At 65.7% G+C, this 114,003-nt stretch carries 98 protein-coding genes, 1 rRNA gene and 1 pseudogene (2 of these 100 running past the window's edge); 56 read left to right on the top strand and 44 right to left on the bottom strand.

Translation table 11 applies throughout. From position 1 onward, the window contains the following. Window positions 1–180, bottom strand: the 5' end (the start) of a protein-coding gene (locus tag RS899_RS26380; RefSeq protein WP_315808417.1) for an aspartate aminotransferase family protein. The gene continues 1,215 nt to the left of window position 1, outside the view; 180 of the gene's 1,395 nt are visible here — the first part of the coding sequence; it begins with the start codon at window positions 178–180; its stop codon lies off the left edge, out of view. A 127-nt stretch (window positions 181–307) separates the two neighbouring features. Here RS899_RS26380 and RS899_RS26375 point away from each other — a divergent pair, with 127 nt between their 5' ends. From RS899_RS26375 to lepB, 3 genes are all read left to right on the top strand, one after another. Then, entirely contained in the window at window positions 308–1,096 is a 789-nt protein-coding gene (locus RS899_RS26375) for an SDR family NAD(P)-dependent oxidoreductase (RefSeq protein ID WP_315808416.1), read from the top strand. 72 nt (window positions 1,097–1,168) lie between these two features. Then, the gene (locus tag RS899_RS26370) at window positions 1,169–1,834 is read left to right on the top strand and encodes a GntR family transcriptional regulator (RefSeq protein WP_024766839.1); all 666 of its coding nucleotides are present in this window, start codon (window positions 1,169–1,171) and stop codon (window positions 1,832–1,834) included. A 119-nt stretch (window positions 1,835–1,953) separates the two neighbouring features. Beyond that, on the top strand, window positions 1,954–2,517 hold the full coding sequence (lepB, locus tag RS899_RS26365; protein WP_256234948.1) for a signal peptidase I: 564 nt from the start codon (window positions 1,954–1,956) through the stop codon (window positions 2,515–2,517). Between the two features lie 28 nt (window positions 2,518–2,545). Here the strand turns inward: lepB and RS899_RS26360 are convergent, their stop codons facing one another. The 3 genes from RS899_RS26360 to RS899_RS26350 all read right to left on the bottom strand — a co-directional run bounded on the left by RS899_RS26360 (window position 2,546) and on the right by RS899_RS26350 (window position 4,325). After that, window positions 2,546–2,758, bottom strand: a complete 213-nt coding sequence (locus tag RS899_RS26360) for a YgdI/YgdR family lipoprotein (RefSeq protein ID WP_017521498.1) — start codon at window positions 2,756–2,758, stop codon at window positions 2,546–2,548. A gap of 103 nt (window positions 2,759–2,861) precedes the next feature. Further along, complete coding sequence (locus RS899_RS26355; RefSeq protein WP_024766840.1) at window positions 2,862–3,263, bottom strand: SMI1/KNR4 family protein; 402 nt, start codon at window positions 3,261–3,263, stop codon at window positions 2,862–2,864. Window positions 3,264–3,440: 177 nt separating this feature from the next. Then, on the bottom strand, window positions 3,441–4,325 hold the full coding sequence (locus RS899_RS26350; protein ID WP_315808415.1) for a Tim44 domain-containing protein: 885 nt from the start codon (window positions 4,323–4,325) through the stop codon (window positions 3,441–3,443). 257 nt (window positions 4,326–4,582) lie between these two features. Here RS899_RS26350 and RS899_RS26345 point away from each other — a divergent pair, with 257 nt between their 5' ends. Continuing rightward, the gene (locus RS899_RS26345) at window positions 4,583–6,343 is read left to right on the top strand and encodes a cation:proton antiporter (RefSeq protein WP_024766093.1); all 1,761 of its coding nucleotides are present in this window, start codon (window positions 4,583–4,585) and stop codon (window positions 6,341–6,343) included. Between the two features lie 212 nt (window positions 6,344–6,555). On the opposite strand, the gene uvrD is transcribed toward RS899_RS26345, so the two are convergent. After that, on the bottom strand, window positions 6,556–8,736 hold the full coding sequence (gene uvrD, locus RS899_RS26340) for a DNA helicase II (RefSeq protein WP_315808414.1): 2,181 nt from the start codon (window positions 8,734–8,736) through the stop codon (window positions 6,556–6,558). A 175-nt stretch (window positions 8,737–8,911) separates the two neighbouring features. Here uvrD and RS899_RS26335 point away from each other — a divergent pair, with 175 nt between their 5' ends. Further along, window positions 8,912–11,761, top strand: a complete 2,850-nt coding sequence (locus tag RS899_RS26335; protein ID WP_315808413.1) for an EAL domain-containing protein — start codon at window positions 8,912–8,914, stop codon at window positions 11,759–11,761. Here the strand turns inward: RS899_RS26335 and RS899_RS26330 are convergent. From RS899_RS26330 to RS899_RS26300, 7 genes are all read right to left on the bottom strand, one after another. Then, on the bottom strand, window positions 11,755–12,276 hold the full coding sequence (locus RS899_RS26330) for a nitrous oxide reductase accessory protein NosL (RefSeq protein ID WP_315808412.1): 522 nt from the start codon (window positions 12,274–12,276) through the stop codon (window positions 11,755–11,757). The genes RS899_RS26335 and RS899_RS26330 overlap by 7 nt on opposite strands. A 16-nt stretch (window positions 12,277–12,292) precedes the next feature. Then, entirely contained in the window at window positions 12,293–13,117 is an 825-nt protein-coding gene (locus tag RS899_RS26325; protein ID WP_315808411.1) for an ABC transporter permease, read from the bottom strand. Beyond that, entirely contained in the window at window positions 13,114–14,022 is a 909-nt protein-coding gene (locus RS899_RS26320; protein ID WP_315808410.1) for an ABC transporter ATP-binding protein, read from the bottom strand. Before RS899_RS26320 ends, RS899_RS26325 begins: the two co-directional genes overlap by 4 nt. Then, a complete protein-coding gene (locus RS899_RS26315; protein ID WP_315808409.1) occupies window positions 14,019–15,284 on the bottom strand; it encodes a nitrous oxide reductase family maturation protein NosD in 1,266 nt (421 codons plus the stop codon). The genes RS899_RS26320 and RS899_RS26315 overlap by 4 nt, the downstream gene beginning before the upstream one ends. A gap of 59 nt (window positions 15,285–15,343) precedes the next feature. Beyond that, complete coding sequence (gene nosZ / locus RS899_RS26310) at window positions 15,344–17,251, bottom strand: TAT-dependent nitrous-oxide reductase (RefSeq protein WP_315808408.1); 1,908 nt, start codon at window positions 17,249–17,251, stop codon at window positions 15,344–15,346. Window positions 17,252–17,278: 27 nt separating this feature from the next. Next, complete coding sequence (gene nosR, locus RS899_RS26305; protein ID WP_315808407.1) at window positions 17,279–19,426, bottom strand: transcriptional regulator NosR; 2,148 nt, start codon at window positions 19,424–19,426, stop codon at window positions 17,279–17,281. A gap of 75 nt (window positions 19,427–19,501) precedes the next feature. Continuing rightward, entirely contained in the window at window positions 19,502–19,813 is a 312-nt protein-coding gene (locus tag RS899_RS26300) for a c-type cytochrome (protein ID WP_054910310.1), read from the bottom strand. 200 nt (window positions 19,814–20,013) lie between these two features. On the opposite strand from RS899_RS26300, the gene RS899_RS26295 reads away from it, so the two are divergent. The 6 genes from RS899_RS26295 (at window position 20,014) to RS899_RS26270 (ending at window position 25,526) form a co-directional block, all read left to right on the top strand. Then, window positions 20,014–20,811 (top strand): CbbQ/NirQ/NorQ/GpvN family protein, encoded by a 798-nt coding sequence (locus RS899_RS26295; protein ID WP_233296802.1) that lies wholly within the window; start codon window positions 20,014–20,016, stop codon window positions 20,809–20,811. Beyond that, window positions 20,795–21,388, top strand: a complete 594-nt coding sequence (locus tag RS899_RS26290; protein ID WP_315808406.1) for a cytochrome c oxidase subunit 3 — start codon at window positions 20,795–20,797, stop codon at window positions 21,386–21,388. The genes RS899_RS26295 and RS899_RS26290 overlap by 17 nt, the downstream gene beginning before the upstream one ends. After that, entirely contained in the window at window positions 21,385–21,633 is a 249-nt protein-coding gene (locus RS899_RS26285; protein ID WP_233296800.1) for a cytochrome C oxidase subunit IV family protein, read from the top strand. The genes RS899_RS26290 and RS899_RS26285 overlap by 4 nt, the downstream gene beginning before the upstream one ends. 113 nt (window positions 21,634–21,746) lie before the next feature. Next, window positions 21,747–22,187, top strand: coding sequence for a c-type cytochrome (locus RS899_RS26280; protein WP_024766105.1), 441 nt, complete (start codon window positions 21,747–21,749; stop codon window positions 22,185–22,187). 2 nt (window positions 22,188–22,189) lie between these two features. Then, window positions 22,190–23,614, top strand: coding sequence for a cbb3-type cytochrome c oxidase subunit I (locus RS899_RS26275; protein WP_054910307.1), 1,425 nt, complete (start codon window positions 22,190–22,192; stop codon window positions 23,612–23,614). Window positions 23,615–23,678: 64 nt separating this feature from the next. Next, window positions 23,679–25,526, top strand: coding sequence for a nitric oxide reductase activation protein NorD (locus RS899_RS26270; protein ID WP_315808405.1), 1,848 nt, complete (start codon window positions 23,679–23,681; stop codon window positions 25,524–25,526). Between the two features lie 187 nt (window positions 25,527–25,713). On the opposite strand, the gene RS899_RS26265 is transcribed toward RS899_RS26270, so the two are convergent. From RS899_RS26265 to nirK, 6 genes are all read right to left on the bottom strand, one after another. Next, window positions 25,714–25,896 (bottom strand): protein DnrP, encoded by a 183-nt coding sequence (locus tag RS899_RS26265; RefSeq protein WP_233296797.1) that lies wholly within the window; start codon window positions 25,894–25,896, stop codon window positions 25,714–25,716. A 4-nt stretch (window positions 25,897–25,900) separates the two neighbouring features. Further along, the gene (locus RS899_RS26260; protein WP_054910304.1) at window positions 25,901–26,584 is read right to left on the bottom strand and encodes a Crp/Fnr family transcriptional regulator; all 684 of its coding nucleotides are present in this window, start codon (window positions 26,582–26,584) and stop codon (window positions 25,901–25,903) included. A 108-nt stretch (window positions 26,585–26,692) separates the two neighbouring features. Next, the gene (ytfE, locus tag RS899_RS26255) at window positions 26,693–27,364 is read right to left on the bottom strand and encodes an iron-sulfur cluster repair protein YtfE (RefSeq protein ID WP_315808404.1); all 672 of its coding nucleotides are present in this window, start codon (window positions 27,362–27,364) and stop codon (window positions 26,693–26,695) included. A 110-nt stretch (window positions 27,365–27,474) separates the two neighbouring features. Further along, window positions 27,475–28,203, bottom strand: a complete 729-nt coding sequence (locus RS899_RS26250) for a Crp/Fnr family transcriptional regulator (protein ID WP_315808403.1) — start codon at window positions 28,201–28,203, stop codon at window positions 27,475–27,477. A 65-nt stretch (window positions 28,204–28,268) separates the two neighbouring features. Further along, the gene (locus RS899_RS26245) at window positions 28,269–29,081 is read right to left on the bottom strand and encodes an SUMF1/EgtB/PvdO family nonheme iron enzyme (protein ID WP_315808402.1); all 813 of its coding nucleotides are present in this window, start codon (window positions 29,079–29,081) and stop codon (window positions 28,269–28,271) included. Between the two features lie 64 nt (window positions 29,082–29,145). After that, complete coding sequence (gene nirK, locus RS899_RS26240; RefSeq protein ID WP_054909666.1) at window positions 29,146–30,297, bottom strand: copper-containing nitrite reductase; 1,152 nt, start codon at window positions 30,295–30,297, stop codon at window positions 29,146–29,148. A gap of 243 nt (window positions 30,298–30,540) precedes the next feature. Here nirK and RS899_RS26235 point away from each other — a divergent pair, with 243 nt between their 5' ends. Together RS899_RS26235 and RS899_RS26230 are read left to right on the top strand one after the other, a co-directional pair. After that, complete coding sequence (locus RS899_RS26235; protein WP_315808401.1) at window positions 30,541–32,709, top strand: outer membrane assembly lipoprotein YfiO; 2,169 nt, start codon at window positions 30,541–30,543, stop codon at window positions 32,707–32,709. A gap of 5 nt (window positions 32,710–32,714) precedes the next feature. Then, window positions 32,715–33,422, top strand: a complete 708-nt coding sequence (locus RS899_RS26230; RefSeq protein ID WP_315808400.1) for a DUF3142 domain-containing protein — start codon at window positions 32,715–32,717, stop codon at window positions 33,420–33,422. A 133-nt stretch (window positions 33,423–33,555) separates the two neighbouring features. Here RS899_RS26230 and yegQ read toward each other — a convergent pair whose 3' ends face one another. Then, window positions 33,556–34,959: a tRNA 5-hydroxyuridine modification protein YegQ gene (gene yegQ / locus RS899_RS26225; protein WP_315808399.1), complete on the bottom strand. Its 1,404-nt coding sequence runs from the start codon at window positions 34,957–34,959 to the stop codon at window positions 33,556–33,558. Window positions 34,960–35,193: 234 nt separating this feature from the next. Then, window positions 35,194–36,669 carry a glucose-6-phosphate dehydrogenase gene (zwf, locus tag RS899_RS26220; RefSeq protein ID WP_054909662.1) on the bottom strand — a complete coding sequence of 492 codons (1,476 nt, stop codon included), beginning with the start codon at window positions 36,667–36,669 and terminating at the stop codon, window positions 35,194–35,196. 91 nt (window positions 36,670–36,760) lie between these two features. Between zwf and hexR the strand changes: the two genes are divergently transcribed. Then, window positions 36,761–37,645: a transcriptional regulator HexR gene (gene hexR / locus RS899_RS26215; RefSeq protein ID WP_054909661.1), complete on the top strand. Its 885-nt coding sequence runs from the start codon at window positions 36,761–36,763 to the stop codon at window positions 37,643–37,645. A gap of 231 nt (window positions 37,646–37,876) precedes the next feature. Further along, the gene (locus RS899_RS26210; RefSeq protein WP_024766117.1) at window positions 37,877–38,092 is read left to right on the top strand and encodes a PA3496 family putative envelope integrity protein; all 216 of its coding nucleotides are present in this window, start codon (window positions 37,877–37,879) and stop codon (window positions 38,090–38,092) included. Here RS899_RS26210 and RS899_RS26205 read toward each other — a convergent pair. Further along, a complete protein-coding gene (locus RS899_RS26205) occupies window positions 38,046–38,981 on the bottom strand; it encodes a LysR family transcriptional regulator (protein ID WP_315810476.1) in 936 nt (311 codons plus the stop codon). The two genes, RS899_RS26210 and RS899_RS26205, sit on opposite strands and share 47 nt — an antisense overlap. 239 nt (window positions 38,982–39,220) lie before the next feature. Here RS899_RS26205 and RS899_RS26200 point away from each other — a divergent pair, with 239 nt between their 5' ends. The 3 genes from RS899_RS26200 to RS899_RS26190 all read left to right on the top strand — a co-directional run bounded on the left by RS899_RS26200 (window position 39,221) and on the right by RS899_RS26190 (window position 43,266). Next, window positions 39,221–40,636, top strand: coding sequence for an acetyl-CoA carboxylase biotin carboxylase subunit (locus RS899_RS26200; protein ID WP_024766119.1), 1,416 nt, complete (start codon window positions 39,221–39,223; stop codon window positions 40,634–40,636). 11 nt (window positions 40,637–40,647) lie between these two features. Next, window positions 40,648–42,462 (top strand): sodium-extruding oxaloacetate decarboxylase subunit alpha, encoded by a 1,815-nt coding sequence (gene oadA / locus RS899_RS26195; protein ID WP_054909660.1) that lies wholly within the window; start codon window positions 40,648–40,650, stop codon window positions 42,460–42,462. Between the two features lie 168 nt (window positions 42,463–42,630). Beyond that, window positions 42,631–43,266: a c-type cytochrome gene (locus tag RS899_RS26190; RefSeq protein WP_315808398.1), complete on the top strand. Its 636-nt coding sequence runs from the start codon at window positions 42,631–42,633 to the stop codon at window positions 43,264–43,266. A 57-nt stretch (window positions 43,267–43,323) separates the two neighbouring features. On the opposite strand, the gene RS899_RS26185 is transcribed toward RS899_RS26190, so the two are convergent. Then, a complete protein-coding gene (locus RS899_RS26185; protein WP_315808397.1) occupies window positions 43,324–43,578 on the bottom strand; it encodes a hypothetical protein in 255 nt (84 codons plus the stop codon). A gap of 189 nt (window positions 43,579–43,767) precedes the next feature. Then, entirely contained in the window at window positions 43,768–46,740 is a 2,973-nt protein-coding gene (locus RS899_RS26180; protein ID WP_315808396.1) for an autotransporter outer membrane beta-barrel domain-containing protein, read from the bottom strand. A gap of 163 nt (window positions 46,741–46,903) precedes the next feature. On the opposite strand from RS899_RS26180, the gene RS899_RS26175 reads away from it, so the two are divergent. Next, window positions 46,904–47,245, top strand: a complete 342-nt coding sequence (locus RS899_RS26175) for a zinc ribbon domain-containing protein YjdM (RefSeq protein WP_024766124.1) — start codon at window positions 46,904–46,906, stop codon at window positions 47,243–47,245. 51 nt (window positions 47,246–47,296) lie between these two features. Here RS899_RS26175 and RS899_RS26170 read toward each other — a convergent pair whose 3' ends face one another. The 4 genes from RS899_RS26170 to RS899_RS26155 all read right to left on the bottom strand — a co-directional run bounded on the left by RS899_RS26170 (window position 47,297) and on the right by RS899_RS26155 (window position 51,307). After that, window positions 47,297–48,112: a HEAT repeat domain-containing protein gene (locus tag RS899_RS26170; RefSeq protein WP_315808395.1), complete on the bottom strand. Its 816-nt coding sequence runs from the start codon at window positions 48,110–48,112 to the stop codon at window positions 47,297–47,299. A gap of 29 nt (window positions 48,113–48,141) precedes the next feature. Further along, window positions 48,142–48,981: an acyl-CoA thioesterase gene (locus RS899_RS26165; RefSeq protein ID WP_054909655.1), complete on the bottom strand. Its 840-nt coding sequence runs from the start codon at window positions 48,979–48,981 to the stop codon at window positions 48,142–48,144. Window positions 48,982–49,059: 78 nt separating this feature from the next. After that, window positions 49,060–50,088 (bottom strand): DUF5924 family protein, encoded by a 1,029-nt coding sequence (locus RS899_RS26160; RefSeq protein WP_315808394.1) that lies wholly within the window; start codon window positions 50,086–50,088, stop codon window positions 49,060–49,062. A 310-nt stretch (window positions 50,089–50,398) separates the two neighbouring features. Next, the gene (locus RS899_RS26155) at window positions 50,399–51,307 is read right to left on the bottom strand and encodes a LysR substrate-binding domain-containing protein (RefSeq protein WP_024766981.1); all 909 of its coding nucleotides are present in this window, start codon (window positions 51,305–51,307) and stop codon (window positions 50,399–50,401) included. A 203-nt stretch (window positions 51,308–51,510) separates the two neighbouring features. Here RS899_RS26155 and RS899_RS26150 point away from each other — a divergent pair, with 203 nt between their 5' ends. The 8 genes and pseudogenes from RS899_RS26150 to RS899_RS26120 all read left to right on the top strand — a co-directional run bounded on the left by RS899_RS26150 (window position 51,511) and on the right by RS899_RS26120 (window position 59,968). Next, window positions 51,511–52,308: a carbon-nitrogen hydrolase family protein gene (locus tag RS899_RS26150; protein ID WP_315808393.1), complete on the top strand. Its 798-nt coding sequence runs from the start codon at window positions 51,511–51,513 to the stop codon at window positions 52,306–52,308. A gap of 182 nt (window positions 52,309–52,490) precedes the next feature. Then, window positions 52,491–53,984 (top strand): aldehyde dehydrogenase, encoded by a 1,494-nt coding sequence (locus RS899_RS26145; protein ID WP_054909652.1) that lies wholly within the window; start codon window positions 52,491–52,493, stop codon window positions 53,982–53,984. Between the two features lie 60 nt (window positions 53,985–54,044). Further along, window positions 54,045–54,145: pseudogene (locus RS899_RS30910) on the top strand (hypothetical protein); the annotation flags it as partial. A gap of 12 nt (window positions 54,146–54,157) precedes the next feature. Then, window positions 54,158–55,540, top strand: a complete 1,383-nt coding sequence (locus tag RS899_RS26140; RefSeq protein ID WP_037013498.1) for an aspartate aminotransferase family protein — start codon at window positions 54,158–54,160, stop codon at window positions 55,538–55,540. Between the two features lie 208 nt (window positions 55,541–55,748). Further along, window positions 55,749–56,807: an ABC transporter substrate-binding protein gene (locus RS899_RS26135; protein ID WP_054909651.1), complete on the top strand. Its 1,059-nt coding sequence runs from the start codon at window positions 55,749–55,751 to the stop codon at window positions 56,805–56,807. A gap of 69 nt (window positions 56,808–56,876) precedes the next feature. Next, window positions 56,877–58,268, top strand: a complete 1,392-nt coding sequence (locus RS899_RS26130; RefSeq protein ID WP_054909650.1) for a purine-cytosine permease family protein — start codon at window positions 56,877–56,879, stop codon at window positions 58,266–58,268. Next, a complete protein-coding gene (locus tag RS899_RS26125) occupies window positions 58,265–59,377 on the top strand; it encodes a class II histone deacetylase (RefSeq protein ID WP_315808392.1) in 1,113 nt (370 codons plus the stop codon). Before RS899_RS26130 ends, RS899_RS26125 begins: the two co-directional genes overlap by 4 nt. Before the next feature lie 195 nt (window positions 59,378–59,572). Then, window positions 59,573–59,968 carry a lysozyme inhibitor LprI family protein gene (locus RS899_RS26120; RefSeq protein ID WP_233296786.1) on the top strand — a complete coding sequence of 132 codons (396 nt, stop codon included), beginning with the start codon at window positions 59,573–59,575 and terminating at the stop codon, window positions 59,966–59,968. A gap of 196 nt (window positions 59,969–60,164) precedes the next feature. Here the strand turns inward: RS899_RS26120 and fdhA are convergent, their stop codons facing one another. The 7 genes from fdhA to glyA form a co-directional block, all read right to left on the bottom strand. Then, a complete protein-coding gene (gene fdhA, locus RS899_RS26115) occupies window positions 60,165–61,364 on the bottom strand; it encodes a formaldehyde dehydrogenase, glutathione-independent (protein WP_054909647.1) in 1,200 nt (399 codons plus the stop codon). A gap of 263 nt (window positions 61,365–61,627) precedes the next feature. Further along, entirely contained in the window at window positions 61,628–62,485 is an 858-nt protein-coding gene (locus RS899_RS26110) for a formyltetrahydrofolate deformylase (protein ID WP_315808391.1), read from the bottom strand. A 95-nt stretch (window positions 62,486–62,580) separates the two neighbouring features. Continuing rightward, the gene (locus tag RS899_RS26105; protein WP_315808390.1) at window positions 62,581–63,216 is read right to left on the bottom strand and encodes a sarcosine oxidase subunit gamma; all 636 of its coding nucleotides are present in this window, start codon (window positions 63,214–63,216) and stop codon (window positions 62,581–62,583) included. 172 nt (window positions 63,217–63,388) lie between these two features. Continuing rightward, entirely contained in the window at window positions 63,389–66,409 is a 3,021-nt protein-coding gene (locus tag RS899_RS26100; protein WP_315808389.1) for a sarcosine oxidase subunit alpha, read from the bottom strand. Then, on the bottom strand, window positions 66,409–66,744 hold the full coding sequence (locus tag RS899_RS26095) for a sarcosine oxidase subunit delta (RefSeq protein ID WP_054909643.1): 336 nt from the start codon (window positions 66,742–66,744) through the stop codon (window positions 66,409–66,411). Before RS899_RS26095 ends, RS899_RS26100 begins: the two co-directional genes overlap by 1 nt. A gap of 12 nt (window positions 66,745–66,756) precedes the next feature. Next, entirely contained in the window at window positions 66,757–68,007 is a 1,251-nt protein-coding gene (locus tag RS899_RS26090; RefSeq protein ID WP_024766973.1) for a sarcosine oxidase subunit beta, read from the bottom strand. Between the two features lie 123 nt (window positions 68,008–68,130). Then, window positions 68,131–69,384: a serine hydroxymethyltransferase gene (gene glyA / locus RS899_RS26085; RefSeq protein ID WP_315808388.1), complete on the bottom strand. Its 1,254-nt coding sequence runs from the start codon at window positions 69,382–69,384 to the stop codon at window positions 68,131–68,133. A gap of 238 nt (window positions 69,385–69,622) precedes the next feature. On the opposite strand from glyA, the gene RS899_RS26080 reads away from it, so the two are divergent. The 4 genes from RS899_RS26080 to RS899_RS26065 all read left to right on the top strand — a co-directional run bounded on the left by RS899_RS26080 (window position 69,623) and on the right by RS899_RS26065 (window position 72,566). Then, window positions 69,623–70,150 (top strand): hypothetical protein, encoded by a 528-nt coding sequence (locus RS899_RS26080; RefSeq protein WP_315808387.1) that lies wholly within the window; start codon window positions 69,623–69,625, stop codon window positions 70,148–70,150. A 65-nt stretch (window positions 70,151–70,215) separates the two neighbouring features. Then, entirely contained in the window at window positions 70,216–70,896 is a 681-nt protein-coding gene (locus RS899_RS26075) for a hypothetical protein (protein WP_315808386.1), read from the top strand. 119 nt (window positions 70,897–71,015) lie between these two features. Beyond that, window positions 71,016–71,444 (top strand): hypothetical protein, encoded by a 429-nt coding sequence (locus RS899_RS26070; protein WP_315808385.1) that lies wholly within the window; start codon window positions 71,016–71,018, stop codon window positions 71,442–71,444. Window positions 71,445–71,519: 75 nt separating this feature from the next. Then, complete coding sequence (locus RS899_RS26065) at window positions 71,520–72,566, top strand: low specificity L-threonine aldolase (RefSeq protein ID WP_024767033.1); 1,047 nt, start codon at window positions 71,520–71,522, stop codon at window positions 72,564–72,566. Window positions 72,567–72,922: 356 nt separating this feature from the next. On the opposite strand, the gene RS899_RS26060 is transcribed toward RS899_RS26065, so the two are convergent. Then, window positions 72,923–73,240: a heavy metal-binding domain-containing protein gene (locus RS899_RS26060; RefSeq protein WP_226045662.1), complete on the bottom strand. Its 318-nt coding sequence runs from the start codon at window positions 73,238–73,240 to the stop codon at window positions 72,923–72,925. Window positions 73,241–74,163: 923 nt separating this feature from the next. Between RS899_RS26060 and fusA the strand changes: the two genes are divergently transcribed. Beyond that, window positions 74,164–76,227: an elongation factor G gene (gene fusA, locus RS899_RS26055; RefSeq protein ID WP_315808384.1), complete on the top strand. Its 2,064-nt coding sequence runs from the start codon at window positions 74,164–74,166 to the stop codon at window positions 76,225–76,227. 221 nt (window positions 76,228–76,448) lie between these two features. Here the strand turns inward: fusA and gbcB are convergent, their stop codons facing one another. After that, window positions 76,449–77,552: a glycine-betaine demethylase subunit GbcB gene (gbcB, locus tag RS899_RS26050; protein ID WP_315808383.1), complete on the bottom strand. Its 1,104-nt coding sequence runs from the start codon at window positions 77,550–77,552 to the stop codon at window positions 76,449–76,451. 425 nt (window positions 77,553–77,977) lie between these two features. Here gbcB and gbcA point away from each other — a divergent pair, with 425 nt between their 5' ends. The 9 genes from gbcA (at window position 77,978) to RS899_RS26005 (ending at window position 89,028) form a co-directional block, all read left to right on the top strand. After that, window positions 77,978–79,267 (top strand): glycine-betaine demethylase subunit GbcA, encoded by a 1,290-nt coding sequence (gene gbcA / locus RS899_RS26045; protein ID WP_045214087.1) that lies wholly within the window; start codon window positions 77,978–77,980, stop codon window positions 79,265–79,267. Between the two features lie 637 nt (window positions 79,268–79,904). Then, window positions 79,905–80,882 carry a dipeptidase gene (locus RS899_RS26040; RefSeq protein WP_169935431.1) on the top strand — a complete coding sequence of 326 codons (978 nt, stop codon included), beginning with the start codon at window positions 79,905–79,907 and terminating at the stop codon, window positions 80,880–80,882. Between the two features lie 170 nt (window positions 80,883–81,052). Then, a complete protein-coding gene (locus RS899_RS26035) occupies window positions 81,053–81,583 on the top strand; it encodes a 4-vinyl reductase (RefSeq protein WP_015479613.1) in 531 nt (176 codons plus the stop codon). A 94-nt stretch (window positions 81,584–81,677) separates the two neighbouring features. After that, a complete protein-coding gene (gene dgcA, locus RS899_RS26030) occupies window positions 81,678–83,753 on the top strand; it encodes a dimethylglycine demethylation protein DgcA (RefSeq protein WP_315808382.1) in 2,076 nt (691 codons plus the stop codon). 182 nt (window positions 83,754–83,935) lie between these two features. Beyond that, entirely contained in the window at window positions 83,936–85,936 is a 2,001-nt protein-coding gene (gene dgcB / locus RS899_RS26025; protein ID WP_233296777.1) for a dimethylglycine demethylation protein DgcB, read from the top strand. 115 nt (window positions 85,937–86,051) lie between these two features. Beyond that, the gene (locus RS899_RS26020; RefSeq protein ID WP_315808381.1) at window positions 86,052–87,287 is read left to right on the top strand and encodes an electron transfer flavoprotein subunit alpha/FixB family protein; all 1,236 of its coding nucleotides are present in this window, start codon (window positions 86,052–86,054) and stop codon (window positions 87,285–87,287) included. A 117-nt stretch (window positions 87,288–87,404) separates the two neighbouring features. Continuing rightward, window positions 87,405–88,181, top strand: coding sequence for an electron transfer flavoprotein subunit beta (locus RS899_RS26015; RefSeq protein ID WP_054909631.1), 777 nt, complete (start codon window positions 87,405–87,407; stop codon window positions 88,179–88,181). 323 nt (window positions 88,182–88,504) lie between these two features. After that, on the top strand, window positions 88,505–88,735 hold the full coding sequence (locus RS899_RS26010) for a hypothetical protein (RefSeq protein ID WP_024766748.1): 231 nt from the start codon (window positions 88,505–88,507) through the stop codon (window positions 88,733–88,735). Beyond that, window positions 88,732–89,028, top strand: a complete 297-nt coding sequence (locus RS899_RS26005) for a cell division protein ZapA (protein WP_054909630.1) — start codon at window positions 88,732–88,734, stop codon at window positions 89,026–89,028. The genes RS899_RS26010 and RS899_RS26005 overlap by 4 nt, the downstream gene beginning before the upstream one ends. A 562-nt stretch (window positions 89,029–89,590) precedes the next feature. Here the strand turns inward: RS899_RS26005 and RS899_RS26000 are convergent. Then, entirely contained in the window at window positions 89,591–91,015 is a 1,425-nt protein-coding gene (locus RS899_RS26000; protein ID WP_045214106.1) for an aspartate ammonia-lyase, read from the bottom strand. A gap of 211 nt (window positions 91,016–91,226) precedes the next feature. Here RS899_RS26000 and RS899_RS25995 point away from each other — a divergent pair, with 211 nt between their 5' ends. The 4 genes from RS899_RS25995 (at window position 91,227) to RS899_RS25980 (ending at window position 96,384) form a co-directional block, all read left to right on the top strand. Beyond that, a complete protein-coding gene (locus RS899_RS25995) occupies window positions 91,227–92,141 on the top strand; it encodes a LysR substrate-binding domain-containing protein (RefSeq protein ID WP_024766745.1) in 915 nt (304 codons plus the stop codon). 113 nt (window positions 92,142–92,254) lie between these two features. Continuing rightward, window positions 92,255–92,842: an RNA polymerase sigma factor gene (locus RS899_RS25990; RefSeq protein WP_315808380.1), complete on the top strand. Its 588-nt coding sequence runs from the start codon at window positions 92,255–92,257 to the stop codon at window positions 92,840–92,842. Beyond that, window positions 92,839–93,843 carry a FecR family protein gene (locus RS899_RS25985; RefSeq protein ID WP_315808379.1) on the top strand — a complete coding sequence of 335 codons (1,005 nt, stop codon included), beginning with the start codon at window positions 92,839–92,841 and terminating at the stop codon, window positions 93,841–93,843. Before RS899_RS25990 ends, RS899_RS25985 begins: the two co-directional genes overlap by 4 nt. A gap of 114 nt (window positions 93,844–93,957) precedes the next feature. Continuing rightward, on the top strand, window positions 93,958–96,384 hold the full coding sequence (locus tag RS899_RS25980; RefSeq protein WP_315808378.1) for a TonB-dependent receptor: 2,427 nt from the start codon (window positions 93,958–93,960) through the stop codon (window positions 96,382–96,384). 126 nt (window positions 96,385–96,510) lie between these two features. Here RS899_RS25980 and adhP read toward each other — a convergent pair whose 3' ends face one another. Beyond that, the gene (adhP, locus tag RS899_RS25975) at window positions 96,511–97,545 is read right to left on the bottom strand and encodes an alcohol dehydrogenase AdhP (RefSeq protein ID WP_038803792.1); all 1,035 of its coding nucleotides are present in this window, start codon (window positions 97,543–97,545) and stop codon (window positions 96,511–96,513) included. A 331-nt stretch (window positions 97,546–97,876) separates the two neighbouring features. Here adhP and purE point away from each other — a divergent pair, with 331 nt between their 5' ends. The 4 genes from purE (at window position 97,877) to RS899_RS25955 (ending at window position 100,531) form a co-directional block, all read left to right on the top strand. Then, window positions 97,877–98,368 (top strand): 5-(carboxyamino)imidazole ribonucleotide mutase, encoded by a 492-nt coding sequence (purE, locus tag RS899_RS25970; RefSeq protein ID WP_024766741.1) that lies wholly within the window; start codon window positions 97,877–97,879, stop codon window positions 98,366–98,368. Window positions 98,369–98,376: 8 nt separating this feature from the next. Continuing rightward, on the top strand, window positions 98,377–99,462 hold the full coding sequence (locus RS899_RS25965) for a 5-(carboxyamino)imidazole ribonucleotide synthase (protein WP_054909626.1): 1,086 nt from the start codon (window positions 98,377–98,379) through the stop codon (window positions 99,460–99,462). 196 nt (window positions 99,463–99,658) lie between these two features. Further along, window positions 99,659–99,904, top strand: coding sequence for a GlsB/YeaQ/YmgE family stress response membrane protein (locus tag RS899_RS25960; protein ID WP_017521572.1), 246 nt, complete (start codon window positions 99,659–99,661; stop codon window positions 99,902–99,904). A gap of 84 nt (window positions 99,905–99,988) precedes the next feature. After that, on the top strand, window positions 99,989–100,531 hold the full coding sequence (locus tag RS899_RS25955; RefSeq protein WP_024766739.1) for a DUF3299 domain-containing protein: 543 nt from the start codon (window positions 99,989–99,991) through the stop codon (window positions 100,529–100,531). A gap of 132 nt (window positions 100,532–100,663) precedes the next feature. Here RS899_RS25955 and RS899_RS25950 read toward each other — a convergent pair whose 3' ends face one another. The 3 genes from RS899_RS25950 to RS899_RS25940 form a co-directional block, all read right to left on the bottom strand. Beyond that, window positions 100,664–101,575 carry a D-hexose-6-phosphate mutarotase gene (locus RS899_RS25950; RefSeq protein WP_315808377.1) on the bottom strand — a complete coding sequence of 304 codons (912 nt, stop codon included), beginning with the start codon at window positions 101,573–101,575 and terminating at the stop codon, window positions 100,664–100,666. Between the two features lie 81 nt (window positions 101,576–101,656). Further along, a complete protein-coding gene (locus RS899_RS25945) occupies window positions 101,657–102,337 on the bottom strand; it encodes a GNAT family N-acetyltransferase (protein ID WP_233296772.1) in 681 nt (226 codons plus the stop codon). A gap of 12 nt (window positions 102,338–102,349) precedes the next feature. Next, a complete protein-coding gene (locus RS899_RS25940; RefSeq protein WP_233296771.1) occupies window positions 102,350–102,799 on the bottom strand; it encodes a GNAT family N-acetyltransferase in 450 nt (149 codons plus the stop codon). A gap of 116 nt (window positions 102,800–102,915) precedes the next feature. On the opposite strand from RS899_RS25940, the gene RS899_RS25935 reads away from it, so the two are divergent. Both RS899_RS25935 and RS899_RS25930 read left to right on the top strand, forming a co-directional pair. Next, the gene (locus RS899_RS25935) at window positions 102,916–104,370 is read left to right on the top strand and encodes a PLP-dependent aminotransferase family protein (protein ID WP_054909622.1); all 1,455 of its coding nucleotides are present in this window, start codon (window positions 102,916–102,918) and stop codon (window positions 104,368–104,370) included. Window positions 104,371–104,561: 191 nt separating this feature from the next. Next, on the top strand, window positions 104,562–105,773 hold the full coding sequence (locus tag RS899_RS25930) for a YeeE/YedE family protein (protein WP_233296769.1): 1,212 nt from the start codon (window positions 104,562–104,564) through the stop codon (window positions 105,771–105,773). A gap of 1 nt (window position 105,774) precedes the next feature. On the opposite strand, the gene RS899_RS25925 is transcribed toward RS899_RS25930, so the two are convergent. Further along, window positions 105,775–105,945, bottom strand: a complete 171-nt coding sequence (locus RS899_RS25925; RefSeq protein ID WP_233296768.1) for a hypothetical protein — start codon at window positions 105,943–105,945, stop codon at window positions 105,775–105,777. Beyond that, complete coding sequence (locus tag RS899_RS25920) at window positions 105,938–106,498, bottom strand: HdeD family acid-resistance protein (protein ID WP_054909620.1); 561 nt, start codon at window positions 106,496–106,498, stop codon at window positions 105,938–105,940. Before RS899_RS25920 ends, RS899_RS25925 begins: the two co-directional genes overlap by 8 nt. Before the next feature lie 367 nt (window positions 106,499–106,865). Between RS899_RS25920 and betI the strand changes: the two genes are divergently transcribed. The 3 genes from betI to betA all read left to right on the top strand — a co-directional run bounded on the left by betI (window position 106,866) and on the right by betA (window position 110,791). Then, window positions 106,866–107,459 carry a transcriptional regulator BetI gene (gene betI / locus RS899_RS25915; protein WP_054909619.1) on the top strand — a complete coding sequence of 198 codons (594 nt, stop codon included), beginning with the start codon at window positions 106,866–106,868 and terminating at the stop codon, window positions 107,457–107,459. A gap of 46 nt (window positions 107,460–107,505) precedes the next feature. Next, window positions 107,506–108,978 carry a betaine-aldehyde dehydrogenase gene (betB, locus tag RS899_RS25910; protein ID WP_233296767.1) on the top strand — a complete coding sequence of 491 codons (1,473 nt, stop codon included), beginning with the start codon at window positions 107,506–107,508 and terminating at the stop codon, window positions 108,976–108,978. A gap of 130 nt (window positions 108,979–109,108) precedes the next feature. Continuing rightward, window positions 109,109–110,791: a choline dehydrogenase gene (gene betA / locus RS899_RS25905; protein WP_065348179.1), complete on the top strand. Its 1,683-nt coding sequence runs from the start codon at window positions 109,109–109,111 to the stop codon at window positions 110,789–110,791. Window positions 110,792–110,843: 52 nt separating this feature from the next. On the opposite strand, the gene RS899_RS25900 is transcribed toward betA, so the two are convergent. After that, a complete protein-coding gene (locus RS899_RS25900) occupies window positions 110,844–111,248 on the bottom strand; it encodes an acyl-CoA thioesterase (protein ID WP_017521585.1) in 405 nt (134 codons plus the stop codon). Between the two features lie 260 nt (window positions 111,249–111,508). On the opposite strand from RS899_RS25900, the gene RS899_RS25895 reads away from it, so the two are divergent. After that, the gene (locus RS899_RS25895; protein WP_054911325.1) at window positions 111,509–112,828 is read left to right on the top strand and encodes an MFS transporter; all 1,320 of its coding nucleotides are present in this window, start codon (window positions 111,509–111,511) and stop codon (window positions 112,826–112,828) included. 565 nt (window positions 112,829–113,393) lie between these two features. Beyond that, window positions 113,394–114,003, top strand: a 16S ribosomal RNA gene (locus tag RS899_RS25890) (it continues 927 nt past the right edge of the window).

The following is a 114,003-nucleotide window of genomic DNA, read 5'->3' as shown; positions in this document are numbered from 1 at the left end:
GACGAACAGCGGGCAGGGCGTGGACCAGTCGGCCATCCAGTGCATCGGCACACCGGCGTACAGCGACTGGTGCGCACGCTCGGCGAGGGCGACGGACTTGGGGTTCTGTTCCAGGAAGCGCTGGCGCTCGCGGGCGGTGAAGAGATCCACGGCCTGTTGGGCGATTCCGCTGGCGGTCATGTTGCACACCTCGTTTGTTATTTCGCACATCTTCCATTTGTGATCACAAAAATGTCAATACAGCGAATCATCTGCCTGATAATCTGCCCTGTAACGAATTTTGTGATCACAGAATGGAGCCGTATCCATGCATGACGTCACGAACGCATCGCCCTGGGGCGGCCAGGTGGCCCTGGTCAGTGGCGCCGGCAGCGAATCCGGCATCGGTTTCGCCAGTGCCCGCCGCCTGGCGCGCAACGGGGTGAAGCTGCTGCTCACTGCCAGCAGCGAGCGCGTCCTGCTGCGGGCGGAAGAACTGTGCGGCGAAGGTTTCGACGTCCGCGCGCTACCGGCCGATCTGACGGACGAAGGCGATGTCCGCCGGCTGGCCGAATGGGCGCAGGCGCAATGGGGAAGGGTAGACGTGCTGGTGAACAACGCCGGCATGGCCATGCAGGGCAGCCCGGAACCCTTCGTCGAGCTGGCGGCGATGGACCTCGCGACCTGGAACCTGTCGCTGGCGCGCAACCTGACCAGCGCCTTCCTGCTCACCCGCGCATTGTTGCCGGGCATGTTGGAGCGCGGCTACGGACGCATCGTCAACGTCAGCTCCACCACCGGCACGCGGGCCAGCAATCCGGGAGAGTCGGCCTACAGCGCGGCCAAGGCCGGAATGCTCGGCATGAGCATGGGGCTGGCGCTGGAAGTGGCGCAGCGCGGGGTGACGGTGAACAGCGTGGCGCCGGGCTGGATTGCCACCGGCTCCAGCAGCGAAGAAGAAATCCAGGCCGGGCGGCGCACGCCGCTGGGTCGTTCCGGGCGACCGGAGGAGGTGGCCGCCGCCATCGCCTTCCTCGCCTCGCCCGAGGCCAGCTACATCACCGGCGAAGTGCTGGTGGTGGATGGCGGCAACTGTCTGATCGAAAACAAGGGATAAGCGAGATGAAGCACGACTGCAGCCTGACCTTCGCCCAACTGCCGGCGCCGCCGGCCGGGCGGGAGTGAAACCATGGCCGACAACCTTCAGGAACAGCTCTACCAGAACCTCCGCCAGGCCCTTTTGAGCGGGCGCTTCCAGCCTGGCGAGCGGCTCAAGATCCGCGACCTGGCTGACGAATGGGGAACCAGCCCGATGCCGGTCCGCGCCGCCCTGCAACGCCTGGTGGCAGAGGGCGCGCTGGAAGGCGAACCGCAACGCTCGCTACGGGTGCCGGTGATGACCCGCGAGCGCTACCTGCAGATCCTGCAGGTGCGGCAATCCCTGGAGGGGCTGGCGGTGGAGGATGCGGCGCGGCACCTGCGGCCCGCCGACATGGCCGTGCTGCGCGATTGCACCGAGCGCATGGAAAACGCGCTGAACGCCCGTGACGTCCATGGCTACCTGGAAGCCAACAGCCTGTTCCACCTGACGCTCTACCGCGCCTGTGGCAACCCCACGCTGCTGCGCATGATCGAGGCGCTGTGGCTGCAGGTGGGGCCGTTCTTCAACCGGCTGTTCACCGAGGCCGACCTGTCGCTGCGCCTCAACGACTTCCACGAAGACACCCTGCAGGCGCTGGAGCGTGGCGATGGCGCTGGAGCGCGCAAAGCCATCGAGCAGGACCTGGGCTACTGCGGCCAGTACCTGCTCAATCTGCTGGAGTTGGAAAGCGGGGGAAGGCTGGGAGCCCGTTGAGATTTCGCGGTCGGCGGGCAGCGTCGGAAAGGGCGTATCCGTGTATCGGATGTGTCCGCTAGGAATGCGGCCGCTCTCGCGCGAGATTCGGCAGCCACTTCACTATTTCGAGCTTGCCCGTGACCATTCCTTTCTGGCGGAACATGGCTGTCCCGGCATGCCTGCTGGGCGGCCTCTACATCCTCAATCCCTTGGGCGTGCCGAGCCAGGACCCGCGCCTGCGACTGCTGGGTGGTTCGACCTTTTCCATCAAGTCGTCATCAATGACGCCGGGTCTGCAGCCGGGCGATTACATCCTGGTCAACGCGGCCACTTATGCCTTTGGCGAGCCGGCCGACGGTGAGGTCGTGGTGTTCCGGCCACCGGACAATCCGGCGCAGATCTACATCAAGCGTATCGCCGGCCGCCCCGGCGATCGACTGAGGATCACCGGCGGGAAGCTGTTCGTGAATGGCCGGGAAGTCACCCAGTCCTACCTGGATGCGAGCCAGAACCAGCGCGAGGACTCGCGCCGGATGCAGGAGCAGGTTGTCCCCGAAGGTCAGTACTTCATGCTCGGCGACAACCGCGACAACTCCCAGGACAGCCGCTACTTCGGCTACGTGCCCAGGGCCAACCTGATCGGTCGCGCCGCGTACGTCTGGTATGCGAAGGATTCCACGCGGATCGGCCCTTTGCGCTAGAGGCCAGATAGGACACGACTGGCGCTCTTCACGGCGTCTTGATGAAGCGGACGTTGTCCTTCTTGATCAGGATCGTCTCGCCGTTCAACTGCTCGAACTCGTAGTAGTCATTGTATTTGTCGTAGTCGGAGTGATCCTTCACCAGGATTTCGCTGCCGTCCTGCAGCGTCACCACGGCCTTGTCGGCGCATCCGGCGAGGCCGAGCAGCAACAGGCAGGTGAACAAGGCTTTCAACTTCATAGTTTCTCCACGGGGCATCGTACCCGCCCGGGCAGCAAGGGCTGGAGGTACGCTGGGTTGCCTGTGTGACCATGGAAGTTTCAGGAAATTCCGACATGGGGCTTCAAGTATCGAGCCATACGTCGCGTGCCCAGGTCCAGACGGAGTCCCAGGTTTCCTCGGTGAGCTCGCCGTCGGCCCAGAGAATCACCTCGCCGTCCTCGGCGACCGCGTAGTAGTCGTCACCGTCGGCGCAGAGCGGGATCAGCTCGCGCGGCAGGCCATTGGCCCAGGCCACGGCCGCGACTTCCGGCAGGTAAGTGTGGGACTGTGGATCGGTCGCCGTGACGGGTTCCAGGCGGCCATAGACGACGTCGCTGACCAGCAGGAGGAATTCGCGGAATTCCGACGGAATGCCGATCAGTAGTGCTTCCTCGATCTCCACCAGCAGTTCTTCGTCGGGCAGTTCCAGCGGTACCGGAACCGGCTCGTTCGCTTCACGCAGTTTCTCGATCACATCTTCCACAGACGGGGCCTCTCTATATTCGACGAATGGCGCGCTTTATACAGTAGTAGCCGGCCCTCCGCGCAAGACCACTGCGCGGGCGCCGTCCGGACGAGCGGCGTGGGCAGGGCAGCCTGTGGCCGATGTGCAAAAACGAAAAAGCCCGGCAATTGCCGGGCTTCTTCTTCACGCGCAGGGTCAGTTCTGGCGGATGCCAGCCACCAGCCAGGGCTGGTTGTCGCCCTGGGCGCGCTCCATGCGCCAGCTTTCGCTGAAGGGTTCGCCCTGGTCGAAGCGCGAGGACTTCGACACGCCGCTGAAGGTCAGGGTGGCGATGGTCTTGTCGGCCTGGTCGTCCACGCCCTCGAGTTGCACGTCGAGGTTGTCGATGTAGGTGGACTGGTAGCTGTCGCCCAGGTCCGCGCGCTCCTGCTTGAGGAACTGCAGCATCTGCGGGGTGACGAATTCGGCGATCTTGTCCATCTCGTTGGCGTCCCAGTGCTGCTGCAGGGACATGAAGTGCTCGCGGGCGGCGCCGATGAAACGGGACTCATCGAACCAGCTCGGGGCGTTGATCACCGGACGGCTGTCCATCACCGGGCGGGACGCGCCACCGAAGATCGACGGCGGAGCAGCCGGCATTTCACGCTGCATCGGCGCGTGGCCGCCGGCTATGGCGGGCTGCTGGCCCTGCTGCTGGCGGCGACGCGAAGCGATGAAGCGGAACGCGATGAAGGCGATCAGCGCGATGATCAGGATGTCGAGGAACTGCATGCCCTGGAAGCCGTCGCCCATGAACATGGAGGCGAGCAGGCCACCGGCGGCGAGGCCGGCCAGCGGGCCGAGCCAGCGCGAAGCGCCGCTCTTGGCAGCGGCGCCGGCAGCGCCTGCGGCGGCACCGGTCGCGGCCGGGCCGGCGGCAGTTGGGGAATTCGGCGCGGCGTTGGGTTGCGCCTGGCGGGTCTGGTGGCTCGGCGCAGAGCCCATGCTCTTGCCGCCACCGAAACGTTTGGCGGCGTTGACGTCGAGGCTGAGCGTCACGGCGACACAGAAGGCCATGGCAAGGCTGAGAAAGCGCTTCATCGTTGTCATTCTCTTGGTTGGTATACGACGCACGTCATGTTGCAGGCCGGGGCCGGTGAGGGCCAGCCGGATTTTGTTTCGTGCTGTTGCCCTGTCCGGGCCCGACCCCTGATATGGGGGCGGTTGAATCCCTTTCCAAATCAGTCTGTTACTGATTCTTTCAGAGCCGCCTGTCGGAAGGCTCGGATGGTAGGCTTCGCTGAGCGAGGCCGTCAGCCGCGCGATCCCCTGACCCCACGCCGCGAGGACCGCCGACCATGCATGCCATCGACTTCATCCAGGACCTCGCGGTGATCATGCTGATCGCCGGTTTCGTCACCATCCTCTGCCACCGCTTCAAGCAGCCGGTGGTGCTGGGCTACATCATCGCCGGGGTGATCATCGGCCCGCACACCCCGCCCTTCGCGCTGGTGCACGACGAGGACACGATCAAGACCCTCGCCGAACTGGGGGTGATCTTCCTGATGTTCTGCCTGGGGCTGGAGTTCAGCCTGCGCAAGCTGTTCCAGGTCGGCGCCACGGCCTTCATCGCCGCGTTTCTGGAAATCACCCTGATGATCTGGGCCGGCTTCGAGATCGGCCGCCTGTTCGACTGGAGCACCATGGATTCGCTGTTCCTCGGCGCGATCCTGGCGATGTCTTCCACCACCATCATCATCAAGGTCCTGGGCGACCTGAAGATGAAGAACGAGCGCTTCGCCCAGCTGATCTTCGGCGTGCTGATCATCGAGGACATCCTTGGCATCGGCATCATCGCGCTGTTCTCCGGCATTGCCGTGAGCGGCACGGTGGAGGCCGACCAGGTGTTCTCCACGGTCGGCAAGCTGAGCCTGTTCATGGTCGTCGCGCTGGTCGTCGGCATCTTGCTGGTGCCGCGCCTGTTGGCCTATGTGGCGAAATTCGAAAGCAACGAGATGCTGCTGGTGACGGTGCTGGGGCTGTGCTTCGGCTTCTGCCTGCTGGTGGTGAAGCTGGAATACAGCATGATCCTGGGTGCCTTCCTGATCGGCGCGATCATGGCCGAGTCGCGCCAGCTGATCCAGATCGAGCGCCTGATGGAGCCGGTGCGCGACATGTTCAGCGCGATCTTCTTCGTCGCCATCGGCCTGACCATCGACCCCAAGGTGCTGGTGGACTATGCCGCGCCGATCCTGGTGATCACCCTGGTGGTGGTCGCCGGCAAACTGATCTCCTGCGGCGCCGGCGCCTTCATTGCCGGCAACGACGGGCGCACCTCGATGCGCGTGGGCATGGGCCTTTCGCAGATCGGCGAGTTCTCCTTCATCATCGCCGCGCTGGGCATGAGCCTGGGCGTGACCAGTGACTTCCTCTACCCGGTGGTGGTCGGCGTGTCGGCCATCACCACGCTGCTGACGCCCTACCTGATCCGCTCCGCCGACCCGCTGGCGCTGTACCTGGGCCGCAGCCTGCCGTCACCCATGGTGCGGGTGTTCAGCCTGTACGGCGAGTGGTTGCGTAGCATCAAGCCGCGGGGCGACAAGGCGATCCTCGCCGGGATGATCCGGCGCATCCTGCTGCAGGTCGGGGTCAACCTGACCCTGGTGATCGGCATCTTCTTCGGCCTGGCGTTTTTCGCCGGGCAGATCGGCCAGTGGCTGGCGCAGTTCGTCGAGCCCGAGGCGCTGCACAAGGCGTTGATCTGGGGCGCCGCCCTGCTGCTGTCGCTGCCGTTCCTGATCGCCGCCTACCGCAAGCTCAAGGCGCTGGCGATGCTGCTGGCGGAAATGGGCGTGAAGGCGGAAAGCGCCGGCCGCCATACGGCCCGCGTGCGCCGGGTGATTTCCGAGCTGATCCCGCTGCTGTCGCTGGGCGGCATGATGCTGCTGCTGGCGGCGCTCAGTTCGAGCATCCTGCCGCCGGGCGAGCTACTGGTGGTGGTGGCGCTGATTGCCGCGCTGGTGATTGCGGTGTTCTGGCGCTGGTTCATCCGCGTGCATTCGCGGATGCAGGTGGCGCTGATCGAGACCTTCGAACAGAACGGCGGCGGGCATCACTGAGCCCGCTGTTTCAACCCAGGGTTTCCTCCAGGACCGCAGTCGTAGGGTGAATAACGCGCCAGCGTTATCCGCCTGCGAGGTGCCGGCGGATAACCTGTCCCAGGTTATGCGCCCTACTGTCCTGTAGGAGCGTGGGGCGCCTAGTTCTTGCTCGCGAACCGGCCCCGTTGCGAAGGTTGTTCGCGAGCAAGCTCGCTCCTACAAAAAACGGATCAGATCGCTTCCAGCTTCGCGTAACCCATCATCAGCCACTTGCTGCCCTCGCTGTCGAAGTTCACCTGCACCCGTGCCTGGGCGCCGGAGCCTTCGAAGTTGAGGATCACGCCGTCGCCGAACAGCGGGTGGCGCACGGACTGGCCGAGGCTGAACGGGGTGTCCGGCACGCTGGCGCCGCTGAACAGGTTGCCGCTGCGCTGGTTGCCCGAGAGCGGGCGGCTCACCGAGTTGGACAGGCGTACTTCCTGGATCAGGCTCGGCGGGATTTCGCGGACGAAGCGCGACACCTTGTTGTAGGTCTCGCTGCCATACAGGCGGCGGGTTTCCGCGTAGGTCATGACCAGGCGGTGCATGGCGCGGGTGATGCCCACATAGGCCAGGCGGCGTTCCTCTTCCAGGCGGCCGGGTTCTTCCAGGCTCATCTTGTGCGGGAACAGCCCTTCCTCCACGCCGGCAAGGAACACCAGCGGGAACTCCAGGCCCTTGGCGCTGTGCAGGGTCATCAGCTGCACGCTGTCCTCGAAGGCGTCGGCCTGGGTGTCGCCGGATTCCAGCGCGGTGTGGTCGAGGAAGGCCACCAGCGGCGGGGTGTCTTCGTCGTCCGGGGTCTCGAAGGCGCGGGCGGCGCTGACCAGTTCTTCCAGGTTTTCCACCCGGGCCTGGCCTTTCTCGCCCTTCTCTTCCTTGTGGTAGGTGACCAGGCCGGACTGCTCGATGACGATCTGGGTCATCTGGTGCAGCGGCATGCCTTCCACTTTCACCGCGAGCAGGTCGACGGTTTCCAGGAAACCATTGAGCGCGCTGGCGGCGCGGCCGGCCACGGCCTTGGCGGCGATCACGTCGTTGATCGCGCGCCACATGGAGGTGCCGTTCAGGCGCGCGGCGTTGCGGATCGCCTCGACGGTCTTCTCGCCGATGCCGCGCGGTGGCACGTTGATCACCCGCTCCAGCGCGGCGTCGTCGTCGCGCAGGCGGATCAGCCGCAGGTAGGCCAGGGCGTTCTTGATCTCGGCGCGCTCGAAGAAGCGCTGGCCGCCGTAGATGCGGTAGGGGATCTTCTCACGCAGCAGCGCCTCTTCCAGTACGCGGGACTGGGCGTTGGAGCGGTAGAGGATGGCGATTTCGCTGCGCTTCAGACCATCCTTGCGCAGGGCGTCCTCGATGGTCTCGACGATGTAGCGCGCCTCGTCGTGCTCGTTGAAGCCGGAATACAGGGTGATCGGGTCGCCGTCGACGCCGTCGGTCCACAGCTCCTTGCCCAGGCGCCCGCTGTTGTTGGCGATCAGCGCGTTGGCGGCCTTGAGGATGGTGCCGGTGGAGCGGTAGTTCTGCTCCAGGCGGATGTCCTCGGTGCCGGCGAAATCGTCACCGAACTGCTGGATGTTCTCGATCTTCGCGCCGCGCCAGCCGTAGATCGACTGGTCGTCGTCGCCCACCACCATCAGGCTCTCGCCGCCCTTGCCGAGGAAGCGCAGCCAGGCGTACTGCACGGCGTTGGTGTCCTGGAACTCGTCCACCAGGATGTGGCGGAAGCGCCGCTGGTAGTGCTCCAGCAGGCTCGGTCGGTCACGCCAGAGGTCCAGCGAGCGCAGCAGCAGTTCGGCGAAGTCGACGACGCCAGCGCGGGCGCAGGCGTCTTCGTAGGCCTGGTAGACGCTGACCATGGTCGACAGGTAGAGGTCTCCGCCGGCCTGGATGTTCTGCGGGCGGTTGCCCTCGTCCTTCTGCCCGTTGATGAACCACTGCGCCTGGCGCGGCGGCCAGCGCTGCTCGTCCAGCCCCATCTCGCGCACCACGCGCTTGACCAGGCGCAGCTGGTCGTCGCTGTCGAGGATCTGGAAGTTTTCCGGCAGCCCGGCTTCCTGCCAGTGCGCGCGCAGCAGGCGATGCGCCAGGCCGTGGAAGGTGCCGACCCACATGCCCGCCGGGTTGATCCCCAGCAACTGCTCGATCCGCGCGCGCATCTCGGCGGCGGCCTTGTTGGTGAAGGTCACGGCCAGGATGCTGTGCGGCGAGGCGTTCTCGACCTGGATCAGCCAGGCGATGCGGTGCACCAGCACGCGGGTCTTGCCGGACCCGGCACCGGCGAGTACGCGCTGGCGCCCCAGCGGCGCGGCCACGGCCTGGCGCTGCGGGTCATTGAGGGAGTTGAGCAGGTAGGAGATGTCATCGTTCATGGGGAGGCATTCTACCGACGGGCGGTTTTCCCCGGCAAACCGGGCCGCCGTCCGGCGTCTTCCCGACGAAAGTTGGGAGGGCTTGCAGCCAATTGCCTTCATCCTGCTTGGGTGGGGCTACCTCCTCGGGTATGCTCCGCCGACGCCTAGGCCAGAACCTACAAGAAAAACGCCTATGACCGCTTATGTAGAGCCTTCGGCGATCCCGGTGAGCCATGCCGAGATCCGCCAGCAGTACGCTCACGAAATTGCCGTCGAACGCACGCGCCTGCTCTACCAGGGCTCGCGGGTGCCGACCCTGCTCATGCTGCTCAATGGCCTGGCCTGCACCGGGCTGCTGTGGGACTACGTGCAGCCGGGGCTGCTGGCCGGCTGGCTGGTCTGGCTGGTGCTGCTGGCCGTGCTGCGGCTGATCCAGGTCTCCGCCTTCAATGCCGCTTCCGCCGAGCGCCAGGCCAGCCCGCACTGGCAGCGCACCTTCCTGTTCGGCGCCGGGGCTTCGGGCCTGACCCTGGCTTTCGCTGCGATCGCCCTGGTCCCGCCGGATGCCTTCCTCCAGCAATCCCTGGTGTTCGGCCTGATCGCCGCGGCCATCCTGTCCGCCAGTGTCGCCTACGCGGTCAGCCTGCCGGCTTTTCTCACCTTTGCCTTGCCCTGCCTGTTTCCGTCAATTGCCTATTTATTGATCAGCGATAACCCGTTGCAGCAGGGCTGGGGCGTGCTCGGGGTGATCCTGCTGGCTGCGCTGCTGGTGGTGGCCTGGCAGATTCATCGGGTCGTCCACGTCGGCCTGCTGCGGCGTTTCCAGGCCCAGGCGCTGGTGGCGCACCTGGAGCGCGCCAACGCACAGACCGAGGCGCTGAACCAGGACCTGGAGCGTGAAGTCGAGCAGCGCCGCCGCGCCGAGCGCGAACTTTGCCGCGCCCGCGACGCGCTGCAGGAGCGAGTGGAGGCGGGCAGCGCCAAGCTCAGCCACACCGAGGCGCGCCTGGCCCTGGCGCTGGAGGCCAGCGAACTGGGCCTGTGGGACTGGAACCTGCTGACCGATGAAGTGCACCACTCGCACCTGGAGGAGATCTTCGGCATCACCCAGGAATCGGTGAAGAGCGTGCGCAACGACCTGCGCCCGCGCCTGCACCCCGACGACGTACCGCTGCTGCGCCGCGCGCTGGTCGAGCACCTCAAGGGCCGCACCGACGGCTACCGCATCGAATACCGCGTGCGCCACGCCGCCGGCCACTGGGTCTGGGTGGAAGACCGTGGCCGGGTGATGGAGCGCGATGGTCGCGGGCAGGTCACGCGGATGGTCGGCACCCGCGCCGACATCTCCCCGCGCAAGCTGCGTGAGGAAGAACAGCGCCTGGCTGCCACGGTGTTCGAGGCCGCCAGCGAAGGCATCATCATCCTCGACCCCGATTACCGCCTGATCGCCATCAACGAGGCCTTCACCTCACTCACCGGCTACCGCCGCGAGGAACTGCTGGGGCACAACGTCGCGCGGCTGATGGGCTCGGCGGAGAGCCTGCGGCGCTACCAGTCGATCCGCACCGAGCTGGAGCGCCAGGGCACCTGGCAGGGCGAGCTGATCGAGACGCGCAAGAACGGCGAGTTGTACCCCCAGTGGCTGCAGCTCAACGTGGTGCGCGACAGCCGGGGAGCGGTGGCCCATGTGGTCGGCTTCTTCGCCGACCTCACTGCTCGCCGCGATGCCGAGGAGCGCCTGCGCTACCTGTCGCACTACGACGAACTCACCGGGCTGGCCAACCGCACGCTGTTCAAGGAGCGCCTGCACGAGGCCAGCCAGCGCGCGCGCCAGGAAGGCCGCACGGCGGCGCTGCTGCTGATCGACCTGGACCGCTTCAAGCTGCTCAACGACAGCCTCGGACACGAGGTCGCCGACCAGTTGCTGCGGCAGATGTCGCGGCGCATGACCCAGACGGTACCCGAGGCCGACACCATCGCCCGCTTGTCCGGCGACGAGTTCGCCGTGCTGATCGACTCCTACGCCAGCCTCGCCGCGCTGGCGCGGCTGTCCAGCCGCCTGCTGGCCAAGCTGCGCACGCCGATGACCGTGGGCGGCCACGAACTGGTGGTCAGTGCCTCGGTCGGCATCAGCCTGCTGCCGGACAACGCCTGGGAAATCTCCGCACTGATGAGCCAGGCGAACATGGCCATGCAGCATGCCAAGCACCTGGGCGGGAATACCTTCCAGTTCTTCACCGACAACCTGCAGGCCTGCACCCTGGAGCGCCTGCAGCTGGAGACGCGGCTGCGCAAGGCCATCGACGAGGGGCAACTGGACGTGCACTACCAGCCCAAGCTGAACCTCGCCAACGAGCGCCTGGACAGCGCCGAGGCACTGGTGCGCTGGCGCCACCCTGAGATGGGCATGGTGCCACCGGGCGACTTCATCGGCTTGGCCGAGGAGACCGGGCTGATCGGTGCCATCGGCGAGTTCGTCCTGCGCCGCGCCTGCCAGCAGGCCCGCGCGTGGCAGCGCCAGGGGCGCGAGCTGCGGGTGTCGGTCAACCTGTCGGTGCACCAGTTGCGCACCGGCAACCTGGTAGACCTGGTGCGTACCGTGCTGGAGGAAACCGGCCTGCCGTCGCACCTGCTGGAGCTGGAATTGACCGAAAGCCAACTGCTGGACAACGTCGAGAGCGTCACCGCGACCTTCCGCCAGCTGCGCGAGATGGGCGTGAAGCTGGCCATCGACGACTTCGGCACCGGCTATTCCTCGCTCAGCTACCTGAAGCGCTTCCCGGTGGACTACGTGAAGATCGACCAGACCTTCATCCGCGACCTGTCGGAGCGCGGCGAGGACGCGGCCATCACCCGCGCGATCATCGCCATGGCGCACAGCCTGGAGCTGAAAGTGGTGGCGGAGGGCGTCGAGCACGCCGAACAGCTGCGCTTCCTGCGCGCCCACGGCTGCGACGAAATCCAGGGTTACCTGATCAGCCAGCCCGTACCAGCGGATGCGTGCCTGGCGTTGCTGGAGAGAAGCGACACGCTGGTTCAGTGATGCTGGTGGTAGCCCGACACGCCCTGTAGCACGCTCTGGTCGATTTCGCTGAAGCGCAGCACACGTCCGCCTTCGGCGGTGGCCATGCGATCGGCGTCGGCGCGGTCGGCGAATGAGGCGAGCGTGGCGCCCATGGCGCCGGGGCGCTTCACGCCGACCACGTAGAACGCGCTGGTGGCGTCGATCAGGTGGCGGTCATCGGGATGGTTCCAGTCGCTGCGGGCCATGTCGTGCACGTACAGGCGCGCGCCGCTGTGCTGGTTTTCAGGCTGCAGCCACCAGCCCAGCAATTCGGCGGTGGAGCAGAATTTGTGCACCGCGCCGGGGGCCACCGCCTCTCCCTTGGGACCGGCGAAGTCGCTGATGACCATGCCGCAGACGTGGCATTCCTCGCCGTTCTGGAAAGGCACCGGAGCGAGATTGGCGTTTTGCTGGGCGGCATCGTCGCAGCCGCCGAGCAGCAGGGCGAGGATGCCGGCGGTAAAAGCCAGGCGAAGGGAGCGGGACAGCAGCATGGTGAAACTCCTCAAGTCAGATCGGGCGCCGGCGGAACAGCGCGTAGGCCAGCGCCAGCGCGGCCAGGGTCCAGGCACACAGCGCCAGCCAGAGTGCCGCGACGGGAACGGCCAGATCGCGGCCGAGGGTCAGCACGCCGCCCAGTTCGGAAGCGAAATCAGGCAGGTTGATCAGCCGGTAAAGATCGGTGGGGTTGAGCAACAGCAGCCAGGGCAGCAGGTTGGCGCTGAGCTGGCCCTTGCCGATCACCAGCAGGGCGAGCAAGGCGAGGTCGAACAGCAGCACGAAGAAGAACCACACGCCCAGCGCCAGGCCGGCGGCGGTGGACTTCTCGCTGACCCGGGCGCTCAGTGCATAGGCCATGGCCAGGAAGGTCCAGCCGAGCAGGCAGGACGAGAGGATGAAGCGGGCGAAGGAACCCAGCAGTTGCCCCAGCGGGATGCCCGGTACCAGTACGGCAATGGCCAACGCGGCGGCGGAGAAGCCCAGCAGCGTGGCGAGACCGAGAATCAGGCCATGGCCGAGGAACTTGCCGACCAGAAGCTGCCCGCGTCCCAGCGGGTAGGTCAGCAGTAGCAACAGGGTGCCACCTTCCTCCTCGCCGACAATGGCGTCGTAGGCCAGCAGCAGGGCGATCAGCGGCATCAGGAAGGTTGCCAGGCTGGTCAGGCTGGCCAGTGTTGCCGGTAGCGAAGTGAAGCCCACTTGTCCGCTGGCGGCCGCGCCAAGCCAGGCGATACCGACGGCCAGCAGGGCGAACAGCAGGCTGATGGCGAGCAGCCAGCGATTGCGCAGGCCGTCGGCGAGCTCCTTGCGGGCGATGTTCCAGATCATGGTCATGCCGGGACTCCCGCGTGCGCGCTTTGCATGTGGTGCCGATAGAGGTCTTCCAGCGACGGCGGCAACACCTCGAGCTCCTGTGCGTGCTCGGCGAGCAGCACGCTGAGCACTTCGTGCTGGTGCGCTTCGCCGACCCGCAGCTCCAGCCGGCGGCCATCCAGGGCGGTGACGCCATGGCCAGCCTCGCGCCAGTGTTGCGGCCAGTCGCCGTCGAGTCTGCCGGCGTAGCGGATGCGTACCGGCAGCCCGGCGTCGCGGCGCAGGTCGGCAAGGCTGCCGGCGGTGAGCAGCCGGCCCTTGGCGAGGATGGCGGCGCGGTCGATATGCGACTCCACGCCAGGCAGCACATGGGAACAGAGGATGATCCCGGTGCCCTGGGCGCGCAGGCGGTCCAGCCACTGATAGAGCTCGATGGTGGCCAGCGGGTCGAGGCCGACGGTAGGTTCGTCGAGCAGCAGCAGTTGCGGCTGGCCGAGCAGCGCCTGGGCCAGGCCAAGGCGCTGGCGCATGCCCTTGGAGTAGGTCTTCACCCGGCGCTGCGCGGCGTGGCTGAGGCCGACCTGCTCGAGCAGTTCATCCACCTCGGCGGGCCGTGCGCCCTTGAGTCGGGCGAAGTGCTGCAGCGTCTCGCGGCCGCTGAGCTGCGGGTAGAAGGTCACGTTCTCCGGCAGGAAGCCGATGCGCCGGCGCACCGCCGGGTCTCCCGGCGACTGGCCGAAGACGCGCACGCTGCCTCGTGTCGGACGCAGCAGGCCGAGGATCAGCTTGATCGTGGTGGTCTTGCCGGCGCCGTTATGCCCCAGCAGGCCGAGGACTTCGCCGGCGCCCAGTTGCAGGTCGAGGCCATGCAGCGCGGTGAAGCCGCCGTAGTCCAGGGTTGCGTCTTGGATCTCGACGGGGTTCATGGTTGCGCCTCCAGATCAGGGGCGCGCATCAGCGGGAAGCTGTCGCGCACGCCGGGTGGGCGGGTGACGGGAAACGCGCGCTGGACCCAGCGCAGCAGTTCGATGGCGGGGCTGGTCATCAGCAACTGCACTTGTGGGTACATCCACAGCAGTTGATCGACCTTGTCGTTGGGTTCGTAGACAACATCGCCGACGCCGTCGGCATTGCGGTCCCAGCCCAGGTAGTCGCTCCAGTAGTTGCCGCGCCCGCCGGCGGACCATTCCTGGGTGCGGCTGGCGACGTACTTGACCTGCTGGCGGTTGCCGATGAAGGCATTGCCGCTGATGCGGTTGTCCTCGGAGCCGGCGGTCAGGTGGATGCCCAGGGCGCTGCTTTCGAAGCGGTTGTTCTCGATGCGGTTGAACAGCGAGTTGTAGATGAACAGGGCCTTGCCCTCGGCCCCGGCGATCATTGCGTCGCCGCCGCCATCGCCGCTGCGCACGGCTTCGACACGATTGCCGTTGAGGGTGGAATAGGTGATGTAGTTCATCAGGATGCCGTAGTTCTGGTCGTCCACCGAACGGTTGCCGATCACGGTGAGCCTGCGGCTCTGCATCAGCGCATAGCCTGTGCGGGTGTGCCGGGTGGTGTTGCCGATGACGCGGCTGTTATGGGTGAACATGTAGTGCACGCCGTAGCGCAGGTCTTCGAAGAGGTTGCCTTCGATGGTGCTGTCGTTGGAGGTGTCGATGTACACGCCGTCGCGGGTCTGGCGGACCTGGTTGCCGCGCACCAGGGCATTCTTCACCGCGTAGAGGTGGATGCCGTTGCCGCGGTCCTGGGAGCGCACGCTGGGGTCGCCCTGGATGCGGTTGTCGAGCACCTGGACGTCGGCCGTTGCATCCAGCCAGATGCCGAAGCCGGCGCCTTGCAGGTCATTGCTACGCACCACGGTGCCGCGTGCGGCCTTGTCGACGAAGATCGCCGCGTCCATGGCCGTCAGGTCACGCCCCCAGTTACGCAGGGTGCAGTCCTCGATGGTCACGCCGGGCACGCGCACATGCAGCGTGCTACCGGCACCCTGGCCGTCGATCACGGCGCCGGGCGCACAGCGCAGATGCAGTGGCTGGTCGATGGTGAAGTTGCCGGTGTAGGTGCCGGCCGGCAGGGTGCGGATGTCGCCATCGCCCTGCAGCGGCAACTGGTCGATGGCTTGTGGTTGCGCCTGGGCGCTTGCCGCGAGCAACAGCGACAGGGCAAGGCCAGGCCTGGTGAGTCCCATGCAACACCTTCTCGTCGATGCCCCGCCAGCGGCTGCCGGCGGGGCCAGGGGCGCGGATATCAGGCCTTTTCCACCAGCATGCGGCCGACCATTTCCATGTGCAGCGCATGGCAGAACCAGCTGCAGTAGTACCAGTGCAGGCCGGGCTTGTCGGCGGTGAAGGTGATGGAGGAGGTCTGTTGCGGGCTGATCTCCATGCTGACGCCGTGGTTGACCACGACGAAGCCGTGGGAGACGTCCTCGATCTCGTCCAGGTTGGTGATGGTGACGGTCACTTCGTCGCCCTGCTTCACGGTGAACTCGGTGAGGCCATAGGCGGGAGCGGACGAGGTCATGTACACGCGAACCTTCTTGCCGTCGCGAATGACTTTGTTGTCCTGCATCAGGTCGATGCCGTCGCGTTTGGCGATCGCCACGGTCTCGGCGAAGAAGGGATCGTCGCGCGTCCAGATCTTGCGGGTCTTGATCTGGTCGCGGCGGGCCAGGATGCAGTCATGCGGCTCGGCGAACGTGGGGCCGTCGTGCACCAGTTTCATCTCGTCGCCGGAGATGTCGATCAGCTGGTCGTTCTCCGGGTGCAGCGGGCCGGTGGGCAGGAAGCGGTCCTTGGAGAACTTGCTGAGCACGACGATCCACTTGCCGTCGGCCTCCTTGGTCTCGGTCAGTGTCGCGTGGTTGTGGCCAGGCTGGTAATGCACGTCGAGCTTCTGGCGGATGTAGTCGACCTTCTCGCCCTGGTAGGCGCGAATCGCGTCATCGATGTTCCACTTCACCAGTTGGCTGTCGATGAACAGCGTGGTGTAGGCGTTGCCGCGCCCGTCGAAGGTGGTGTGCAGCGGGCCCAGGCCCAGTTCCGGCTCGCCGACGATGACGTCGCGCGGGTCCTTGAGCTTGCCGGCGAACAGGTCGGGCAGCTTGTCGATGGCGATGATGCTGCAGGTGGGCGAGAGCTTGCCGTTGGCGATGAAGTACTTGCCGTCCGGCGAGGTGTTGAGGCCGTGGGGGTTCTTCGGCACCGGAATGTAGCGGGTGACTGCGCTGTCCTTGCCATCCTTCTTGCGGCCATCGACCACCGGTACCTTGCTGTCGCCCAGGGTGATGAAGCGCTTGGCCTTGATTTCCTTCTCGATCGCCGGGACATCGAATACCACGACCCAGTCGCGCTCGTTGCGCATCATGCCGGCGAGGTCCGTGGCCTTCTCCGAGTTGTAGCAGGTGGAAGCGGCGAAGCGGCCGGTGTAGTCCATGTCGCTGTTGTCGAGGTTGCCGTCGACAATGACCTGCCACGCCACTTCCATGGTTTCGGCATCGAGCGCGTTGTACATGGTGAAGGCGTTGTCGCCGGTGATGTCGAAGGTCGAGCCGTCATTGGGGTGCGGGATGATGAACTCGGCGTTGCAGAACACGTATTGGGTGTGCGGCACCTTCTGCAGGCGCAGGCCGTGGATGGCCTGGACGTTGGGAATGGTGGTGATCCTGTCGCACTTCATGATGTCCAGGCGGATGCGCGCGACGCGGCTGTTGGCCTTGTCGTTGATGAACAGGTACTTGCCGTCGTATTTGCCGTCGGTCATCGAGATGTGCGGGTGGTGGCAGTCGCCGTTATGGAAGCGCGCGCTGTCGCCGAGGATGCGCTTGCTCTCGTTGGTCAGACCCCAGCCAGTGGCCGAGTCGACGTTGAACACCGGGATGCGCATCAGCTCGCGCATCGAGGGAATGCCCAGTACCCGCACCTCGCCCTGGTGGCCGCCGCTCCAGAAGCCGTAGTACTCATCCAGCTCGCCGGGGGCGACATTGATCTTGTCCTGCGCCGACTTCACCGCGTCCGCCCAGGCCTCGCGCGATGTGAAAGCACCCATCGAGCCCGCCGTTACCAGCGCTGCGGCACCGGTTACCGCGGAGGCGCCGAGGAATCCCCGCCGGCTGAGCCCGGCAATCTCGTCCTGTTGCTGCTTCTTGTCAGTCATGTCCTGCTCCTTCCTTAAGGCAAATGGTCAAATCTGTTGCACCGCGATCAGCTGGTCGTCGTCACTGGTGGCCGTGCGCTTGCCGCGCTTCTTGCGCTTGTTCACCAGCGGTGGGCACTTGTGCTCGTTGTGGTAGGTCATCTGGCAGTCGAGGCAGTAGTGGCACTCGTTGGCGTTGATCCTTCCATCGGGGTGGATGGCCTGGATCTCGCACTCCTTGGCGCAGAGCTGGCACGGCTGGCCGCATTCCTTGCGCCGCTTGAGCCAGTCGAACAGGCGGGCCTTGCCGGGGATCGCCAACGCTGCCCCGAGCGGGCAGACGTAGCGGCAATAGACCTTGCGGGTGAACAGGTTGATGACCAGCAACACCACCACGTAGGCGACGAACCACCATTGGCGATCGAAGTGCAGGGTGATGGCGGTCTTGAACGGCTCGACCTCGGCGAAGCGCTCGGCGGTGGACAGTGACTCCAGGGAGAGGCCGAACAGCACCAGCAGGACGATGTACTTGATCGCCCAGAGCCGCTCATGGACGGCAAAGGGCAGCTCGAACTGCGGCACCTTGAGCTTGCGTGCTGCCTCGTTGAGCAGCTCCTGCAGGGCGCCGAACGGGCACAGCCAGCCGCAGAACACGCCACGTCCCCAGAGCAGGATGCTGGCGGCGGTGAAGGTCCAGAGGATGAACAGCACCGGGTCGATGAGGAACAGTTCCCAGCGGAAGCCTTCGAACAGCGAGTGGGCGAAGGTCAGCACGTTCACCACCGAGAGCTGGCCCAGGCAGTACCAGCCGATGTAGGTCAGGGTGAACAGCAGATAGCCGCGGCGCAGCCAGTGCAGCAGCTGCGGCCGACGGGCCAGGTTGTCCTGCAGGAAGAGGATCCCCGCCAGTAGCCCCAGGGCGCCGAGCAGCACGCCGATCTGGAAGCTTTTCTGGTACCAGACGCGCAGCCACATTGGCCGCTTGGCATCCTCCAGGGCCTCCAGTTCCGCCGCGCTGGGCTGCGGCCGGTCGAGGTAGCCCTCCGGCGTCTGGTAGCCGAGGTCGAAGGTGGTGAACAGGCTGTCCACCGGGCCGGTCTGGCGCCGCACCAGCAGTTCCAGGTCGAAGGGTGTGCCGGGGTCGAAGCGTTGTGCGGCGCGGACGATGAAGATCGCCATCTCGGCGAAATGCGGCATGCCCTCTGCGTAGGTATCCGACAGGCGCTGGTAATCGAGGTCGCGGAAACTGAGGATGTCGCCGAACTGGCGAATCTGCACCCGGTCGAAAATGCCGCCGCGCACATAACCCGAGCCCTTGAAGGAGTACTCGCCGCTGCCCAGTACCACGACGGCATATTCATTGGGCTTCAAGGACTCCATCAGCTCGCGGTATTGCTTGTCGCCGAGCAGGTTGCGGCCGACGTTGGGCGGGTTGAGCAGGGCGGTGTAGAGATCGATGAAGGTGTCTTCGCGCTGTTGCGCATCGCGGGCCTGGTTGACCTTTTCGGCGGCGGTGCCCTTGAAGGCGTCGTCGATCTGCCCGCGGGTCAGTTTCAGCTGGCGGATCGCGCCATTGCCCAGCAGCTCGCGCCAGCTCGCCGGTTGATAAACGTCGGTGCGGACGATAGCGGGCTTGGGTCGCACCTGGCCGTCGTCCTTGATCAGCTTGAGCGACACCGCCACGGTACGGGCAGCACGCATGATGATCTCGTTGACCACCATGACCGTCACGGTGGCGCCGGCGACAGCATCCACGGTCACTGTCTGCGGATCGCCGGAGCGCCCCACGGCCACGCGCTGGTCGGCGCGCAGGCCGCTATAGCCGGCGGTGAAGGCGTGGAGTTTTTCTTCGGGAATGCCGATCAGCAGGATCGGCTCGTGGTGTTCGAGGACGTAGCTGTCGCGGATCACTGCCTGCGGATCGAGGATCACCTGGACGTTGATTGGCTTGCCGGAATACGCGGGAATACGAGTGACACGAATGCTCTGGAAGGCGTAGCCCAAGAGTTTGTCGCCGTGGGACAGACGCCGCACGCCGTACTCGCCCTCGGGCTCGCCAATGTGGTCGGCCTGGGGGAACACCTGCTGGATGCGCGTTCGCTCCAGATCGCTGAGGTCGGCGCTGTGCGCCGCCAGGCCAAGCATCAGCAACAGGCAGCCGAGCAGCGCCCGGTACAGATCGCGAACGCCCGCCATGGGGCCTCCTTCCTCCATCGCCCGGTCGGGCGGAACTGCGTCAGAAGGCGGTGGGCGCCGATCTCACGCAACGGGTCACTTGAGGGTGACGATCCACTCGGCCAGGGTCTTGGCTTCTTCCGGGCTCACGGCGTTGGCGGGCATCGGGATCGGGCCCCAGTTGCCTTTGCTGCCGGTCTTGATGCTGTTGGTGATGTGGGCAACGCCGTCGGCCTGTGGACCGTACTTGGCGGCAACGTCATGGAAAGCGGGGCCGACGAGCTTCTTGTCGACCGAATGGCAGGCCACGCAAGCCTTCGCCTTGAACAGCTCCTCGCCGGTGCTGGCCATCGCGGTTGTCTGGACCAGCAGGCCGCCGAACAGCAGGGCTACCAGGGCTTTGTTCATGAACGTTTCTCCTCACAGGCTGGCGCTTCGAGGCGCCGATCGTTTTCGCCGGCTTCCCGCCCGGCGTCTGTGGCGATTCTAGGAGCGGCCCCTGCGGCTTCCGCTTGATGCCAATCAAGAAGTTCCCGCGCCGTGCTTGAGGCATTGCGCCGCGCTGGCTAGCGTGCGAGCCGACAACTGCCAACCGAGACTCGCCCGCCATGAACGCCCCCGCGCAGAACGATCCGCCGCTCTTCTACCAGCCGACCGGCAACGAGGTGGCGCTGTTCACGCAGGCATCCGCGCAGGGTATGCCGGTGTTGATCAAGGGCCCGACCGGCTGCGGCAAGACCCGCTTCGTCCAGCACATGGCGCAGCGCCTGAACCTGCCGCTGTACACCGTGGCCTGCCACGACGACCTGTCGGCTGCGGACCTGGTCGGCCGCCACCTGATCGGCAGCGACGGCACCTGGTGGCAGGACGGCCCGCTGACCCGCGCGGTGCGCGAAGGCGGCATCTGCTACCTCGACGAAGTGGTGGAGGCGCGGCAGGACACCGTGGTCGTGCTGCACCCGCTGGCGGACGATCGCCGCGAACTGTTCATCGAGCGCACCGGTGAATCCCTGGTGGCGCCCCCCGGCTTCATGCTGGTGGTGTCCTACAACCCCGGTTACCAGAACCTGCTCAAGGGCATGAAACCCAGCACCCGCCAGCGTTTCGTCGCCCTGCGCTTCGACTATCCGGCGCCGGAAGCGGAGGCTGCGATCATCGTCCGCGAGGCCGGGGTCGCGCCGGAACTGGCGCAACGCCTGACGCAGCTGGGCGTGGCCCTGCGCCGGCTGGGCCGGCAGGAGCTGGAGGAAGTCTGCTCGACACGCTTGCTGGTGCTTACCGCGCGGCTGCTCAACGCCGGCGTGGCGCCCCGCGATGCCTGCCGCGCCGGGCTAGCCGAGCCGTTGTCGGACGACGAGGCCACGGTCGCCGCGCTGATGGACCTGGTCGATGTCCACTTCGCCTGACGCGACACTCGATGCCCGGCACCTGCCGGGCGACCTGGCGATGTGGTTGTTCATCCTCGCCGAGCTGACCGTCTTCGCCATCCTCATCATCGTCTTCGCCGTGGCCCAGTACCTGGACGTCGAAGGTTTCCGTGCCGGCCGCGCGCAGCTTGACCTGTCCACCGCCCTGACACTGACCCTGACACTGCTTACCGCTGGCGTCTGCGCAGCGCTGGCGGTGGAGCAGGTGCGCCACGGCCGGCAGCAGCGTGCGGCTGCACTGCTGGGGGTTGCCGTGTTGCTGGGGCTGGTCCACGTAGTGCTCAAGTCCGGCGAATACCATCACCTCGCCGCGCAGGGGCTGGACCTGGAATACAGCACCTTCTTCACCCTGTTCTGGCTGATCACCGGCTTCCACTTCCTGCACGTACTGCTGGGGCTGGTGATCCTCGGCTGGATGGCGCTGCGCTGCCTGCGCGGCGCCTACCGCGGCGATGCCCTGGGTGGGCTGGAGTCCGGCGCGCTCTATTGGCACATGGTCGACCTGGTCTGGGTGGTGCTGTTCCCGCTGGTCTACGTGCTGGCGCCTGGCTCGTGAACACGCTGCTGCTTGCCTGGCTGCTGATGCTGCCGATGTCCGTTGCCGCCGTCTGGCTCGGTCACCACGCGCCCGATGCCCTGTTGCCGGTGGCGGTGATCCTGCTGCTGGGCCTGGGCAAGGCATGGCTCATCGTGCTGCGTTTCATGGAGCTCGGCCATGGCCCGCGGCTGTGGCAATCGCTGCTCCTTGGCTGGCCGCTGGTGGTCACCGGGGCGATCCTCGTCCTACATGCAACTCACTGATTTCATGTAGGAAAAATACCCGACTAGAAGCATTGGTCTTTCTTGATTGCCATCAAGCGAGGCGGCCAGGGACGGTTTCTACAATGGCCCCGACCGTGACCTAGGAGGGCCCCATGTCAGAGACATTTACCAAAGGGATGGCGAGGAACATCTACCTGGGAGGAGGCGTTTTCTTCTTCCTGGTGTTCCTCGCGCTGACCTATCACACCGAAACCACCTTCCCCAAGCGCACCAACGAGAGTGAGCTCACCGAGTCGGTGGTGCGCGGCAAGCTGGTGTGGGAACAGAACAACTGCGTGGGTTGCCACTCCATCCTCGGTGAAGGCGCCTACTTTGCGCCGGAGCTGGGCAACGTCGCGATCCGCCGCGGTGGCGATGCCGCCTTCGGCTCCTTCCTCGCGGCCTGGATGAAGATGCAGCCGCTGGGCGTCCCCGGCCGCCGGCAGATGCCGCAGTTCCACCTGAGCGACCAGGAGGTCACCGATCTCGCGGCGTTCCTGCTGTGGACCTCGAAGATCGACACCAACAAATGGCCGCCGAACAAGGAGGGTTGAGCATGACCCCGGGCAATCCCTATCTGAAATTCGCCTCGCAGTCGGTGGCCAAGCCGTACTTCGTGTTCGCCCTGATGCTCTTTGTCGGGCAGATCGTCTTCGGCCTGATCATGGGCATGCAGTACGTGGTCGGTGACTTCCTGTTCCCGGCCATCCCGTTCAACGTCGCACGGATGGTGCACACCAACCTGCTGATCGTCTGGCTGCTGTTCGCCTTCATGGGTGCGGCCTACTACCTGATCCCCGAAGAGGCCGACCGCGAGCTGTACAGCCCGAAACTGGCCATCGTGCTGTTCTGGGTCTTCGCCGTCGCCGGCGTGCTGACCATCCTCGGCTATCTGTTCGTGCCGTACGCGGGTCTCGCCAGGCTGACCCACAACGAGTTGCTGCCGACCATGGGCCGGGAGTTCCTCGAACAGCCGACCATCACCAAGATGGGCATCGTGGTCGTGGCGCTGGGCTTCCTCTTCAACATCGGCATGACCATGCTCAAAGGCCGCAAGACCGCCGTCAGCGTGGTGATGATGACCGGCCTGGTGGGCCTGGCGGTGTTCTTCCTGTTCTCCTTCTACAACCCGGAGAACCTGTCGCGCGACAAGTACTACTGGTGGTGGGTCGTGCACCTGTGGGTGGAAGGCGTGTGGGAACTGATCATGGGCGCGATGCTGGCCTTCGTGCTGATCAAGATCACCGGCGTCGACCGCGAAGTCGTGGAGAAATGGCTCTACGTGATCATCGCCATGGCCCTGATCACCGGCATCATCGGCACCGGCCACCACTTCTTCTGGATCGGCGCGCCGCAGGTCTGGCTGTGGCTGGGCTCGATCTTCTCGGCGCTGGAGCCGCTGCCGTTCTTCGCCATGGTGCTGTTCGCCTTCAACATGGTGAACCGCCGCCGTCGCGAGCACCCGAACAAGGCCGCCGCACTGTGGGCGCTGGGCACCACCGTAACCGCCTTCCTCGGTGCCGGCGTGTGGGGCTTCCTGCACACCCTGGCCCCGGTGAACTTCTACACCCACGGTTCGCAGCTCACCGCCGCCCACGGGCACCTGGCCTTCTACGGCGCCTACGCGATGATCGTGATGACCATGATCAGCTACGCCATGCCGCGCCTGCGGGGCATCGGCGAAGCGCCTGACGCCCGTGCGCAGAGCCTGGAGATCTGGGGCTTCTGGCTGATGACCATCTCCATGCTGCTGATCACCCTGATGCTCACCGCCGCCGGCATCGTCCAGGTCTGGCTGCAGCGCATGCCAGCCGATGGCGCTGCCATGCCGTTCATGGCCACGGTCGAGCAGCTGAAGATCTTCTTCTGGCTGCGCCTGTACTCCGGTGTGGGCTTCTTCATCGGGCTGATCTGCTACCTGCTTAGCTTCCGTCAGCGCGGTCGTATGGCTGTCGCTTCCGGCGTGGCACAGGTGGGCTGATCGATCTCGTCATCCCGGGCCCGTCCGCTTTGCGGCGGGCCTTTTTCGTTCTGCAGGGGGCGTCATGACCATCCACCTCGAAATCGAAGAAGGCTTCGGCCGCGCCTGGCACCGCTTCATCACCCGCCGCGCCAGCCCGGAGTTCGAAGAGGCGGCAGTGGCCCTGGAGGAGGTGCGGCGCAGCCTGCTGCTGCTGTTCCGTGGCACCGGCGGCGAAGCCGGGGTCGGCGTGGAGGCGGCCAGTGCTCGCGAACTGCTGGTGCGCCGCAGCCTTCTGCAACAGGTCGCCGGGACCTGCCAGCAATTGCCGGTGGCCTGGTTCGACGCCGATTCCCTGCGCCTGCCCGCGCAACTGTCGGTGTTCCCCGACGCCGAGCTGAACCGCGAACTCTACCGCTGGCTGGCGCTGCTCGCCGCCCACAGCCAGCCGATGCGCCACTGGGCCCGTGATAACCAGGCCTGGACGCGAACGGTGCTGGAGCGTTACCCACTGCTGCGCCCGCGCTATCAGCGTCTGGTGAACGCCCTGCTCAGCCTGCGGCCCGATCTCGGCACGCTGCCGCCTGCCGAAGCCGAGCTGGAGCTGGCGCTGCAACAGGCGCTGCGCGATCCGGGCAGCATCGAACGTCTGCCCCGAAGTGAAAAGGCGCCCTGGCCGGTGCCGCTGTGGCTCTACCCGCCGCAGCGCCTGGCCGCGCCGCAGCACACCGACCTGATTGAAGGCGACGAGCAGGGCCGCTCCGCCCACAGCGAAGCCAAGGGCCTGGCGCGCAAGCGTGCCGAGCGTGTCGAACAGGACCCTGGCCGTGGCGGGCTGCTGCTGTTCCGTCTGGAGAACCTGTTCAGCTGGTCCGAGCACATCGAGCTGGATCGCGCTGGTGACGACAGCGAAGACCTCGATGCGGCGAAGGTTGCCGACGACCTTGATCATCTGAGCCTGTCCCGGCAACGGCAGAAGAAGGGCGGCGGGTTGAAGCTCGATCTCGATTTGCCCGCCGCCGACTTCGACGACGTGCCGCTGGGCGAGGGCATCCGCCTGCCGGAATGGGATTACCGCCGCCAGCAACTGATCGAAGACCACGTCTGCCTGCAGCCGATGCTGCCTCGCGATGCCGTGCCGGCGCCGCTGCCGGACGCCCTGGCGCCCATCGCGCGGCGGCTGCGCCGGCAGTTCGAAAGCCTGCGCCAGCAGCCGCAGTGGCTACGCCGGCAACCCCAGGGCGCCGAACTGGACCTGGAGGCCTGGCTGGATTTCAGCGTCGAACGACGCCTGGGCGCCTGCAGCGAGCCGGGGCTGTTCCTGGAACGCCGGCAAACTCGTCGCGACCTGGCGTGTCTGCTGCTGGCGGACCTGTCGATGTCCACCGACGCGCACATCGACAACGACCACCGCGTCATCGACCTGATCAGTGACAGCCTGTTGCTCTTCGGCGAGGCGCTGCAGGCAGTTGGCGATCGTTTCGCCCTGTACGGGTTCTCCTCACTGCGCCGGCAGCAGGTGCGCCTGACCCAGCTGAAGACCTTCGACGAGCGCCACAACGACACCGTGCGCGGGCGCATCCGCGCGTTGCGTCCTGGCTATTACACACGCATGGGCGCGGCGATCCGCCGGGCCACGCAGTTATTGCTGGAGCGCAAGGAACGCCAGCGCGTGCTGCTGATCCTCACCGACGGCAAGCCCAACGACCTGGATTTGTATGAGGGACGCTATGGCGTCGAGGACACCCGCCAGGCGGTGCTGGAAGCCCGTCGTGCCGGACTGGTGCCGTTCTGCATCACCATCGATCGCGAGGCCGCGGATTACCTGCCGCACCTGTTCGGCAGCCAGGGCTACCTGCTGCTCAACGACCCGGCGCAGTTGCCGGTGCAACTGCCGCAGCTGTATCGGCAGCTCACCCGTCGCCAGGGATGACCAGCAAGGAATGTAGGGCGAATGAAGCGGAACGCTTCATTCGCCGCGGCGGATAACGCCTGGGGCGTTATGCGCCCTACGAAGCTGATGGGGCATTCTGTAGGAGCGAGCTTGCTCGCGAACCTGGCCCCGCTGCGGGATTCGGTTCGCGAGCAAGCTCGCTCCTACAGGGATTCGGGTATTGGGCTCAGCGCGGCAACCAGACCATCATCACTGCGCAGAACACCGCGAGCATCGCGCAGTACCAGGCGAAGCGCTTCAGCCGGCGCTGCTTTGCCAGCTCCTGATCAAGCGGCAGAGGCATCCCGCACTGCGGGCAATCGGCAGCGTCCTCGGGGCTCTCGTGCTGGCAATACAGGCATTGGCGCATGGACCTACTCGAACTGTTCCAGCCGCGCGACGTCGAGTACCTGCACGTTGCGCCCGTCGAGGTCGATGATCTTTTCGTCGATCAGCCGCCGCAGCACGCGGGAAAAGGTCTCCGGCTGGATCGACAGGTGCCCGGCCACCAGTTGCTTGGCCATCGGCAGCTCGAAGCGGTTGCCTTCGCTGCCCTGGCGATTGAGCTGGGTGATCAGGTAGCGCACCACGCGGTGGGTGGAGTTCTTCAGCGACAGCGTTTCGATCTCGTTGATCCGCCGGTGCAGGCGTACGCAGAGGGTGGCGAGCAGGGAGAAGGGCAGCTGCGGGTTGCTGTGCAGCAACTCCATGTAGGTGCGGTTGGCGAAGCGATAGACCTGCGTGGGCTCCAGCGCCTGGGCCGAGGCCACGTAGTCGGGGGTATCCATCAGCATCATGGCTTCGGCGAAGGTCTGCCGGCTGCCGACCACCTCCAGCACCTTCTCCTGGCCCTCCGGCGTCAGGCGGTAGATTTTCACCGCCCCGGAAATCACGAAGTAGAAGGCATGGGCCGGCTCGCCCTGGAGGAACAGCTTGTCGCCCTTCTCCAGGTTGAGCAGCGTGCTGGTGGCGAGCAACTGCTCCAGCTGTTCCTCGTTGAGCACGTTGAACAGGTGGTGGCCGCACAGAATCTGGTGGTGGACGCGATGCGCTTGCATGGCGGGGCGCTCCTGGGCGGGGACAATCCCGCCAGTATGTGCGATGCCGCCGGGCAGCGTGGTGAGACAAGCTGTCACTGGTCGCCCTCCTGGCTCCCGGTCCGGCGCTCAGGCCGGGTGGTTGGCGCCGAGGAACAGCAGGTTGTTCTCCAGGTGGATGTGCTGCATCAGGTCGCGACGCAGTTCTTCCAGGCCACTGTAGAGACGCCGCCAGCTGTTGCAGCCGTCCGCTGGCACGGTGAGGTCGTCGGTCAGGTCGGCCAGCACGGCGAGGGATTGCGAGTGCTCGTCGTGCTCATGGCGCATCACGCCGATCGGGCCCTGCACGTGGGACAACGGGATGCCCTGGCGCAGCCAGGGGAAGAGCACGCTCTCCTCCTTGCACATGTGCCATTCCAGCTCTTCCTGGATGGTCTTCAGGTGCGCCGTCAGGCCGGTGGGGCACTGCGGGTGCGCGGCGTGGGTCTTCTCCACCCGTTCGGCCAGCGGGATCAGCGCCGGCAATTGCTCACGGTGGACCTTGTGGTAACGCTCGAGGATGTGGTCGATGAGCTGGTCGTTGCTGGTCAGGCGCCAGTCGGTCTGATCATTGGCCGGCGGCAGCGCCTGCAGTTCTTCGGCGATGCGCTGGGCATCCAGGCCCTGCTCGCTGGCGGCCTCGCCCAGGCTGCGCTGGCCGGCGCAGCAGAAGTCGAGCTTGTAGTCGTGGAACAGCGCACAGCTGCCCGGCAGGCTGAAGGCCAGGTCGCTCAGGGTGCGTTCGGTGAGGATTTCGGTCATGGCGGGCCTCGGGTGGAGTGAGCACGGCGGCCGCAGTCGTCGTGGCCGTCAATCTTGGCAAGGAGGCGGCCAGTCTAGGGAAGGGCGCGCGTCGCGCTCCTTGATTGCAGTCAAGGGCCCTCGACCAGCACTTCCCGCTCGTCGCCGCTGGCCACCCGCATCAGTTGCTGCGGGTTGCACACCAGCAGTTTCTGCCGGCCACCGCGCACCAGGCCGCGTTCTTCCCAGGCGCTGAGGATGCGCGAGACGGTGTGCAGGGTGGTGCCGGTCATCTCGGCGATGTCCTGGCGGGTGACCGGGAAATCGATGCGGATGCCGTCGGCTTCCGCTCGGCCGGACTGCTGCACCAGGCGCAGCACGGTATGCGCGACGCGCCGTTCGACCTCTTCGGTGGCCAGCTCGCAGAAACGTACGTGGGCTTCCTGCAGGCGCTCGCCGATGGCCTGGACGGTGTTCAGGGCGAAACCGGGGTGGCGCGCCAGCAACGGTTCCCACTGGCTGGTGGGCCAGGCCAGCACGAGGCTGTCCTGGCTGGCGGTGGCGGTCGCGGGGTAACGGCTAAGGCCCAGGGCGCGCACGAAGCCGAACAGATCGCCAGGATTGACCACCCGCACCAGCACGCGCTGGCCATCGCCGGTGAGCTGGGTGGCCTTCAGCCGGCCGTGCACCAGCAGGTAGAAGTTGCTCGCCGGCGCGCCCTGCTCGAACACGGCCGCGCCGCTGATCAGGCGCAGGATGCTGGCCTGGCGGAGGATGTCGTCCTGTTCCTCGCGGCTGCTGTTGGCGAAGGGCGGCAAGCTGCCCAGCCAGGCGCGGTGGAGCGAGAGATTGGCGGTCACGGCGATGATTCCCGTCAGTTCGCCGCAGCATACCGGCTAAGGGCCGTGGCAGGACTTGAGGGGAATCAAGGGATGTCCCTGACCAGGCGGAAACCGAGGTTGTCCGGTGGTTGCCCGGCGCTGCAGCCGCCACCGCGGGCATCGCGGACGAAATCGTTGATCGCCGCCCGGTGGCGGCCTTCGGCAATGCGGATCGAGCAGTACTCGGCGCGTTCGGTCTGGGCACCCCGGACGTCGAGGTTGACCCGCTGGTGGCAGCTCTGGGTCCATTCCCAGACATTGCCGCCCAGGTCGGCCACCCCGTATTCGTTGAATCCGTGATCGCCGCGCGCCAGCGGCAGCGCCGAAGCGCTGGTGCGGGCCTCCGCTTCCAGCCGGTAGCGCGCCAACCAGCGCCGGGCCGGGTTGCTGCCATCATCGTCGTCGATGCGCAGGGCATCGTCGGCCCAGCGCGAGCCGGCGAAGAAGGCCCACTCGCGGTCGGTCGGCAGGCGCCATTGCTGGCCGGTGCGCTTGGACAGCCAGTCGGCATAGAGCTGCGCATCGAGCAGGCTGGCGCCGGTGAGAGGCAGGTCGTCGCGGGGAGCGCTGTTGTCCAGTGCCAGGCAATCGCCTTCGGCCACGCAGCGGGCGTACTCGCCCTGGCTGACCTGGAATTTCATGACTTCGAATCGCGGGGCGAGGTGTTCTCGCCGCGAAGGCGCGTCCACTGCCTGTTTCTCCAGCCAGTAGTCGCCCGCCGGACGGAAGTCGAAGTCGCGGGGTTCGAGTCTCACGGTTTGCGGTGCGAGTTCCGGTGCGTACTGCGGCCGCAGGAGGAGGAATGCCCCGCCCAGCAGCAGCGCGACGGGTACGCCGATCAGGATGGTCTTGCGCATGGTCTGCCCGGTCGCCGGTATCGTTTACTGGGAAAGGGCCGGCCCACAGGGGCCGGCCTCGGGCTTACTTGATCGCAGTTGGCGGCTGGATCTGGCTCATCAGGTCGTTGTTCCATTGGCCTTCGACCTGGATGTGCGCCGCGGCGCCCAGCAGCACCGCTTCGATGAGGTTGTGGTTGAGGTAGGTGTACAGGCCAGGCTGCAGGAAGGTGTACAGCGCCGCGCCGGCTGCACCGCCCGGGATGAACCAGGTTTCCAGGTCTTCTTCCGGCGGATTGTGGAACTTGCCGCTGGCCCAGACATGATCGCCATGGCCGCCGATCAGGTGCGGGCGGGTGTCGCGGTTGGCCTGGGAGTGGACGATCAGCAGGGTCTCGCCGACATTGGCCTTGAGCGCATTCTTGCCGGTCAGGGCGCCGACCTTGCCGTTGAACACGACGTGGCTGGGAATCAGCCCCTTCATGACCTGCTGCATGTCGTTGTAGCTTTCCATGGGCGTGCCATAGCGCTTGAAATTGCCGTCCTTGTCGCGCGGGACGTAGAAGTCCTGCTCGCCGATATAGACCACCTTGTCGTACTTCAGCGCCTTGCCGTCGCGGTCTTTCAGGCCGTCGCGCGGCAGCACCATGATCGCCCCGTTCATGCCCGAGACCACGTGCCAGGGGATCATCGCGCCGCCCGGTGCGCAGTGGTAGACGAACACGCCGGGGCGGGTGGCACGGAAGCGCAGTTTCACTTCCTCGCCGGGCTGGATGATGGTCAGCGCGCCGCCGCCCAGGGCGCCGGTGGAGGCATGGAAGTCGATGTTGTGGGTCAGGGTGTTGGTCGCCGGGTTGACCAGGGTGAGTTCCAGATAGTCGTCCTGATGCACCACCATCATCGGCCCGGGCACCGAACCATTGAAGGTCATGGCGTGGATCTCGGTGCCGTCGTCGTCAACGACGTGCTTCTTCTCCTCGATCACCATGCGGAACTGGACGACCTTGGGCTTGCCCTTGGCGCGCTGCTCGTGGGCATGGACGAAGGGTGGCGCGACCAGTTCGACCTGGACGTGTTCCAGTTTCGAGAGGTCCACGGCCGGCCCCATGTTCTTCGGCGCTGCTTCCCCGTCGGCCATTGCCGTACTGCTGCCAAGCATGCTGCCGGTGACACCAAGGACCACGGCGCCGGCCAGCAGGGTGCGGCGGGAAAGCGAAATCTCTTCCTGATCAAGCATGGGTAATTCTCCATAATCGACGATCTGTCGTTTGGAGAAGAAATACCCTGTCGGCAAATTCCTTCTTTGAGCCGGAACAAAGAAGGATTCAGCTGGACAACGTGTCGCAGGTGCTGCTGTGCGGTAGATCGCGTTTACAGTCTTCTCCCCATGCAGGCGGGCAAGACCGGGCTCGGCGAGGTAAGATTCTTCCTGCTCTGAATTCCAGCCCGGCGTGCGGGCTCCAACGGACAAGGATCATTCATGCGTCTGTACGGACTGACCCTGCTGGCCCTGATCACCGGCTGCCTCGGCATGCAGGAGGCGCACGCGAGCAGCGATGACTCCTGTTATCCGAGCTGGAACCTCAAGCGCGACACGCTGGACGTGTGCAACAGCTTGCCCTTCCTGAGCCCGGGCAACGACAGCCGGGTCAACCTGCAACTGCTGCTGGCCGACGCCGGCCAGGCCAGCATCCCCAACCGCGCGCTGACCGACGACGAGCAGCAGCTGGGTTACGGCCAGGTGCCTTTCCCGCTGGCACGCTGGCTCGACGGCGCGGCACCGGAAGATGCGACCGACAGCACCAGCACCGCATCCCTGGCCGATCTTGCCGCGCGCATCGGCCTGCCGGCGGATGCCGTGCAGTCCTCCGCCGACAGCTTCGCCAGTGGCGAAGGCAGCCGCTGCCGCAGCAACAATCCACTCACCGCCCAGGACTTCCTCAGCCAGCTGCTGCTGGCCGACAGCCTTACCGCGGGTGAACGCCAGGGCCTAGCCCGCGCTCGCCTGACCCTGCTGGGGGCCTGCCAGTGGGACGAAACCCAGCTCAGCGTGCTGCTGCCGGGCGACCTGCAGAGCGCCCCGGCCAAGGCCTACCGCACTTACCTCAAGGGTGCGGCGGACTTCTACAGCGGCCGTTTCGCCGATGCGCTGAAATCCTTCCGTAGCCTGCAGGACAGCGACCAGGCCTGGCTTAAGGAAACCTCGCGCTACATGGTCGCCCGCGCACTGCTCAACCAGGCGCAGCAGAACGCCTTCGACGAGATGGGTTACCCGGACCTGCGCAAGGTCGACAAGAAAATCCTCGCCCAGGCCGAATCCGCGCTGGGCGACTACCTCAAGGCTTATCCACAAGGCCGCTACGGCGCCTCGGCCAAGGGCCTGACGCGGCGTGTCTACTGGCTGATGAGCGATGAAGGCCGGCTGGCCGGCGAGTACGCCGAGCTGTTCGCCCGCGAGGATGCCGACGATCTCGCCCAACTGGTGCAGGAGGTCGACAACAAGCTGCTGGTCACCGCGCACCCGGCCGATGTGCGCGATGCGCGCCTGCTGGCGGTGCTCGACCTGATGCAGATGCGTCACCACGAACCCAGCGAGCCCCGCGCCCTGGACGCTGCGGGACTGGCCGCGCAGAAGGACCTCTTTGCGAAGAACCCCGGCCTGCACGACTACCTGACGGCGGCCTTCCAGCTCTACGTCGAGGAAAAGCCCGCCGAGGCGCTGAAGTCGCTGCCCGAAGAGCTGCCCTCCAGGCTCGACTACCTCGCCTTCAGCCAGCAGGTCCTGCGCGGTTTCGCCCTCGAGGCCGGCAACGACTGGATCGCCGCCGAGAAACTCTGGCTGCGCCTGTTGCCGCGGGCGGTGCAGCCACTGCAGCGCGACCAGCTGGAGCTGGCGCTGGCCTTCAACTACGAGCGCAGCGACCGGCTGGTGAAGGTGTTCGCCGAAGGCTCGCCGGTACGCACGCCGATCATCCGCGAAATCCTCCTGCGCCACATCGCGGGGCCCGAACTGCTGCGCCAGCAGGCGAAATCCACCAGCGTCTCGGTGGAAGAGCGCGATACCGCGCTGTTCGCCCTGCTCTACAAGGACCTGCTGCACGGCCAGTACCAGGCCTATATCGACGACCTCGCCCTGCTGCCCACAGACGGTAGCGGCAAGCCGCTGGGCGCCAGCATCGGCTACCTCTACGGCAGCATGCCGCTGTCGCTGTTCCAGTGGCCCGGCGGCAAGAACGACAGCGGCTACGAGTGCCCGGCGATCGTCGACGTCGCCCGCGAACTGCTGCAATCCCCGCAGCCGCCCAAGGCGCTGAACTGCCTGGGCGAGTTCATCCTGCGCAACGGCCTGGACGGCTTCCCGCTCGACACCCAGCCCAGCGAGCGCGAACTGGGTGGCGGCGAGTCGCTGTTCCCCGGCACGCCCTACTCGCGCATGGACGGCTACCTCAAGGTCATCGCCGACAAGCAGGCGGTGGAAGAGGACCGCGCGTACGCGCTGTTCCGCGCCATCAACTGCTTCGCGCCCAGCGGCTTCAATGGCTGCGGCAGCCAGGACATTGCCCCGGCGCAGCGCAAGCAATGGTTCCGCACGCTCAAGGGCCAGTACTCCGCCACGCCCTGGGCGAAGGCGCTGAAGTACTACTGGTAAGCCCTGTGCGGCGCGCCCTGGCACTGGCCCTGGCGTTGCTCGCAGGCAACGCCTCGGCGGCCGGCGTGGATGCCGCCGAGCACGATGCCTTCTGGCTGTGGAGCGGCGTCGCCGCGCAACCGGTGCTGGCCCAGGCTCGCACGCTCTATGTACTGCAGGGGCAGGTCAGCGCGCCGCGCCAGCGCGACGGCCAGGCTCGCCTGATCGCCCAGGGCATTGCCATTCCGCGCCTGAAGCAGGGCGAGGTCTGGGTGGTCTACCGCGCCCATACCCTGCGCTGGAACGAGGGCATCTACCGCACCCTGCTGTCCCAACTGCGCCGCTGGCGTGCGGCGGGCAATCCGGTCGTGGGTGTGCAGATCGATTTCGATGCCCGCACGCGTTACCTGCACGAGTACGTCGACTTCCTCCAGGACCTGCGCACGCGCCTGCCTGAGGACTGCAAGCTGAGCATCACCGGGCTGATGGACTGGGGCAGCAATGGCGCACCGGACACCATCAACCGCCTGGTCGGCGTAGTGGACGAAGTGGTGGTGCAGACCTACCAGGGCCGCCAGACCATTCCCAACTACCAGGCCTACCTGCCTCGCGTGGCGCGACTGCAGTTGCCCTTCCGCATCGGCCTGGCGCAATACGGGGAGTGGCAGGCGCCGGACTACCTGGCCAGGAGCCGGTGGTTCAGGGGGTATGTGGTGTTCCTGCAGAACCCGTGAGCAGGGCGGACTGGGCAGAGGGCGCTCTTTGTAGGATGGGTGGAGCGGAGCGATACCCATGCCCCGGTGCACGACATTGATGGGTATCGCTGCGCTCCACGCCATCCTACGTTCATAGCGACAGGTGGGTGGATCAGTTGCCGCCACACCCACACTTGCCGCAATCGTTCCCGCAACCACCAGCCGCGGCCGGCTCGCGCGAATCGCGTGTGGTGCCGCTGTTGAGGTTGCGCATCAGCAGCGCGTACTCCAGGTCCAGCCCGTCGGGCACGGGGATGTAGACGACGTGGCCATCGCCCGGCGCGACGCCAATGGATTCGCCTCGTGTGTTCTCCAGCGCATGCAGCCGGAAGGTGCGGTTGCCGGCCGGAGTCATCAGCTCGACGCTGTCGCCCACTTCAAAGCGGTTCTTCACCCGCACTTCGGCCAGCCCGTGACGGCGCTCGCCGGTGAATTCGCCGACGAATTGCTGGCGCTCGGAGAGGGAGTGGCCGTACTGGTAGTTCTGGTACTCGTCATGCACGTGGCGGCGCAGGAAGCCCTCGGTATAGCCGCGATGGGCCAGGGATTCGAGGGTGTCCATCAGGCCGAGGTCGAAGGCGCGCCCGGCGACGGCGTCGTCGATGGCCTTGCGGTAGGCCTGGGCCGTGCGCGAGACGTAGTAGTGGGACTTGGTGCGGCCCTCGATCTTCAGCGAATGCACGCCCATCTGCGTCAAACGTTGCACATGCTGGATGGCGCGCAGGTCCTTGGAGTTCATGATGTAGGTGCCGTGCTCGTCCTCGAAGGCCTCCATCAGCTCGCCGGGGCGGTTGGCCTCTTCGAGCAGGACGATCTCCTTGGTCGGTGCGCCGATGCCCAGGGTCGGCTCGACGTTGCGCACAGCATGGCCCAGTTCGTCCTCATGGGCGGCATGGGTCTGGTATTCCCAGCGGCAGGCGTTGGTGCAGGTGCCCTGATTGGGGTCGCGGCGGTTGATGTAGCCCGACAGCAGGCAGCGCCCGGAGTAGGCCATGCACAGCGCGCCGTGGACGAAGACTTCCAGTTCCATCCCCGGCACGCGCTCGCGGATTTCGCCGATTTCCTCCAGCGACAGCTCGCGGGAGAGGATTACCCGCTTGAGCCCCTGCTGGCGCCAGAACTCCACGCTGGCCCAGTTCACCGCGTTGGCCTGCACCGAAAGGTGGATATCAACCTCAGGGAAATGCTGGCGAACCAGCATGATCAGGCCGGGATCGGACATGATCAGCGCGTCCGGGCCTAGGGCGATCACCGATTCAACGTCCTGCAGGAAGGTCTTCAGCTTGGCGTTGTGCGGGGCGATGTTCACCACTACGTACAGGCGCTTGCCCAGGGCATGGGCCTCGTTGATGCCGGTGGCGAGGTTGGCATGGTCGAATTCGTTGTTGCGCACTCGCAGGCTGTAGCGCGGCTGGCCGGCGTAGACGGCGTCGGCACCATAGGCGAAGGCATGGCGCAGGCTCTTCAGCGAGCCGGCGGGGCAAAGCAGTTCGGGGGCAAATGGAGTGGGGGACATGGCAATGCAGCGGGTAGTGGGAAAAAGGCTGCCACTCTAGGAAATCCGCGGGTTGTGCGTGCTGAGCGAGGTCAACGGATTTTGCATCCGCGCCCGGTGGTGATAGGCCCGACGTGCTCTTTCTAGGATGGGTGGAGCGTAGCGATACCCATGCTGTCGGCGCGCCAAAATGATGGGTATCGCTACGCTCCACGCCATCCTACGGAGTGTTCTTCCGGCAATATCCGGAGGGGATCATTCCAGCCAGCGGCGCCCCTGCAATTCCAGCAGGGTCTGCGCCTGCTCCGGCCCGTTGCTGCCGGCCGGATAGGGGCGCGGGCTCTGGTAGTGCTCGTGCCAGCCGGCGAGGATCGGGTCGACCCAGCGCCAGGCCGCTTCCACCTCGTCGCGGCGCATGAACAGTGTGGAGTCGCCCTCGATCACATCCAGCAGCAGGCGTTCGTAGGCGTCCCAGCGGCGCTTGTTGGTGCTGAACGCCTGGGCGAGGTTGAGGTCCAGCTCCACCGGCTCCAGCTGCATGCCCTTGCCCGGCGCTTTGGCCATCAGCTGCACGCTGATGCGCTCCTCCGGCTGCAACCTTATCCACAGGCGGTTGGCCGCGCCGGCACCGTTGCCGATCAGGCTGTTGGGGACCGGTTTGAACTGGATGACGATCTCCGAGCATTTCTTCGCCATGCGCTTGCCGGTGCGCAGGTAGAACGGCACGCCAGACCAGCGCCAGTTGTCGATCGCCGCCTGAACGGCGACGAAGGTCTCCGTATCGCTGTCGTTGTCGACATTTTTCTCGAACCAGTAGGCCGGCACTTCCTGCCCGCCAATATGCCCGGCGGTGTACTGGCCACGGACGGTCTTGTCCTGCACGTCCTGCCCGGTGATCGGCTTGAGCGCCTGGAGGATCTTCACCTTCTCGTTGCGCACCGCCTCGGCATCGAAGCGCACCGGCGCTTCCATGGTCACCAGGCAGAGCAACTGCAGCAGGTGGTTCTGCACCATGTCGCGCATGGCCCCGGCATGGTCGTAGTAGCCGCCGCGGTTTTCCACGCCGAGGGTTTCGCTGACGGTGATCTGCACGTGATCGATGGGACCGTTGCGCCACACCGGCTCGAACAGGGTGTTGGCGAAGCGCAGGGCCATGAGGTTCTGCACCGTCTCCTTGCCCAGGTAGTGGTCGATGCGGAAGACGCGGGATTCGTCGAACACCTCGCCGATGGCCTGGTTGATCGCCAGCGCCGACTCCAGCGAATGCCCCAGCGGCTTCTCCAGCACGATGCGCGCCAGCGGGCCGGCCAGGCCGGCGATCTTCAGGTTCTGTGCAATCGGCGCGAAGAGGCTTGGCGCGGTGGCCAGGTAGTGCACCAGCACGCGACCTTCGCTGCGCTTGAGTGCCTTGGCCAGACGACCGAAGTCGGCGCTTTGTGAGGCGTCCATCGCCACGTATTGCAGGCGCTGGGCGAAGCTGCGCCAGGCTTCGGCGGAGAAATCGCTGCGCGCCACCTGGACCCGGCAGTTGCGTTCGGCGAGTTCGAGGTAGGCCGCGTTGTCACGCTGGCTGCGGGCGAGGGCGAAGATCCGCGTATCGGCCGGCAGGCGGTTTTCCCGATGCAGGTGGTAGAGCGCCGGCAGCAATTTGTGCAGCGCCAGGTCACCGCTGCCGCCGAACACCAGGATATCGCAGGAACTGGGAAGACTAAGGCTGGCGGGCGTATTCAAGGACTTATTCCCTGGGCTTGGCGAGTAGTTTTGTAGTATAACTACAACAAGACTACATAATTCTCAGACAACTATCACCGAGCCTATCCCTGTGAACCTTTTGCAGCACATTGCCCAGTCGCGTCATCTGCTCCGCAAGTCGGAGCTCAAGGTTGCCGATCACGTGATGCAGGACCCTGCATCGGTCATGCACAGCTCCATGGCGGACCTCGCCCATGGCGTCGGCGTCAGCGAGCCGACCATCGTGCGCTTCTGCCGCGCCATTGGCTGCAGCGGGTTCCAGGACCTCAAGCTCAAGCTGGCGCAGAGCCTGGCCGCCGGTGCCAGTTTCGGCCAGTTCTCGATCAATGAGAGCGACTCGGTGGCGGACTTCAGCCTGAAGATCTTCGACACCACCCTGCACTCGCTGATGGAAGTGCGCGAGCACCTCGACACCCATGCCCTGGAGCGCGCCGTCGCGGCCATTGCCCATGCCCAGCGTGTCGAGTTCTATGGCTTCGGCGCTTCCGGCGCGGTGGCGGCGGATGCCCAGCACAAGTTCTTCCGCCTGCTGCTGTCGGCTGCGGCGTATTCCGACCCGCATATGCAGGCCATGTCGGCGGTGACCCTCAAGCCTTCGGATGTGGCGATCTGCATCTCCCAGTCCGGCCGCTCCAAGGACCTGCTGGTGACCGCCAATCTGGTGCGCGAAGCCGGCGCCACGCTGATCACCCTCTGCCCCAGCCAGACCCCGCTGGCCGACCTGGCCACGGTGAACCTGGCGGTGGATGTGCACGAAGACACCGACATCTACACCCCGCTGACCTCGCGTATCGCCCACCTGGTGGTGATCGACGTGCTGGCAATGGGCGTGGCCATGGCCCGCGGTCCGGACCTGGTGAACCACCTCAAGAGCGTGAAGCGCAGCCTGCGTAGCCTGCGCCTGTCGCCCAAAGTGGTGAAGAACCACGAGGAGCGCCCGGAAGAGGCGTCCTGAGACCATACCTGTAGGAGCGAGCTTGCTCGCGAACAGAGCTAGCCGGGTGTTCCAGGGCTGAGCGGTTCGCGAGCAAGCTCGCTCCTACAAAAGCCCGCCTTCTGGGTTGGCCGATGTAGCGGCTCGCCGACCGCCCGTCGGCGTCACCGGCGCTTCACCACCACGTCGTCAAACGGTCATCCGTCCCCAGCATGCTGGCGTCTCCAGCCCTTCGGCCTTGGGAGATGCGAGATGCCCCGCCATATCGACGACACCCAGCTCCAAGTGGATAGCAAGACCCGCCGCAAGCTCGAAGACCAGCGGCGCATGCAGTTCCGTCGCGCCATCGAGGACCGCATGGAGGCCCAGCGCCTCGCCCTCGAAACCTCCGATTACCCCGACCTGATCGCCGCCGCCTACCTCACTTCGGCGAAGGCGGGCCGGCGAAGCGTTCGGCAAGCTGGCTGATCAGCGCCCGCTCTTCACGGATGAAGGCGACGAACGCCTGGGTCACCGGACTCAGGCGCTTGCCGCGGGCGTGCACCAGACACCAGCTGCGGTAGAGCGGCAGCTCTTCCACCGGCAGTTCGTGCAGCAGCCCGGACTGCAGCTCGCGGCTCACCGCGTGGCGCGGCAGCAGCGCCAGTCCCAGTCCCGCCAATACCCCTTCCCGTGATCCCTCCAGCGAGGCGAACTCCAGCGTCTGCGCGAAGTGCGCGCGTTTCTGCTGGAAGTGTTCCTCACAGGCCTTGCGCGTACCCGAGCCGGGCTCGCGGATCAGCAGCGGATAGGGTTCCAGGTCCTTCAGCGAAAGCTTCGCGGCGTTGCACAGCGGGTGGTCCGGCGGTGCCACGGCAACGATCGGGTTGTTCAGGAAGGGCAGGAACTCCAGCGCCATGTCCTGCGGCACCAGGGACATGATCACCAGGTCGTCGCGGTTGTCCGACAGGCGCTTGATCACCTGGGCGCGGTTGACCACCGTGAGGTTCAGGCTGACATCCGGGTGCTGCGCGTGGAACGCGGCGAACAGGTGCGGGGTGATGTACTTGGCGCTGGATTCCACCGCCAGGCGCAGCTGGCCCTGCAACGAACCCTTGAGGTCGGAGAGGTTCATATCCAGCACTTCCAGGCGCTGGAAGATATCGGTGGTGGCGCGCAGCAGGGCGTCGGCGGCATCGGTCTGGTAGAGCTTCTTGCCGATGTACTCGAACAGCGGCTGGCCGACCAGTTCTTCGAGCTGGCGGATCTGCAGGCTGACCGCCGGCTGGGTCAGGGCCATTTCCTCGGCGGCGCGGCTGTAGGAACGGCTTTCGCACACCGCGCGGAAAACCTGCAGCTGGCGAAGGGTCATACGCATCAATGACTTACGCATAGAAGCCTGCTCGATGGCGACATTTTCCAGCGACTATAAAGCATTCTTTATGGCTACCCCAATAATTATTGATTTTGGTTAATCCTCCCTCCCGCGCTAGGGTAAAAACACGCCGGAACCCGCTCCGGCCACGAATATCCACAAGAGAATCCAGCTGCCTGAACGGGGCTGCCGATTGGTCTTTACGCCGGGGTCCACAAGGCCCGGGCCGAGGGAAAGCCGCAGTGATCAAGAAAATCCTGATCGCCAACCGTGGGGAGATCGCTGTCCGGATCGTGCGCGCCTGCGCCGAGATGGGCATTCGTTCGGTGGCCGTCTATTCCGACGCCGATCGCCACGCCCTGCATGTGAAGCGTGCCGACGAAGCGCACAGCCTGGGCGCCGACCCGCTGGCGGGTTACCTCAACCCGCGTGCGCTGGTGAACCTGGCCGTGGAAACCGGTTGCGACGCCCTGCACCCCGGTTACGGCTTCCTCTCCGAGAACGCCGAACTGGCCGATATCTGCGCCGAGCGCGGGATCAAGTTCATCGGCCCGTCCGCGGAAGTCATCCGCCGCATGGGCGACAAGACCGAGGCCCGCCGCAGCATGATCGCCGCTGGCGTGCCCTGCACCCCCGGCACCGAAGGCAACGTCGCCGACCTGGCCGAAGCCTTGTCCGAAGCCGAGCGCATTGGTTACCCGGTGATGCTCAAGGCCACCTCCGGTGGCGGCGGCCGCGGTATTCGCCGCTGCAACAGCCGTGAAGAGCTGGAGCAGAATTTCCCCCGGGTGATCTCCGAGGCCACCAAGGCTTTCGGCAGCGCGGAAGTCTTCCTCGAGAAGTGCATCGTCAATCCCAAGCACATCGAGGCGCAGATTCTCGCCGACTCCTTCGGCAACACCGTGCACCTGTTCGAGCGCGACTGCTCGATCCAGCGCCGCAACCAGAAGCTCATCGAGATCGCCCCCAGCCCGCAGCTGACCCCCGAGCAGCGCGCCTACATCGGCGACCTGTCCGTGCGCGCCGCCAAGGCCGTGGGCTACGAGAACGCCGGCACCGTGGAGTTCCTGCTCGCCGATGGCGAGGTGTACTTCATGGAGATGAACACCCGCGTGCAGGTGGAACACACCATCACCGAGGAAATCACCGGCATCGACATCGTCCGCGAGCAGATTCGCGTGGCGTCGGGGCTGCCGCTGTCCGTGAAGCAGGAAGACATCATTCACCGCGGCTTCGCGTTGCAGTTCCGCATCAACGCCGAAGACCCGAAGAACAACTTCCTGCCGTCCTTCGGCAAGATCACCCGCTACTACGCGCCCGGCGGCCCCGGCGTGCGCACCGACACGGCGATCTACACCGGCTACACCATCCCGCCGTACTACGACTCGATGTGCCTGAAGCTGGTGGTCTGGGCACTGACCTGGGAAGAGGCGCTGGACCGCGGCCTGCGTGCGCTGGACGACATGCGCGTGCAGGGCGTGAAGACCACTGCGGCCTACTACCAGGAAATCCTCAAGAACCCGGAATTCCGTAACGGCCAGTTCAACACCAGCTTCGTCGAAAGCCACCCGGAACTGACCCAGTACTCCATCAAACGCACCCCGTCGCACCTGGCCATCGCCATCGCTACCGCCATTGCCGCCCACGCTGGCCTGTGAGGATCACGTACATGACCGTTGCCAAGAAAGTCACCGTCACCGATACCATCCTGCGCGACGCCCACCAGTCGCTGCTGGCGACCCGGATGCGCACCGAGGACATGCTTCCCATCTGCGACAAGCTCGACAAGGTTGGCTACTGGTCGCTGGAAGTCTGGGGCGGCGCCACCTTCGACGCCTGTGTGCGCTTCCTCAAGGAAGACCCGTGGGAGCGCCTGCGCAAGCTCAAGGCCGCGCTGCCCAACACCCGCCTGCAGATGCTTCTGCGCGGGCAGAACCTGCTGGGCTACCGCCACTACAGCGACGACGTGGTCCGTGCCTTCGTCGCCAAGGCGGCGGTCAACGGCATCGACGTGTTCCGCATCTTCGACGCGATGAACGACGTGCGTAACCTGCGCGTCTCCATCGAAGCGGTGAAGGCCGCTGGCAAGCACGCCCAGGGCACCATTGCCTACACCACCAGCCCGGTGCACACCATCGATGCCTTCGTTGCCCAGGGCAAGGCCATGGCCGACATGGGCGTGGACTCCATCGCCATCAAGGACATGGCCGGCCTGCTGACTCCGTATGCCACCGGCCAACTGGTCAAGGCGCTGAAAGAGGCGCTGCCGCTGGACGTGGTGGTGCACTCCCACGACACCGCCGGCGTGGCCAGCATGTGCCAGCTCAAGGCTGTGGAAAACGGCGCCGACCGCATCGACACCGCGATCTCCAGCATGGCCTGGGGCACCAGCCACCCGGGCACCGAATCCATGGTCGCCGCCCTGCGCGACACCCCGTTCGATACCGGCCTGGACCTGGAGCTGATCCAGGAAATCGGCATGTACTTCCACGCCGTGCGCAAGAAGTACCACCAGTTCGAGAGCGAGTTCACCGGCGTGGATACCCGCGTGCAGGTCAACCAGGTACCGGGCGGGATGATTTCCAACCTGGCCAACCAGCTCAAGGAACAGGGCGCGCTGAACCGCATGCCCGAAGTGCTCGCGGAAATCCCCCGCGTGCGCGAAGACCTGGGCTTCCCGCCCCTGGTCACCCCGACCTCGCAGATCGTCGGCACCCAGGCGTTCTTCAACGTGCTGGCCGGCGAGCGCTACAAGACCATCACCAACGAGGTGAAGCTCTACCTGCAGGGCCGTTACGGCAAGGCGCCGGGCAAGATCAATGAGCAACTGCGCCGCCAGGCCATCGGCAACGAGGAAGTCATCGACGTGCGCCCGGCCGACCTGATCAAGCCGGAGCTGAACAAGCTGCGCGAAGAGATCGGCAGCGTCGCCAAGTCCGAAGAGGACGTGCTCACCTACGCCATGTTCCCGGACATCGGCCGCAAGTTCCTCGAGGAGCGCGCGGCCGGCACCCTGAAGCCGGAAGAACTGCTGCCGATCCCCAACGGCAAGGGCGTCGCTGCGGCTGGCGGTGAAGGCGTGCCGACCGAATTCGTGGTCGACGTGCACGGCGAGAGCTACCGCGTGGACATCACCGGCGTCGGCGTGAAGACCGACGGCAAGCGCCACTTCTACCTGTCGGTGGATGGCATGCCCGAGGAAGTGGTGTTCGAGCCGCTCAACGAGTTCGTCGGCGGTGGTGGCAACAAGCGCAAGCACGCCAGCGAGCCGGGCCATGTCAGCACCACCATGCCGGGCAACATCGTCGATGTGCTGGTGAAGGAAGGCGACAGCGTGAAGGCCGGCCAGGCCGTGCTGATCACCGAAGCGATGAAGATGGAGACCGAAGTGCAGGCGGGCATCGCCGGCACCGTGAAGGCCATCCACGTAGCCAAGGGCGACCGGGTCAACCCCGGTGAGATCCTGGTTGAAATTGAAGGCTGACCAAGGACAGACGGGTCTTTAAGGTTCAGTCCCACGGGGGAGCACGATGCTCCCCCTTTTTTTGCCCGCAGATTTTTCAGCCGACGGCGCGTTTGCTTGATCTGCGTCGGAAACTTCCTTCAGAAACCCATTAGCGTCGACGCTGGGAAAACTGACCAGGGTGCGGTGATGGGGAGAGTCGTTCTGTGGTGGGTGCTGCTGTGTGCGAGCGCCCAGGCATTGGCGCAGTCATCGGAAATGATGGATCGGCTTGCTGCCCTGGAGAAGGACCCGACCAAGCGCGAGCAGGCCTATGCGGCCGCCGAGGAGCGCATCCTGCTGTGCAGCAAGTGCCACGGCAAGGACGGCAACAGCAAGCGCGATTACATCCCCAACCTGGCCGGTCAGAATCCGCAGTACCTGTTCGATGCCTTCGAGAAGTACGTCGATGGCCAGCGCACCGACTTCGTGATGAACCAGGCGGCCAAGCTGCTGACGCTCAACGAGCGGGTGAATATCGCTTACTACTTCAGCCAGCAGGCGGTCCTGCCTCGCACGGAAGCCCTGCCTGACGCGGCGGAGATCGAGCAGGGCGCCCAGCGTTTCGCCACGGTCTGCGTGACCTGCCATGGTGCCCAGGCGCTGGGTCATGATGGCTTCCCGCGCATTGCCGGGCAGCCCAGGCCTTACCTGACCCACGCGCTGCAGCGCTACCGTGACAAGGACCCGAGCCGGGCCGGCTCGCCGATGCTGGCGGTAGCCGGGCTACTCAGCGATGACGACATCAAGGCGCTGGCGGCTTACGTCAGCCAACTGCAGCCCTGAATCAACCAGCCGCCCTGCGACGGCTGGCTGGAGTGTGCTGTAAAGGCCAATGAACCCTTACTGCTGCTTGTCTTCGGCCGGCTTGTTGGCGGTCTCGACTTGCGCTTGCGGTGCGGCCTGTTCGGCGGCTGGCTGCTCTGCCGGGGCGGCTTGTTCCTCAGTGGAGGTGGGTGCGGGCTGCTCTACCGGCGCAGGCTTGGCTTGCTGCTGGGTGGCGGCAGCGGGCACTGCGGTTTGCGAGGTCGGCTCGGGTTTCTTGTCGCAGGCGGCGAGGACGGTGCAGGCGGCGATCAGGATGCAAAGCTTTTTCATGGAGTGCTCACTCATCAAACGAAAGGCAAATGCCGGTCGGCTGACCGGGGGCGCAAGCTTTGCCGCGAGTGGCGGGTGAGACCATGTGCCTTGCTCCGAGAAAGATCAGGAAGTTTCCGAATCTCGCGTAACAGGGCGGGACGAAAAAGCCCGGCGGCTGCCGGGCTTTTCGTGACGTGATCCGGAAGATCAGAACGCCATCTGCCACTGGGCGATCAGCGCGTGGTTCTGCGCATTGCTGCCCATCTGCCCGCTGTAGCCGATGCCGACGGTATTGCGCGCGGACACGCCAAGGTCGAAGCCGACGTCCAGCAGCAGGCTGTTGCGGTCCAGCGCGGTGCCCTGGACGCTGAAGGCATCACCGCCGGCAATGAAGGACTGGCGGGTTTCGCTGTCGATGTCGCCGAAGGTGTGACGCCAGCCCAGGCCCAGGCGCGGGGTGAAGCTCATGCCGTTGCTCAGGGTGTCCAGGCGGGCGATGCGCAGGCCCAGGGTGCTGCTCAGGTTGTCCTGGTCCTGGGAGTCGACGTGCAGTGCGGCGGCGCCGCCCTTCTCGTTGTACGAATCGCGCTCGTAGCGCTGGTAGTCCAGGCGCGCGTAAGGCTCGGCGCTCAGGCGGCCGCTGCCCATGGCGTAGCCAGTCTCGGCGAAGGCCTGCCAGCTGTCGGCGTCATAGTCACCTTTGGGGCGATCGCTGAAGCCGTCGAACTCGACCCGGCGTTTGCTCTCGCCGTCGTGGCTGCTGTAAGCCGCGCCCAGTCGCACGGCCAGCGGGCCGCTCTGGTGCAGCGCGTAGGCGCCCAGGTGCCAGCTGTCGATATCGCCGGAAACACCGCCGCTGCCATCCAGGTCAGTGTGCGAGTAGCCGCCCAGCACGCCCAGGCGCCAGTCCGGGGTCACCGCCCAGTCGGCACCGAGCAGGGTGCCGCCGGTGTTCTGTTGCAGGTCGCCACTCTTGTCGTGTTCGTCGAGCTTGCCGTGGCTGCCGATGCCCTGCACCCATAGGCGGCCGGCGGCGTTCGGGTCGTTCAGGTTGCGCGCTTCGCTGGGCACGCCGGTGGCGGCGAGCATCGGTGTATCGTTGCGCTCGGTGGCAGCCAGCAAGCTGCTGCTGCCCAGTTGGCGCACGGCGTTGAGCATGGCGCTGCCGACCTGCTGGCTGCCGGCGATGGTCGCGGCGGCGAGGCTGGCGTTGCTGGTGCCGGCCAACTGCTCCAGGGCAGCGCTGGCGTTGCTCGCATCGCTGGTGACCAGCGCGTTGTACAGCGCGCCGCCGTTCTGGCTTTGCAGCGCGGCGCCGGCATTGCGGCCGTTGCTGCTGCTGGCAAGGTCGCCGAACTGCACGTCGTTGCGGGTCAGTTGCAGATCGACGCTGTTGGCGCCGTAGCTGAGCGTCGGGGTGAGGAAGGCGAAGTTGCTCTTCACGTCGGCGAACTGCCCGCTGACGCCGCCCGTAGCGCTGATGACCTGCACACTGCTCTGCCACGGCCAGTTGCCGCTGCCGGCCTGCACAGCGAGGTGCGAGCCAGCGATGCTGGCGGTGCCGTCCACCTGCACGGTGGCGTGGGCGCCGCTGGGCTCCACGCCGAAGGACAGCGTCGAGCCGTTCTGCAGGCTGAGGTTACCGGTGACGTGTGCAGCGCCCAGGGCCGGCGAGGTGATCAGGGTGCCGGCAACGTTCAGGCCGCCGACACTGCCGCTGCCCGAGTAGGTGGCGCCCTGGTCGACCTGCAGGGTGCCGAGGATGCTGCCGGTGTTGCTCAGGCTGGCGCCGCTGAAGACTTCGCCGCCTTCGCTGAAGTCGTTCACGCTGGAGAGGGCCCAACTGCCCTGTTTCACGTCCAGCCATTCGAAGTGGGTGCTGTTGCCGAAGCTGCCGCCGGCGGCGTCGTCCAGGGTGACGGTATCGCGGCCGGTGCCGCCGTCCACCAGGCCTTCGAAGCGGCTGCCGGAGAGCAGCACCAGGCTGTCGTTGCCGCCGCCCATTTCCAGGGCGATGCCGTTGCCGCCGTGGATCAGGCCGTCGTTGATCACGGTGTCGTCGAGATCGCCCGAAAGGGTCACGCCGGAGAGTTTTTCGCCGGAGATAGTGCCGTGGTTTTCCAGGTAGGTCTTGCCGAAGCCGCTGTTGCCATTGCCGTCGTCGACCAGGATGCCGCGGTCGACGCTGCGGATGACCGCGCCGGCGTAGTTGATGATGGTGCCGCCGCCCATGGCGATACCTTCGCTGCCGTTGGGCGAGCCGTCCTTCGAGCCGGCTGCGCCGAGGCCTTCGATGATGCCGTGGTTCTCGATGTCGCCGGTGTAATCGATGTCCACGCCGTCGCCGTCGCCGTCCGGCACCAGGCCGTTGTAGGCGCCGCTGATGCGCCCGTAGTTGACCACGGTGCCGTCGCCGTCCGAGCCGAAGCCCGAGCCGTTGCGGCCGATGATCACGCCGTCCGCATAGTTGATCAGGGTGGCGCCCACATCGGTGGTGATGCCGTGGCGGCCGCCGCTGATCAGGCCGTGGTTTTCCACGTGGCCGCCCGCGGCACCCTGGAAGTCGATGCCGTCGTTCTTGGTGTCGGCGGTGACCATGTCGGAGCTGCTGATCTCGCCGTAGTTGGTGATGCTCGCGTTGCCGCCGGGGCGAATCGCGTCGTTGCCGTCGCTGTGGATGACCCCGCTGGCGCGGTTGATGATCGTGGTGGTGGCGGCGCTCTGCAGCTTGTCCAGGTCCAGCGCCTGGCCGGTGGCCGAGGTGATGCTGCCGGCGTTGTCGATCAGCAGGCTGCCGGTGCTGAACGGGTTGTTCATGCGGATGGCGTCGTCGTAGCCGACGATCCGGCCGCCTTCGCGGTTGATGATCTGGTAGAAGCGCGTGGTGCTGTCGCTGCCGGAGGTATCGACCACGCGGCCAGTGCTGGACTGCAACAGGCCGCTGTTGTCGATGACCACGCCGCTGCCGGTGGCTGCGCCCTTGAGGTCGAGGCTCTTGCCGCTGGTGACCAGGCTGCCGGTGCGGGTGACCGTCAGGGTGTCCTGGTTGGCCAGGGTCCGGCTGCTGGTCTGCGCGTCGCTGATGATGGGCGATACCGGAACGGCATTGGCGGTTTCGGCGGCCAGGCTCGCCAGAACGACGGCGATGCTCAGCGCGAGCGGGGAGGGCTTGTGCAGCATGGCAGGGCGTCCTTTTCTTATCGAAGTGGCCGCCTGTTATAGCGATGGATTCTTACGCTTTTGTAACGCTGCTGGCCTTGTGCCTTGCCTGCGTGCCCAGCGGGAAGACGAGAAACCTTATATACTCTGCGGTCTTTTTACCGTTTCCACTGTGAGAACCGCCGTGAGCCAGCTGCCGCCCTGCCCCAAATGCAACTCCGAATACACCTACGAAGACGGCGCCCAGCTGGTCTGCCCCGAGTGCGCCCATGAGTGGTCCGCCGATGCATCCGCCGAGGCCGACGGCGACGCGCGCGTGATCAAGGATTCGGTCGGCAACCTGCTGCAGGACGGCGACACCGTCACCGTGATCAAGGACCTCAAGGTCAAGGGCTCGTCCCTGGTGGTGAAGGTCGGCACCAAGGTGAAGAACATTCGCCTGGTGGACGGCGACCACGACATCGACTGCAAGATCGACGGCATCGGCGCGATGAAGCTGAAGTCGGAGTTCGTGCGCAAGGTCTGAGCCTTCTGCGCAGATACAAAAAGCCCGGTCAAGTGCCGGGCTTTTTTATGTTCACTTCGTTCGCCTCAGCTCATCGATTTCCTCGAGCAAAAGCTGGAGCGACTCCTGGTAGGCCTCATTAGCTGTGGTCAATCTTTCTGTGAGTTTCTGCAACTCGGTTTGGTACTCCGGCTCAGACAGCATTTCAACCAGCTCGATATTCCACTTGCCGTATAGATCGGCCTCCAGTGCCGAGGGCAAAAGCTCCAGAACCCGTTTGTCCCGGCGTTTTGCCAGTCCCGCGAGGGCCTCGCCACGTACTTCGTCGACACTGTCCGAGTAGCCGAGCCAGAGCGCTTCACGAATCTCCGGGGTGTCAAGATCCCACAGTGAGCCCAGGCCGAACATTGCCCAATTGCGGATGTCGTCATCCGCATCTTTCACCAGTGCCAGCATGGCCGGTATTGCCTGCACGTCCTGATTGCTGCCCAGCCCGAAGGTGGCTGCATAGCGCAGTTCGCAGTCAGGAGCGGATGCCAATTCGATCAGCCGGCCCAGACAATTCGGACATTCGCGATGGCCCGTGGCAAATGCAGCAGCGGCGACCACTTCTCTTTGCGGATCATCGAGCCCGGCCCGGATCAGGTTGTGGGAAGCGTCTTGCGCATATTCCCGATGATCCGGGTACTGCAACTGGCAAATCACATTCACCGCCAGCGCTCTCTTGCGCCAGTTCTTTGAAGCGAACAGTTGCTGGCAGTACCGGACGGTTTCTGCTTCGGGGCGAAAGCGAAGAGCAAAGATGGCGTCCCAGGAATACTTGCTATCCCATCGCTGGAGCGCCATGCCGATCAGGCTTTTGCTACTGAGGTGCTGGTGGTTTGGCATGGTGGCCATCCCTGAGGCCATGCTGGCAACTACTCCTTGTAATAAACGATCTGGTTGCTGGTCGCCAGCAGCGCGCCGGACTCGCTCCAGAGCTGGGCGCTCTGGTCGAAGAAGCCATTGCGGAATTCCTGGGCGCGGGCGTCGCCCAGCAGGTAGCCGGTGCCGACCTCGGCCAGTTGCGCAGCGTCGGTGTGGAAGTAGGTGGTGATCGACACGGTGCCGGCCGGTACCGGCGTGGCGCGGCGCAGCCAGACGCGTGGGTAGAAGATGTCGCTCAGCGCCGCCAGGGACAGGAAGTCCAGCGGGCGCGGTTGTGCATCGCGCAGCCAGAGCTGGCTGCGGCTGGTCTCGCCGCTGCCGTCCCATTTGGTCGGGAAGGCGCCGGAGACCGGGCGCATCTCGTACTGTCTGGGCCAGGCCACGCCCTTGGCGGCCGGACTCATCGGCTCGAAGTCGCTGGCGGGGGCAAGGTCAGGGAAGGGCAGGTCGGTCAGGCTCCAGGTCTCGCGGCGCAGCGCAGTGACCAGGGTAGCGGTGGTGGTGACCTGCTGTTCACCGGCGTCATCGGCCTGGGTCAGTTGCAGCAGCCAGTGCTGGGTGGAGCGGTTGGTGCGCACCGGAATGGCTTCGACCTGGAAGGCGCCGGCCACGACCGCCGCGGCGTAGTTCACCGTCAGCGACACCGGGCTGCCGAGCAGCTGCGGGTGACGCAGCGCGCCCTGCAGGAGGACCGCGGCGGTCACGCCGCCGAAGGGGCCGACCATGTTCCAGTAGTCCTGGCTGGTGTGGCCTTCGTAGAGGTTGGGTTGGCCGGCAACGGGTTGCAGGGCCACGGCGCGGTCGAACGGGTGCAGGGCGGTATCGGTCATGACTCTCTCGGCGCTTTTGTTCTCGGGAGAGGCTCTATGTAGAGGAAAGCGCCGAGGCGGGTCAAGGATACCGAGCGGTCAGGGCGTGACCTCGAACCGCAATGTGCCGATGACTTGTCCGGCTTCGGTGAGCACCTGCACCTGCCACTTGCCGCTGGGGTCGCTGGGGAAGTTCTGCTTGTGCGTCCAGGCGCGGTAGCCGGCTTCGCGGCCGCCCTTGATGTCCAGGGCGATGCGGTCGACTTCCTGGCCGTCCTTGCGCCAGGCGTGATAGATGCGCTCGTTCAGCCCGCGCGGAGCGTTGATCGCAGTGTAGGCGTAAAGGCCCTGGCTCTTGATCTGCGCGACGCTGACCGTCTCCAGGCTGTCGCCTGGGGTGCGCTGGGCGTTGTCGAAGCTCTCGGTCACCGCCATCTCGGTCATCCATAGGGTCGAGGGTGGCACCCAGGCGCGGGCGAACCAACCCACCGCGCCGATGGACAGGGTCAGGCCGATGAGGGCGAACCAGCGCCACCATTTATGGATCTTCACCGTCACCGCGAGGCTGGGGAACGACAGCAGCACGGCGATGCCCAGCGCCGCCTCGTAGCTTTGCGGGGTGCTCAGGTGGAGGATGATCGGCAGCGCGGTGAGCAGCACCGCGAACAGCGTCAGGGTGTGATAGCCGAGGAAGGTCCAGCGCCGCACCGACAGCCACTTGTAGTAGATCGGGTCGGTGATTGCGGCGAGCCCCGCCAGTGTCAGCACGCCAGTGAACAGCGCCTGGCCGCTGTTCCAGGTGGTGGTGACGAAGAAGAACGGCAAGCAGAAGAACAGGCTTTCCTGGTGGATCAACTGGGTCGCGTAGCGCAGCAGGCCGGGCGGTACTTCCCAGCCGAAGCGGCTCTTGAAGCGCTTGGTGAGCAGGTTCTCCAGCATCAGCCAGATCCAGCTGACCAGCATGACGATGGCCATGGCGCGGGCGAAACCGGCGCGGTGGCGGTCGACCATGACGAAGCTGAACACCCCGGAGCAGAAACCGAAGAGGGCGATCAGGCGCGGGTAACGCTGCAGCAGGCCGAGGACGAGGGAGATCAGGCGCTGCAGGCGCTCTTTCCAGATGAGCATGGGGACGATGGGACAACGAAAACGAAAGGGGGCGAGATTGTAACGCCGGATGTCGGCGAGGGGCACGGGGAGTGACGGGAGGGGCGCGGTGTTCGGGCGTTTCCCTCACCCCAGCCCTGGCTGCGCGCCCCGCTCCTGAGGGAGAGGGAGCCGTCCGCAGCGTTGGGTCGTAACGGAGTCAGCCGAGGAGTGCTGAGCATTCAGAGCCTACCGAACAGTCCCCTCTCCCTCCGGGAGAGGGTTAGGGTGAGGGCAGGCCGCAGCGCCGAAGTCGGTTCGCGAGCAAGCTCGCTCCTACGAAGAGCGGGCTTCAATGCTTCCCGCTCAACTCCTCCCGCGCGAAGTCGACGAACAGCTGCGCCGGTTTGGTCAGCTGGGCGCGCTTGAGCCAGGCGGCAACCAGGCCGGAGGCGCTGACGTCCTCGGCGATGTTCACCATCACCACCTTCTTGCCGTCGTAGGTGCACTCCGAATGCGGGCGGGTGACCAGCACCGAGAAGCCGAAACCCTGGCCAACCATGCCGCGCACCATCTCGATGGAGGGCGAGCTGAAGGCGATGTGCGGGTTCAGCCCCAGTTCCTCGAAGATGCGGACGAAGTAGGTGCGGCTGGGTTGCACGTCCAGCAGGATCATCGGTTCCAGCACCAGGTCGCGCAGGGAGACCTTGTCCTGCTTGGCGAAGCGGTGGTTCTCCGGCAACAGCGCGTAGGGACGCTGGGCGGGCATCAACGGGTCGGTGGAGATGGTGGCGTCGAGGTCGTGTTCGTAGAGCAGTGCCAGGTCGAAGCGGCCGGCGGTGAGGCCCTGCACCAGTTCCTGCTGCTCGCCGTCGCTGATGCGGATTTCCACGCCCGGATAGCGCTCGCGGAAGCCCGAGATCAGGCGCGGCAGGTAGAGCGGGGCGACCGTCTCGAAGCAGCCGATGTCGATCTGCCCAGCGACCACGTCGTTGTCCGCCAGGGCGTTCTGCTCGAACTCGTGGGCCATGCGCAGCAGTTCCTGCGCCTTGCGGTAGAAGCGCGCGCCGCTGGGGGTGAGCGACACGCCCTGGGCGTGGTGGCGGATGAACAGCTGCACGCCGAAGCTCTCTTCCAGGCCCTTGATCGCCGTGGAGATGGACGGTTGCGCGATGTACAGCTTGCGCGAGGCTTCAGCCACGCTGCCGCACTCCACGGTGGTCACGAAATACTTCAGTTGCCGCAAGGTATAGGAAGCCACTGCACGCCTCGTTGATGCTTTTTTATACAAGATACCGCGTTGAGCCGGCCGGCGGGGGCGGCCCGTGGCGAAGATTTTCCTCGCCGGGGACCACATTTTTCATGGCCTTGGCCGCCTGCTGCGTCCCTCCGGGCGCGGGCATACTCCGCCCAAACCCTAAATGCACCCTGCAAATCCCATACACGCGGACTGGAGTAAAGCCCATGCGCATGGCCCTATGGCAGACCTGCGGACTTCCCGGCGACGTCGCCGGCAACCTCGACCAACTGGAGCGCCAGGCGAGCGCGGCCGCCGCTGCCGGCGCGCAACTGCTGCTTTGCCCGGAGCTGTGGCTGGGCGGCTACAACGTCCCGCAGCGGATGAACGAGCTGGCCGAAGCGGCGGACGGGCCATCCGCCCGGCGTATCGGCGAGCTGGCGCAGCGCTTCGGGCTAGCCATCGCCTACGGCTACGCCGAACGCCACCCGCAGGGCGGCAAGCCGTACAACTCGGTGCAGGTGATCGGCCCATCCGGCAAGGCCATCGGGCACTACCGCAAGGCGCACCTGTTCGGTGCCATGGAGCGCGAAGTGTTCAGCGCTGGCGATGTGCTGGAAGCCCCGTTCGACTACGCCGGCTGGCGCATCGGCCTGCTGATCTGCTTCGACGTGGAGTACCCCGAGGCGGTGCGCACCCACGCACTGAACGGCGCCGGGCTGATCCTCATCCCCACCGCACTGACGCCGGAGTACGGCGCGGTTCCGGGCGTGATCGTCCCGGCGCGGGCGGTGGAGAACCAGCTGTTCGTCGCCTACTGCAACCACTGCGGCGTGGAGGACGGGCTGGCCTTCCTCGGCGGCTCCTGCATCGTCGCGCCGGACGGCGAGCGCCTGGCTGCCGCCGGGCCCGCGGAGAGTCTGCTGATCGTCGATCTCGACGCGCAGCAGCGTGCCCGCCAGGCCGGCACTTTCCCTTACCTGCCGTGCCGCCGCCCGGAGCTGTACGGTGCGCTGACCCGCTGAATACGGGCCCTGCAGCGGTGCGCAGGCGCGCTCCGCGATGGCGCGCCATGCTCCGTGCTGGTGCGAGGCTGCCCAGCTTTTTCATATACCCCGAAGACAAATTTAATAATTTTCCTTGGCAAGGCCTTGGGCGACCATCCAATCCACATTCCAACAACAACGATCCTCTACGGAGTGCCCTGGTGTACGAGCTCAACGATTGGCGGCAGCGTGCTGCCCGGCAGACCTTCATCGACAGCGCGCTGATCGGCGGCCGCCGCGTGGCTGCGCAGGACGGCGCGACCTTCGCGTCCATCGACCCGGCGACCAATCGCCTGCTGGCCAATGTCGCCGCCTGTGGCGCGGCCGAGATCGACGCCGCCGTGCGGGTTGCCCGCCAGGCCTTCGAGACCGGCCCCTGGGCACGCATGGCGCCGCGTGAGCGCAAGGCCGTGCTGCAGAAGCTCGCCGAGCTGATGATGGCCCACCGCGACGAACTGGCCCTGCTCGACACCCTGAACATGGGCAAGCCGGTGATGGACGCCTGGAACATCGACGTGCCCGGCGCCGCTGGCGTGTTCTCCTGGTACGCCGAAAGCCTCGACAAGCTCTACGACCAGGTCGCCCCGACCGCGCAGAATGCCCTGGCCACCATCACCCGCACGCCGCTGGGCGTGATTGGCGCCGTGGTGCCGTGGAACTTCCCTCTCGACATGGCTGCCTGGAAGCTGGCGCCCGCGCTGGCCGCCGGCAACTCCGTGGTGCTCAAGCCCGCCGAGCAGTCGCCGTTCTCCGCACTGCGCCTGGCCGAACTGGCGCTCGAAGCCGGCATCCCCGAAGGCGTGCTGAACGTCGTGCCGGGCCTGGGCGAAACCGCCGGCAAGGCGCTGGGCCTGCACCCGGACGTGGACGCCCTGGTGTTCACCGGCTCGACCCAGGTCGGCAAGTACTTCATGCAGTATTCCGCGCAGTCCAACCTCAAGCAGGTCTGGCTGGAGTGCGGCGGAAAGAGCCCGAACCTGGTGTTCGCCGACTGCCGCGACCTCGACCTCGCCGCTGAAAAAGCCGCCTTCGGCATCTTCTTCAACCAGGGCGAAGTCTGCTCGGCCAACTCGCGCCTGCTGGTCGAGCGCTCGATCCACGACGAGTTCGTCGAACGCCTGATCGCCAAGGCCCGCGACTGGACCCCGGGCGACCCGCTGGACCCGGCCAGCCGCGCCGGCGCCATCGTCGACAACAAGCAGACCGCCGGCATCATGGCCTGCATCGACCGCGCCCAGAGCGATGGCGCGCAGCTCGCCTGCGGTGGCCGCCAGCTGAGCTTCAACGGCTCGGACAACTTCATCGCACCGACCATCTTCACCGGCGTGCGCCCGGAACAGTCCCTGGCCCGCGACGAAGTGTTCGGCCCGGTGCTTGCAGTCATCCCCTTCGACAGCGAAGAGGAAGCCGTGCGTATGGCCAACGACAGCATCTACGGCCTCGCCGCCTCCCTGTGGAGCGACGACCTGCACCGCGCCCACCGCGTAGCCCGCAAGCTGAACGCCGGCACCGTGTCGGTGAACACCGTGGACGCGCTGGACCCGGCGATTCCCTTCGGTGGCGGCAAGCAGTCCGGTTTTGGCCGCGACCTCTCGCTGCACTCGTTCGACAAGTACACCCAGTTGAAGACCACCTGGTTCCAGCTGCGCGACTGAAGACAACACAGGCCGCCGGGGGTCGACCCCGGCGCTTGAGCAACACCCCGATTGCTAACCGAACCGTTCGAGACGGCCGGTGAGACTGCCCAGGTAAGTCCGTCGCCCTCGATCCCCTGAAGACCCCTCAGGCCGGCTGCCGGAGCACCGCCGAGGGATAGAGGAGAAAGTCGATGACCGACAACACCCGCGCCCCGCGCGACACCCGTGAATACCAGAAAGCGGATGCGGCGCACCACATCCATGCCTTCCTCGACCAGAAGGCGCTGAACGCCGAAGGCCCGCGCGTGATGGTGCGTGGCGAAGGCCTGCATCTGTGGGACAACGACGGCAACAAGTACATCGACGGCATGTCCGGCCTGTGGTGCACCAACCTGGGCTACGGCCGCAAGGACCTGACCGCCGCCGCCACCGCCCAGCTGGACGAGCTGCCGTACTACAACATGTTCTTCCACACCACCCACCCGGCGGTGATCGAACTCTCCGAGACGCTCTTCAGCCTGCTGCCTGACCACTACAGCCACGCGATCTACACCAACTCCGGCTCCGAGGCCAACGAGGTGCTGATCCGTACCGTGCGCCGCTTCTGGCAGATCGAAGGCAAGCCGCAGAAGAAGATCATGATCGGCCGCTGGAACGGCTACCACGGCTCGACCCTGGCGGCCACCGCGCTGGGCGGCATGAAGTTCATGCACGAAATGGGCGGCCTGATCCCGGACATCGCGCACATCGACGAACCCTACTTCTTCGCTGCCGGCGGTGACCTGACCCCGGCCGAGTTCGGCCGTCGCTGCGCGCTGCAGCTGGAAGAGAAGATTCTCGAACTGGGCGCCGACAACGTCGCCGGCTTCATCGCCGAGCCGTTCCAGGGCGCCGGCGGCATGATCTTCCCGCCGGAAAGCTACTGGCCGGAAATCCAGCGCATCTGCCGTCAGTACGACGTGCTGCTGTGCGCCGACGAAGTGATCGGCGGCTTCGGCCGTACCGGCGAGTGGTTCGCCCACCAGCACTTCGGCTTCCAGCCCGACACCCTGTCCATCGCCAAGGGCCTGACCTCCGGCTACATCCCCATGGGCGGCCTGGTGCTGAGCAAACGCATCGCCCAGGCGCTGGTGGAAGAGGGCGGCGTGTTCGCCCACGGCCTGACCTACTCCGGCCACCCGGTGGCGGCAGCGGTGGCGGTTGCCAACCTGCGCGCGCTGCGTGACGAGGGCTGGGTAACTGCGGTGAAGAACGACACCGGCCCGTACCTGCAGCAGTGCCTGCGCGAAGTCTTTGGCAACCACCCGCTGGTGGGCGACATCCAGGGCACCGGCTTCGTCGCCGCGCTGCAGTTCGTCGAGGACAAGGCCACCCGCAAGCGCTTCGACAACGAGAACGACATCGCCTGGCGCTGCCGCACCATCGGCTTCGAGGAAGGCGTGATCATCCGTTCCACCCTCGGCCGCATGATCATGGCCCCGGCGCTGGTCGCCGGCCGTGCCGAGATCGACGAGCTGGTCGACAAGACCCGCCGCGCGGTGGATCGCACGGCCCAGGAAATCGGCGTGCTGTAAGCCGCTTTCCCTGTAGGAGCGAGCTTGCTCGCGAACAGAGCCCGCAGCGGGGCTGGTTCGCGAGCAAGCTCGCTCCTACAAAAAAGAACACCAACAACAACGCCGCGAGCGCAAAGACGCCCGCGCGATGGAACCCTTTTGCCCGGCTTCTGGCCGGGAGTACTGCCCAGCAACACAACAACGCCAATCCGGCTGTGGGAGTCGTTCCATGAAAGTGTCCTTGCTCACGCGCATCTCCATCACCTGTGCCCTCGCTGCCGCTGTCGGCAGCGTCAATGCCCAAGCTTCAACAGGGCCCCAAAGCATCACCGTCATCTCCTTCGGCGGCGCCACCAAGGCGGCCCAGGAGCAGGCCTACTTCAAGCCCTTCGAGGCGAGTGGCGCCGGCAAGATCGTTGCCGGCGAGTACAACGGCGAGATGGCCAAGGTGAAGGCCATGGTCGACGTCGGCAAGGTCACCTGGGACGTGGTCGAGGTGGAAAGCCCCGAGCTGCTGCGCGGCTGTGAGGAAGGCCTGTTCGAGCGCATCGACCCGGCGGCCATCGGCGACGAGAAGAACTTCGTCCCCGGCACCCTCAGCGAGTGCGGCGTGGCGACTTACGTCTGGTCCATGGTCATGGCCTACAACGGCGCCAAGGTCGCCAAGGCCCCGCAGTCCTGGGCCGACTTCTGGAACACCGCCGAATACCCAGGCAAGCGCGGCCTGCGCAAGGGCGCCAAGTACACCCTGGAAATTGCCCTGCTGGCCGATGGCGTGAAGCAGGAAGATATCTACAAGGTGCTCGGCACGAAGGAAGGCGTTGATCGCGCCTTCGCCAAGCTCGACCAGCTCAAGGGCAACATCCAGTGGTGGGAAGCCGGCGCGCAACCGCCGCAGTGGCTGGCCGCCGGCGACGTGGTGATGAGCGCCGCCTACAACGGCCGCATCGCCGCCGCGCAGAAGGAAGGCGTGAAGCTCGGCATCGTCTGGCCGGGCAGCCTGTACGACCCGGAATACTGGGCCGTGGTGAAAGGCACGCCGAACAAGGCGCTGGCCGAGAAGTTCATCGCCTTCGCCAGTCAGCCCCAGACCCAGAAGACCTTCTCCGAGAACATCCCCTACGGCCCCGTGCACAAAGGCACCCTCGACCTGCTGCCGGCGGACGTGCGCGACGCGCTGCCCACCGCGCCGGCCAACCTCGAAGGCGCCCGCTCGGTGGACGCGGCCTTCTGGGTCGACCACGGCGAAGAGCTGGAACAGCGCTTCAACGCCTGGGCTGCTCGCTGATTTCCCTTTCCTGATCCGCGCCCGGCGCTTGCGCCGGGCCTGCCTTGCCAACGACGCGTGAGAAACACAATGACAACGACGCAAAACCAGGCGACGACGCTGGAGCTGAGCACCATCCAGCCCATCGCCGCGCACGAACGACACGGCCGCGCCCGCGACCTCTTCACCATCTGGTTCGGCAGCAACATCATGCTGCTGACCGTGGTCACCGGCGCCCTGGCGGTCACCGTGTTCAAGCTGCCATTCTTCGCCGCCGTGCTGGCGCTGGTGCTGGGCAACCTGGTGGGCGGCGTGTTCATGGCCCTGCACTCGGCCCAGGGTCCACAGCTGGGCGTGCCGCAGATGGTGCAGACCCGCGGCCAGTTCGGCTCCTTCGGCTCGTTGCTGGTGGTCGCCCTGGTGGTGATCATGTACCTGGGCTTCTTCGCTTCGAACCTGGTGCTCGGTGGCCAGGCGCTGCATGCGCGCTTCGAGGTGATCGGCACCAACACCGGCATCCTGCTGGTGGGCGCGATCAGCGTGATCGCCACGGTGTTCGGCTACCGCCTGATCCACGGCTACACCCGCGTGATGTCCTGGCTGTCCGGCGCGGTGCTGCTGGTCAGCTTCGTCTGGCTGGTGTTCGTCCACGGCCTGCCGGCGGACCTGCTGCAGCGCAACGAGAACAACATCCCCGGCTTCCTCGGCGCGCTGTCCATCGCTGCGCTCTGGCAACTGGCCTACGCGCCCTACGTTTCCGACTACTCGCGCTACATGCCGCAGGGCACCGGTTCGCGCACCGCGTTCTGGTCCAGCTACTGGGGCTGCTGCCTGGGCTCGATCCTGCCGATGCTGCTCGGCGTGCTGGTTGGCCTGTCCGTGGGCGAGGGCGACGTCATCGCCGGCCTGATCGAGATGACCGGCGGCTTCAGCGCCATCATGGTCGCGGTGTTCTCCATCGGCATCGCCGCCACCAACTCGATGAACCTGTACTGCGGCACGCTCTCGGCCATCACTGTCGGCCAGACGCTGATTCCCGCCTGGTCGGCCAAGGCCGGCTGGCGCGCGGTGATCGCCCTGGCGCTGTTCGGCGGCTCGCTGACCATCGCCTTGCTCGGCCAGGACAACTTCATGGCCAACTACACCAACTTCATCCTGCTGCTGCTCTACGTGCTGGTGCCGTGGAGCGCGATCAACCTGGTCGACTACTACCTGATCGCCCACGGTGAGTACGACGTGCTGTCGTTCTTCCGCCGTGACGGCGGCATCTACGGCACCTTCAACTGGACCGCGGTGAACTGCTACATCCTCGGCATCCTGGTGCAGGTTCCGTTCATGTCCACCGCGCTCTACACCGGCGCTGCGGCGCAGGCCATGAACGGCGCGGACATCTCCTGGGTCGTCGGCCTGGGTGTGGTCTCGCCGGTCTACTGGCTGTTCAGCCGCAAGCGCCAGCGCGCCCTGAAGGCGGCCCGCGCATGAGCCGTCGTACCGGGTTCTTCTTCGACGAGCGCTGCTTCTGGCACGCGACCGGGCTGCACGCACTGATCCTCCCGGTCGGCGGCTGGCTGCAGCCGCCGGTGGGCGCCGGCCACGCCGAGTCGCCGGAGAGCAAGCGCCGGCTGAAAAGCCTGATGGACGTTTCCGGCCTGAGCAACCAGCTCAAGCTTTCCAGCGCACCGCTGGCCAGCGAGGAAGACCTGCTGCGCGTGCACCCGGCGAGCTACCTGGAGCGCTTCAAGGCATGCAGCGAAGCCGGCCACGGCGACATGGGCGAGGAAACCATGGTCAGCCATGGCACCTACGATATCGCCCGGCAATCCGCCGGCCTGACTATCGCCGCCGTCGACGCGGTGCTGCGCGGCGAGCTGGACAACGCCTATGCGCTGTCCCGCCCGCCGGGCCACCACTGCCTGCCCGATCGCGGCATGGGCTTCTGCTACCTGGCCAACATCGCCGTGGCGGTGGAGACAGCCAAGGCGCGCCACGGCATCCAGCGCGTGGCGGTGCTGGACTGGGACGTGCACCACGGCAACGGCACCGAGGCGATCTTCTACGGCCGTGACGACGTGCTGACGCTGTCGATCCACCAGGCCGACTGCTACCCCACTGGGACTGGCGCGGTCGACGACATCGGCGAAGGCGCGGGCAAGGGCTACAACCTCAACGTGCCGCTCTATCCGGGCAGCGGCGACGACGCCTACCGCGCGACCATGGAAACCATCATCGTGCCGGCGCTGGAACGCTTCCAGCCCGAGCTGATCGTGGTCGCCAGCGGCTTCGACGCCAACGGCGTGGACCCACTGGCGCGGATGCTCGCCCATAGCGAGACCTTCCGCTTCATGACTGCCGCCGTGCGTGACGCTGCCGAGCGCCTGTGCGATGGCAAGCTGGTGGTGGTGCACGAAGGCGGCTACGCGGAAGCCTACGTGCCGTTCTGCGGTCACGCGGTGATCGAGGAAATGGTTGGCGTGCGCACCGAGGTGGTCGACCCCTTCCTGCCGATGCTTGAAGGCCAGCAGCCGGACGCGGACTTCCGCGCCTTCCAGCGCCAGGCGCTGGAGCGGATGGCGGCGAAGCTGCTGGGCTGAACCTGCGACGAAACGGCGGATAACCGCGAGCGGTTATTCGCCCTACGACAGGGGGTCGGCCCCAGGTAGGGCGAATAACGCCCCAGGTGCTATCCGCCGCCGGTCCTGGGGCGAACTTGGGCCTGCGTCCTACAACGTTTTCCTGCCCGAGCGGCTAGAGTGGGGATTCCATCCAAATCAACGGATCGCGTCCCCATGAAGTTCCTGCTCCTTCCCCTCGGCCTGCTGGCCTTCTCCTCCCTCGCCCAGGCCGCTGCCGACTGCGCCGACGCCCAGACCCAGGCGGATATCAACGCCTGCATCGGCTCCGCTTACAAAGCCAGCGACAAACGCCTCAACGACCTCTACGGGCAGTACCGCCAGCGCCTGGATGCCGGACAGAAGAAAGCGCTCACCGCCGCGCAGAAAGCCTGGCTGAACTACCGCGACCTGAGCTGCAAGTTCGAGACGTCCAGCGTCGAGGGCGGCTCCGGTTACCCGATGGCCTACAGCAACTGCCTGAAGGCCATGACCGATCAGCGCATCAAGGAGCTGCAGGCGCTGTCCGACTGCCAGGAAGGCGATTTCAACTGTCCCGCGCCCAAGCACTGACGGCTTTTCTGTAGGAGCGAGCTTGCTCGCGAATAGATGTCCCGGTTGCGCCGGTGCTGGGCAGGTTCGCGAGCAATGACTAGGCGTCCCCCTCGCTCCTACAGGTGCATGCCGGGCGCGCACAAAAAAAAGGGAGCCTTGCGGCTCCCTGGAGAGACGGCCGCGCTGGGGAGCGCGGCCGGGAGCAGGTGCGCCGTCAGGCGGCGCGGAACAGGTTGTGCGGGTCGATGACGAATTTCTTCGGCACCCCGGCATCGAACTCGCCGTAGCCTTTCGGCGCGTCGTCCAGGGTGATGACTTCCACCCCGACGATGTCGGCGATCTTGATGCGGTCCCACATGATGGCCTGCATCAGTTGGCGGTTGTACTTCATCACAGGGGTCTGGCCGGTGTGGAAGCTGTGCGACTTGGCCCAGCCCAGGCCGAAGCGGATGCTCAACGCGCCGTGCTTGGCCGCGTCGTCCACTGCGCCCGGGTCCTCGGTGACGTAGAGGCCCGGAATGCCGATCTTGCCGGCCACCCGAACCACGCCCATCAGTGAGTTCAGTACGGTGGCCGGAGCCTCGTGCTGCGAACCCGAATGACCATGGCCACGAGCCTCGAAGCCCACCGCGTCGACCGCGCAGTCCACTTCCGGCTCGCCCAGCAGGTCGGCGATCTGCTCGTGCAGCGGGGTGTCCTTGGACAAGTCGGCAATCTCGAAGCCCTGGGCCTTGGCGTGCGCCAGGCGGGTCGGGTTGACGTCACCGACGATGACCACGGCGGCGCCCAGCAGGCGTGCCGAAGCGGCGGCAGCCAGACCAACAGGACCGGCACCGGCGATGTAGACGGTGCTGCCCGGACCGACGCCGGCAGTTACTGCGCCGTGGTAGCCGGTGGGCAGGATGTCGGAGAGGCAGGTCAGGTCGCGGATCTTCTCCATGGCCGCGTCGCGGTTGGGCAGTTTCAGCAGGTTGAAGTCGGCGTAGGGCACCAGTACGTATTCCGCCTGGCCGCCGACCCAGCCGCCCATGTCGACGTAGCCGTAGGCGCCGCCGGCACGGGCCGGGTTGACCGTCAGGCAGACGCCGGTGTGCTGTTCCTTGCAGGTGCGGCAGTGGCCGCAGGCGACGTTGAAGGGCACCGAGACCAGGTCGCCGATCTTCATGGTTTCCACGCCACGGCCGATCTCGACGACTTCACCGGTGATCTCGTGGCCCAGCACCAGGCCTTCCGGCGCGGTGGTACGGCCACGGACCATGTGCTGGTCGGAGCCGCAGATGTTGGTGGAGACCACGCGCAGGATTACCCCATGGTCGATCTGCTTGCCTTGCGGGTCCTGCATCTTCGGATAGGGGATGTTCTGGACCTCGACCTTTCCTGGGCCGAGATAAACCACACCACGATTGCCAGACATACGCATTCCTCATTGTGTTTGTGGGTACAAAAGCGGGCCTTTCGGCGCGCGGTTCTGCACTGGGATGTCGTGTGTTGCGCGACAGGGCCGGTAGGTATTGCTGGCAGCCGGCTGGGCTGTCGGTGTTGCTCGTTGCTTGGCAGTGGGCCTGAGGGCCACACTCCGAGGTGAAACGTAGGGCGGATGAGCTCCATCCATCCGCCGTTGCAGGCGTCATGGCGGATAACGCCGGTGGCGTTATGCGCCCTACGGGAGTGCCGCGGTTACAGCACCACCGTCCGATTGGCGTTCAGGAACACCCTCCGCTCGATGTGATAACCCACGGCCTTGGCCAGGGTCAGGCACTCCACGTCGCGGCCCTTGGCGATCAGGTCCTCGGGGTAGTGGGAGTGGTCCACGGGCTCGACGCCCTGGGCGATGATCGGGCCCTCGTCGAGGTCGTTGTTGATGTAGTGGGCGGTGGCGCCGACCAGCTTCACGCCCTTCTGGTAGGCCTGGTGATAAGGCTTGGCGCCCTTGAAGCCGGGCAGCAGGGAGTGGTGGATGTTGATCGCCCAGCCGTCCAGGCGGCGGCACAGCTCAGGCGAGAGCACCTGCATGTAGCGGGCGAGGATGACCAGTTCGGCGCCGCTTTCCTCGATCACCCGCCAGACCTTTGCCTCCTGCGCGCCCTTGTCGTTGGGGTCGAGGGTGAAGTGGTGGTAGGGGATGCCGTGCCAGCGCGCCAGCGGTTCCAGGTCCGGGTGGTTGGAGACCACCGCCACCACGTCCATCGGCAGCTGGCCGATGCGCTGGCGGTAGAGCAGGTCGTTCAGGCAGTGGTCGGCCTTGGAGACCATGATCACCACCTTGCTGCGATAGCCCGGCGGGGTCAGCTCCACATTCATCTGGAAGGGCGAGACGCGGTCGGCGAGGCCGGCGCGGAAGGCCGCCTCGTCGAAGCCGTCGCCAGCGCGGAATTCGATGCGGATGAAGAAGCGCTGGGCCAGGCGGTCGTCGAAGGAGTGGTGTTCGGTGACGTAGCAGTGCTGCTCGAACAGGTAGCGCGTAACCACGTCCACCGTGCCCAGCAGGCTCGGGCTGTCGGCGGTGAGGATCCAGGTATCGGGGGTGCGGCTCATGGTCTGGCTCCGAAGTTTTCCTCTGGTTGCAGAGGTTGGAGTGGGGTTTCCCTCACCCCGGCCCTCTCCCAGGGGGAGAGGGGGAAGAGCGTTTCTTATGCCGCCACCTGCAGCCCGTACTCGGCGCAGGCGTCCTGCAGCCACAGCCAGATGTAGTCGGAGAAGCTGCGGCGCACCACCAGTTCCCAGGTGTGCTCGCCGGTGTGGCGGATCACCAGCTGGGACTTGGCGAAATTGGTGCCTACCGCCTTGCCCACCGGGAAGTTGCTCGGGTGCACGTCGTAGCCGGTGGACTTCATCAGCACTTCGCGGACCTTGGCGCCTTCGAGTTCCAGCAGGGTCTGGCCGCCGCTGACGTTGATCACCGAGTAGTGCAGCTCTTCGCCCAGCGCCTCGCGCAGGCGCTGCTCGACGGCGAACTCCTTGCCGCCGGGCACGATCAGCAGCCACTCGTCCGGGCCGAGCCACTGCAGCGAGGTTTCGCCCTTGGCCACCAGGCCCAGGGCGACCGGCAGTTCCAGGCCCAGGGCCTTGTGCACGCCGCCGGCGAAGGCCGGGTCGTGGGCGTCGCCGCGCAGGGTCAGGTGGCCGAGGAATTTCTTCTCGCGCAGGGTCACACCGGCGTTGGCCACCTTGCGCGCGGCGAGCTTGTCCAGCTCGGCGTGGTGCAGGGGCGATTCGGCCTGGATACCGTCTGCGGGGCGTTGCTGGTAGAGATTGGCTTTGCTCATGTTCTGTTCACCTTGGGGGCGCTTATCGCCTGTTTCCCCTCACCCCAGCCCTCTCCCAGGGGGAGAGGGGGCCGAGCTGAGTGTGCTGTGAGTGTCGTGCTCGCCGGCCGCTCCGAACTGTCCCCTCTCCCCCTGGGAGAGGGTTAGGGTGAGGGCAGCCGGACGCGCCGAATCAATCCACGTTCTGCCGTTCGCCTTTCGGGTCGTAGAACACCGAGCTGCAGATTTCCGCTTCGATCACCCGGCCATCGGCCAGCGGGGCGTAGACCTTCTCGCCCAGGCGCTTGATGCCGCCCTTCACCACCGCCAGGGCGAAGCTGTAGCCCAGGCTGCTGCTCATGTAGCTGGAGGTGACGTGGCCGACCATGGTCGCCGGGACGGTGTGCTGCGGGGTGAACAGCAGTTGCGCGCCTTCGGGCAGCAGGTCCATCGGGTTGGTCGGCTTGAGGCCGACCAGCTGCTTGCGGTCTTCGCGCTGGCAGTCGGCGCGGTTCATGCCGCGCCAGCCGATCCAGGAGAAAGGTTTAGTGCGCCCCACCGCCCAACCCATGTTCAGGTCGTCCGGGGTGACCGAGGCGTCGGTGTCCTGGCCGACGATGATGAAGCCCTTCTCGGCGCGCAGGACGTGCATGGTCTCGGTGCCGTAAGGCGTCAGGTTGTACTTGGCGCCGGCGGCGATGATGGCCTCCAGCACGCCCATGGCGTAGTTGGCCTGGATGTTCACCTCGTAGGACAGCTCGCCGGTGAAGGAGATGCGGAACACCCGCGCCGGGACGCCGGCGACCTTGCCTTCCTTCCAGGTCATGAAGGGGAAGGCGTCCTTGTCGAGGTCGATGTCGGTGACCTCGGCCAGCAGCTTGCGGCTGTTGGGGCCGGACAGGGTCAGGGTGGCCCAGTGGTCGGTGACCGAGGTGAAGTACACCTTCAGCTCCGGCCATTCGGTCTGGTGGTACAGCTCCAGCCACTCCAGCACGCGCGCCGCGCCGCCGGTGGTGGTGGTCATGACGAAGTGGTTGTCGGCCAGGCAGGCGGTCACGCCATCGTCGAAGACCATGCCGTCTTCCTTGCACATCAGGCCGTAGCGGGCCTTGCCCACGTCCAGCTTGGTCCAGGCGTTGGTGTAGACGCGGTTGAGGAACTCGCGGGCGTCCGGGCCCTGGATGTCGATCTTGCCCAGGGTCGAGGCGTCGAGCAGGCCGACCGACTCACGCACGGCGCGGCATTCGCGGGCCACGGCGGCGTGCATGTCTTCGCCGCGCTTGGGGAAGTACCACGGGCGCTTCCACTGGCCGACGTCCTCGAACTCGGCGCCGTTCTTCACGTGCCAGGCGTGCAGGGCGGTGAAGCGCACCGGCTCGAACAGGTGGCCGCAGTGCCGGCCGGCGACGGCGCCGAAGGTCACCGGGGTGTAGTTCGGGCGGAACATGGTGGTGCCGGTGTCGGCGATGCTCTTGCCCTGGGCACGGGCGGCGATGGCCAGGCCGTTGATGTTGCCCAGCTTGCCCTGGTCGGTGCCGAAGCCCAGCGCGGTATAACGCTTGACGTGCTCGATGGACTCGAAGCCCTCGCGGCAGGCCAGTTCGATGGCGGCGGCGGTGACGTCGTTCTGGGTATCGACGAACTGCTTGGGTGCGCGCGCCGTGGATTTCTCGTGGGGCACCTGGAACAGCGCGAGGGTGGCGTCTTCGGCGCGCTCGGCTACTACCGGCAACTCGCCTTCTACGGACTTGAAGCCGCCGTCGACAGCGGCCTGGCTGCCGGCCTGGTAGCCGTCGGCCAGGGCATCGGCGAGGCGGAATACGCCGTTCACCGCGCCGGCACAGATGCGCTTCTGGAAGGCCAGGCCGGGCACGAAGGCGAGGATGTCCTCGCGCCATTCCGGCTTGCCGCCCAGGTGCGAGGCCAGGTGCACCACCGGGCTGTAGCCGCCGGAGCTGGCGACCAGGTCGCAGTCCAGCCATTCGCCGGGTGCGTTGACGGTGTGGCGGAAGGTGTCGATGGACGCCACCTTCGCGCCACTCACGCGTTTGCTGCCGCGTGCCTCGATCACTGCGCTGCCGGTGATGACCCGCATACCGCGCTTGCGCGCTTCCTCGACCCATTCGCCACGTGGATTGGGGCGGGCGTCGGCGATGGCGACCACCTGCAGACCGGCTTCCTGCCAGTCCAGGGCGACGCGGTAGGCGTAGTCGTTGTTGGTGGACAGCACCAGTTTCTTGCCCGGTGCGACGCCATAGCGGCGCACATAGGTAGAGACGGCGCCCGCGAGCATGTTGCCCGGTACGTCGTTGTTGCCGTAGACCAGCGGGCGCTCGTGGGCGCCGGCGGCCAGCACCACGCGATTGACACGGACACGGTGTACGCGCATGCGCACCTGGCCCAGCGGGGCGGTCTCGCCCAGGTGGTCGGTACGGCGCTCGTGGATGGTGAGGAAGTTGTGGTCGTGGTAGCCGTTGACCGTGGAGCGTGGCAGCAGGATCACGTCCGGGTTGCCTTCCAGCTCGGCGATGGCCTTGGCCACCCACTCCTCGGCCGGTTTGCCGTCGAGGGTCTCGCGGGTGTCGAGCAGGCTGCCGCCGAACTCTTCCTGTTCGTCGGCGAGGATCACCCGTGCACCGCTGCGCGAGGCGGCCAGGGCGGCGGCAAGGCCGGCGGGGCCGGCGCCGACGATCAACACGTCGGCGTGGTGGTTCATCCAGTCGTAGCTGTCCGGGTCCACTTCGGTGGGCGCGCGGCCAAGGCCGGCGGCCTTGCGGATGTACTTCTCGTAGGTCAGCCACATGGACTGCGGGTACATGAAGGTCTTGTAGTAGAAGCCGGGCGGCATCAGCTTGCCGCCGACCTTGCCGAAGATCCCCATGAGGTCGTTCTGCACGTTCGGCCAGCCGTTGGTGGCGGTCGCCACCAGGCCGCTGTACAGCGCCTGCTGGGTGGCGCGTACGTTGGGCACCTGGGTGGATTCGCGCGAGCCGATCTGCAGGATGGCGTTGGGCTCTTCGGCACCGGCGGCGACGATGCCGCGTGGGCGCGAGTACTTGAAGCTGCGGCCGAGGATGTCGACGCCGTTGGCCAGCAGCGCAGCGGCCAGGGTGTCACCGGCGAAGCCCTGGTAGCTCTGGCCGTTGAAGCTGAAGGTCAGCGGCTTGTTGCGGTCGATGCGACCGCCACGGGACAGGCGATTGATCTGGCTCATTAGGCCTTCTCCACGGCGGGCTGGACGGCGGCTTGCTTCTCGGTGTCAGCATCGGCGGCGGTGACGCTGGGTTTTTCGCCGATCTTGTAGGTCTCGAGGATTTCGTAGGTCACGGTGTGGCGGGTGACGTTGAAGTACTGGCGGCAGCCGGCGGCGTGCACCCACAGCTCGTGGTGGATGCCGCGCGGGTTGTCGCGGAAGAACATGTACTCGCCCCACTCGGCATCGGTGCAGGCGGCGGGATCGAGCGGGCGCGGGATGTGCGCCTGGCCCTTGGCGTGGAATTCCTCTTCGGAACGCAGCTCGCCGCAATGGGGGCAGAAGATGTTCAGCATGGTTGTGCCCTCTTAGTGAGCTACGGCCGCAGCGCCGTGTTCGTCGATCAGTGCGCCGGTGTGGAAACGTTCGATGGAGAAGGGCGCGGCCAGCGGGTGCGGCTCGCCCTTGGCAAGGGTGGCGGCGAAGACGTTGCCCGAGCCGGGGGTAGCCTTGAAGCCGCCGGTGCCCCAGCCGCAGTTGAAGAACAGGTTCTTCACCGGGGCCTTGCCGATGATCGGGCAGGCATCCGGGGTGGTGTCGACGATGCCGCCCCACTGGCGGTTCATGCGCACGCGCGACAGCACCGGGAACATCTCGACGATGGCCTGCAGGGTGTGCTCGATAACCGGGTAGGAGCCGCGCTGGCCGTAGCCGTTGTAGCCGTCGATGCCGGCGCCGATGACCAGGTCGCCCTTGTCCGACTGGCTGATGTAGCCGTGCACGGCATTGGACATGATCACGCTGTCGATGATGGGTTTCAGCGGCTCGGAGACCAGCGCCTGCAGCGGGTGCGATTCGATCGGCAGGCGGAAGCCGGCGAGCATCGCCATGTGCCCGGAGTTGCCGGCGGTGACCACGCCGACGCGCTTGGCGCCGATGAAGCCGCGGTTGGTCTCGACGCCGATCACCGCGCCATCCTGCTTGCGGAAGCCGATCACTTCGGTCTGCTGGATCAGGTCCACGCCCAGGGCGTCGGCGGCGCGGGCGAAGCCCCAGGCCACGGCGTCGTGACGGGCCACGCCGCCACGGCGTTGCACGGTGGAGCCCATGACCGGGTAGCGGGCGCTTTTGGTGCAGTTCAGGTAGGGAATCTCTTCGGCCACCTGCTGGGCGTTTAGCAACTCGCCGTCCACGCCGTTGAGTCGGTTGGCGCTCACGCGGCGCTCGCCGTCGCGCATGTCCTGCAGGGTGTGGCAGAGGTTGTAGACCCCGCGCTGGGAGAACATGACGTTGTAGTTCAGGTCCTGGGACAGGCCTTCCCACAGCTTCATGGCGTGTTCGTAGAGCAGCGCCGACTCGTCCCACAGGTAGTTGGAACGCACGATGGTGGTGTTGCGCGCGGTGTTGCCGCCACCCAGCCAGCCCTTCTCGACCACCGCGACGTTGGTGATGCCGTGCTCCTTGGCCAGGTAGTAGGCGGTCGCCAGGCCGTGCCCGCCACCGCCGACGATGACCACGTCATACACCGGCTTGGGCGTGGGCGTGCGCCACATGCGCTGCCAGTTCTCGTGGTGGCTCAGGGAGTGCTTGAACAGGCCGAAGCCGGAGTAGCGTTGCATGGGGTGCTCCTGAAATCTCTAGTCGCCGTGCCGCCCCTGTAGGAGCGAGCTTGCTCGCGAACCAGCCCCGCTGTGAGGCCGTTCGCGAGCAAGCTCGCTCCTACAAGAGCCCTGCCGGGAATCTCAACGGTAGACCGGGAAGTCCGCGCACAGCCCGGCGACCTGGGTCGCCACCTTGGCCTCGACGTCGGCGTCGCCCAGGTGGTCCAGCACGTCGCTGATCCAGCCGGCCAGCTCGCGGCACTGTTCTTCCTTCAGGCCACGGGTGGTGACGGCGGGCGTACCGATGCGGATGCCGGAGGTGACGAACGGGCTCTGCGGGTCGTTCGGCACGGCGTTCTTGTTCACGGTGATGCCGACGCGGCCGAGGGCGGCGTCGGCTTCCTTGCCGGTCAGGCCCTGCTTCACCAGGCTGATCAACATCAGGTGGTTGTCGGTGCCGCCGGAGACCACGTCGTAGCCACGTTCGATGAATACCTTGGCCATGGCCTGGGCGTTCCTGATCACCTGGGCCTGGTAGTCCTTGAAGCTGGGCTCCAGCGCCTCCTTGAAGCACACCGCCTTGGCGGCGATCACGTGCATCAGCGGGCCGCCCTGGGCGCCGGGGAAGACGGCGGAGTTGAGCTTTTTCTCGATCTCTTCGTTGGATTTGGCCAGGATCAGGCCGCCGCGCGGGCCGCGCAGGGTCTTGTGGGTGGTGGTGGTGACCACGTCGGCGTAGGGCAGCGGGTTCGGATACAGGCCTGCGGCGACCAGCCCGGCAACGTGGGCCATGTCGACGAACAGCAGCGCCCCGACCTTGTCGGCGATGGCGCGGAAGCGCGGGAAGTCCAGCGTCTTGGAGTAGGCGGAGAAGCCGGCGACGATCATCTTCGGCTTGTGCTCCACGGCCAGACGCTCGACTTCGTCGTAGTCGATCAGCCCGGTGTCGGTGTTCAGGCCGTACTGCACCGCGTTGTACAGCTTGCCGGAGGACGACACCTTGGCGCCGTGGGTCAGGTGGCCGCCATGGGCCAGGCTCATGCCCAGGATGGTGTCGCCGGCGTTGATCAGCGCGAGGTACACGGCGGAGTTGGCCGAGGAGCCGGAGTGCGGCTGCACGTTGGCGTAGTCGGCGCCGAACAGCTGCTTGGCGCGGTCGATGGCCAGCTGCTCGACCTTATCCACATGCTCGCAGCCACCGTAGTAGCGCTTGCCCGGATAGCCTTCGGCGTACTTGTTGGTCAGCCCGCTGCCCTGGGCCTGCATGACGCGCTTGCTGGTGTAGTTCTCCGAGGCGATCAGCTCGAGGTGGTCCTCCTGGCGGGACTCCTCGGCATTCATCGCCGCGAGCAGTTCGTCGTCATAGCCCTGGATCTGGTCGTGCTTGCTGAACATCGCTGGTCTCCCTGCGGCGCCCGGAAGCGCCATGGCCGGTACGGAGCCGAGTGGCCCCCATGGCAGCGATGGTATGACTGGCCCAGCCGGTCCAGATGCCTGCGCACGTCGCGGGTAGGTGCGTTTGCGACATGCCGCGACAGGCGTAAAAGCGACCGGGTGCGTGGAATTGCTCGCGGCGGCTGGTCAGAATGCGACATGCCTGCGCCAGGGCGGCGTGGCTGGTGGAGTCATGCGGATGAAGCGCTTCTTTCTATGGGGGTCGCTGGGCCTTGCCTTGCTGGTGTCGACGGGGTCGGCCTGGGGCATGTCGCGCCTGTTCGACGGCGACGCCAATGTCTGGATGCAGGGCGGGACGCTGTGCTTCGGCGGCGCGGCGTTCAAGTCGCCCGGCTTGTTCTTCAACCGCACGCTGAAGGTGGATGAGCGGCAGGTAGCGGTGCATTACATCGAGGTCTCCCGCGAGCCTTACGAGCCGTTCTGGGCGTCTTCCAGCATCGAGCCGGCCCAGGGCGTGCCGCTGCGCAGCGACACCTGCTTCGCCTACGGCCAGGCGATCCCCGGCTTCACCGAGAAAACTCCGGCCCGGCCCCTGGAAGCAGGCCTGTACAGCGTCACCGTTGGTGGGCACGACAGCCGCGGGGACGGCGCACGGGCGACGTTCATGAAGACCTTCTGCCTGGAGTCGCGCGGCGACGGGCTCGCAGTCATTGACGCGGGCTTCGACGAGGGAGCCGGTCGCTGGCTCTGCAAACCCGCGCAATGAAGCTGCGGATAGGAACCGCCCGGCCAAGGGACTAAACTGCGGCCCTCACGAAATGCGAGGACGCCATGAACCGTTCCCTGACTCTGCTTTCCGCCCTGCTGCTCACCGCGACGCTGCAGGGCTGTGGTGACGACAGCAAACCCGCCAAGGCCGAAGCGCCCGAGGCTGCCAGCACCGCTGCTGCCGCCACCCCGGCTGGCGACAGCTGTTCCGGCCATGAACTGGAGCGCGCATTGCCGCCGACCAAGGCCGTCTACGGCTATCCCTACCTGTCCCGCGAATGCGGCTATGACAGTGCCACCATCGTCTACGGCAAGGCCGATGGCAGCCAGCAACTGGTCGTGACCCTGACCGACACCGGCCTGCCGGCGCCGGGCGCCGACCAGCAGGGTGAGGCCGCCAAGCAGTACCTGGCCGCCCAGGCCAAGCTGCGCGACACCACCGCGAAGAACGTCTCGCTGCTCAACCAGGCGCGCCAGGCCGCGCTGCAGAACGGCACCGCCGCGCAGTTCGGCGGCGAGCAGTACCTGCCGGTGATCGACAGCACCCGCATGGGCGACCCGCTCGCCATCAGCGTGCCGGGCCCGGAAGACAAGGCCGGCGAGTCGAGCCTGACGGGGCTGATCAAGGGCCGCTACGTGCTCAACATGACCTCGCCGGACAAGCCCAACGGCGGCACCGCACAGTCCCTGCGCGAGCTGTTCATGCCGGTTTCCGAGCAGATGGCGCTGACCAAGCTGCCCTGACAGATAGAGAGATATCTGACAGGAAGTCATCCCAGTTTCTGATCCTCCATCTCACCTAGTTCTTAGGAAGATTCTCGGCATCGCTCATTAACGATCGCCAGAGGCCGAGGTGGAGGACCATGAACTGCAGATTGAGAAACCTGCCCCTGCTGCTGGCAGCAGCGTTTTCGCTGGCCGGCCATGCGACGCAGATGCCTGCGCAACCCGCACCCGAGGTCAAGGCCTACAGCGGTGCGGGCGGCGTCAAGGTCTGGCTTGAACAGATAGGCCCGCGCAAGGCCAATATGTTCCTGGTGCGCATCGGCGGGGTGGCCCACGCATGGAACATGCGTATCCATCGAATGGATGGCCTCAGCCTGCTCGACGAATCCCTGTTCAAGCTGCATTCCCAGGACAGGGAACCTATCGCTCTGGTACTGCGTGGCGATTGCGGTGAAGTGATGCTCCCCGGCGAGAGCGATGCCCGGAAAGTCTGCTACGACCAGCAGTTGTCGGCGACCCAGGATGCCAAGCAGTTCGTCAGCGCCTACGTGAACCAACGGCTGTAAGAGTCCGGCTGCACGAGAGGCGGGGTTTTCGCTACGCTGCTGACTGACATTTCTGCGCAGTCCCGAGGCAGCCCCATGACCGACAACACCCAACAGTTCGCCAGCGACAACTATTCCGGCATCTGCCCCGAGGCCTGGGCGGCCATGGCCGAGGCCAACCGCGGCCACGAGCGCGCCTACGGTGACGACCAGTGGACCGCCCGCGCCTCCGACTATTTCCGCGAGCTGTTCGAGACCGACTGCGAAGTCTTCTTCGCCTTCAACGGCACCGCCGCCAACTCCCTGGCCCTGGCGGCACTGTGCCAGAGCTACCACAGTGTGATCTGCGCCGAGACCGCCCACGTCGAGACCGATGAGTGCGGTGCGCCGGAGTTCTTCTCCAACGGCTCCAAGCTGCTGCTGGCGCGCACCGACGCCCAGGGCAAGCTGACCCCGGCAGCGATCCGCGAGATCGCCCTCAAGCGCCAGGACATCCACTATCCCAAGCCGCGCGTGGTCACCATCACCCAGGCCACCGAGGTCGGCACCGTCTACCGCCCGGATGAGCTGCAGGCGCTCAGTGCCACCTGCCGCGAGCTGGGCCTGCACCTGCACATGGACGGCGCGCGCTTCTCCAATGCCTGCGCCTTCCTCGGCGCGACCCCGGCCGAGCTGACCTGGAAGGCCGGCGTCGAGGTGTTGTGCTTCGGCGGTACCAAGAACGGCATGGCGGTGGGTGAGGCCATCCTGTTCTTCAACCGCGAGCTGGCCGAAGGCTTTGACTACCGCTGCAAGCAGGCCGGCCAACTGGCCTCGAAGATGCGCTTCCTCGCCGCGCCTTGGGTGGGCGTGCTGCAGGACGACGCCTGGATGCACTACGCCAGCCATGCCAACCGCTGTGCACAACTGCTGGCCGAGCGCGTCGCCGACGTGCCGGGCGTGCAACTGATGTTCCCGGTGGAGGCCAACGGCGTGTTCCTGCAGATGTCCGAGCCGGCGCTGGAAGCCCTGCGTCAGCTCGGCTGGCGCTTCTACACCTTCATCGGCGCCGGCGGCGCGCGCTTCATGTGTTCGTGGGACACCGAGATCGAGCGGGTCGAGGAGCTGGCCGCTGACATTCGCAAGGTCATGGCGGCAGGCTGAAGGGCGCCGGAGTTGTCCCCAGGCGCTGGGGACGGTTGCACGGGCAACCTGTCCCCAACCTGTGGATGAATGCTTGCAGGCCGCGGGCGGACTGGCCTGCACAGGTCTGGTCAATATTTGAGCGGCGCGGGTTGATGGTAAGAGCGAGCTTGCTCGCGAACATCCGTAGCCTCGCTTCACACCGTGGAATCAGGCGGACTGCGGTTCGCGAGCAAGCTCGCTCCTACAAGGGGCTCACTTTCCACCGAGCGATTGGCACAGGATGAGACGGTGGTCTCAGCCGGCACGGATTGCCCCCTCTCCCTGAGGGAGAGGGGAATGCAAGGCACGGACCTCCCGGAGCACAAGCAGGGTTTCTATATCTTCACCGCCGTCCCGCTCACGCTGACCATCAGCATGCTGCCGTTCTGGCCTACTACCTCGTAATCCAGGTCGATGCCGACCACGGCGTTGGCGCCCAGCTCCTGCGCGCGCTCCTGCAACTCCTCGAAGGCGATCTCCCGCGCCCGCCCCAACTCCTTCTCGTACGCTCCGGAGCGGCCGCCGATGATGTCGCGCAGGCCGGCGAACAGATCGCGGAACACGTTGGCGCCGAGGATCGCCTCGCCGACCACGATGCCGCGGTATTCCTGGATGGTCTTGCCCTCGATGGTGGGTGTGGTGGTCAGGATCATGGGATTGGCTCCTCTGCTGGGGAAATCCAGCATAGCCCTGCACCCCGGGGAAGGCTGCGCCGGCTGTGTTTCAGTATTTGGCGAAGATACCGGGGAAACCTTGTGATAAAGCTGTGGACAACCTGGTGGAAAATGACAGTCCCGTGGCACTTTCGTGAAGACTGGAAAATCGTCGCTCATTTTCGCAAGGTGCCCGCTATTCGTGGCTTGCAGAGGTAGAAGTGAGCGTTGGGGAGATCTCCACAGCTGCTGTGGAGGCACGCTTGCCCAACCTGTGGAAAACCTGTTGGGAGGTGCCTGCGGAGCTGGTGGTGCCTGGCTTGCCTGGATCTGGCTGTTTTCTGATCAACTCCTTCTTTTCAACCACTTGGGAGCCTGTGTATCGATTTCGGCAAAGAGTCTGTGCACGATCTTTCCTCCGCTATCCCCGGTTTGTGTTGACCCGCTTGTGTGCCTCCTGTGGAAAACATCCTCCGTGCCACGCCTGCCGTGGGTTTCACCGCTTTGCTCAAGGATTGACCAGCCAGGGGGCAAGCAATTGATCCACAGCGACTTTTCCCGGCCGGCGGGAGCTGCGTAAAACTTTCCACAATGGCTGTGGGGCGAATCTCGAGGAAGCTGTGGACAAGCTGTACCCAGATCGCTGGAGGCCGCGCACGGCGCGCCGCCCTCGTCTCAGTACGTTTTTTGATCAAATGGCGAAAGTGGCGTCGTTACTGGCTTCCAGCGGATTTTCCGACGAGTTTTCCACATCGGCTGTGCAGCGTTCTGCCAGGAACTTGTGGGCGGGTTGTGGATGGATCGCTGCGAGCCCCGCTCCCTATGGCTTCCGCGGGGTTGATCAATATTTGTCCAGGGCCCTGGGGGAGGCTGCCTATAATTTAGCCACGGCGGGCAGAAACCCTGGGGGCGGGAGATTCAGCATGTCCAGTTACTCGGTGGAACAGATCCGCACCGTGGCCCTGGTCGGCCACGGTGACAGCGGCAAGACCCTGCTTGCCGAGGCGCTGCTGCAGCACGCCGGCGCAATCCCCAGCAAGGGTTCGCTGGAGCGCGGCGACACCCTCTGCGACTCCGACCCCATGGAGCGCGAATACCACCACTCCCTGGCCGCCGCACTGGCGCACTTCGAGCACGCGGGCGCACACATCCGCCTGGTCGACACCCCCGGTTATCCCGACTTCATCGGCCACGCGCTGCCGGCGCTCGCTGCGGTGGAAACTGCGCTGGTGGTGGTGAATGCGCAGAACGGCATCGAGCTGTCCACGCGGCGGATGATGGACTGGGCCGGCGAACGCGGCCTGTGCCGGATGCTGGTGGTGAACAAGATCGACGCCGAACGCGTTGACCTGCCGGCCCTGTTGGCGGGTTTGCGCGAGTCGTTCGGCAAGGAAGTACTGCCCCTCAACCTGCCCGCCGAGGGCGGCACGCGGGTTGTGGATTGCTTCTTCAATCCCGACGGCGAGGCTGACTTCTCCTCCGTGACCGAGGCGCACCAGGCGCTGGTGGACCAGGTGGTGGAGGTGGATGAGGCGCTGATGGCGCATTACCTGGAGGAGGGTGAGGTGGCGCCCGAGGCGCTGCACGAACCCTTCGAGCGCGCGCTGCGAGAAGGGCACCTGATTCCCCTGTGCTTCGTTTCCGCCCGCACCGGTGCCGGTGTGCCGGAGCTGGCCGACATGCTCGCGCGCCTCGCGCCCAACCCCGGCGAAGGCAACCCGCCGCTGTTCCTGCGCACCGACGACAAGGGCAAGGAACACCCGGTGACCTGCCAGCCGGACCCCAAGGCCCATGTGCTGGCCCACGTGTTCAAGGTGGTGATCGATCCCTTCGTCGGCCGCCTGGCCGTATTCCGCGTGCACCAGGGCACGGTGCGCCGGGAAATGCAGTTGTTCGCCGGCGACGGGCGCAAACCGTTCAAGGTCGGACACCTGTTGCGCCTGCAGGGGAAGAAGCATGAGGAGGCGCCGTGGCTGATCCCGGGGGACTTCGGCGCGCTGACCAAGGTCGACGAACTGGAGTACGGGGTGGTGCTGCACGATTCCCACGATGAGGACCATATCCACCTCAAGCCCCTGGACTTTCCCGAGCCGATGCAGGGCCTGGCCATCGAGGCGAGCCGCCGCGGCGACGAGCAGCGTCTGGCGGAAATCCTCCAGCGCCTGCAGGCCGAAGACCCCTGTGTGCGCCTGGATTACAACGCCTCGACCCAGCAGACCGTGCTGCGCGGCATGGGCGAGATGCACCTGCGCTACCTGCTGGAACGCATGGCCGGGCAATACAAGCTGGAGGTGCAGACCCGCGCGCCGGCCGTCCCTTACCGCGAGACCGCGACGCGAGCGGCAGAGGGCCACAGCCGGCACAAGAAGCAGACGGGCGGAGCGGGGCAGTTCGGCGAGGTGTTCCTGCGCATCGAGCCGCTGCCGCGCGGCGAGGGCTTCGCCTTCGTCGATGCGATCAAGGGCGGGGTGATCCCCGGCAATTTCATCCCCTCGGTGGAAAAGGGCGTGCGCTCGGCGCTGGCAGCCGGGCCGCTGGCCGGCTTCCCGGTGGAAGACGTCAAGGTCACGGTGTTCGACGGCAAGAGCCATTCGGTGGATTCCAAGGACATCGCCTTTCAGGCCGCCGGGCGCAAGGCCATGCTCGATGCGCTACGCAATGCCGGGGGCATCGTGCTGGAGCCGGTGATGCAGATCGAGGTGACGACGCCCGAGTCGCATCTGGGCGATATCACCGCCGATCTCACCGGCCGCCGGGGCCAGGTGCTGGGTACCGAGTCGCTGTCGGCAAGCGTCGCGCTGGTGCGTGGCCAGGTCCCGCTGGCGGAGATGGACGGCTACGCCAATCGCTTGAAATCCATTACCGCCGGGCAGGGGCTCTACAGCCTTTCCTCCAGCCATTACAGCGCTGTCCCACAGGACGTGCAGCAGCGCCTGTCCAGTGGCTACAAGGCAACCCCGGAAGAAGACATGAACGAATGTGGATAGTTGTCGCAGGCGGGCGCCGCAAAGGCCCGTGCCTGTGCGCTTTCACGCGTCGCCACGAAGCCCTCGCCAGTCTGCTGAAAGCCACGTGGCATGCGGGTTGCAGGCGGGATCGAGGCGGCCATTCGGGTCGGCCGGAGGTATCTCCAGCCTTGCGCCGGGACACCTCTGTCCTGTGGATAACTCGGTGGGTAACGTGTGGGACGGATGGGGGCAGCCTGTGATCAGTACTCGATCACCACATCGCCCTTGGGCACGCTGCAGCAGGACAGGATGTAGCCTTCGGCGACGTCTTCGTCGGTGATCCCGCCGTTGTGCTCCATCTCCACCTCGCCGGCGCGCTTCATTACTTTGCAGGTGCCGCAGATGCCCATGCCGCAGGCCTTGGGAATGTGCAGGCCGAGCTGGGCAGCGGCGGCGTGGACGGTCTCGCCCGGCGCCACGCGGATGCTTTTGCCGGTTTCGCAGAATTCCACGAGGTTCTGCTCGGCCAGCGGCACGGCTGGCGCTTCGGCCGCCTCGGCGGCCAGTTCCTTCACGTCGGCGCGCACTTCCGGTGGGGTCGGGCCGAAGGCTTCCTCGTGGTAGTGCGACATGTCGTAGCCTTCGGCTTCGAGCAGGCGCTTGATCGCGTGCATGTAGGGAGTCGGGCCGCAGCAGAAGACCTCGCGTTCGAGGTAGTCCGGCGCCATCAGTTGCAGCATCGCCTTGTTCAGGAAGCCCCGGTAGCCGGCCCAGGACTCGCCCATCTCGTACTTCTCGCAGACCAGGTACAGCTTGAAGTTGTTGATCCGCGAGTTCATGTGCTCCAGCTCGCGGTGGTAGATGATGTCCTTGGGCGTGCGCGCGCTGTGCACGAAGACCATGTCGACGTTGGCGTTGGTGTCGAAGAACCAACGCGACATGGACATCACCGGGGTGATGCCGACACCGCCGGAGAGGAACAGCACCTTCTCCGCGGGAAAATCGATGGCGTTGAAGTTGCCCACCGGGCCGTGCACCGGGATCTGGTCGCCTTCCTTCAGGTTGTCGTGCAGCCAGTTCGAGACCTTGCCGCCGGGCACGCGCTTGATGGTGATGGAGAAGCTGTACGGCACTGAGGGCGAGCTGGAGATGGTGTAGGAACGCATGATCGGCTGGCCGTCGATCTCCAGTTCCAGGGTGACGAACTGGCCGGGCTTGAAGAAGAACATGATCGGCGCGTCGGCCATGAAGCAGAAGGTGCGCACATCCCAGGTCTCCTGGATGGCTTTCACGCAGCGCACCAGGTGGCGGCCGTTGGCCCAGGTCTGGGTGTTGACCGGGTTGAGGAAGGTGTTCGTCGACATGCTGTCTCTCCGCGCACGCGGGCCGTGCTGGGCCTGATGGGGCAGCGCCGGGGCCCGTTTGCCTACGTTGTTTGAGCGTAGAAAGCACGGGGCCTGTCGGCATGCCTGATGGGGCGGATTGTGTGCACGAGGATGGCCGCTGCATTTACCTGCCAGCGACATTTGCATGCTTATCGCGACCTGCCGCCTGGGACGTGCCGTTGCGCGTCGGGAAATGATCTGGCCGTGTCGCCCATGGATAAGGGTTCCTACGGGGCGCGGCCCCACACTCAGCTCCATGCCGAGCAACCCCCAGGTTGAGCGCGACGGCGGGAAACGGCGCACTCGGCGCGCCTGACACCTGCCGCAAATGCCCTGCGTGGCACACCGTATCAGCCACTTATTTCCGCCGGCAGCCAAACAGGCTGCGGCATGAGGACCTAGCAATGGACGTCACTACTACCCTGAGTCTGGGCGATCCGCTGGAACCGGCCCGCAAGGCCACCGCCGAGATGCTGCGCACTCGCGACCACAGCTTCTCGCTGCCGCAACCCTTCTACAACGACGAACGCCTGTTCCAGCTGGACATGCAGGAGATCTTCCACAAGGAGTGGCTGATCGCCGGGATGACCTGCGAGATCCCCGCCAAGGGCAACTTCCTCACCCTGCAGATCGGCGACAACCCGGTCATCGTGCTGCGTGGCGCCGAGGGCAAGATCCACGCCTTCCACAACGTCTGCCGCCACCGTGGTTCGCGTTTGTGCGTCAGCGACAAGGGCAAGGTCGCCAAGCTGGTCTGCCCCTACCACCAGTGGACCTACGAGCTGGACGGCCGCCTGCTGTTCGCCGGCACCGAGATGGGCGCGGACTTCGACATGAAGGACTACAGCCTGAAGCCGGTGAATGTGAAGACCGCCGGCGGCTACATCTTCATCTCGCTGTCGGAGAACCCGCCGGCCATCGATGACTTCCTGCGTACGCTCGAGCACTACATGGAGCCGTACGACATGGAGAACACCAAGGTGGCTGTGCAGACCACGCTGCGGGAAAAGGCCAACTGGAAGCTGGTGCTGGAAAACAACCGCGAGTGCTACCACTGCAACGGCTCGCACCCGGAGCTGCTGAACACCCTGCTGGAGTGGGACGACGTTACCGACCCGCGCGCCAGCCAGGCGTTCAAGGACCAGGTCGCGGCCTGCACCACCGCCTGGGATGCCGAGAAGATTCCCTACGCCCACGCCAGCTTCGGTCTGCGCAACCGCATCGTGCGCATGCCGCTGCTGCAGGGCACCGTGTCCATGACCATGGATGGCAAGCAGGGCAGCAAGAAGCTCATGGGTCGCATCCAGAACCCGGACCTGGGCTCGATGCGCATCCTGCACCTGCCGCATTCGTGGAACCACTGCATGGGCGACCACCTGATCGTCTTCACCGTTTGGCCGATCAGTGCGCAGGAGACCGTGGTCACCACCAAGTGGCTGGTGCACAAGGATGCGGTGGAAGGTGTCGATTACGACGTGGCGCGCCTGCGCGAAGTCTGGGACGCCACCAACGATCAGGACCGCCGCCTGGCCGAAGAGAACCAGCGTGGTATCAACTCCACCGCCTACCAGCCGGGGCCTTACTCCAAGACCTACGAGTTCGGCGTGATCAACTTCCTCGACTGGTACAGCGAGCGGATGTTGAACAACCTGGGCGAGGAATCCGCCCACGCGCGCCTGGTCGCCGAGAAGTAAGCCAGCCCCCGCCACCCAGCGCCCCCTTTGCGGGGGCGCTGTCGTTGAAGAGGAATCCACTTGGACGCCATGCTCTTCTACAGCAGCTCCGCCTTCGTCACCGGCCTGGTGGCGTGGAACCTCTTCGCCTGTTGGCGCAAGCGCTGAAATCGCCCTGGCGCAGCGTTAGTTGTAGGAGCGAGCTTGCTCGCGAATGTCCCCCCGGCGGGCCCGTGCCGCCGACGAAATACCCCCTCCCTAACCCTCCCCCTGAAGGGAGAGGGGACTGTTCGTGCAGCGGGCAGATCAAGTGCTCGCTGGTTGACGCTGGTCTTTCCGCGAAATCAGGACCGCTCCCTCTCCCTTCAGGGAGAGGGCTGGGGAGAGGGCGCTTTCAGCTCTCACGCCGCGTCCCGCAACGAAGAGCATTCACGAGCAAGCTCGCTCCTACAGGTACTGCGAACCCTGCAGTACATGGGGTTCCGCACCACACATTCCCCTGCGCGACGCAAACGCTGTCGCCCATGTCGTGAGGTTGACGCTTTCGGGTCGACCCTGGTCGTTTTCGAACCGGGTCGCCTCGGGGGGCAGGGATATCCTGCCTGCAAAGCGTCGGCACAAGCCCCGGCGCACCAAGCCTGAGAAGGGGTACGCCAAGATGAGCCCAGCCGAAGTCCACGCCGACAGCATCGTCATCGATGGCCTGATCATCGCCAAGTGGAGCCGCGAGCTGTTCGAGGACATGCGCAAGGGCGGCCTGACCGCCGCGAACTGCACCGTCTCCGTGTGGGAAGGCTTCCAGGCCACGGTGAACAACATCGTCGCCAGCCAGAAGCTGATCCGCGAGAACAGCGACCTGGTCATCCCGGTGCGCACCACCGCCGACATCCGCAAGGCCAAGGAGCAGGGCAAGACCGGCATCCTCTTCGGCTTCCAGAACGCCCATGCATTCGAGGACCAGATCGGCTACGTCGAGGTGTTCAAGCAACTGGGCGTGGGCATCGTGCAGATGTGCTACAACACCCAGAACCTGGTCGGCACCGGTTGCTACGAGCGTGACGGCGGCCTCTCCGGCTTTGGCCGCGAGATCGTTGCGGAGATGAACCGCGTCGGCATCATGTGCGACCTGTCCCACGTCGGCTCGAAGACCTCCGAGGAAGTCATCCTCGAGTCGAAGAAGCCAGTTACCTATTCCCACTGCCTGCCGTCGGGCCTCAAGGAACATCCGCGCAACAAGTCCGACGCCGAGCTGAAGTTCATCGCCGACCACGGCGGCTTCGTCGGCGTGACCATGTTCGCGCCCTTCCTCGCCAAGGGCATCGACTCGACCATCGACGACTATGCCGAAGCCATCGAGTACGTGATGAACCTCGTCGGCGAGGACGCCATCGGCATCGGCACCGACTTCACCCAGGGCCACGGCCAGGACTTCTTCGAGTGGCTGACCCACGACAAGGGTTACGCCCGCCGCCTCACCAACTTCGGGAAGATCGTCAACCCGCTGGGCATCCGCACCGTGGGCGAATTCCCCAACCTCACCGAAACCCTGCTCAAGCGCGGTATGCCCGAGCGCGTGGTGCGCAAGGTCATGGGTGAGAACTGGGTGCGCGTCCTCAAAGACGTCTGGGGCGAGTGATTCAACCTCAACAGCGCCCTCTCCCTCAGCCCCTCTCCCGCAAGCGGGAGAGGGGAGCAGAGCCGCCGGCATGCACCTGATTCTCCGCATGCACGGATAGCTCCCTCTCCCTTAAGGGAGAGGGCTGGGGAGAGGGCAACCGCACACACGAATTCTGGAGTCTTGCCACCATGGCCAAACACGCCCCCGAACTGCCCATCGAAGTCGACAGCGAAACCGGTGTCTGGACCACCGACGCCCTGCCGATGCTCTACGTACCGCGGCACTTCTTCGTCAACAACCACATGGGCATCGAGGAAGAGCTGGGCGCCGAGCGCTATGCCGAAATCCTCTACAAGGCCGGCTACAAGTCCGCCTGGCACTGGTGCGAGAAGGAAGCGGAGTGCCACGGCCTGGTCGGCGTGGAAGTCTTCGAGCACTACATGAAGCGCCTGTCCCAGCGCGGCTGGGGCTTGTTCCAGATCGAGCAGATCGACCTCGACAAGGGCACCGCCCAGGTTCGCCTGAAGCATTCGGCCTTCGTCTACGTCTACGGCAAGGTCAACCGCAAGGTCGACTACATGTTCACCGGCTGGTTCGCCGGCGCCATGGACCAGATTCTCCAGGCGCGCGGCAGCGATATCCGCACCGTCGCCGAGCAGGTCTACAGCGGCGCCGAGGAAGGTCACGACGACGGCCTGTTCGTCGTCAAACCCCTCTGATCTTTCGCTCCCTGTAGGAGCGAGCTTGCTCGCGAACAAGCAGCCGCAAGGCCGCCAGACAACAAGAAACCTCTGATCCCGTGAGGATGCCGCAATGGCTTTCGAGGCAATGTTCCAGCCGATCCAGATCGGCAAGCTGACCATCCGCAACCGCGTACTCTCCACCGCTCACGCCGAGGTGTATGCCACCGACGGCGGCATGACCACCGAGCGCTACGTGAAGTACTACGAGGAGAAGGCCAAGGGCGGTATCGGCCTGGCCATCTGCGGCGGTTCCTCCGTGGTCGCCATCGACAGCCCGCAGGAATGGTGGAGCTCGGTGAACCTTTCCACCGACCGCATCATCCCGCACTTCCAGAACCTGGCCGACGCCATGCACAAGCATGGGGCCAAGATCATGATCCAGATTACCCACATGGGCCGCCGCTCGCGCTGGGACGGCTTCAACTGGCCGACCCTGATGTCGCCCTCCGGCGTGCGCGAGCCGGTGCACCGCGCCACCTGCAAGACCATCGAGCCGGAAGAAATCTGGCGGGTGATCGGCAACTACGCGCAAGCGGCTCGCCGTGCCAAGGCCGGCGGCCTGGACGGCGTCGAGCTGTCCGCCGTGCACCAGCACATGATCGACCAGTTCTGGAGCCCGCGCGTCAACAAGCGCACCGACGAATGGGGCGGCACCTTCGAGGGCCGCATGAAATTCGGCCTGGAAGTGCTCAAGGCCGTGCGTGCCGAAGTCGGCGACGATTTCTGCGTCGGCATGCGCATCTGCGGCGACGAGTTCCACCCGGACGGCCTGTCCCACGAGGACATGAAGCAGATCGCCAAGTACTACAGCGACACCGGCATGCTCGACTTCATCGGCGTGGTCGGCTCGGGCTGTGACACCCACAACACCCTGGCCAACGTCATCCCGAACATGACCTTCCCGCCGGAGCCGTTCCTGCACCTGGCGGCCGGGATCAAGGAAGTAGTCAACGTGCCGGTGTTGCACGCGCAGAACATCAAGGACCCGAACCAGGCCACGCGCATCCTCGAAGGCGGCTACGTGGATATGGTCGGCATGACCCGCGCGCACATCGCCGACCCGCACCTGATCGCCAAGATCAAGATGGGCCAGATCGACCAGATCAAGCAGTGCGTCGGCGCCAACTACTGCATCGACCGCCAGTACCAGGGCCTGGACGTGCTGTGCATCCAGAACGCCGCCACGTCCCGTGAGTACATGGGCGTGCCGCACATCATCGAGAAGACCACCGGCGTGAAGCGCAAGGTCGTGGTCGTCGGTGGCGGCCCGGCAGGGATGGAGGCGGCGCGCGTTGCCGCCGAGCGCGGCCACGACGTCACCCTGTTCGAGAAGAAGGACCAGCTCGGCGGGCAGATCACCACCGCCTCGAAAGCCCCGCAGCGCGACCAGATCGCCGGCATCACTCGCTGGTACCAGCTGGAGCTGGCGCGGCTGAACGTCGACCTGCGCCTGGGCACCGGCGCGGATGCCGACACCATCCTCGACCTGCGCCCCGACGTGGTGGTGCTGGCCAACGGCGGCCATCCGTTCCTCGAGCAGAACGAACACTGGGGCGCCGCCGACGGGCTGGTGGTCAGCAGCTGGGACGTACTCGACGGCAAGGTCGCGCCGGGCAAGAACGTGCTGGTCTACGACACCATCTGCGAATTCAGCGGCATGTCGGTGGCGGATTTCCTCGCCGACAAGGGCGCCCAGGTCGAGATCGTCACCGATGACATCAAGCCGGGCGTGGCCATCGGCGGCACCACCTTCCCGACCTACTACCGCAGCATGTACCCCAAGGAAGTGATCATGACCGGCGACCTGATGCTGGAAAAGGTCTACCGCGAGGGCGACAAGCTGGTAGCGGTGCTGGAGAACGAATACACCGGCGCGAAGGAAGAGCGGGTGGTCGACCAGATCGTCGTCGAGAACGGCGTGCGCCCGGACGAGAGCCTGTACTACGCGCTCAAGCAGGGCTCGCGCAACAAGGGCCAGATCGACGTCGAGGCGCTGTTCGCGATCAAGCCGCAGCCGTGTCTCAGTGCTCTTGATGACAACAGCGGGGGTGACGGTTACCTGTTGTTCCGCATCGGCGACTGCGTGGCTCAGCGCAACACCCATGCGGCGATCTACGACGCGCTGCGACTGTGCAAGGATTTCTAAGACACGCCATGTGATGTCCGGCAAGCACGGACAACCCCCTCTCCCTTCAGGGAGAGGGTTGGCGAGAGGGTGGTGGGCCAAGTGACCGAGCCGACCGGAAACACCCTCTCCCCCCGCCCTCTCCCGCAAGCGGGAGAGGGCGCTTGTCCAGCGCCCCCTGAGGTCCCGTAGGGAGACCAGAAATGCTCAACATCATCCTCCCCATCCTGCTCTTCGCCGCCCTCGGCCTCGCCGTGCTGGGCGCCGTGAAGCGCTTCGCGATGTGGCGCCGTGGCCGGCCCGCGCAGGTCGACTGGATCGGCGGCCTGCTGAAGATGCCGCGTCGCTACCTGGTCGACCTGCACCACGTGGTCGAGCGCGACAAGTACATGTCGAAGACCCACGTCGCCACCGCTGGCGGCTTCGTGCTGGCCGCGCTGCTGGCCATCCTCGTGCACGGTTTCGGCCTGCACAGCCGCATTCTTGGCTTCGCCCTGCTGGCGGCCACCGCGCTGATGTTCTGTGGTGCGCTGTTCGTCGCCAAGCGCCGCCTTGACCCGCCGTCGCGCCTGTCGAAAGGCCCGTGGATGCGCCTGCCGAAAAGCCTGCTGATGTTCTCGGCGAGCTTCTTCATCGCCACCCTGCCGGTGGCCGGCATCCTGCCGGAGGGTTTCGGCGGCTGGTTCCTCGCAGCCATCCTCGCCATCGGGGTGGCCTGGGGTGTGTCCGAGCTGTTCTTCGGCATGACCTGGGGCGGCCCGATGAAGCACGCCTTCGCCGGCGCTTTGCACCTGGCCTGGCACCGCCGCGCCGAACGGTTCTCCAGTAAAGATGGGCGCGGCGGCCGCTCCACCGGGCTGAAGCCGCTGGACCTGCAGGACCCGATGGCGCCGCTGGGCGTCGAGAAGCCCACCGATTTCACCTGGAACCAGCTGCTCGGCTTCGACGCCTGCGTGCAGTGCGGCAAGTGCGAAGCCATGTGCCCGGCCTTTGCCGCCGGCCAGCCGCTGAACCCGAAGAAGCTCATCCAGGACATGGTCATCGGCCTTGCTGGTGGCAGCGACGCCAACTTCGCCGGTTCGCCTTACCCATCCCTTGACGGCAGCGGTAAACCCCTGGGCGAACACAGCGGCGGCCCGCACCAGCCGATCGTCGCGCTGGACGGCAAGGCGCTGGTGGATGCCGAGACGCTCTGGTCCTGCACCACCTGCCGCGCCTGCGTCGAGGAATGCCCGATGATGATCGAGCACGTCGACGCCATCGTCGACATGCGCCGCCACCTCACCCTGGAAAAGGGCGCGACCCCGAACAAGGGCGCCGAGGTGCTGGAAAACCTCATCGCCACCGACAACCCCGGCGGCTTCGCCCCCGGCGGCCGGCTGAACTGGGCGGCCGACCTGAACCTGCCGCTGCTGGCGGACAAGCAGCAGGCCGACGTGCTGTTCTGGGTCGGCGACGGCGCCTTCGATATGCGCAACCAGCGCACCCTGCGTGCCTTCGTGAAGGTCCTCAAGGCCGCCAACGTCGACTTCGCCGTGCTCGGCCTGGAGGAGCGCGACAGCGGCGATGTGGCACGCCGCCTGGGTGACGAAGCCACCTTCCAGACCCTGGCCCAACGCAACATCGCCACCCTGGCCAAGTACCGTTTCAAGCGCATCGTCAGCTGCGACCCGCACAGCTTCCACGTGCTGAAGAACGAGTACGGCGCGCTGGGCGGCAACTACCAGGTGCTGCACCACACGACCTTCATCGATGAACTGGTGCAGAAGGGCGCGCTGAACCTCGGCCAGAGCAAGGCCGGCAGCGTGACCTACCACGACCCGTGCTACCTCGGCCGCTACAACGGCGAGTACGAAGCGCCGCGCGCCGTGCTCAAGGCCATCGGTATCGAGGTCAAGGAAATGGCCCGCTCCGGCTTCCGTTCGCGCTGCTGCGGCGGCGGTGGCGGCGCGCCGATCACCGACATCCCTGGCAAGCAGCGGATTCCCGACATGCGCATGGTCGACATCAAGGAAACCGGCGCCGAGCTGGTGGCCGTGGGCTGTCCGCAATGCACCGCCATGCTCGAAGGCGTGGTCGCGCCGCGCCCGGAGATCAAGGACATCGCCGAACTGGTCGCCGAGGTCCTCATCGAGGCCACCGAGGTGCCGGCAAAAAAGCCCTCGCTGGCGCGCCGTGAAGAAGCGGTGGAGGTGCACCTGTGAACGTCCTCCGTAGCCCCGTAGGGCGCATAAAGCCGAAGGCTTTATCCGCCGCCTCGGCCACTTCGGCGGATAACGCTGCGCGTTATTCACCCTACCCCAGCCCGGAGCATTGAACATGAGCGACATCATCCGCCGCGACCCACGCGCCGAGTGGATCGCCCGCAACCGCCTGCACCCGCTGCACGCGGCCATGCAATCGGCTCAGGGTGGCGAGAGCCGCTGGATGGGGCCGAACGGCGTGGTGCGCAAGAATCCCCACGCCGTCGGCTTCATCGGGGCCAATGGCGTCAAGCGCATTGACCGTTCCGGTGGTCAGCAAGGCACGGCAGGCGGCAAGCGCAGTAGCGCGCCGGAGGTGGTGCAACTGCCGCTGGTGATCATCGAGCAGCCGGCCTTCCTGATTGCCGTGGTACCGGACATGGTGGGCGGCCGCCTCTCCAGCCACGACCGCGACCTGCTCGGCCTGGCCCGCAAGCTGGCCGGCAGCGACGGTGCGGTGCTGGCCGTGGTGTTCGGCGAGCACAAGGAAACCGCCTTCGACACCGCCGGCGTCGACCGCCTGCTGCAGATCGAGGGCAACGAATACGACGGTTACGCTCCGGAACAACGTGTGCTGGCGCTGCGCTCGGCCAACAGCCAGTTCGCACCGCGTCACTGGTTGCTGCCCGACAGCCGCACCGGTGGCGGCGAACTGGGCCGCCGTCTCGCTGCCAGCCTGGGCGAACGCCCGGCCACCCGCGTCTGGCAGGCCGAAGGCGAGCGCTGCATCGGTCGCGCCGGAGCCGGCCAGCAGGATCTGCACCGCGACCTGCCGCGCCTGATCCTGGCCGCTGCCGAGTGCGCCGAGCCGGTCAGCGAAACCCGGCACGAGGCCCGCGCCGTGGAGCTGGAAAGCAGCGTCGCGCGCAACCTGCCGCGCATCGAGGACCTCGGCCCGGTGGCGGTGGACCCGGCGCAGATTCCCATGGCCGAGGCGGAGTTCATCCTCTCCGGCGGCAACGGCGTGAAGGACTGGGATCTGTTCCACCGCGCCGCCGTCGCCCTCGGCGCCACCGAAGGCGCGTCCCGTGTGGCAGTTGACGACGGCCACATGCCGCGTGCCCGGCAAGTCGGCGCCACCGGTACCTGGGTTACTGCGCGGGTCTATCTCGCCGTCGGTATTTCCGGTGCGATCCAGCACCTGCAGGGCATCGGTTCCTGCGACAAGGTGGTGGCGATCAACATGGACCCGGGCTGCGACATGATCAAACGCGCCGACCTCTCGGTGATCGGTGATTCCGCCGCGATCCTCAAGGCGCTGATCGAACTGGCCGAAGCCCATCGCAATGGAGCGGCGCGCGATGCGGCATGAAATGGGTTCCCTCGTAGGGCGCATACAGCCGAAGGCTTTATCCGCCGCCAACGCATCATCGGCGGATAACGCTGCGCGTTATTGGCCCTACGCCAGCTTGAAAGCCCGAGGTGGCTTATGAACGACCTGAACATCGTCGCCCTGGTTTCCATCGGCGCCCACCCGGCGTCCGGTCGCCCGCGGCGCGCCGACCAGGATGCCCGTGCAGTGGAACTGGGCATGAACCTCGCCGGCAAGCGCCTGCGCGTCGTGCATGCCGGTGATGCCGGGGAAGAAGCGCTGCGCGGTTACCTCGGCATGGGCCTGGATGAACTGGCCGTGCTCGAACAGCCTGCCGGTGCCGACGCACTTCCAGCATTGGCCGCCTACCTGGGCGACAGCGAAGCGCAACTGGTACTCACCGGCACCCAGGCGGAAACCGGCGAGGGCTCTGGCATGTTGCCCTTCCTGCTGGCCGAGCGCCTCGGCTGGCCGCTGGTGGTCGGCCTGGCGGAAGTGGAGAAGGTCGAAGGCGGTAGCGCACAGGTATTGCAGGCATTGCCTCGCGGCCAGCGTCGCCGGCTGAAGGTGCGCCTGCCCTTCGTCGCCAGTGTCGACAACGCCGCGCCGGTCGCTCGCCAAAGCGCCTTTGGCCCGGCTCGCCGTGGCTACCTGGAAGCCCATGAGGTGGAAGTGGTGGAAGACCCGCTACTCGCCGACGGCAACCTGCAACCCGCGCGCCCGCGTCCCAAGCGGCTGAAGGTGATCAAGGCGAAGACCGGTGCCGAACGCATGAAGGCCGCGACCGCCAAGGCCTCTGGCGGTACCGGGCAGGTGCTCAAGGAGGTTTCGCCCGAGGCGGGCGCCGAGGCGATCTTCAAGTTGCTGCGTGAGGAAGGCGTGATTCGCGTCTGACGTTCCGGCTCTTCGTAGGAGCGAGGGGCCATCGATATTGCTCGCGAACAATCCCCGCAGCGAGGCCTGGTTCGCGAGCAAGTTCGCTCCTACAGGATGCCTTCCCCATCGGAGCGGAAGCCGGCGCCGGAGGCGAACCTTGTGGGTTGATTCCCGGTCCAAATTTCGTTGGCGGTAGGAAATCATTGAAATAGCACGAGAATTATCTCGTAAGCCATTGAATTGACAGCATACGGCTTGTCAGATGAACCGCGTTTTTGCTGGCCCCGCCGCGCCCCTTTCTTTATCCTCCGCACCCTTTGAAAGGCTTTGCGGAGGCTCCCATGCTTGATTCCACCCTCGAACAACTTGAACAGCTGGTCGCCGAACTGCTGCAGCAGAATGAAGTACTGGTGCAGGACAACGCCCAGGTGCGCGAAGAGCTGCTCAAGGCCCGTGAGGAAAACGACACGCTGCAACTGTCGCTCATGGAGCAGGAAGAGAAGCACAACGCCACTGCGACTCGCCTGCAGGCGCTGATCCGCCGCGTCAGCGACAGCCGCGCCAGCGCATGAGTGGCGACGGCGTCCGCGTCCTGCGCATCCTCGGACGCGAATACAGCGTCCGGGCGCCGGCCGGTGAAGAGCGCCGGCTGCAGGACGCGGCCGCGCTGTTGCAGGCGGAGATCACCGCCAGCAAGAAGAAATTCCCCTACGTCACCAGCAATGAGCTGATGGTGCTCTCCGCGCTCAACCTCTGCGCCCGCCAGCTCGGCGCGTCGGATACCGAGTGCGACGAGGCGGACGCCGTGGAGCGTATCGCCGCCCTCAATCGGCGGATTCTCGATCACCTGCAACGGCAGGATTGATGCTCCGCACCCCCTGCTTTTTGTAGGAGCGAGCTTGCTCGCGAACCCCTCCTGCGCCGGTATTGCCGGGGGAAGATCGTGTTCGCGAGCAATGACGGCGGCTTCCCTTCGCTCCTACAGAAGCCACCCCGCGACGACCGGAATTCCAGGAAAGAGCTTTGTAGGGCGAATAACGCGCAGCGTTATCCGCCGCTGTGCCTGGTATGGAACTGGCGGATCACCGCAAGCAGATATGCGCCCTACGGTCCCGTGCGACTCATGCCAATCGCGGACAGAGTCCGTTCCTGCGAAACTTGAACCTGCGTTGGCGCGGACTTCCGTCCGCCATGTTTTCCGCCGCGCCCGGATTTCAGGCAAAAAAATAGGGACACCGGGGTAAGCGGTGTCCCTTCTAAAGGAGAGTGGGCCAAGAGGCCCCTCAACCGGTGAGACGTGGCACCTCGGGTAAACCCGCGGCGCCGGGTATAAAAGAAGGGACTGGGGGTAACCAATCCCTGAAAGGTGAGGGAGGAATACTCCCCCTCAACCGGTGAGACGTGCCCGGCTCGCGCCGGGCGGATGATCAGGCGCGCAGCGGAATCAGGCGCGGGGCGATCATGTTTTCCGGCAGCAGGATGTCGGCCAGGGTGGCTTCGTCCAGCAGCTTCTCCTCGCGAACCAGCTCCAGTACGCCGCGGCCGGTTTCCAGCGCAGTCTTGGCGATGCGGGTGGAGTTCTCGTAGCCGATGTACGGGTTCAGCGCGGTGACCAGGCCGATGCTGTGTTCCACCAACTGGTGGCAGCGCTCGACGTTGGCGGTGATGCCGGTGATGCAATGCTCGCGCAGCATGTCCATGGCGCGCTGGAGCAGGCGGATCGAGTCGAAGATCTTGTAGGCGATCAGCGGCTCCATCACGTTCAGCTGCAGCTGGCCGCCTTCGGCCGCGATGGTCAGTGCCAGGTCGTTGCCCATGATTTCGAAGGCGCACATGTTCACGGCCTCCGGGATCACCGGGTTGACCTTGCCCGGCATGATCGAGCTGCCCGGCTGGCGCGGCGGCAGGTTGATCTCGTTGATGCCGGTACGCGGGCCGCTGGACAGCAGGCGCAGGTCGTTACAGATCTTCGACAGCTTGACCGCGGTGCGCTTGAGCATGCCGGAGAACAGCACGAAGGCGCCCATGTCGGAGGTGGCTTCGATCAGGTCGGCAGCCGGGACGACCGGGTGGCCGCTGATTTCGGCCAGGCGCTCGACGGCCAGCTTCTGGTAGCCGGGGTCGGCGTTGATGCCGGTGCCGATCGCGGTGCCGCCGAGGTTCACTTCGGTCAGCAGTTCCGGCGCCAGGCGACGCAGGCGGTCGAGGTCTTCGCCCAGGGTGGTGGCGAAGGCGTGGAATTCCTGGCCGAGGGTCATCGGTACCGCGTCCTGCAGCTGGGTACGGCCCATCTTCAGTACGCCGGCAAACTCGACGCCCTTGGCGGCGAAGGCCTGGATCAGGCTGTCGAGGCTGGCCAGCAGGGTGTCGTGGCCGAGCAGCAGGCCCAGGCGGATGGCGGTCGGGTACGCGTCGTTGGTCGACTGCGCCATGTTCACGTCGTTGTTCGGGTGCAGGTACTTGTACTCACCCTTGGTGTGGCCCATGGCTTCCAGCGCGATGTTCGCGATCACTTCGTTCGCGTTCATGTTGGTGGAAGTACCGGCGCCACCCTGGATCATGTCCACCACGAACTGGTCGTGGAAGTCACCGCGGATCAGGCGGGCACAGGCTTCGCTGATGGCAGCGTGCTTCTCGTTCGACAGGTGGCCAAGCTGGTGGTTGGCATCGGCTGCCGCCTGTTTGACCATCGCCAGGCCGACGACCAGCTTCGGGTAGTGCGACAGCGGCACGCCCGAGAGGCGGAAGTTGTTCACAGCGCGCAGGGTCTGGATGCCGAAGTAGGCGTCAGAAGGTACTTCGAGGGTGCCGAGGAGGTCTTTCTCGATGCGGAACGATGCAACAGGGGACATGACGGGGATTGTCTCAGGGAAACACGGCCAGTGCCGCGATGCCCGGTAGACTAGGGATTTCGCCTTTCGTCGGCCAATGCTGTTAAAGGCTGCCTCATGCACGAACGGCATAATGTACCCTGTGACGAATTGATGACGGCGAGCGTGTGACTGTGCTACGCGCGCCCGGCTCCTGACCAATCGATCAACGTGTGAATGCGTTGGAGTTGACGTGAACCTCGAGACCAAATGGCTGGAAGACTTCAGCACCCTGGCCACCACCCGCAGTTTTTCCCAGGCCGCCGAAAAGCGCTTCGTCACCCAGCCGGCCTTCAGCCGGCGCATCCGCAGCCTGGAGGACGCCCTCGGCCTGACCCTGGTGAACCGCCAGCGCACGCCCATCGAGCTGACTGAGGCCGGCCAGCTGTTCCTCGTCACCGCCCGCGCGGTGGTCGAGCAACTCGGCCAGGTGGTGCGCCACCTGCACCACCTGGAAGGCGGGCAGGGCGAGGTGCTGCAGTTCGCCGCCGCGCACTCGCTGGCGCTGGGCTTCTTCCCCGCGTGGATTTCCCGGCTGCGCTCGGAAGGCCTGAATATCGCCAGCCGCCTGGTGGCGACCAACGTCGGCGAGGCGGTACACCTGCTGCGCGAAGGCGGCTGCGACCTGATGATGGCCTTCTATGACCCGGACGCTGCGCTGCAGATGGACCCGGAAGTCTTCCCCTCGCTGCACCTGGGGCGCACCGAAATGCTGCCGGTGTGCGCGGTGAACTCCGCCGGCGTGCCGCTCTTCGATCTCGACAGCGGGCAGAGCGTGCCGCTGCTGGCCTACAGTGCCGGTGCTTTCCTCGGTCGCGGCGTGAACCTGCTGCTGCGCCAGCGCAACCTGCGCTACACCACTGTCTATGAAACGGCGATGGCCGACAGCCTTAAGAGCATGGCGCTGCAAGGCATGGGTGTGGCCTGGGTGCCGCGCCTGAGCATGGAGTCGGAGCTGGCGCGTGGTGAGCTGGCGCTGTGCGGCGGTCCGCACTGGATCGTCCCGCAGGAAATCCGCCTGTACCGCTGTGCCCTGGTGCGCAAGGCGCAGATCCGCCTGCTCTGGCGCAAGCTCGAAGGCGGCCTGGGGCTGGACGAAACGCCCTGAGGCAGACAGCCGGGGCTATTCTGTTTATTTGATAAGCATTATCATTTGCGGCTTTCCACGGTCTCCCCCTCGCACCGGCTTCGGTGCGGACCGCTGGCGAGCCTGCAGCCCCGATGTCCCATTCCGACCGCCCGGCCGATTCCCGCGCCGCGGACGCCCCGGCGCCCGCCGAGGCGTTGCCGCGCGAGGATTTCCTGCGGGTGTTCCTTTCCCAGCGTCCGCGCATGGAAGCCCTGGTACGACGCCGCGTCGGTTGCCGGGCCACGGCGGCGGACCTCGTCCAGGACCTGTTCCTGCGCTTCTGGAAGCGCCCGCAGGCACCGGTGGAAGAGCTCGGCAGCTACCTGCTGCGCAGTGCGCGCAACCTCGCTATCGATCACCTGCGCGGGGAGGACTCGCGCGGGCGAACCCTGAGCGCGCTGCTGCCCGACCAGGATGATGCCCAGCCTTCGCCAGAGCAGGCGGTGCAGGCCAGTGCCGAACTGGACCTCATCGAAGACGCCCTGCGCCAGTTGCCAGAACGCACCCGCCATATCTTCCTGCTCAGCCGCGTGCATGGCCGCACCTATGGCGAGATCGCCACCGCCATGGGGCTTTCCCAGAGCGCCGTGGAAAAACATATGATGCGCGCCCTCGATGCCTGCAAGGCGAGCCTTGAGCCCGCCGCGCCGGCAGATCGCCGTGGAGCCGCCGACCGATGAAGCCCGAAATCGCCACCTCGCCCGAGGACGCCCAGCGTCAGGCGCGCCAGTGGCTGCTGCGCCTGAACGACGCCGGCGGCGACGCATGGCTGGGGGCTTTCCAGGCGTGGCTGGCGGCTGATCCGCAACATGCCCGCGCCTATGCCGAAGTCGATGCGCTCTGGCAGGCGAGCGCCCTGCCGGCGCAACGGCTGGCGGCGGAAGAGGGCGATGCTTTGGGTTCCTATCTCACCGCGATGGACCGCCCTGCGCCGCGCCGCGCGCCGAGCAACCACCGGCGTTGGGCTTATCCGCTGGCCAGCGCCGCCTGCCTGCTGCTGATGCTCTGGGCCGGTGCCTGGTGGTCGCCGGGTCACTGGCTGACGGACCTTTCCGCCGACTACGTCAGTGCGCCGGGCGAAGTACGGGAGATCACCCTGGGCGACGGCTCGCGCCTGACCCTGGACGCCGACAGCGCCGTTGCCGTGTCCCTGGACGGTGAACAACGCCGCGTCGACCTGTTGCGCGGTGCTGCGTCCTTTGCCGTGAAACATCTGCCCAAACCTTTCGTGGTGCGCGCCGGAGAAGGTGAAGCGCGGGTGCTGGGCACCGAGTTCGAAGTCCGTCGCCAGGGCGAGCAGACCCGCGTCACGGTCGCCGAAGGCCGCGTCTCGGTGCGTGGCAGCCATGCCGTCGGCATGCCGGAAGTGGTGCTGGGCGCTGGCGAACGGGTCAGCATCGACGGCACGCGGCTCGGTGATGCGCAGCCCGCTGATGTCCAGGCCGCGCTGGCCTGGCGCCAGGGCTGGCTGACCTTCTACCGCGCGCCGCTGGGCGAGGTGCTGGAGCGCCTGGGCACTTACTACCCGGGCCGCATCGTGCTGCTGGACAGCGAGCTGGCGCAGCGCCGGGTCAGCGGCAGTTTCCGCAGCACCGACCCTCAGGCGGCGCTGGATTCCCTGCAGGCGGTGGTGGGCTTCCATCAGCAGCCTCTGCTAGGTCGCTTCGTGCTGATTCGCTGAGGGCGAAGATTTTTTTCGAAAAAGGGGTGAGGTACTGCGGCGGCTGCTCCGTGTAGTGGTCATGAATGCGATTTATTCGCATGTGTAGTCCGACCTTCGAGCAAGAGAGCCCCGATGATCCCGCTGCGCCGCGCTGTTCCCGAGCTATCCCTGAAACCCCTTGCCGCCGTCGTGCTGGGCGCTGCCCTGGTCGCCGCGCAGGCTCCCTCCGCGTGGGCCGAGAATGCCGCCGCCGGCACTGCCCTGCAGGCGCGCTTTGGTTTCGCCATCGCGGCTCAACCGTTGCCCCAGGCGCTGAGCGAGTTCAGCCGGGTGACCGGCCTCAGTGTGGTCTACACCGACGAGGCGCCGTACGACCTCAAAGCCCCGGCGGTCTCCGGCCAGCTCAGTGCCAACGATGCGCTGAATCGCCTGCTGGCGGGCTCCGGCTATCGCTTCCGCGCCCTCGATGGCAGCACCCTGACCCTGGAGCGCGTGCCGACCGACACCCTGAGCCTCACCGACACCACCGTCACCGGCCAGGCGGCGTCGACCAGCTACCAACCGGCACCGGTCGCCTCCATCGGTCGTACCGACACGCCGGTGCTGGAAACCCCGCAAAGCATCGTCACTGTCCCGGCACAGGCGCTGCGCGACCAGAAGCCGCGCAATCTTGATGACGCCCTTGGCAACATCAGCGGTATCACCCAGGCCAACACCCTCGGCGGTACCCAGGACGCGGTGATGAAGCGTGGTTTCGGCGATAACCGCGACGGTTCGATCATGCGCGACGGCCTGCCCTCGGTGCTGGGCCGCAACCTCACCGCCACCGCCGACCACGTCGAAGTGCTCAAGGGCCCGGCCTCGCTGCTGTACGGCATCCAGGATCCGGGTGGCATCGTCAACGTGGTGAGCAAGAAGCCGCAGTTGCAGCAGTACAACGCCGTCACCCTGCGCGGCTCGACCTACGCCCACGGCAAACAGGGCAGCGGCGCGCAGATCGACACTACCGGCGCGCTGGGGGAGAGCAACCTGGCCTACCGGCTGATCGTCGATCACCAGGACGAGAACTACTGGCGCAATTTCGGCCAGCAGCGCGAGACCCTCGTCGCGCCCTCGCTGGCCTGGTTCGGCGAGGACACCACGGTGAACCTCAGCTACGAGCACCGCGAGTTCAAGACGCCGTTCGACCGTGGCACCGCCATCGACCCGCGCACCAACAAGCCGCTGGATATCCCGCGTACGCGTCGCCTGGACGAGCCCTTCAACATCACCGAAGGCCGCTCCGACCTGACTCGACTGGACGTCGAGCACCGCATCGACGATGCCTGGAAGGCGCATTTCGCCTACGGCTGGACCCGCGAGACCTACGACGACAACCAGGCCCGCGTCACCAAGGTCAACAGCAACGGCACCCTGACCCGCCGCACCGACGCCACTCGCGGCGCGGTGAGCAGCGACAGCTTCGCCACCGCCGGGCTGAACGGCGACCTGCAACTGGGCGGCTTCCGCCATGAAGTGACCTTCGGCATCGACAGCGAGAAGCGCAAGATCTACCGCGCCGACCTGATCCGCGACACGAAGAACACCACTTTCGACTACCTCGACCCGGTGTACGGGCAGATTTCCCCGGCCACCGCTGTCAGCTCAGGCGACAGCGACCAGACCGACAAGCTGCGCAGCGACTCGTTGTTCGTGCAGGATTCCTGGCACCTGGACGACCACTGGATTCTGGTCGCTGGCGGGCGCTACCAGATGTACGACCAGTACGCCGGGCGCGGCCGGCCGTTCAAGGCCAACACCGATATCAGCGGACAGAAGTGGGTACCGCGCGCCGGGGTGATCTACAAGATCAACGACGAGATGTCGCTGTATGGCAGCTACACCCAGTCGTTCAAGCCCAACTCCACCATCGCGCCGCTGTCCACGGGCGAGGTGATCGACTCGGCGATCCAGCCGGAAGAGGCGACCTCCTGGGAGATCGGCGGCAAGCTCGACATCCCCGGCCGCGTCACCGCCAACCTGGCCTTCTTCGACATCCGCAAGCGCAACGTGATGGTCACTCAGCTCGACGCCAACGGCGACAGCCGCGTCAGCACCGCCGGCAAGGTGCGCTCCTATGGCGCGGAACTGGATGTCACCGGCCAGCTGAGCGAGCACTGGAACCTGATCGGCAGCTACGCCTGGCTGGACGCCGAAGTGACCGAAGACCCGGTGCTGGAGGGCAACCGCCTGCAGAACGTGGCCAAGGAAACCGCCTCGCTGGCGGCGGTATACGACGCCGGTTCGATCTTCGGCGGCGACAACCTGCGCCTGGGCGGCGGCCCGCGCTACGTGGGCAAGCGCGCGGGCGACCCGGCCAACTCCTTCGAATTGCCGTCCTATACCGTGACCGATGCCTTCGCCAGCTACGACACGAAGCTGGGTGGCCACAACGTCGGCTTCCAGTTCAACGTGAAGAACCTGTTCGACCGCGAGTACTACCCGTCGGCGGCGAACAACCTCTACGTCGCCGTGGGCGAGCCGCGGCAGTTCGAGATTTCGACCACTGTGGAGTTCTGAAGCTGAGGCCGGGCGCTTTTGTAGGATGGGTGGAGCGCAGCGATACCCATGCTGTCTGCATCGCAATCGATGGGTATCGCTGCGCTCCACGCCATCCTACGCAGAGCTTGGTGTTTGGAGCGGGGTCTACATCTCCACCACGATCCGTCCTTCGATCTGCCCGGCGCGCATGCGGTCGAGGATGGCGTTGATGTCATCCAGCTTGCCGGCGGCGACGGTGGCTTTCACCAGGCCTTCGCCGGCGAAGTCCAGGGCTTCCTGCAGGTCCGCGCGGGTGCCGACGATGGAGCCGGTGATGTGCAGGCCCTTGAGCACCACGTCGAAGATCGGCGTGGGGAAGTCGCCCGGCGGCAGGCCGACCAGCGACACGGTACCGCCCCGGCGGGCCATGCCGATGCCCTGGCCGAAGGCGCTGTTGGACACGGCGGTGACGACCACGCCGTGGGCGCCGCCGATATCACGCTGCACCACTTCGACCGGGTCCTCTTTCTTCGCATTGACGGTCAGGCTGGCGCCGAGCTTTCGCGCCAGCTCCAGCTTGGCGTCATCCACGTCTACTGCCACCACGTGCAGGCCCATGGCCTTGGCGTACTGCACGGCGACGTGGCCCAGGCCGCCGATGCCGGAAATGGCTACCCACTGGCCGGGGCGCGCTTCAGTTTCCTTCAGCGCCTTGTACACGGTGACGCCCGCGCAGAGGATCGGCGCAATCTCGGTAAAGCCGACATTCTTCGGCAGGATGCCGACGTAATTCGGGTCCGCCAGCACGTATTCGGCGTAGCCGCCGTTTACCGAGTAGCCGGTGTTCTGCTGGCTCTCGCAAAGGGTTTCCCAGCCGGTCAGGCAGTGCTCGCAGCAACCACAGGCGGTGTACAGCCAGGGCACGCCGACGCGGTCGCCTTCCTTCACGCGGGTGACGCCAGCGCCGACCGCTGCGACGAAGCCGACGCCTTCATGGCCGGGAATGAACGGCAGGCTCGGCTTCACCGGCCAGTCGCCTTCGGCAGCGTGCAGGTCGGTGTGGCAGACGCCGGAGGCCTCGATCTTCACCAGGATCTGCCCGGGGCCGGGCAGCGGGACTTTGACTTCCTCGATCCGCAGCGGCTCGCCAAAGGCGTGGACGACAGCGGCTTTCATGGTCGTGGGCAGGGTCGTGGACATTGCACTCGCTCCTTGAAGGGTGAGGGACCTGCCCCGTCCGGGACAGGAACGTGTCAGAAGAGTCTGAGCCCCTGAGCCTAGGCCATCTTGAGCTGAGGCAAGCTTTTCCGAAGTCTCTTCGGAGGTCGTTGCAGGCATCTTCGATGCAGGAATGACGAAATCGGGACCAACGGTCATGCCCAGTGCACTCCGTCGTGCCCTTTGCGGTATACTGCGCCGCCTTCAAGCCGGCACTGCCCGCCGGTTTGGCCACGTACAAGCCACGCCCTCACGGAGTCGTGGCTTGTTGGTTTCTGACGCGCCCAAGAGCGCACTTGAGAGAGGCACGACGATGAGCGCACTGGTTGGCGTGATCATGGGTTCCAAATCCGACTGGAGCACCCTGAGCCACACCGCAGACATGCTGGACAAGCTCGGCATTCCGTATGAAGTGAAGGTGGTTTCCGCCCACCGTACTCCGGACCTGCTGTTCCAGTACGCCGAAGAAGCCGATGGCCGCGGCATCGAAGTGATCATCGCCGGCGCCGGCGGTGCCGCCCACCTGCCGGGCATGTGCGCCGCCAAGACCCACCTGCCGGTCCTCGGTGTGCCGGTGCAGTCCTCCATGCTCTCGGGCGTCGATTCGCTGCTGTCCATCGTGCAGATGCCCGCGGGCGTCCCGGTTGCCACCCTGGCCATCGGCAAGGCCGGTGCGACCAACGCCGCTCTGCTGTCCGCCAGCATCCTCGGCGCCAAGTACCCGAAATACCACGAGGCGCTGAAGCAGTTCCGCGCCACCCAGACCGAGACGGTGCTGGACAATCCCGATCCGCGCGAGGCCTGAGCAGAACCATGAAGATCGGTGTCATCGGTGGCGGCCAGCTGGGCCGCATGCTGTCCCTGGCGGGCACCCCGCTGGGCATGAACTTCGCCTTCCTCGACCCGGCGCCGGACGCCTGTGCGCAAGCCCTGGGCGAGCACATCCGTGCTGACTACAGCGACCAGGACCACCTGCGCCAACTGGCCGACCAGGTCGACCTGGTGACCTTCGAGTTCGAGAGCGTGCCGGCCGAGACCGTGGCCTTCCTCTCGCAGTTCGTGCCGGTCTATCCGAACGCCGAGTCGCTGCGCATCGCCCGCGACCGCTGGTTCGAGAAGTCCATGTTCAAGGACCTGGGGATTCCGACCCCGGCCTTCGCCGACGTGCAGTCCCAGGCCGACCTCGACGCCGCGGTGGCCAGCATCGGCCTGCCGGCAGTGATGAAGACCCGCACCCTGGGTTACGACGGCAAGGGCCAAAAGGTCCTGCGCAAGCCCGAGGACGTGGCCGGCGCCTTCGCCGAACTGGGCAGCGTGCCCTGCATCCTCGAAGGCTTCGTGCCCTTCACCGGCGAAGTGTCGCTGGTGGCGGTGCGTGCCCGTGATGGCGAGACGCGCTTCTACCCGCTGGTGCACAACACCCACGAGAACGGCATCCTGCGCCTGTCCGTGGCGAGCACCGACCACCCGCTGCAGCAGTTGGCCGAGGACTACGTCGGCCGCGTGCTCGACAAGCTGGCCTATGTCGGCGTGATGGCCTTCGAGTTCTTCGAGGTCGACGGCGGCCTGAAGGCCAACGAGATCGCCCCGCGTGTGCACAACTCCGGGCACTGGACGATCGAAGGCTCCGAGTGCAGCCAGTTCGAGAACCACGTGCGCGCCATCGCCGGCCTGCCGCTGGGCTCCACGGCGAAAGTGGGCGAGAGCGCCATGCTCAACTTCATCGGCGAAGTGCCGCCGGTGGCCGAGGTGCTGAACATCGCCGACTGCCACCTGCACCACTACGGCAAGGCCTTCAAGGCCGGGCGCAAGGTGGGCCACGCTACCCTGCGCAGCGCCGACCTGCCGACCCTGAAGGCGCGTATCGCCGAGGTCGAGGCGTTGATCGCCAGGGGCTGACCGCTACGGTGCTCCGAAAGAAGCCGCGTCAATCACTGGCGCGGCTTTTTTCATGCCGGTTTTCCACAACGCTGTAAGGCTGGCGAAACACCGGCAGTCGCTCTGGGGCGCGGCAAAACACGGAACGCCGACGTTTCCTACACTGTCCCATGACAAGCGCGTACTCACCGCGCTCAACCCACAAGGAGGGTTTGTCATGGGATTAATCGGAACCATCGTCATCGGCCTGATCGTCGGACTCATCGCACGCTTCCTCAAGCCCGGCGATGACAGCATGGGCTGGATCATGACCATCCTGATCGGCATCGGCGGCTCGCTCTTGGCCACCTATGGCGGCCAGGCGCTGGGCATCTACGCGGCCGGCCAGGCGGCAGGCTTCATCGGCGCGGTGATCGGCGCCATCGTGCTGCTGGTCATTTACGGCCTGATCAAGAAGAATTGACGGTGAATTCCGGCCCTCTCCCACCAGGGGGAGGGCGCTGGAGGAATATCCCGCCTGTGCCCGACCGGGCCTTTCGAGTCCACGATGCGCCGACCATTGCTCGCCTGCTGCCTGATTCTGCTGACTTCCCTGGCGTCCGCCGCCGAACTCCCGGAAACCGACTGGCTGTCCTTGATGCCGCCCAGCGACCGCAAGGCGCTGGAAAATATGCCGGAAATCACCCACAACGGCCCCGAGGCCAATGGCACCTTCACCAACAAGGGCGGGCTCAAGCAGTCTGACAAGAAGCTGCCGCAGGTGATGTACTCGACCAAAACCGTTGCTGCGCTCAATGGCAAGGCGCTGCGTCTGGGCGGCTACCCGGTGCCGCTGGAGAACGACGCCAAGGGACGTGTCACCGAATTCTTCCTGGTGCCTTACCCAGGCGCCTGCATCCATGTGCCGCCGCCGCCGCCGAACCAGATTGTGCTGGTGCGCTACCCCAAGGGCATCCGGATCGACGATATCTACAACCCGATCTGGGTCAGCGGCACGCTGAAGGTCGAAAAGGTCAGCAATGACCTGGCCGATGCGGCCTATGCCATCGACGACGCCAAGGTGCGGCCGGTGGAGGAGAGCGATCTGTAAGAGCTCTTCGTAGGAACGGGCTAGCTCGCGAACAGTCTTCGCAGCGGGGCGCGTTCGCGAGCAAGCTCGCTCCTGCAAGTGCAAGAAAGCCCGGTGGATGCCGGGCTTTTTCATTGAAGGGCCGCAGGTGGATCAACCCTCCAGCGGCTCGCCCCATATTTCCACCGTCATCGTTTCGCTGCGCCCTGGCGCCACGCTCATCACGTCGTCCCAGACCCGCGCGGTCTCGATGCACAGCATCTGCTGCCAGGCATCGTCGGGGAACTGTGACAGGCGCGCGGCCTTGTCGATCCAGGGGTTCCACACCACCGCCGTGCGCGAACCGCTGGCCTTGATGTGGATGTCGCGCTCCCAGGCCGGGTCGTGGATCACCAGCGGCTTCTCCACGTCCAGGTAGATGCGGTCGGTTTCGCCGGCAATGCGCACCACGCCGTGTTGCTCGCGTAGCTCCCAGTTTTCCAGCGTCTCGACATAGCGGCAGCCCTGCAGCCCCTCGATGCTGGCCTGGCGCGCGTCGCCTACGGCGAAATAGGTGTGCAGGGCCTGGCTGATCGGCAGCGCTGCAGTGCCCAGGTTGTGGGTGGTCATTTCCAGCGTCAGGTGTTCGCCGAAGCGCATCACCAGTTCCAGCCGTGCGGAGTGCGCCCAGCCCGGCAGACCGTTGCGCGCGTCGAAGCTGAAGTGCACGGAAAGCTGGCCCAGCTCGTCGGCGATATCGTCCAGTTGCCAATCCACGGCGCGCACCAGGCCGTGGGCGGGTGGCTTGTCGCCCTGGTAGGCCGTACGGATTTCCACCGGGTTGCGTTCCAGGTTGCCGAACCAGGGCCAGCAGACGGGCGCGCCGCCGCGCAGGGACTGGCCATGGCGGTATTCGGCGGTGTCGCTCAGCCAGACCAGCGGTGGTTGCTCATGGGGCTGGTAGCTCAGCAGTTGCGCGCCCTGCTGGGCAATCAGGGCTTCACCATAAGCGGTATGGATACGCCAACAGGGCAGCTCATCGATCTGCACCTGTTCGACGCGTGGAGTCTGGATGTCGCTGCTCATGGTGGTCTCCGGGACTGCGATGCGAAAGGGTCAGTATCACCGATCCTCTCGCTGCCTGGCAGTTCCCGGAGAATGAAAAGGTCAGCCCTGGCGCAGGTCTTCCAGGCGCTTGCGCTGCTGGCCGCCGGCATCGAGGTTGGATGCGTCCAGCCAGGCTTCGAAGGCGCGCTGGCAGCGCGGCCATTCGCTGTCGATGATCGAGAACCAGGCGGTGTCGCGGTTGCGATCCTTCACCACGGTGGCCTGGCGGAAGGTGCCTTCATAGGTGAAACCAAGCCGCGCTGCCGCGCGCATGGAGCGGGCATTGAGTGCGTTGCACTTCCACTCCAGGCGGCGGTAGCCCATCTCGAAGGCCCAGCGCGCCAGCAGGTACACCGCCTCGGTGGAGGCCGGCGAGCGCTGCATCACGCGACCATAGGCGATATGACCGATCTCGATGCTGCCGTCCTTGGGGAAGATCCGCAGGTAGCTGAGCAGGCCGACTGCGCGGCCGCTCGCGCGGTCGATCACGGCGAAGAATAGTGGGTCGTTGCTCGCCGCGTTCGCCGCCAGCCAGGCATCGAAGGGCGCCCGCTCGGGGAAGGGGCCATACGGCAGGTAGTCCCACAGGACCGGGTCGGAGTCCGGGCCTTGCAGTGCGTGCCACAGGTCATCGCCGTGGAGGGCGACATCCAGTGGCGCCAGGTTGATGGTGCGGCCGGCCAGGGTGCGGCGTTCGGGGCTGGCGGCGGGGCGCCAGTTCAGCAGGGGTTGGTCGTTCATGGGCGCTCCGGCTCAGAGGATCTTGCGGTACTGGACGAATCCGGAGCGGTCGGCAATCCGGTCGTAGAGGAACATGGCATCGGTGTTGCTCTCGTGGGTCAGCCAGTGCACCCGCGAAGCGCCGTTGGCGCGGGCATCGGCGTAGACGTGCTCGATCAGCGCCGCACCAATGCCGCCGCCGCGCTGGCCTTCGGCGACGTACAGGTCCTGCAGGTAGACGTAGTCGCCCTGGGTCCAGCAGGAGCGGTGGTAGATGAAATGCACCATGCCGATGGCTTCGCCGTCGCGCCAGGCGAGGGCGGCGTGCATCGGTTCGGCCGCATCGAGGAAGCGCTGCCAGGTGACGGCAGTGGTGGCCTCGTCGATGGTGGTCTTGTAGAAGCGCTGGTAGCCCTGCCAGAGCGGCAGCCAGGCGGCGTGATCATCGGTAGTGATCGGGCGGATTTCGACAGCGGAAGACATGGTGACGACCTTGTGTGCGTTGGAGTGCTTTCAGCCTAGGCGCGGAATTGGTTCTGCTAAAGAGCCATTCATGATCAAATCAAAGGAACCATTGCCCCTATCCTGGAAGCTGTCCCATGAGTGTTCCGCTGCCGTTCAACCCTTCCGGCATCCGCCTCGATCCTGCGCAACCGCTGGGCCTGCAACTGTTCCAGGCGCTGCGCGAGCGCATCCTCGATGGCCGCCTCGCGGCGCGTTCGCGGTTGCCGGCCAGCCGCGACCTGGCGGCGTCGCTGAACGTCTCGCGCAACACCGTGGTGCGCGCCTACGAGCAGCTCTATGCCGAGGGTTACATCGAGGGCCGTACCGGCGACGGCACCTATGTGGCCGAGCGGGTGCAGCCTTCGGTCGAGACGCCCCGCAGCGAGGCGCGCAGCCCGGACGCGCCGTCCCTTGAACGGCTGGCGCGGCATCACCTGCCCCTGCCGCCGACCGGCGCGCCGCGCGCATTTCGGGTCGGAGTGCCGGCCTTCGACCTGTTTCCCTTCGATACCTGGGCGCGGCTGCAGGCGCGCTTCTGGCGCGATCCGCCGCTGGATTGCCTGGGCTATGGCGACCCGGCCGGCGAGCAGCGCCTGCGCGAGCTGGTCGCCGCCTACCTGCGCAGCACACGCGGGCTGCACTGCGACGCCGGGCAGATCATCATCACCAGCGGCGCCCAGCAGGGCATCGCGCTGTGCGCCCAGGTGCTGCTCGCCGCCGGCGATGTCGCGGCCATTGAAAACCCCGGCTACCGCGCCGCCGGGCATGCGTTCGCGACAGCGGGTGCGCATCTGCATGGCGTTGCGGTGGACGCGGACGGTCTGCGTACTGACCAACTGGAGCAATTGCCGGATTGCCGGCTGGTCTACGTCACGCCTTCGCACCAGTACCCCACCGGCGTAACGCTCTCGCTGGCGCGCCGTCTGGAGTTGCTGGAGTGGGCCGAGCGCAGCAACGGCTGGATCGTCGAAGACGACTACGACGGCGAGTACCGCTACAGCGGCACGCCACTGATGCCGCTGGCGGCGTTGGATCGCCATGACCGTGTGCTCTACGTCGGCACCTTCTGCAAGATCGCCTTCCCGGCGCTGCGTCTGGGCTATCTCGTCGTGCCGCCGGCGCTGGCGCAGGCCTTTGCCCGCCGCCGGGCGCTGGACGTACGCCACTCGGAGGTCGGCACCCAGCGGGTGATGGCCGACTTCATCGCCGAAGGGCACTTCCAGCGGCATGTCCGTCGTATGCGCCGGGCCGCTCGCAGCCGCCGTGACGCGCTGCTGCGTGGCTGGCCGGAGGTCGCCGGCTGTGCAGCGATGCCGACGGTGGACGCCGGCCTGCACCTGTGCGTGCGGGTCGACAGCCGCGAGCGAGAGTTGGAATTGGTGAGGCGCGCGGCGTCCGTCGGCGTGGAGGTGAATGCCCTGAGCGATTACTGGCTGCCGGAGTCCAGCGAGCCGGAAGACCAGCGTGCCGGGCTGGTGCTGGGCTTCGCGGCAGTGCCGGAGGCGCGGATCGCCGAGGCACTCAAGGCGCTGCGCAAGGCCTGGGCGTAGGGCGAATAGCGGTTCACGGTTATCCGCTGTCCGGAGCCTGGCACGGCGTTGTTGGCGAATAACGCTTGAGGCGTTATGCGCCCTGCGTCGTGTCCTAACGCCTGGTTATTTCCTTAGCTGACTTACGAAGTTGGCGGGAGGCACTACGCTCCCTAGAATATCGCCCCTCTCGAAAACACCCCGGAGTCGCCATGAGCCTCGCCCTGTCCACCGTCCCCGAGCGCAAGTCCAGCGCGCTCTGGATCGCCTTCCTCCTGCTGCTGGCGGGCGCGCTGTTCCTCGCCCAGGCGGTGAGTGGCCGGCAGGCGCTGTTGTTCCTGGTCGGCGGTGCGCTGGGGCTGACCCTTTACCACGCAGCGTTTGGTTTCACCTCCGCCTGGCGCGTGTTCATCCGTGAACGGCGTGGCGCCGGCTTGCGCGCACAGATGGTGATGCTGGCAATCGCGGTGCTGCTGTTCTTCCCGGCGCTTGCGGCCGGCACGCTGTTCGGCGAGCCAGTGAAGGGGCTGGTGTCGCCGGCCGGCACGTCGGTGATCGTCGGCGCCTTCATCTTCGGTATCGGCATGCAGTTGGGCGGTGGCTGTGCTTCCGGCACGCTGTTCACCGTGGGCGGTGGTAATGCGCGCATGCTGGTGACCTTGCTGTTCTTCATCATCGGCTCAGTGATCGCCACCCACCACATCGGTTGGTGGTTCGCCCTGCCGTCATTGCCGCCGACCTCGATCGTCCAGTCCCTTGGTCTGTTCCCCGCGCTGATACTGAGCCTGGCGCTGTTTGCCGGCATTGCAGCCGTCAGCGTCGTGCTGGAGCGTCGTCGCCATGGCGTGCTGGAGCTGATAGCGAGCAATGGCGAGCACGGTGCCGGCCGCTTCCTGCGCGGTCCCTGGCCGCTGGTGTGGGGCGCCGTGGCACTGGCTTTGCTGAACTTCGCGACCCTGGCACTGGCCGGGCGTCCGTGGGGCGTCACTTCGGCTTTCGCCCTGTGGGGCGCGAAGGCGTTCGAAAGCCTGGGGATAGCCGTCGACCAATGGGCCTTCTGGCAGGCCGACGCCAACGCCAAGGCGCTGGCTGCGCCGGTCTGGCGGGACGTCACCAGCGTCATGGACTTCGGCATCATGATCGGCGCATTGCTGGCCGCCGGCCTCGCCGGTCGCTTCGCGCCGAGCCTGAAGATTCCCGCTCGCTCGCTGGTCGCGGCAGTGATCGGCGGCCTGCTGCTGGGCTACGGCGCGCGCCTGGCCTACGGCTGCAACATCGGTGCGTACTTCAGCGGCATCGCCTCCGGCAGCCTGCATGGCTGGTTGTGGCTGGTGGCGGCGTTCTTCGGCAATACCGTGGGGGTGCGCCTGCGGCCGATCTTCTTCCCTGCCGAGCGCGTGGAAGAGCGCCTGACCGGCTGCTGAGTCAGGCCGGGCGGAGCGTATCGCGCTCTGCCCAGTAGGTTTGCCTGTGGCCGCGCGCCTGGTAGTCCCGCGCCAGAGCTTCGGCCTCGGCGCGGGTCAGCTGGCGGCGCATGACGAAGCGGTTGCCGTTGTCGTCCAGGCGCAGCAGGCACCAGTCACGTTCATCAGGCATTGAAGGTCGATGTCTTGCGCAGGCGCAGCGCGAGCAGGATCAGCAGGACACCGAAGAACACCGAGTAAGCGCCGATCACCCAGGCCACGGCGATCGCCCCGGCACCCGGATTGCCGATCATCAGCACACCAAACAGCACCGACACCACGCCGGAAAGCCCCAGCCACCATTCGTTCTGCAGCGCCTTGCGCAGACGGATGGCGGCGATGATCTGCAGCACCCCCATCACCAGCGCCCAGCCGGCGATCAGCATCAGCAGGCCGAGCGCAGTCAGCTGCGGCCAGAAGAACGCCACCAGTCCGGCGGCTATTCCCAGGAGCCCGACCAGCACCAGCGGCCACAAGGGGCGGCCGGATTCGCGCATCTGCGCGGCGGCGATCAGGGTGAACAGGCCGTCGACAAAGGCGTAGGCGCCGAAGAACAGCACCATCACCGTGAGCACGATGCCCGGCCAGACCATCGCCAGGATGCCGAACAGCAGGGCGGCGACGCCGCGCAGGGCGATCCATTTCCAGTGACGGCCCAGGGCTTGCCAGAGCGGGTGTTGCGACATGACGGCGATCCTCGCGAGGGGTATGGCTGAAACCATAGTCGTTGGCGCGCGGCATAGGCCCTGACGTGGGGCAAAAGAAAGCCCGGCACTTGGCCGGGCTGTGGAAGGCCCGTCGCAACGGGCGGGTGCCGTCTGGTGACGTCACCGGGGAGAGCGTGCCGCGACACATCCGGCGCAGATTCTGCGATCCTTGTGGGTTGGAGTGCGACGCAGTGATGAACGGTACAGGCCCCGCCATGCGGGCGCCTGAAGGGGTTGATACAGCACAGCATATTCTTAGCTGATTGAGCGTTCAATAAAAAACGAATAGACTGGCCCACAGTATCGCCGGACGGCACAGGTACGCCCGGCGAAGAGGAGATTGAAAATGCCCAAGGTCGGTATGCAGCCGATTCGCCGCTCCCAGCTGATCCACGCGACCCTCGAGGCGGTGGACCAGGTGGGCATGAGCGACGCCAGCATCGCCCTGATCGCCCGCCTGGCGGGGGTCTCCAACGGCATCATCAGCCACTACTTCCAGGACAAGAACGGGCTGCTGGACGCGACGATGCGACATTTGATGTCGGCATTGAGCAAGGCCGTCGCCGAGCGCCGCGCTACCTTGCGCAACGACGAACCGCGCTCGCATCTGCGCGCCATCATCGCCGGCAACTTCGACAGCTCCCAGGTCAACGGCCCGGCCATGAAGACCTGGTTGGCGTTCTGGGCCAGCAGCATGCATCAGCCGCAGCTGCGGCGCCTGCAGCGGATCAACGACCACCGGCTGTATTCGAACCTGTGCAGCCAGTTCCGCCGTGAATTGCCGCTGGCCCAGGCCCGCAGTGCCGCTCGCGGGCTGGCCGCGCTGATCGACGGCCTCTGGCTGCGGGGCGCGCTTTCGGGCGACGCCTTCGACACCGAGCAGGCGTTGGCGATTGCCTACGACTACCTCGACCAACAACTGGCCAAGCGCCCCGGATAGCGGGCGCAGCCTTGCGCTGACACCGACAAGAGAGGACCACCGCACCATGGCTCGATTCGAAGTACAGAAGCTCTACATTGGCGGTCGCTACGTGGAAGCCACCAGCGGCGCCACCTTCGAAACCATCAATCCGGCCAACGGTGAAGTCCTCGCCCAGGTACAACGCGCCTCGAAGGAGGACGTCGAGCGCGCCGTGCAGAGCGCGGTGGAAGGGCAGAAAGTCTGGGCGGCGATGACTGCCATGCAGCGCTCGCGCATCCTGCGCCGCGCAGTCGACATCCTCCGCGAACGCAACGACGAGTTGGCCGAGCTGGAGACCCTCGACACCGGCAAGCCGCTGGCCGAAACCCGCTTTGTCGACATCGTCACCGGCGCCGATGTCCTTGAGTACTACGCTGGCCTGGTGCCCGCCATCGAAGGCGAGCAGATCCCGTTGCGCGAAACCAGTTTCGTCTACACCCGCCGCGAGCCGCTGGGCGTGGTCGCCGGCATCGGCGCCTGGAACTACCCGATCCAGATCGCCCTGTGGAAATCCGCGCCGGCCCTGGCCGCCGGCAACGCGATGATCTTCAAGCCCAGCGAAGTCACTCCGCTGTCCGTGCTCAAGCTCGCCGAGATCTACACCGACGCCGGCCTGCCCGATGGCGTGTTCAACGTCCTCACCGGCAGCGGCCGCGAAGTCGGCCAGTGGCTGACCGAGCACCCCGTCATCGAGAAAATTTCCTTCACCGGCGGCACCTCTACCGGCAAGACGGTCATGGCCAGCGCCTCCAGCTCCTCGCTCAAGGAAGTCACCATGGAGCTGGGCGGCAAGTCGCCGCTGATCATCTTCGAGGACGCGAACCTCGACCGCGCCGCTGATATCGCCGTCATGGCCAACTTCTTCAGCTCCGGCCAGGTCTGCACCAACGGCACCCGGGTGTTCATCCCGCGCAACCTGCAGGCGCGCTTCGAGGCCAAGGTGCTGGAACGCGTGAAGCGCATTCGCCTGGGCAACCCGCAGGACGAAAACACCAACTTCGGCCCGCTGGTGAGCTTCCCACACATGGAGAGCGTGCTCTCCTATATAGAGTCCGGCAAAGAACAGAAGGCCCGCCTGCTGTGCGGTGGCGAGCGCGTCACCCACGGCGAGTTCGGCCAGGGCGCCTACGTCGCGCCCACTGTGTTCACTGACTGCCGTGACGACATGACCATCGTCCGCGAGGAAATCTTCGGGCCGGTCATGAGCATCCTCGTCTACGACACCGAAGACGAGGCTATCCGCCGCGCCAACGACACCGAGTACGGCCTCGCCGCTGGCGTCGTCACCCAGGACCTGACCCGCGCTCACCGAGCGATTCACCGCCTCGAAGCGGGCATCTGCTGGATCAACACCTGGGGCGAATCGCCGGCCGAGATGCCGGTTGGCGGATACAAGCAATCGGGTGTCGGTCGTGAGAACGGCCTGACCACCCTGGCTCACTACACTCGCATCAAATCCGTACAGGTTGAGCTGGGCGACTACACCTCGGTGTTCTGATCGCCGCGATCGAGCCATGAAAGGCCGGTCGCAGGCATGACTCCCTGACCACCGGCCATCTTCGAACACGCAGACACCGGCGCGCACGCGTCGCGGGCGGTGTCGTGCCTGAAAAAAGAGGAAGGCCTGCATGTCCCAGGAATACGACTACATCATCATTGGCGCTGGATCCGCCGGTAACGTACTGGCTACCCGCCTGACCGAGGACGCCGACGTCAGCGTCCTGCTGCTCGAAGCCGGCGGCCCGGACTACCGCGCCGACTTCCGCACGCAGATGCCCGCCGCACTGGCCTACCCCCTGCAAGGCCGCCGCTACAACTGGGCTTACCTGACCGACCCGGAACCGCACATGAATAACCGCCGCATGGAATGCGGGCGCGGCAAGGGTCTGGGTGGCTCCTCGCTGATCAACGGCATGTGCTACATCCGCGGCAATGCCATGGACTTCGATGGTTGGGCGCAGGAGAAGGGCCTGGAAGACTGGACCTACCTCGACTGCCTGCCGTACTTCCGCAAGGCCGAGACCCGCGACATAGGCCCCAACGACTACCACGGCGGCAGCGGCCCGGTGAGCGTCACCACGCCCAAGGCTGGCAACAACCCGCTATTCCACGCCATGGTCGAGGCCGGCGTGCAGGCTGGCTATCCACGTACCGAAGACCTCAACGGTTACCAGCAGGAAGGCTTCGGTCCGATGGACCGCACCGTTACCCCACAGGGCCGCCGCGCGAGTACCGCCCGTGGTTACCTGGACCAGGCCCGCGAGCGCCCCAACCTGACCATCGTCACCCACGCACTGACGGACCGCATCCTGTTCAGCGGCAAGCGCGCGATCGGGGCGACTTACCTGCACGGCGACGACAATGCGCTGAAGGAGGTGCGGGCGCGCCGCGAAGTGCTGGTGTGCTCCGGTGCCGTCGCCTCGCCGCAGCTGCTGCAGCGTTCCGGTGTTGGGCCAGCGGCACTGCTGCGCGACCTGGGCATCGAAGTCGTGCATGACTTGCCCGGCGTTGGCCAGAATCTTCAGGATCACCTGGAGATGTACCTGCAGTACGCCTGCAAGCAGCCCGTCTCGCTGTACCCGGCGCTGCAATGGTGGAACCAGCCGCAGATCGGTGCGGAGTGGATGTTCCTCGGCACAGGCCTGGGGGCGAGCAACCAGTTCGAGGCCGGTGGTTTCATCCGCAGTCGTCCGGAATTCGAGTGGCCGAATATCCAGTACCACTTCCTGCCGGTGGCGATTAACTACAACGGCAGCAACGCGGTGAGTGAGCACGGCTTCCAGGCGCATGTCGGTTCCATGCGCTCTCCCAGCCGCGGGCGGATCAACCTGACCTCCCGCGATCCGCGCAAGCACCCGAGCATCCTGTTCAACTACATGTCCTGCGAGCAGGACTGGCAGGAGTTCCGCGATGCCATCCGCATCACCCGCGAGATCATGAACCAGCCGGCGCTCGATCCCTATCGCGGCCGCGAGATCAGTCCGGGCCTGGACAAGCAGAGCGACGCTGACCTGGACGCGTTCGTCCGTGAGCACGCGGAAACGGCTTTCCACCCGTCCTGCTCCTGCAAGATGGGCGAAGACGATATGGCGGTAGTCGATGGCGAGGGCCGCGTGCACGGCATGGAAGGGCTGCGAGTCATCGATGCGTCGATCATGCCGCTGATCATCACCGGCAACCTCAATGCCACCACCATCATGATGGCCGAGAAGCTCGCCGATAAGGTTCGTGGCCGCCCTGCGCAACCGCGCAGTACTGCTGACTACTTCAAGGCCGATGGCGCGCCGGTGCGCGGAAAGCCGCTGCGCTGATTCCTTGAGGTAGAGACGAAAACGCCGGCGAGACAGCCGGCGTTTTCAGTTTTCAGCCGCGACGCGGAGGAACCGGGCGGGTACGGCCGCTGCCGTCGATGGCGACGAAGACGAACACTGCCTCGGTGACCTTGCGCCATTCGCTGGACAGCGGGTCGTCACTCCACACCTCGACCAGCATGCGGATCGAGCTGCGGCCCACTTCCAGAGTCTGGGTATAGAAGGAGAGCTGCGCGCCGACAGCGACCGGGACCAGGAAGGCCATGCGGTCGATGGCTACCGTGGCTACACGGCCACCGGCAATGCGGCTGGACATGGCGGTTCCGGCGAGATCCATCTGCGCCACCAGCCAGCCACCGAAGATGTCGCCGAAGCCGTTGGTCTCGCGCGGCAGGGCGGTGATCTGCAGGGCAAGGTCGCCCTGCGGGATGGGATCTTCTTGTTCAAGCTCGATCATAGGTAAGGGCCTCGTGCCCCCGGCGTACTCATGGTGAGGTTATGGAAAAACTCTCCCAAGACACCTGCCGGTGCAAGGCCTTGGGACAGCTTTTGATCGGCCCGGCTGCATTATATAGAAGCAGGACCCTGTGCGACGACCGCAGGACTTCGAGATTTTCCCGCGGGTGCGGCCGCTGTGTCGTCTTCGCGCAATTTGCTATGGTGCGGCACCTGCGGCTGCCGGCCGCAGCCACCTTGCCTGCAGAGATAAAAAGCATCATGCCTTCTGTGAACGCTCCTGCCGCGCCCGCGTCACGTCCGTTGACCCGCAGCGACTACAAGACTCTTTCGCTTTCCGCCCTGGGCGGCGCCCTGGAGTTCTACGACTTCATCATCTTCGTCTTCTTCGCCACCGTGGTCGGCAAGCTGTTCTTCCCCGCCGACATGCCGGAATGGCTGCGCCAGCTGCAGACCTTCGGCCTGTTCGCTGCCGGTTACCTGGCGCGCCCATTGGGCGGCGTGGTCATGGCCCACTTCGGCGACCTGCTGGGCCGCAAGAAGATGTTCACCCTCAGCATCTTCCTGATGGCCGTGCCCACACTGATCATGGGCCTGCTGCCGACCTACGAGCAGATCGGCATCTGGGCGCCGCTGGCGCTCCTGCTGCTGCGCGTTATCCAGGGCGCTGCCATCGGCGGCGAAGTGCCGGGCGCCTGGGTGTTCGTGGCCGAGCACGTCCCGCATCGCCACGTGGGCTATGCCTGCGGCACGCTCACGTCGGGTCTGACTGCCGGTATCCTCATCGGTTCGCTGGTGGCGACCCTGATCAACAGTGTCTTCAGTGCGGAAGAAGTGCACGGCTATGCCTGGCGTATCCCGTTCCTGCTGGGTGGCATCTTCGGGCTGTTCTCCGTCTACCTGCGCCGATGGCTGCACGAGACGCCGGTGTTCGCCGAGTTGCAGCAGCGCAAGCAACTGGCGGAGGAAGTGCCGCTAGGCGTGGTGGTGCGTGAACATCGCCCGGCGGTGGTGCTGTCCATGCTGCTGACCTGGGTGCTGTCCGCCGGCATCGTGGTGGTCATCCTGATGACCCCGTCGGTACTGCAGACCGTTTATGGTTTCGACGCGGCCACTTCGCTGAAGGCAAACAGCCTGGCCATTGTCTGCCTGAGCGTCGGTTGCATCCTGGCCGGTCGCCTCGCCGACCGTTTCGGTGCGGGTCGTACCTTTATAGTTGGGAGCATCCTGCTGGGCGTCGTCTCCTGGACCTTCTACACCAGCCTGAAGGCGCATCCGGACTGGCTGTTCCCGCTGTATGCGATTACCGGGCTGTGCGTGGGCGTCATAGGCGCGGTGCCCTATGTAATGGTCAACGCCTTCCCGGCGGTGGTGCGTTTTACCGGCCTGTCCTTCTCCTACAACCTGGCGTACGCCATCTTCGGCGGGCTGACGCCCATGGTGGTTGCTCTTCTTATGAAGGAAGACCCGCTGGGTCCTGCCTACTATGTGGTGGCTCTGTGTGTGGTTGGGCTGCTGGTGGGGGCCTATCTGCTGCGGCAGGAACGCCGGCTGGTAGGGCAGGGAATGGCGGTAAACTGATCGAGCGGACAGTTTTTTGCAGAAAGTTTAAATTAGTCGTTGACGGCCAATTTAAACTCCCTATAATGCGCACCACTCCCAGCGACGAATCGCTGAAAGAACTTGAAAATCAAGTGCTTACAGAGATTAGATGTTGGGAGTGGTGATCAGGCAGGTGATTCACTTGCCGCTCTTCATTAGCTGCTCCGGCAGCGAGCTGAAAAGAAGGTCGTCGAGGTGCTTGACAGTGAGTTTGATCGCTGTAGAATGCGCCTCCCGCTGATGAGAGGCTTGACTTCTCGGAAGCCCAAGCGATTGAGTAGAAAAGAAATTTTCGAAAAATAAAGCTTGACGAAAGATGATGTTGGCGTAGAATGCGCGCCTCGGTTGAGACGAAAGCCTTAACCAACTGCTCTTTAACAAGTTGAATCAAGCAATTCGTGTGGGTGCTTGTGATGTAAGACTGATGATCGACTGATTATCAGCAACGCAAGTAACACTCGTGAATTCGAGAGTTTTAGCTCATTAAATTGAGCATGCGATTGCTGAGCCAAGTTTAGGGTTTTCTCAAAACCCAAGCAGTATTGAACTGAAGAGTTTGATCATGGCTCAGATTGAACGCTGGCGGCAGGCCTAACACATGCAAGTCGAGCGGATGATGGGAGCTTGCTCCCGGATTCAGCGGCGGACGGGTGAGTAATGCCTAGGAATCTGCCTGGTAGTGGGGGACAACGTTTCGAAAGGAACGCTAATACCGCATACGTCCTACGGGAGAAAGCAGGGGACCTTCGGGCCTTGCGCTATCAGATGAGCCTAGGTCGGATTAGCTAGTTGGTGGGGTAAAGGCCTACCAAGGCGACGATCCGTAACTGGTCTGAGAGGATGATCAGTCACACTGGAACTGAGACACGGTCCAGACTCCTACGGGAGGCAGCAGTGGGGAATATTGGACAATGGGCGAAAGCCTGATCCAGCCATGCCGCGTGTGTGAAGAAGGTCTTCGGATTGTAAAGCACTTTAAGTTGGGAGGAAGGGCAGTAAGTTAATACCTTGCTGTTTTGACGTTACCAACAGAATAAGCACCGGCTAACTTCGTGCCAGCAGCCGCGGTAATACGAAGGGTGCAAGCGTTAATCGGAATTACTGGGCGTAAAGCGCGCGTAGGTGGTTTGGTAAGATGGATGTGAAATCCCCGG

This window comes from Pseudomonas sp. C9-3, assembly GCF_032392015.1.
Lineage (GTDB): Bacteria > Pseudomonadota > Gammaproteobacteria > Pseudomonadales > Pseudomonadaceae > Pseudomonas > Pseudomonas nitroreducens.
This window is presented reverse-complemented; position numbering and strand designations above follow the sequence as displayed.

What these genes read in the sequence shown, in the direction of transcription:
- RS899_RS26375 (WP_315808416.1), top strand. Translation starts at nt 308, where the DNA reads ATGCATGACGTCACGAACGCATCGCCCTGGGGCGGCCAGGTGGCCCTG.
- RS899_RS26370 (WP_024766839.1), top strand. Translation starts at nt 1,169, where the DNA reads ATGGCCGACAACCTTCAGGAACAGCTCTACCAGAACCTCCGCCAGGCC.
- RS899_RS26360 (WP_017521498.1), bottom strand. Translation starts at nt 2,758, where the DNA reads ATGAAGTTGAAAGCCTTGTTCACCTGCCTGTTGCTGCTCGGCCTCGCC.
- RS899_RS26350 (WP_315808415.1), bottom strand. Translation starts at nt 4,325, where the DNA reads ATGAAGCGCTTTCTCAGCCTTGCCATGGCCTTCTGTGTCGCCGTGACG.
- RS899_RS26345 (WP_024766093.1), top strand. Translation starts at nt 4,583, where the DNA reads ATGCATGCCATCGACTTCATCCAGGACCTCGCGGTGATCATGCTGATC.
- uvrD (WP_315808414.1), bottom strand. Translation starts at nt 8,736, where the DNA reads ATGAACGATGACATCTCCTACCTGCTCAACTCCCTCAATGACCCGCAG.
- RS899_RS26335 (WP_315808413.1), top strand. Translation starts at nt 8,912, where the DNA reads ATGACCGCTTATGTAGAGCCTTCGGCGATCCCGGTGAGCCATGCCGAG.
- RS899_RS26330 (WP_315808412.1), bottom strand. Translation starts at nt 12,276, where the DNA reads ATGCTGCTGTCCCGCTCCCTTCGCCTGGCTTTTACCGCCGGCATCCTC.
- RS899_RS26325 (WP_315808411.1), bottom strand. Translation starts at nt 13,117, where the DNA reads ATGACCATGATCTGGAACATCGCCCGCAAGGAGCTCGCCGACGGCCTG.
- RS899_RS26320 (WP_315808410.1), bottom strand. Translation starts at nt 14,022, where the DNA reads ATGAACCCCGTCGAGATCCAAGACGCAACCCTGGACTACGGCGGCTTC.
- RS899_RS26315 (WP_315808409.1), bottom strand. Translation starts at nt 15,284, where the DNA reads ATGGGACTCACCAGGCCTGGCCTTGCCCTGTCGCTGTTGCTCGCGGCA.
- nosZ (WP_315808408.1), bottom strand. Translation starts at nt 17,251, where the DNA reads ATGACTGACAAGAAGCAGCAACAGGACGAGATTGCCGGGCTCAGCCGG.
- nosR (WP_315808407.1), bottom strand. Translation starts at nt 19,426, where the DNA reads ATGGCGGGCGTTCGCGATCTGTACCGGGCGCTGCTCGGCTGCCTGTTG.
- RS899_RS26300 (WP_054910310.1), bottom strand. Translation starts at nt 19,813, where the DNA reads ATGAACAAAGCCCTGGTAGCCCTGCTGTTCGGCGGCCTGCTGGTCCAG.
- RS899_RS26295 (WP_233296802.1), top strand. Translation starts at nt 20,014, where the DNA reads ATGAACGCCCCCGCGCAGAACGATCCGCCGCTCTTCTACCAGCCGACC.
- RS899_RS26290 (WP_315808406.1), top strand. Translation starts at nt 20,795, where the DNA reads ATGTCCACTTCGCCTGACGCGACACTCGATGCCCGGCACCTGCCGGGC.
- RS899_RS26280 (WP_024766105.1), top strand. Translation starts at nt 21,747, where the DNA reads ATGTCAGAGACATTTACCAAAGGGATGGCGAGGAACATCTACCTGGGA.
- RS899_RS26275 (WP_054910307.1), top strand. Translation starts at nt 22,190, where the DNA reads ATGACCCCGGGCAATCCCTATCTGAAATTCGCCTCGCAGTCGGTGGCC.
- RS899_RS26270 (WP_315808405.1), top strand. Translation starts at nt 23,679, where the DNA reads ATGACCATCCACCTCGAAATCGAAGAAGGCTTCGGCCGCGCCTGGCAC.
- RS899_RS26265 (WP_233296797.1), bottom strand. Translation starts at nt 25,896, where the DNA reads ATGCGCCAATGCCTGTATTGCCAGCACGAGAGCCCCGAGGACGCTGCC.
- RS899_RS26260 (WP_054910304.1), bottom strand. Translation starts at nt 26,584, where the DNA reads ATGCAAGCGCATCGCGTCCACCACCAGATTCTGTGCGGCCACCACCTG.
- ytfE (WP_315808404.1), bottom strand. Translation starts at nt 27,364, where the DNA reads ATGACCGAAATCCTCACCGAACGCACCCTGAGCGACCTGGCCTTCAGC.
- RS899_RS26245 (WP_315808402.1), bottom strand. Translation starts at nt 29,081, where the DNA reads ATGCGCAAGACCATCCTGATCGGCGTACCCGTCGCGCTGCTGCTGGGC.
- nirK (WP_054909666.1), bottom strand. Translation starts at nt 30,297, where the DNA reads ATGCTTGATCAGGAAGAGATTTCGCTTTCCCGCCGCACCCTGCTGGCC.
- RS899_RS26235 (WP_315808401.1), top strand. Translation starts at nt 30,541, where the DNA reads ATGCGTCTGTACGGACTGACCCTGCTGGCCCTGATCACCGGCTGCCTC.
- yegQ (WP_315808399.1), bottom strand. Translation starts at nt 34,959, where the DNA reads ATGTCCCCCACTCCATTTGCCCCCGAACTGCTTTGCCCCGCCGGCTCG.
- RS899_RS26210 (WP_024766117.1), top strand. Translation starts at nt 37,877, where the DNA reads ATGCCCCGCCATATCGACGACACCCAGCTCCAAGTGGATAGCAAGACC.
- RS899_RS26205 (WP_315810476.1), bottom strand. Translation starts at nt 38,981, where the DNA reads ATGCGTATGACCCTTCGCCAGCTGCAGGTTTTCCGCGCGGTGTGCGAA.
- oadA (WP_054909660.1), top strand. Translation starts at nt 40,648, where the DNA reads ATGACCGTTGCCAAGAAAGTCACCGTCACCGATACCATCCTGCGCGAC.
- RS899_RS26190 (WP_315808398.1), top strand. Translation starts at nt 42,631, where the DNA reads ATGGGGAGAGTCGTTCTGTGGTGGGTGCTGCTGTGTGCGAGCGCCCAG.
- RS899_RS26185 (WP_315808397.1), bottom strand. Translation starts at nt 43,578, where the DNA reads ATGAAAAAGCTTTGCATCCTGATCGCCGCCTGCACCGTCCTCGCCGCC.
- RS899_RS26180 (WP_315808396.1), bottom strand. Translation starts at nt 46,740, where the DNA reads ATGCTGCACAAGCCCTCCCCGCTCGCGCTGAGCATCGCCGTCGTTCTG.
- RS899_RS26170 (WP_315808395.1), bottom strand. Translation starts at nt 48,112, where the DNA reads ATGCCAAACCACCAGCACCTCAGTAGCAAAAGCCTGATCGGCATGGCG.
- RS899_RS26165 (WP_054909655.1), bottom strand. Translation starts at nt 48,981, where the DNA reads ATGACCGATACCGCCCTGCACCCGTTCGACCGCGCCGTGGCCCTGCAA.
- RS899_RS26160 (WP_315808394.1), bottom strand. Translation starts at nt 50,088, where the DNA reads ATGCTCATCTGGAAAGAGCGCCTGCAGCGCCTGATCTCCCTCGTCCTC.
- RS899_RS26150 (WP_315808393.1), top strand. Translation starts at nt 51,511, where the DNA reads ATGCGCATGGCCCTATGGCAGACCTGCGGACTTCCCGGCGACGTCGCC.
- RS899_RS26140 (WP_037013498.1), top strand. Translation starts at nt 54,158, where the DNA reads ATGACCGACAACACCCGCGCCCCGCGCGACACCCGTGAATACCAGAAA.
- RS899_RS26135 (WP_054909651.1), top strand. Translation starts at nt 55,749, where the DNA reads ATGAAAGTGTCCTTGCTCACGCGCATCTCCATCACCTGTGCCCTCGCT.
- RS899_RS26130 (WP_054909650.1), top strand. Translation starts at nt 56,877, where the DNA reads ATGACAACGACGCAAAACCAGGCGACGACGCTGGAGCTGAGCACCATC.
- RS899_RS26125 (WP_315808392.1), top strand. Translation starts at nt 58,265, where the DNA reads ATGAGCCGTCGTACCGGGTTCTTCTTCGACGAGCGCTGCTTCTGGCAC.
- RS899_RS26120 (WP_233296786.1), top strand. Translation starts at nt 59,573, where the DNA reads ATGAAGTTCCTGCTCCTTCCCCTCGGCCTGCTGGCCTTCTCCTCCCTC.
- fdhA (WP_054909647.1), bottom strand. Translation starts at nt 61,364, where the DNA reads ATGTCTGGCAATCGTGGTGTGGTTTATCTCGGCCCAGGAAAGGTCGAG.
- RS899_RS26110 (WP_315808391.1), bottom strand. Translation starts at nt 62,485, where the DNA reads ATGAGCCGCACCCCCGATACCTGGATCCTCACCGCCGACAGCCCGAGC.
- RS899_RS26105 (WP_315808390.1), bottom strand. Translation starts at nt 63,216, where the DNA reads ATGAGCAAAGCCAATCTCTACCAGCAACGCCCCGCAGACGGTATCCAG.
- RS899_RS26100 (WP_315808389.1), bottom strand. Translation starts at nt 66,409, where the DNA reads ATGAGCCAGATCAATCGCCTGTCCCGTGGCGGTCGCATCGACCGCAAC.
- RS899_RS26095 (WP_054909643.1), bottom strand. Translation starts at nt 66,744, where the DNA reads ATGCTGAACATCTTCTGCCCCCATTGCGGCGAGCTGCGTTCCGAAGAG.
- RS899_RS26090 (WP_024766973.1), bottom strand. Translation starts at nt 68,007, where the DNA reads ATGCAACGCTACTCCGGCTTCGGCCTGTTCAAGCACTCCCTGAGCCAC.
- glyA (WP_315808388.1), bottom strand. Translation starts at nt 69,384, where the DNA reads ATGTTCAGCAAGCACGACCAGATCCAGGGCTATGACGACGAACTGCTC.
- RS899_RS26080 (WP_315808387.1), top strand. Translation starts at nt 69,623, where the DNA reads ATGAAGCGCTTCTTTCTATGGGGGTCGCTGGGCCTTGCCTTGCTGGTG.
- RS899_RS26075 (WP_315808386.1), top strand. Translation starts at nt 70,216, where the DNA reads ATGAACCGTTCCCTGACTCTGCTTTCCGCCCTGCTGCTCACCGCGACG.
- RS899_RS26070 (WP_315808385.1), top strand. Translation starts at nt 71,016, where the DNA reads ATGAACTGCAGATTGAGAAACCTGCCCCTGCTGCTGGCAGCAGCGTTT.
- RS899_RS26065 (WP_024767033.1), top strand. Translation starts at nt 71,520, where the DNA reads ATGACCGACAACACCCAACAGTTCGCCAGCGACAACTATTCCGGCATC.
- RS899_RS26060 (WP_226045662.1), bottom strand. Translation starts at nt 73,240, where the DNA reads ATGATCCTGACCACCACACCCACCATCGAGGGCAAGACCATCCAGGAA.
- fusA (WP_315808384.1), top strand. Translation starts at nt 74,164, where the DNA reads ATGTCCAGTTACTCGGTGGAACAGATCCGCACCGTGGCCCTGGTCGGC.
- gbcB (WP_315808383.1), bottom strand. Translation starts at nt 77,552, where the DNA reads ATGTCGACGAACACCTTCCTCAACCCGGTCAACACCCAGACCTGGGCC.
- gbcA (WP_045214087.1), top strand. Translation starts at nt 77,978, where the DNA reads ATGGACGTCACTACTACCCTGAGTCTGGGCGATCCGCTGGAACCGGCC.
- RS899_RS26040 (WP_169935431.1), top strand. Translation starts at nt 79,905, where the DNA reads ATGAGCCCAGCCGAAGTCCACGCCGACAGCATCGTCATCGATGGCCTG.
- RS899_RS26035 (WP_015479613.1), top strand. Translation starts at nt 81,053, where the DNA reads ATGGCCAAACACGCCCCCGAACTGCCCATCGAAGTCGACAGCGAAACC.
- dgcA (WP_315808382.1), top strand. Translation starts at nt 81,678, where the DNA reads ATGGCTTTCGAGGCAATGTTCCAGCCGATCCAGATCGGCAAGCTGACC.
- dgcB (WP_233296777.1), top strand. Translation starts at nt 83,936, where the DNA reads ATGCTCAACATCATCCTCCCCATCCTGCTCTTCGCCGCCCTCGGCCTC.
- RS899_RS26020 (WP_315808381.1), top strand. Translation starts at nt 86,052, where the DNA reads ATGAGCGACATCATCCGCCGCGACCCACGCGCCGAGTGGATCGCCCGC.
- RS899_RS26015 (WP_054909631.1), top strand. Translation starts at nt 87,405, where the DNA reads ATGAACGACCTGAACATCGTCGCCCTGGTTTCCATCGGCGCCCACCCG.
- RS899_RS26010 (WP_024766748.1), top strand. Translation starts at nt 88,505, where the DNA reads ATGCTTGATTCCACCCTCGAACAACTTGAACAGCTGGTCGCCGAACTG.
- RS899_RS26005 (WP_054909630.1), top strand. Translation starts at nt 88,732, where the DNA reads ATGAGTGGCGACGGCGTCCGCGTCCTGCGCATCCTCGGACGCGAATAC.
- RS899_RS26000 (WP_045214106.1), bottom strand. Translation starts at nt 91,015, where the DNA reads ATGTCCCCTGTTGCATCGTTCCGCATCGAGAAAGACCTCCTCGGCACC.
- RS899_RS25990 (WP_315808380.1), top strand. Translation starts at nt 92,255, where the DNA reads ATGTCCCATTCCGACCGCCCGGCCGATTCCCGCGCCGCGGACGCCCCG.
- RS899_RS25985 (WP_315808379.1), top strand. Translation starts at nt 92,839, where the DNA reads ATGAAGCCCGAAATCGCCACCTCGCCCGAGGACGCCCAGCGTCAGGCG.
- RS899_RS25980 (WP_315808378.1), top strand. Translation starts at nt 93,958, where the DNA reads ATGATCCCGCTGCGCCGCGCTGTTCCCGAGCTATCCCTGAAACCCCTT.
- adhP (WP_038803792.1), bottom strand. Translation starts at nt 97,545, where the DNA reads ATGTCCACGACCCTGCCCACGACCATGAAAGCCGCTGTCGTCCACGCC.
- purE (WP_024766741.1), top strand. Translation starts at nt 97,877, where the DNA reads ATGAGCGCACTGGTTGGCGTGATCATGGGTTCCAAATCCGACTGGAGC.
- RS899_RS25965 (WP_054909626.1), top strand. Translation starts at nt 98,377, where the DNA reads ATGAAGATCGGTGTCATCGGTGGCGGCCAGCTGGGCCGCATGCTGTCC.
- RS899_RS25960 (WP_017521572.1), top strand. Translation starts at nt 99,659, where the DNA reads ATGGGATTAATCGGAACCATCGTCATCGGCCTGATCGTCGGACTCATC.
- RS899_RS25955 (WP_024766739.1), top strand. Translation starts at nt 99,989, where the DNA reads ATGCGCCGACCATTGCTCGCCTGCTGCCTGATTCTGCTGACTTCCCTG.
- RS899_RS25950 (WP_315808377.1), bottom strand. Translation starts at nt 101,575, where the DNA reads ATGAGCAGCGACATCCAGACTCCACGCGTCGAACAGGTGCAGATCGAT.
- RS899_RS25945 (WP_233296772.1), bottom strand. Translation starts at nt 102,337, where the DNA reads ATGAACGACCAACCCCTGCTGAACTGGCGCCCCGCCGCCAGCCCCGAA.
- RS899_RS25940 (WP_233296771.1), bottom strand. Translation starts at nt 102,799, where the DNA reads ATGTCTTCCGCTGTCGAAATCCGCCCGATCACTACCGATGATCACGCC.
- RS899_RS25935 (WP_054909622.1), top strand. Translation starts at nt 102,916, where the DNA reads ATGAGTGTTCCGCTGCCGTTCAACCCTTCCGGCATCCGCCTCGATCCT.
- RS899_RS25930 (WP_233296769.1), top strand. Translation starts at nt 104,562, where the DNA reads ATGAGCCTCGCCCTGTCCACCGTCCCCGAGCGCAAGTCCAGCGCGCTC.
- RS899_RS25925 (WP_233296768.1), bottom strand. Translation starts at nt 105,945, where the DNA reads ATGCCTGATGAACGTGACTGGTGCCTGCTGCGCCTGGACGACAACGGC.
- RS899_RS25920 (WP_054909620.1), bottom strand. Translation starts at nt 106,498, where the DNA reads ATGTCGCAACACCCGCTCTGGCAAGCCCTGGGCCGTCACTGGAAATGG.
- betI (WP_054909619.1), top strand. Translation starts at nt 106,866, where the DNA reads ATGCCCAAGGTCGGTATGCAGCCGATTCGCCGCTCCCAGCTGATCCAC.
- betB (WP_233296767.1), top strand. Translation starts at nt 107,506, where the DNA reads ATGGCTCGATTCGAAGTACAGAAGCTCTACATTGGCGGTCGCTACGTG.
- betA (WP_065348179.1), top strand. Translation starts at nt 109,109, where the DNA reads ATGTCCCAGGAATACGACTACATCATCATTGGCGCTGGATCCGCCGGT.
- RS899_RS25900 (WP_017521585.1), bottom strand. Translation starts at nt 111,248, where the DNA reads ATGATCGAGCTTGAACAAGAAGATCCCATCCCGCAGGGCGACCTTGCC.
- RS899_RS25895 (WP_054911325.1), top strand. Translation starts at nt 111,509, where the DNA reads ATGCCTTCTGTGAACGCTCCTGCCGCGCCCGCGTCACGTCCGTTGACC.